Genomic DNA, 115,343 nt, shown 5'->3' with positions numbered 1-115,343 from the left:
CGTACCGAATTTCTGACTTGCCTCCGCAATTAATTCTGGATTTCTTAATGCGCTAGAGTTTAATGAAACTTTATCTGCACCATGTTTTAACAAGATAGAGATATCTTCAACAGAATTGATACCGCCGCCGATGGTTAATGGGATAAACAGTTTTGAAGCAGTCTCTTCGATAATATCTAACATCATTTGATGACCACTTTCAGTACGTGAAATATCTAAGAAAACAAGTTCGTCTGCTAGTTCTTGGTTATAGTACGCTGCCATTTCCACAGGGTCGCCGATATCACGCAATCCTTTAAACTTCACACCTTTGACGACACGACCGTCTTTGACATCAAGACAAGGGATGATACGCTTTTTTATCATTCTAATCCCTCCCAAAAGGCTTCAGTATTCGCAGCTTTGCCGACGATGGCCGCATGTACACCATCCGCTTCTAAACGCTTCAAATCATCAGAACTGCGGATTCCGCCAGATGCGACGACGGGTAGGGCAGTCGCTTGCGCAAGTTGTTTCGTTAATTCGAAGTTCGGTCCTTCTAATTTACCGTCTTTCGAAATATCTGTATAAATCAAGCCGCCAAGCGGTAAGTGTTCAATGGTCTTAACGAATTCAAATAAGTTCAATCCTGTTTCTTCTAACCATCCGTTAACTTTGATTTCGTCAACATAAGCGTCTACAGATAGGTAAATACGATTTGGAAACTGTTCAGCAGCTGTTTTAAGCCATGCGGTATCTTGAATACCTTTCGTTCCGACAATCACATAAGCGACACCTTTATTGAAATAATCTTCAATCGTTTCAGTAGAACGGATACCGCCGCCAACTTCAATCGGCAAATCTGTTAAACCAACAAGTTGTTCAATATAATCCGCTTCAACAGGTTGTTTAGTTTTCGCAGCGATTAAATCGATAACATGGATACGTTTCACACATTTATAACGACTATAGAATTGAACGGCTTCTTCTGCAGTTCTCGCCATCGCTTCTTTCGTTTCATAGTCACCTTCAGTTAAACGCACACTTTGTGAATCGATTAAATCAATTGCTGGCCATACTTCAATCATGAATAAAACCGCCTTTCAATGCTTGGTCTAAAATAGCTAATCCGAAATCACCGCTTTTTTCTGGATGAAATTGGATACCGATTTTATTATCTTTTTGGACAATGGCGGTAATCGGCAGACCATATTCCGCTGTCGCAATAATCGGTGCAGGTGTTTGAACGTAATAAGAGTGAATAAAGTAAACGTCTTTATCTAAAAGAGGGTGTTTACTTTCTAAATTATTCCAACCTAAGTGCGGTACAGGGTATGGTGTATCAATCGACACGACACGACCAGGAATCATACCTAAACCCTCTACATCGCCTTCATCACTGTGTTCAAACATCAGCTGCATACCTAAACAAATGCCGATCATCGGTTTCATGTCTTGAAGCTCAATCAGTAACTTATCTAGGCCGGAAGCTTTGAGTGCTGTCATCGCATCTTTAAAATGACCGACACCTGGTAAGATAATATGCGAGCTTTCTTTAATTGTGTCAAAATCGCTTGTCAGTTGTGCATCGTAGCCTAAGTGATTGACCGCGCGTTCAACATTTTTGATATTTCCGACACCATAGTCTACAATCGCGATCATTCAATCACTCCTTTAGAGGAAGGCACACCTTGTGTATCGCTTTCTGAAAGTGCTATTTTTAAACTGCGCGCAAAGGCTTTAAAAATCGCTTCAATTTCATGATGCGTATTACCGCCGCGGATTAAATCAATGTGTGTTGTCAAACGGGCATTAATCACAAGCGCTCTAAAGAATTCTTCGACAAGTTCTGTATCGAATGTACCGACTTTCTCTTTAGAGAATTCGGCATTAAATGATAAGAAAGGACGTCCACTGATATCTGTAACGACACGTGCTAACGTTTCATCCATTGGAATGTAGAAAGTACCGTATCGTGTAAAAGATGTTTTATCACGAACAGCTTCTAATAATAATTGACCTAACACAATTCCGATATCTTCTGTTGTGTGATGATCATCAACATAGGTATCACCCTCAACTTTTAACTGAAGGGCAATACCGCTATGGAAGCTGAACAAAGTCAACATATGGTCTAAGAAGCCAACCCCTGTTGAAATCGATGTTTCTGATTGATTGGTAAAATCTAGCGTTGCTTCTATAGAGGTCTCTTTAGTTGCGCGTGTTTTATGATAAGTCATTTTGTTCACTCCATTCCTTGATGATTTGTGAGAGTTGATCGAGTTCTTGATCTGTCGCAATAGAATAACGGACAGCTTCATTTAATTCAGGTTCATCATAAATACGTGGTTTAAAACCATGTTCCAACACGTATTCACCTAAACTGCGTGCTTTTGGTCCATATGTGAAGACAAAGTTTGCTTTAGATGGAATCACTTTTAAATCATTGCTGTGATACGGTTTGAAAATATCATTGAGTTTACGACATAAGTAACGTTGTTCTGCGATCAGATTCATAACGCGTTTAGTATCTTTAAATAATGTTTCCGCTAGTGTTAAAGATAAAGTGCTCATCGGATACGGGTGTGCGAAACGATTTAATAATTGAATCGTTTTTGGTGTTGAAATCACGACACCGATACGTAAGCCAGCTAACGCGAAGGCTTTACTTAATGTTTTCATGACGATGATATGATCTTCTAACGCTACTTCAATCGGTTCGCCAAATTCAATATAAGCTTCATCAATGACAAAGTAACCGCCAAGTGCTTTCATTTTGTCGCTGATAGCTTTCAAGAAATTGAAAGGATATTGTTCGCCTGTTGGGTTATGTGGCACGCTCATGATAAAGAACGCAGGTTGAACGTCATCAATACGGTTTAAAATCGTTTCGAGTGAGAAGCGGAAATCTTGGTCGCATGAGACATATTCAATGTCACGCTCAGTTTGGCGCGCAAATTCGGTATACATAACAAAATCTGGGCTTAACGTAAGTACTGGGCCTTCTGGCAGAGCTAACATACATTTTTGAATCCATTCATCAGATCCGTTCGCAGCTAAAACTTGATTGGTATTTAAATTATAAAAATCCGCGTATGCTTTAAGAAAATCATTATATTGTGTTTCTGGGTAGACGCGAAAATCTGTATGATTAATGACTTCTGCAATTTCTGATTTAGAAAGTGCAGGAATCGGGCTTTCGTTTTTATCAATATAAATCAATTATGATTCCTCCTGTTCTACTCTGACTTTAACTGAGGCTTCATGTTGGTATAAGCCTTCTTCATGGGCGATTGTCATAGCGCCTTCTGCAAGGTTGTTGAAGGCATGTTGGTCGTAACGGATTACAGAGTGACTTGTGAGGAAGTCATTGACTGTTAAACCGTTTGTGAAGCGGGATGTTTGGTTAGTAGGCAAGACGTGGCTTGGACCTGCATTATAATCGCCTAAAGCTTCAGGTGCATAAGAACCTAAGAACATTGCGCCAGCATATTTGATTTTGTTGATGTAATAGTCAGGTTCTTTTGTTTGAATTGATAAATGTTCAGGTGCGACATAGTTTGCGATTTCTATATTATCTTCGATACTTTCAGTCAAAATAGGGTAGTGGAAGTCTCGTACACTTGGTTCGATAATCGCTTTTCTTGGGGCATTGTTGATAGCCTTTGGTAATAACGCTTCTACTTCTTCTAATAAAGATTGACTTGTAGATAATAAGAAAGTACGTGCACGCTCATCGTGTTCAGCTTGTGCTAAGATATCTTGAACAATAAATTCAGGACGAGATGTTTCATCTGCGATAATCATAATCTCACTTGGTCCAGCGATTTGATCAATACCGACATAGCCATAAAGTAATTGTTTCGCTAACGCAACAAACTGATTACCTGGTCCGACGATCTTATCAACTTTAGGTACAGTTTCCGTACCAAAGGCTAACGCCGCAATACTTTGTGCACCGCCGACTTGGAAAATACGATCGACACCCGCAATTTTACAAGCTGCTAGAATACTTGGTTTAATGCCTTCAGCTTGTGGAGGTGTCACTGCGATAATTTCTTTGACCCCTGCAACTTTAGCAAGTGTCGCAGTCATTAAAACAGTCGAAGGATAAGCGGCTTTACCGCCTGGAACATAAATACCGACACTTTCAAGCGGGTTATAAATTTCGCTTGTGTATTCACCGATGACATCTTCATGTTTGATACGTTCTTGGAATGCTTTGATATTTTCAAAGCTTTGTGTCAAAGCTTCACGTAATTCTGGTGAGATTTGAGTCAAGCTGGCTTCAATATCCGCTTGCGGTACTTCTAATTGTGAAAGTTCGACACCGTCAAATTGTTTATTATAGTCAAATAAGGCTTTGTCTTGATTCTTTTTGACGTTTTGAATGATTGTGTTGACTTGGTCGATTAATGATTGTTCGATATCTGAAACGTTTTGGAAACGCGCATAAAATTCAGTTTTATTAAGCATGTATAGAAACCCCCAGTTGTGTAATGAATTGATTAATAGCGTCTGATTTACTGAAGAAAGCATGTTTATTGGTAATTAATTTCGCATTTACATTACCAATTTGTTCACGTTCTTCTAATCCGTTAGATTTAAGTGTTGTCCCTGTTTGGACGATATCCACGATAGCATCAACCATATTGACGACAGCTGCGAGTTCCACTGATCCAGATAAAGGAATGATGCTGACATCTTGACCGAGTTGGTTGAAATATTGGCGTGTAGTATTAACGTAAGTCGTCGCAACACGATTGATATCTGTCACACCAGGTTTGGCTGCTACAGAAAAGTGGCATTGACCGAATGGTAAATCGATATAGTTATTCACATTATGATTTGGCTTTTCACTTAAGATATCACTGCCGGTAATGCCTAAATCTGCGATACCTTCTTCAACATAAGTAGGGACATCTGTTCCTTTAACTAAAATGAATTTAATATCTTTTACGGTAATCTGCAGCTTACGTTCACGTTGATGTAAAGCTTCTGCCCATATAGGATTGTTGTTGCGTTCTAAAAATGCGATGAAGTCTTTGAGTAATCTCCCTTTGCTGAGGGCAATCGTTAACATAATTTGTTCCTCCTAATCTAATTGAATCCCAAAACCGAAACCATCGATTGTTCCACTGTAATGACCGCCTGACATTATCGGTTCAGACTGGCTATTTTCAAACAGCTGCATAAAGCTGCCGATATAGTAAGTTTTCGGTGGCATTGTTGTTACATCTAAGTGAATCGTTTGGATGCCTGCACGTTTTAATTCTTCTGACCATCGTAATAAAGATAAGTATGTCGGATGATCATTAGGGATAATATTTCGAATATAATCCAGTTGCAAATGAGTCGGTTGTTTCAATAAACCTAAAAGTTTATGACCTTTAGGCAACTGCTGATTAAGTTCAGAAAGGTTACGTTCATTAATCAATTGTAAGATTTTTGGTGTGCGTTCTTCTTCACTAAGCAACAACGATAACAGTTGATAATGACCAATCACCGCAAAATCTACCTCGCGTTTCATTTCCTTTTGAACAAATCCCAACATTAACTGAAAGCTCGTCAACATTTCTTGGTAAGTCGGATGAAATACTTCAATACCTAAGTTTGTGCTGATATGTTCATTGTTTGCGATAGGGCCTGCATATACGGCTTGTTTTAAATTTAAAGCATACGTTCTGACATAATGTTGAAGTTGATCTGTCCAGTCATTACGAAGCGCAAAGAAATTTTGACCATTTTTCCAAATACTGCGCGTTCCCATACTTTCTAAATCATCTTGCGTCAACTGTTGCCAATTCAAACGTTCAATAAAATGCAAATCTATCACTTCATACTGATGAGATTGGAAATATTTTAAAAAGCGGAGTTCCAAATCTTTTCGTTTAAGCACTTTATCTTGGTATTCGATGTATTCCATTTATAGTTCCTCACTTCCATCAACGCTTTCACTCTCTACCGAACTAAAGCGTATTGATTTAATGACGTAATCATAGCACGAAATCACAGTTAAATCAATAGAATATTCAGAATATGATAATTATTACGAAAAGACTCATTAATATAAGAATATTCAGAAAATTTATTGACGCTAGCGGTTTTTATTGTATATTATTTTTAATAGATAGAGAACACTTTAAAAAAGCGGTGTTTTCATGAAAAAGTATGTTGCTAGAACAATAATTATTGCCACTTTATTACTAGGAATGGGAACAACTACAATTGCAAATGCTTACGAATGGGCAGAAGGTGGAAAATGGAGTCATGGAATAGGATCAACATATGTTTGGTCATATTACACACATAATAGTTATGGTCATGATTCTACAGCAATCGGCAAATATCGTTCAGATAGTGGCTATACCACTGCTGGAAAACAAGCACGTGCATCTGCGAAAAAAGCTTGGTGGGGTAACCAAGCATATTATAGAGTATATTAGAATATCATTTAAAAAGAGTGGGGCTGGGACATAAATCCAGCCCCTTTTATATTTTAGATGTGAATCTAATTTTGCAAAGCAAAAAAGTTAAAATATATAAATTAGCTAGTATACTAGGCTATGTGTACGAGGATAAATTTAAATCTAAACATAGTTTATATAGAGAGATTTTAATTGTAGTAGAAAATGAATAGTCTGATTGATAGGATAGAAAGTGTTGGTTTGATGTGGGTTTCTAAATGGATTTGAATAATTTAAAGCTCAGATAAGCAGTTATTTCTATTTTATTGTTTTATATACCTTTTACTAAATGAAAGTAATTTTTGATTGAAATACGTAATTGAGAATCATTATCAATGGTGGTAAACTATGATTAAGTTATATTCACACGATAAATTTAACGACAGATTTTTAAGGAGGAGATACATGCATGCAACGTGAGAAATTAGAAGTTAAAGATTTAATTAACATCGGGCTCTTTACCGCAATATTCTTTGTGTTAATTACACCTGTAGGTATTGCTGGGATTGTGCCAGTGATTATGTTTTTCTTACCTGCATTATTTGCGGTTATTGGCAGTGTACCTATTATGTTGTTGGTAGCTAAAACACAAAAGTTTGGTGCTTTAAGTATCAGTGGTATTGTAGTGAGCTTAGTATTGTTTATTATGGGTCACCCAGGGCTCGCATTAATTACTGGTATTCCATTACCGATTCTAGCTGATTTAATTATGAAGATCGGCAACTATCGTCATTGGATTACATTAAGTATCGGTTATATTGTCTTTTCATTTTGGTCACTCGGCAGTTTGCTTCCATTTTACTTCGCAAGACAATCCTTTTTCGATTATCTAGAACAAAAAAGAGGACACGAATATACAGCATTACTAGATAAACTATTCACGCTACAAACATTACCAATCATTATAGTGACTTGTATGGTCGGTGCGGTTATCGGAATTGTCATCGCAAGAATTCTATTTAAAAAACATTTTGTACGTGCAGGTATGGTCTCATGATCAAAATGCAAATTGATCCAAGAATAAAATTGTTAAGTATGGTATTGATATCCTTTATCGCTTTAACAGGAACTACTACGGGTCATGCGGTTTATCCACGACTTGTAATTATTCTGATACCTACATTTTGTCTGCTTTATCTACATTATTATAAAGCTGGCTTATTATGCTTTTTTATTCTTTTTACTGGATGGTATATCGAAACATTCCAATTGAGAGATTACCATGCGGTTGTGTATAGTTTGATTTTTATAATAGCCAATTTGCTTACACGTTTTTTACCTGCTGCTTTAATGGGATTTGTCTTATTTAAAACAACGTCAGTTGAAATGTTCATTCGTGCATTAGAGAAAATGAAGTTTCCAAATGTGTTGACGATTCCTTTAGCGGTCATGTTTCGTTTTCTTCCTGTGGTCTATCAAGAATCGCAAAACATTAAACATGCGATGCGTATGCGGGGTATGACGACACTTCAAGCGTTTCTACATCCGATACGTTATACCGAAATGCGTATTGTACCGTTAATTAATCGAGTGGTCAAAATTTCAAATGAGTTGACAGCCGCTTCTTTAACAAGAGGACTTTCTGTAGACGCTGCACGTACGTCACTCATTGTATTTAAAATGACCGCAACCGACAAAACTATCGCAGGATTCTTAATTTTACTTGTTTTATTTTATTACGTTATATAAGAGGGAGGCTCAAATGATTCAATTTAACAATGTAACTTTCAGCTACAGTGCTTCAGATAAAAATGCATTAGAAGGTTTTAATTTAACTATTCGTCCTGGCGAAGTGGTCTGTTTAACCGGATTATCAGGATGCGGAAAATCAACAGTACTAAGATTAATCAACGGGCTAATTCCTCAGTTTTTCTCAGGTGAAATCACAGGAGATATTGTCATCGCAGGACAAAACATGAAGGACTATGCTTTCAAAGATTTAAGTCGCCAAATCGGCAGTATCTTTCAAAATCCTAGATCACAATTCTTCTGTACACATGTATTAAATGAACTTGCCTTTGAATTAGAAAATTACTATACAGACCCAGAAGAAATTCAATCACGAATTATTAGAGCAGTAGATCAATATCAAATTAATGATTTACTAGAAAGTAATGTCTTTGAATTGTCGGGTGGTCAACAACAAATGATTGCCTGTATCAGTATTGAAATCGCAGGACAAGCGCTTATTGTCATGGATGAACCTTCTTCAAATTTAGATTTCAAAGCCGTTCAAAAATTAGCACGTATGATTCAATCTTGGAAGCAACAAGGGAAGACGATTGTTATTGCGGAACATCGTCTGCATTATTTATTAGATTTGGCAGATCGTTTTATCTTAATTGAATCAGGTCAGATTACTAAAGCGTGGAATCAAGATGATTTTCGTCAATTAGAACTAAAACAATTAAAAGCACATGGTTTACGAGCGACAGATTTAACACGACTACGACCAAAACGATCAGAACCTTCATCACACGATGTGATACCTATACAAAACTGGCAATATCGCTATCAGAAAAAAGAAACATTAGATTTAAATATTGAGCGATTTGATTTACATAAAGGTGCGATAACAGCGATAGTCGGCCACAATGGGGCAGGGAAATCTACATTCGCGAAAGCATTAATGGGTGCAGTTAAGTTAAATAAAGACGCGGTCATTATGAACGGTACACATAAAATACGTCAAAAACAGTGGAAGCACGATGTATATCAAGTCTTTCAAAATGTAGAGTCTCAACTTTTCGGTGAAACTGTAGAAGAAGAAATCAGATTCAGTCATCGTAATATGTCAGATACTGATTTACTACATGTGTTAGATACAATTGATTTAAAACAACATCGTGATAAACACCCCTTATCACTTTCAAACGGAGAAATGCAGCGACTGGCGATTGCGAGTGCTAAAGAAAGCGGTAGACCTATTTTAGTATTTGATGAACCAACCAGTGGTTTAGATGGCAAACGTATGTCTGAATTTGCGACAGAATTACGACAATTAAAAGGCCAAGGGTATACAATTCTGGTCATTACACATGACTATGAATTGATTATAAACAGCGCAGATTATGTTGCGGAATTTCATGAAGGGGAGGTCAAACACCACTATCCGCTTGATATGCGTAATGTCAAAGCGCTTCAAAACTTCTTTGGATTATAAATATTTAATAGTAACACAAATATAACAGTGTCAGTTTAATTACTTTAAAAAATATAAATAATAGTAATGACATTGATTTAAGGGTGTGCTATACTCCCTTTATACATTGTTAATGAGAATGATTATCATTATTGGTGTAAAAATTAATGATTAGGAGCGTTATCAACGTGAGAAACAACAAAGAGAGAACAGTTATGAACCATGCCAACCAGAAAGCGTACCAATATTCAATTCGTAAATTTACTGTCGGAGCAGCTTCGATAGCTGTAGGTGCAGTGATCTTCTTAGGAGGAGGACAAGCACAAGCAGCTGAACAAGAAGCGCCCATATCAAACGCAGCAGCACCGACTACTGTAACGGATAGCGGCACTTCGACGACACCAAACGCGACACCTGTTTCAGCGCCAAAAACAGTTGAGTCAAAAGAGAAAGAAGCAAATAAACCACAAGCAGCATCTACAGCACAATCTCAAACAGACTCAAAACCGACAATCGAGAAAGTTGAAACAACACCAGCACCAAAACAAGAAGCACCACAAACAGAAAAAGCAACAGCAGCACCAACAAATCAAGTCTCAGTACAAGCAGCAATTAAACAACCATCTTTACAAGATCCTCACGCAAACGAAGAGCGTTACCCAGTAGAGTTTAAAGTCGTTAAACCCAATACTGACGAAGAAGAGTTCTTCCATGCATCGAATATTAAGCAACCTGCTTATTTCATGAAAGGTGATAAAGCATCAACTGTTGAATTAACATTGGACATTCCAACGATTTGGGATAGATTTGATGTTTATCAAGAGAACCATAAATTAAATACACAAGTCACTGCCTACGATGAAAAGGCAGGAACAGCAAAATTACAATTCGCCGTTCCAAACAATACACAAAGTGTCATCGTGAAATCATCAACTAAATCAAGATTACTTGGTGATAAAACTTATGATGATGTTGAACTTAAATTTAACGAGCCTATTAACGCAAGCGGTTCAAAACCATTGACACAAGATGAGTATAAGAAAAAGAAAGAAACAGAAGCATTTGACAATGCGATTACGCTAGAAGATAAAATTTATCAACTTAAAAAATTGATGGCGAAAGATAAAGTGCCTTCAGAAAATGATAAAGAAATGCTTGCTGACTATGAAGAACAATTACAAGAACAGTTAGCAGCTGCGAAAAAAGAATTTAAAAATGCGCCAATGTCAGAATTCAAAATTACAAATCCAGAAAATCATAATTTTAAAGTTCTGCACAGCAAGAAAAATGAACCTTCACACATGGACTTTGAAGTAGTCAAACCGATGCAAGTGTTCCAACAAAATGGTAAACATTATGTGGCGATGACAATTAAGTCAGACAGTATGTGGGATGACTTTATGGTGGATACTAAAGAAGGTTACGAGCGTGTGAAAACGATCGCACGTGATACGAAGAAGAATGAAAGAACAGTCGTCTTCCCATATCAAGTTGGTATTGATCACTATGATGCGATTGTGAAGGTTAGCTTACCTAAAATCAACTACGAAGGTGCTTACCATGTAAGAATTAAAGACCTTGACCAAAATAAACCGCCGACTGCACAATCAAACCAACAACAATCAGATGCAGCAGCACCGAAAGTGACGCCTAAGCCACAAGTAGAAAAGCCAGCTCCAAAACCACAAGTTGAACAACAATCTGACCACACTACACCTAAAGTAGAAACTCTAAGTGCTGTGCCTGTTACAAAAGAAATCGGCTTTATGGTTAAAAAAGACGGTGAAGATCAAAAATCAGTCATGGATGATTATATGGACCACCCAGCAAAAGCGGTTAAGGAAAATGGTAAAACATTTGTACAGTTTACAATTAAAAATCCAGATTGGTGGCAATCATTTGAACTCTTTGATGGTGCACAACAGCTCAAACAACATGAGGTTTCAAAATCAGCTGATCAAAAAGTTATTAACTTTGAAGTGAAACCAGGTACAAAGATGTTAACAAGTAAGGTGCATATTGTAGTCCCAGGCATCAATTACAACAATAAATATACGACACAAATTGTATTTGAAGAAGCGGTTGCTGATTTAAAAGCACCTGAGTCAAAACCACAAATTAAACCTATGCCTAAACCACAAGAAAAAGCTGAAGATCAAGCAACTGATAAAGTTGTAGATAAAACAGCTGAAAAAGAAAAAGTACAACCAAAAGTTATCACACCTGAAAAAGATACTAAGCAAGTCGATGAATCGACTGAAAAAGCATCGGATGAGTCTAATGTAAAACCAGAAATAAAAGTAGAACCGATGTCAGTTCAAAAAACAGAACCAAAAGTATCTGAAGTTGTGACAGAAGTACAAGATGCGGCAGCAACTCAACCATCTATGAAAGCTATAGCATCTAAATCTGTAAAATCGCTTGGTTCAGTTAAAGCTAAAGCAATGAAGTCTGAAACTGTAAAATCAGTTAAAGGAAACAAATCAACACCTGATAAGGCAAAAGCATTGCCGAAAACTGGTACAGAAGAATCAGCGACAACGTTTGGTATTTTATCTGTATTTTTAGGTGGTATCGCACTGTTTTGGAATAGACACGTGAAATCAAAGAAAAATAGTCTGTAATGTATTCCTGAGAATCAAGAAAATGAGGTTGTGGGTCTCTCACAACCTCTCATCATATAGAAAGAAGGATGATTCATATGACAACAACAATCAAGAAAGTTATCGCAATGAGTGCGGTATTAATTGTGTTAACTTGGGCCATTTTTTCCATTGTAGCTTCAGCTGCTGAAAAAGATCTGAATTACGATATTTTAAAACATAAAACACAAGACGTATCCATGGCAAATGATTATTTCAATAAACCCGCTAAGTTAATTGATAAAAACGGTAAACAATATGTACAATTCACAGTCAACCACAGCCATTGGATTGTTAACTTTACATTTAACGGTCAAAAAGAAAATATTGTGCATGAAGATAAAGCAAAAGATGAACGTACTTCAGAATTTTTAATCGATAAAACATCAGGCGAAATTCCAGGCACAATTAAAGTGTATATCGATGAAGAAGTAAACGGTAAACCTTTTAAATATGACCATAACTACAACATCACATATTTATTAAAAGGTGATAAGCAAGGTGACAGTGCCGCAGCTGCATCCCATGCGGATGATTCAAAAGGTGACACTTCAAAAGGAGAAAATGCCGAAGCAACAGGAAAAGCAACATCATCAGATGCGACACCGACAAATCCACAAACAGCTGCCGGTGAATCTAAATGGCTTTATATCACTTTAATGGGTGCTTCAGCTGTATTACTTCTATCTTTTGTCGTCTATAAACGTAAAAAAGGACAACATTAAAATGAATGTACCTCACAAATGTTTAGTTGCTGCACTATGTGGCAGCTTACTTTGTTCATTTACCGTTGATAACTCAAAAGCTGAAGTCAATCATCAAACATTATCACAACAAACAATTAAAGAGATACCTTTTAAAGTCTATAAAGAAAACAGTCAGGATGTGTCAGTTATGAATGATTATATGGCACATCCAGCAACTGTCAAAACTAAAAACAACAAAGTTTATTTACAGTTTAAATTGCTGCATCCAGAGTGGTGGAAAGCTTTTGAATTATATGAAGGTGATAAACAATGTGATGTACGTACAGTCAGTGAAACAAAAGAAGCACGTATTGTAGAAGTTGAAGTCACATCAGAGACGCAAACATTTACTTCAAAAGTACATATTATCGTCCCTGATATTCATTACGATCATCACTATACAACCAAAATTAATTTAGAAGCACAATTGCCAAAAGATGTGACACCTAAAGTACAACCGACACCAAAGCCAAGTCCTGAATCGAAGCCAAAAACTGACGTTCAACCAAAACCAGATACACAACCAACAGAAAAACACACACCCAAAAAAGTATTTCCTAAGAAATCCAATACCCACGTATCAGAAATACAGAATTTGAATTTCAAAGTATTAAAACATCAAACAAATGAACGATCAGTGATGGATCAATATATGGTACATCCAGCTAAAGTGACCTATCACAATCAGCAAGCTACTGTTCAAATGACATTAAAAAATGCTGCGTGGTGGAAGTCTTTCGAAATCTTTAATGGTGAAACGCGTATTCCAGTAAAAGTGGTAAGTGAAGATTCACAACAAGATCAACGTGTCATTGAATTTAACATGCCAAAAGATCAGAAAATATTGACCTCAAAAGTACATATTATTGTTCCGCATTTAAATTATGATCATCACTATACAACTGAAATGGTGTTTAATGAAACAGCTCAAGAGACAGACACACCAAGCCAACAAGAAGAAAAAGGTGGCACATCTATCAAACAAGATGAGGGCACAGAAGTATCAACAAATGAAGCGGCAGAAACGGTTGAAACTAAAGAAAATACTATAGTAGAAACTCCGTCAGAACATGCATCTGAGACACGCAATCATAAACAAATACCAACCAATCCAGCATTTTATCAGGAACAATCGGTGAATGACACACCATTTATTACGTCATCAAGACCTTCACAACCAAGTGCTGTTAAAACAACACAAACTGCAAAAACAATGGAAGAACCGCCATTGCCTGAAATATTTCCTAAATTCAATCGGCATGCGGATGATGGTGAACCTATTAAATTTACAAAGACACATTCAGATGTTGGAAAGTATTTAAAGAGAATGAATCAAATTTATTTAGGTGCGGTGATTATTTTGGCGAGTGCTTTGTTAGTAGTCTCTACACTTTACGTTAGAAAGGGTGAAGGTAAAGGTCATGAGAAAAAACATTAAACGATGGTGTGTGGTACTTTTAGGTTTAATTGTTCTACTGACTGGTTGCCAAGCACAAGAAGATAAAAATAACCAAACATCTTCTGAAAAATACCGCATTGTACCGACAACAGTAGCTTTGACACAAACGTTAGATGCTTTGAATTTAGACATTGCAGGTAAACCCGACTCATATAAAACACTGCCTAAAAGATATGACAATGTACCGAAAGTCGGACAACCGATGACACCAGATATGGAGAAGGTACAAGCTGTTTACCCGACACATATTTTAGGCGTTTCTACTATTGAAGATGAGACAAAACCTAAGTTCAAAATGATTAAAGCTAAAGCTATCTTTTATGACTATGACAGTCTAAAAGGCATGAAAACTTCTATTTCACAGATGGGTAAAGAATTTAATCGTGAAACAGAAGCATCAAAGCTAAATCAAAAATTGACACATGCAGAAGAACAAGTCAGACAAAAAGCAGCACAACAAAAGCACCCTAAAGTACTCATTTTAATGGGCGTGCCAGGCAGTTATTTAGTTGCTACGAATCGCTCTTATATCGGCAATTTAGTTGAAATTGCGGGCGGTGAAAATGTGATTAAAGAAGATTCGAAACAATATCTAGCTTCTAATACAGAGTATCTGTATGACGTTGATCCAGATATTATTCTGCGTCTGCCACATGGAATGCCTGAAGAAGTTAAAAAGATGTTTGATAAAGAATTCAAAGAAAATGATATTTGGAAACATTTTAAAGCAGTCAAGACAGGTCGTGTCTATGATTTAGAAGAACAACCTTTCGGCATTACAGCTAATATCGATGCAGACCAAGCCATGCAAGATTTATATGATATCTTCTACAACAAGAAATGAGGTGCAATATGAAATATAAATTCAGTGTCGTCTTTATGTGTACCTTATTTCTCTTTGTTGTAGTGGTCTTGTTTGCGTTGCTTAACGGTAAATTAGGCATAAGTTCAGCTCAGCTTTGGAATAAAATCGCAACAGGTCATGATAATCAAATCGATGCGATTATAGATTTACGTTTACCACGTATCATTGTCGCGATTTGTGCAGGTGCTGCGTTATCCGTAGCAGGTGCTTATTTACAAGCAGTGCTGAAAAACCCGCTTGCTGATGCCAGTATTATCGGTGTCAGTTCAGGTGCCTTGGTGGCTAAAGCACTTGTGATGACTTTGATGCCGACTTTATTCTTTTATATGCCAATTATCAGCTTTATAGGCGGATTATTGCCATTTACTTTATTGTTTTATTTACAACATCGTTATCAGCTGAATCCGATGCGCATGCTGCTTGTCGGTGTGTCGATGTATGCGATGTTGAATGGTATGTTGGAATATTTAACCGCTAACCCAGCTGTGAGATTATCTGCTGGTTTATCTTTAAAAGTATGGAAAGACGTAGCACAAATTTCAGTGACTACATGCATAGGACTTATCTTAGCTATAACTGTTATCTTTCAAGCGAATATGTTGGGATTTGATGATCGACAAGCACACAACTTAGTCTTTCCTATACAACGTTATCGTATGTGGATAGGGTTGATTGCGGTCTTTTTAGCGAGCAGTGCAGTAGCTGTAGCGGGTGCTATGGCCTTTGTCGGTTTGATTGTACCGCATATTGCACGTCGTTTAGTCGGCAGTGATTATAAGAAAGTTGTGATTTGTTGTGTATTATTCGGTGCGATAGGCGTACTATTAGCGGATACACTTGGCAGGTTGATGTCCCGTCAATTTGAAGTGCCAGCGCATATTATTACGGTCATTATCGGCGGACCTTATCTTATCTATTTAATTTGTAAAGGAGCGTACCGAAATGAATATCAACAACGTTGAGTTTAAATATGGTCAAAAACAACTCTTTAATGACTTGAATCTGACAATTAAACGTCATGCGGTAACTTCTATTATCGGACCGAATGGATCAGGTAAGAGTACCTTACTTCAAATGCTTGCAGGTTATCTTCAACCTCAGGCTGGTTGTGTGTACATAGAAGGCAATGATTTGAATACATTAGGTAAGAAACAACTTGCGCAAATGTTATCAGCAGTCCATCAAAACAATACAGCACCTGAAGATTTCACCGTTAAAACATTACTGCGCTATGGACGATATAGTCATCATCGTTGGTTGAAGAAGGATGTAAGAGGAGAAGCGGTCATTGAACGTGTACTTGAACAATTCAATTTAACTAAGTATGCAGATCGTCCGATTGGCGCTTTGTCCGGTGGCGAAAAACAACGTGTTTTTATCGCAATGGCCTTAGTCCAAGAACCACAATATTTATTATTAGATGAACCTACCACATTTTTAGATTTACATTATCAATATCAAGTCCTTGAGATGATTCGACAGTTAAACGACATGCATCGTTTAACTATCATCATGGTGCTTCATGACATAAATCAGGCTTTAACTTATAGTGATGAACTGATTTGTGTCGCAAATGGTGAAATTGCAGCACAAGGCAAGCCGCAAGCTATCGTGACACCAGAATTATTAAAAACAATTTACCAAATCGACGCAAAGATTATTCATGATAAAGATTGCGGCATATTAATTGGTAAATGTCACGGCGGGTGTTAATGATGAATAAACTAATACGTGTCATTCAATTTGGATTAGTGCTGGTTATTATTGCGGCTATCTATCTTATCTTCCAACATCGTTTAGATAATGAAGCGGAAGAAAAACAATACGAAGTTTTACAAACGGACTATAAAAAGAAAGGGATCCGCCCACAATTTGAAGCATTAGCAGAGGTCAATTCTGACATTCATGGGTGGATTCGTTTAGAAGGTACGAGTTTGAATTATCCCGTTTTACAATCCCGAGATAATGAAGATTACTTAGAACATAACTTTAAGAAACAAAAAACGAAAAAGGGCAGTATCTTTGTAGATTATCGTAATAACTTACAAGATTTATCTCAAAATACAGTGCTTTATGGTCATAGTGTTGGCGATAAAACTATGTTTGATGATTTACATCAATATTTGAATCAAACATTTTATGATGCACATCAAACGATAGAGTTTGATACAAAGTATCATCAGTATGCGTTAAAAGTATTCAGCGCATATTCGACGGATGCCCATGATAACTATATTCGAACAAGTTTCAACAATGTACATGAATACGAACAGTTTTTAAAAGAAACGAAAAATAAATCGAAAATCAAAACAGATATTTCAGTTCATCCACAAGACAAGATAATGACGTTATCTACGTGTGAAGATGCTTTTTCGCGTTCTGATAAACGTGTTGTTGTGGTTGGAAAATTAATTGAAAACAGATAAAGGAGTGTATGCGCTATGTTTATGGCAGAAAACAAATTGAAATTAGATAAAGGTTCAGCAGAAGGAATTGTAGAACGTTTTTACAAACGACAAGGTATTGAAACAATTGAAGGTTTTAAAGAAATGTTTGTCACAACGACAAATAATTTAAAAGAATATGATGAAGTGAAAATTTTAACAATTTGGGATGCAGAAGCATGTTTCAAAAATTGGTTGAGCTCAGATGTCTTCAAAGATGCCCATAAAAATGTACGTCATCAATCTCAAGATCAAGCGAGTCCAATCCAAGATAATGAAGTACTGACTTATACAATTGGCTATTACTATTTAAATGATCAAGAGGGGAAATAGAACGAAGTTTATTTCTCATTATGCTTAAAAATAAGCAAACAAAAAAAGGTCTATTCATTCGGTATTTGAAATGAATAGACCTTTTAGTATGAACAGGAACAGGAATCCCACGACGAGTTAGCCAATTAAAACATCCTCCAATTGATTGTATTCTTCAATGTAACGATTGAATGCTGCTTCATCTTTTTCGATTAAAGCTTGGTCAATCAGTTCTGTAAGTTTTTCTTTACGTACATTGCGTAGAGCTTGATCAATTACGAGTTCTACCCCCAGGTCGTTTACATTCGCTACGAACGCCTTCAGTGTTCCATTTTTTACATTGATATTGTGATTCATTTTAATCACTGCCTTTCTTTTTTTTAAGTTATTTACGAGTATACATTGCATTTAATCTAAAAACAATGAATATTCTGACTTTTTAAAAATTAAAAGTGTAATATTAACTCAAAAGTTTCTATTGACTTTTCTAGGTGCTAGTATACAATAATTACATGATTAGATGTCTAACGAATTCTAATCGTAATTAATTAAATAGGAGGACGTGCTTATGGACGAACATAGCATCTTCAAAAGCGATGATATGGCCATTATACCAGTCATTGCTCAAGAGTATGGAGCACTCCATACAAAATTGCTTACCTACAATAAAGATCCGAGGATTGTAGAAAGCTCCCCGCAAAAAACTTTAGACAACTCTTGTCGCTTTTATGGTTCAACCTTTCAATCACTTCGAACTGATACCGCTCGGATTACCAACATCAACAGTAAACCACCCATTTTACTTTCACCAGTTATTTCAATCTTTCTATTCTCTACCCATTCTGAACGCTCTGAAGACAATATTTGGATTAATATTGAATTTGTACAAGATATCAAAGCGTTGAAGAACAATACCACTAAAATCACTTTTTCTGACGGACAATCTTTAATCACAACCGCAACAGTCCGTACTATCTGGCATCAATATAAAAATGCAGCTTATTATGAACACATCATTAGAAAGCGTGTTAAGAAAATTAAATGGAATACAGAGCGTCCTATTGACTACTCTAAACCTGCTTTAGACGTGTATGAAACACTTTGTACTTATTTAGTGATTAATAACACACCACGCAGCTAGCGTAATTTTAAACATTTTATGATATTATCTCAAACTGCGGGATGTTTATAGGGAATGAGTGTAAATGTTCCGCAACTTTTTCGTTATTTTCTCTTGAATTATTTTAAGGGATTGTTATAATAGTATTTGTGCTTGAAGAAATTACATTATTCCACAGTAGCTCAGTGGTAGAGCTATCGGCTGTTAACCGATCGGTCGTAGGTTCGAGTCCTACCTGTGGAGCCATATGGAAACGTACTCAAGTTGGCCGAAGAGGCGCCCCTGCTAAGGGTGTAGGTCGCGAGAGCGGCGCGAGGGTTCGAATCCCTCCGTTTCCGTTACTGTAAGAATCCCATTAAATCAATGTCTAAGACGTTGACTTAATGGGATTTTTCTTTTTGTCAAAGTTGAATGAGAAAAGGTGAGAAACTGAGTTCTCACCTTAATCATGTAAAGCTTATTTAATTATGACATTAATCGAATTAATTCTTCTCTTGGAATATCTCCGAAATAATGATACGTATCGAATTCAGATAAAGCCGCTTCAATACTCTCGAAATTATGCAAGCTGCCGACTAATGCATGTTCTAAATCTGACACATCGCCGACACCGAAGAAGTCACCGAAAATTTTCGCATGTTCAATACGTCCGCGTTTAACATCCAATTTAATTTGAACGAAACCTTTTTCGAATTTCTCTTCACGTTCAAAGTTATATTTAGGGTTTTTACCATAGTTCCAATTCCATGAACGATATTTTTCATTACTTAATGCTTCAATGTTCTTCCAATCATCTTCAGTTAACACGTATTCTTCAACTTCATGTTCACCAAAGATATGTTTTAGGATAATTTCTTTGAAAGTTTCAATGTCAATCGGCTCTTCTAAGAATTCAGAGATGTTTGCGACACGTTTACGTACTGATTTAATACCTTTAGATTGAATCTTCGCAGGGTTCACACGTAAAGCATTCGCAACTTCGTTTAAGTCGCTATCTAACATTAAAGTACCATGGCTGAACATACGCTCTTTCACTTTAACCATCGCATTTCCTGAAATTTTAGCTGCACCGATTTGGATATCGTTACGTCCAGTCATTTCAGCATCTACGCCCATTGCTTGTAAAGCTTGAACAATCGGTTCTGTGAACTTTTTAAAGTTATGGAAACTGTTGCCGTCGTCATCAGTGATAAAGCTGAAGTTTAAGTTTCCGAAATCATGATAAACGGCACCGCCGCCTGAAATTCGACGCACAACATCGATATTGTGTTCATCTACATAGTGTTGATCAACTTCTTCAATCGTATTTTGGTTTTTACCAATAATGATAGAAGGGCGGTTAATATAGAATAAAAAGTAATCGCTATCGTTAGGAAGGTGTTTTAACACATACTCTTCCATTGCTAAATTTAATGTGGGGTCTGTAATACCTTTGTTACTAACAAACTTCATACATTCTCTCTCCTTCTGTACTTACTTTGCTTGATACTTTATTTATGCCCTAATTTAGGATAAAATGCCAACTATACACTTTGCCAGAAAAAAGGCACCAGTCGGACTTCAATTACAATTATAACGTGTTTACAGGATATTTGTTTATTTGAAGAGAGAATTTTAGTACAATATAGAATAGTATAATTCAAGGAGGATCTGTAATGACTATTGCAGAAGTAGGAGATATTGTAGAATTTTATGACGGTTTAAGAGGCCGTGTCGAAAAAATTAATGATAACTCTGTTATTGTTGACTTAACTATTATGAAAAATTTTGAATCATTAGATTTACCTGAAAAAACGGTAATTAATCATAAACGCTATAAGATAGTTGATCAAGAAGGTTAAAATATAATGAAAACTAATACAAAAGCATTACTATGGTTTGTGATAAGCTTTGTAGTGTTCCACATCATCTTATTTATCATGTGGGGAGAACGACAAGAATATTGGTATCTGTATACAGGCATTATGTTGTTTGCGGGTATCAGTTATGTCTTTTATCAACGTGATTTAGAATCTAAACGATTGTTGACGTCTATCGGTATCGGTATTTTAACCGCAATCGCATTAATCATTGTACAGTTGATTATGTCTTTAATGTCACAAGATTTAACGTATACATCATTGATTAAAGATTTATCACGTTCTGGCGTTTACTTTAAATGGCAGATTTTAGTGACATTACTCTTTGTGATTCCTTGTCATGAACTTTATATGCGTACGGTACTGCAAAAACAATTGTTGAATCTTAAGTTACCGGCTTGGGCAGCGATTGTGATTACTGCACTCGCATCAAGTTCACTCTTTTTCTACTTCGATCAAATCTGGTTATGCATTTTTATTTTCATCGTACAAGCTATTCTATCAATCAGCTATTATTATACGCGTCGAATTATTACAACTTCTGTTGCACAAATTGTGGCAGTGGTGTTATTACTGATTTTTCATCCTTAATTCAAAAGGACAAAAAAGAACCTGTCAGCTTATCTAAAGCTTGGACAGGTTCTTTTTGCTATATCTTAATTAATACGTTGAACGCTCTAAAAGTTCGAAATAAGAAATCTTGGAAATATCTACTACATATTCTGATGGTTCTGTAACGTGTAATGCGCCTGCATTTGAATTCTCTTCAACGGCTTCTACTGAAATTTCATTGCCGTTGTCCATATAAAGGACAAGATATTTAGCAGGATTTTCATTTAAATACGTTAGAATCGTTGCTTTATTCATATAGTTTCAACTCCATTTAACTAAAATGTGATATTACCATGTTTGTCTGCTGGTCTGAATAGCATTGTATTGATTGCGCTGATAATCGCGATCACATGTGGAATGCCTGTCCAGAAGAACGCTAAATGTAAAAGGCCTGAGCCGTTTTTACCTGCGTAGAATCTGTGCACTCCGAAGTTGCCGAGGAACAGTGCAAGTACAATATAAACAATTTTATTTACTTTCATGCTGATTGCTCCTTTCTCCATTTAAGTGATACCTTTATTATGAATGATGAAATACAAACTTTCCAATAATACAAATGTTAAAATAATAAGTGAACAAACAATATAAATGATTGTTAAACTATATAGTGAATGATAATAACTAAACACATAAAGGAGAAAACAATGATTAGACCTGCTAAACCAACTGATAAACGTGCTATTGCAGAATTAACATATATTATCTGGCAAGATATGGAGTTGCCGATTGTAAAACGATTTGATAAATCTCATGTCATTCAATGGCTGGAACAAAGTATTACAGAAATACCTTATCGTTGTTATTACGACAATGTACAAGTTTACGATGTTGAAGGGGAAGTCGCTGGCGTTATTATTACGTATCTTGGTAAAGATGAAATGGATTTAGAAGAAAATTGGTTGAAGTTAGATTTACCAAAAGAAGCGAAAGCAATAGGAACACCTTTACCTTTAAGAGAAGCAAAATCAGATGAGCTATATATCGAAACTGTGGCTGTTTTCCCCAAATATAGAGGAAGAGGAATTGCGACACAGTTAATGGAATCTGTCATCCATCACTCTAAAACATATAAGCTGAGCTTGAGCTGTGATTTAGTAAACACAGGTGCGTTCAGACTTTACGAACGTTTAGGGTTTCATAGTGAAGGTGTGATTGATTTATATGGCCATGATTATTATCACATGGTCATTGAACCTCAAGAAGGATAAAAAAAGAGACTGGAACTAAAAGTTCCAATCTCTTTATCATCATCAAATACCGCCTAATAACGCACTGATATAAATCCCTAATGCATACAGTAAACCAAATACTGTGTTTGTTTTACCTGTTGCTGCCATAGCTGGCATCATTTCAGCAGGTGTATCGTTCTTTTTGAAACGACGAATGGCTTTGATAGGGAACGGGAATGATAACAGTACGAGTAAGTAAAAGATTGAACCGCCAGGTACAAAGAAAACAGTATAAATGACCCATGCATAAGCGATGATGTACATGAGGGCCATGAAGCGGATAGAATTGGCTTTACCTAATAAAATCGGTAATGTTTTGCGTCCGCTTGCTTTGTCTTTGACACGGTCTCGGATGTTATTGGCCATATTAATTAAGCCAATTGTGATAATAATCGGTACACTGATCCATACAGCATAACCTTGTAAGTTATCTGTTTGAATAAAGAACGCGATTAAAATAATAATCAGTCCCATAAAGACGCCGGAGAACAACTCTCCAAAAGGTGTCCAAGAAATTGGGAAGGGACCGCCTGTATACAGATAACCGACTGCCATACACAAGATTCCGATTGGGATTAACCAATAAGAAGATTGTGAAGCGATAAATAAACCGATTAGCGCAGCAATCACATAAAAGGCGATGGCTAAGTTCATCACGAGTTTCGGGCTCATGCCGTTACGTACAATCGCACCGCCGATGCCCACTGATGTATGATCATCAAGACCTTTCTTGAAATCATAATACTCGTTGAACATATTTGTGGCTGCTTGAATTAAAAGACAAGCAAGTAACATCGCTAAAAACAAACTGAACTTAAGATGGTCTTCACTACCTAATAAGAATAACTTTGCTGTCGCTGTACCGACTAATACAGGTACAACAGCTGCAGTCAAAGTGTGAGGACGCATCAACAGCCAATATTTTCGAACAGTTGAAAATTCCTGATATTGTTTTGACATGGTTTCTCCTTCTTAACACTTAAAAATACCAAATTTCAGATTGCGGATTTTAAGACACAAAGATTCTATTATAAATTATCTGCATTCTGATTAATAAATTTATTTTAAGCAATAGAAAGAGAAAGGTCAAATCATGTAAAAATAGTAAATAATAAATGTGCAAATCAAAGTACAGATAAAGATAAAAAATGATACAATGAGATAATGTGATTAAGTAGAATGATGAAAGAAGTGAGATAGATGACTGTAAGTGTCAAGGATGATCAAATTCTCGACGCAATATATGAAAGCCGTGAAAAATGGGTTTCAGTGGAGGTTAAAATCGACCAGCCGACGAACCCAATCATGCTTTTCCAAATGACAGAAGATAAAGCAGATGACCGCTTCTACTTCAGGGAGAATACAGGAGAAACGGCCTTTTTCGGATATAACGCGCTTTTAAAATTTAAAAATGACTATGAAAATAAACAAACCATTTTCCGTGAATGGGAAAATTATAAAAATGATATCGCACTTATCCATCCAGATTCAAATAAACATCACTTAAAAGTGTGTGGAGGTTTCCAATTTTCAAGTCATAAATCAGATGACGAGTGGCGTCAATTCGGCTTGAACCATTTCGTGTTGCCGAAAGTATTAATTACGATGACAGCTTCAGAAACATTCGTCACTTATACAGTATTAAGAGAAGAGTTTAATATAGAAGACCTACATGAACTTGTACAACAAGTTGCAGAAACGAAAGTAGAACCGACACAACCTATTGGGGATGTAGTTCGCAGTGAAGATATCTATAAAGAAGAATGGTTAGAACTTGTACAAGAAGCCATAGATTCTATGAATGATGAAGAAAAAATCGTTTTAGCACGCAGACGTATGATTCGCTTTGATCGACCAATTGATATCGCATATGTGTTAGAAAATGCGATGCACAACGAATCCAACAGCTATATATTCGTAATGCAATCGGAAGGGTCTGTGTTCTTTTCACAAACGCCAGAACAGCTGATGGAAGTCGAAAACCAAGTGTTATCGACGAAAGCAGTTGCAGGGACAATTAAACGTACATCTGATGAAACTGAAGATCAAAAACACGTAGATGCTTTCTTGAAAGATGAGAAAAACTTGCAAGAGCATCATTTTGTGGTGCAAAGTATTCTAGATGATATTGAGCCGTACGTTACAGATGTAGAATATAATAAGCATCCTAAAATCCTAAAAAATGATCATTTGTATCATTTATACACAGAGATTTCAGGGGCGTTAGAAAATAATACCTATATTGGCTTACTAGACCGTCTGCATCCAACACCTGCGTTAGGCGGTTATCCTAAAGAAAAAGCCATGGACTTTATCGAACAAAAAGAGTTCGGAACAAGAGGTCTGTATGGTGCGCCAGTAGGGTATATTGATATGGAAGATAATTGTGAATTTATCGTCGCAATCCGTTCTATGCTGATTAAAAAGAAACAAGCAACTTTATTTGCAGGTTGCGGTATTATTAAGCAGTCTGATCCACAGAGTGAATTAGAAGAAACTACACTTAAATTTACTCCGATGATGAATGCTTTAGGAGTCGAAAATCATGGATAATCATCAAACTTTATTAACCAAACAAGTGTTTACGTTAGCTTCAGAAATCTATGCATACGGCATCAGAGAAGTTGTCATTAGTCCAGGGTCTCGTTCAACACCGCTTGCTTTAGCGTTTGAAGCACACCCAGGTATTAAGACATGGATTCACCCAGATGAGCGCAGTGCTTCATTCTTTGCGCTCGGATTGATTAAGGGCAGCAATCGACCTGTTGCTATTTTATGTACGTCAGGAACAGCAGCAACCAACTATACGTCAGCAGTGGCTGAAAGTGATATCAGCAACTTGCCGTTAGTAGTATTAACAAGCGATCGCCCACACGAATTACGTGGCATTGGTGCGCCGCAAACGTTGAACCAGGTCAACATGTTCCAAAACTTTGTACGTCATCAGTTTGATATGCCATTAGCTGATGACACTACAGGTTCAACTGAAGATGTTATTCGTTTCCAAATGCAGATTGCAAGTCAATATTTTGAAGGCCCCAAACGTGGACCTGTACATTTTAACTTGCCGTTTAGAGAACCGTTGACACCAGATTTCGAGATGACAGAATGGTTAACAACTAACGAAAAAGTCATACCTAAATATCAAAAGACAGCTACGGTTGAAGCTATTAAGCCAATCTTGAAGAAAAAACGTGGTTTCGTCATTGTCGGCGATATGCAGCATCAAGATGTGAGAGAGTTGTTACCATTTGCGACGGTCCATGACTTGCCTATTTTAGCAGGTCCGCTTTCAGGTCTGCGTCAATCAGGTCACCCGAATATTATCTCAACGTATGACTTACTATTTCGTGCAGGCTTAGATCCGAAAGATATTGATTTTGTGATTCGTGTCGGCAAACCAGTATTATCTAAGAAATTAAATCAATGGTTGAAAGCTACAGATGCTTATCAAATTGCGGTACAAAACAGTGCGCAGCCAGATGCTTTCCCAACACCGGCAGATATTACATTTGAAATGACACCAAACGACTTCTTCCGTGCACTTGGCGATATTCCGACAGCTTATCGTAAACGTTGGTTATCCCAATGGCAAGATATGGATAGTCGTGCAAAAATCGAAGTAAAAAATTATATCGATCATGCGACAGACGAAGCGGCGAATGTCGGTATCTTATTAGATAAACTTACTAAAGAAGATGCTTTATTTGTCAGCAATTCTATGCCAATTAGAGATGTGGATAATCTATTTGTAAATAGTGAAGCGGAAATCTATGCCAACCGCGGTGCTAATGGTATCGATGGTGTCGTTTCTACTGCAATCGGTATGGCAGTGCATAAGAAAGTGACATTGTTAATCGGTGATTTAGCTTTCTATCATGACATGAACGGTTTGTTGATGGCTAAATTGAATGATATTCATTTAAATATTGTGTTGTTGAATAATGATGGCGGCGGTATATTCTCTTATCTGCCGCAAAAAGAATCAGCAGCGAAATACTTTGAACGTTTATTCGGTACACCGACGCATCTTGAGTTCAAACATGCGGCCATGTTGTATGATTTCAACTATGCCTTAATGGATTCTGTCGAAGATTTTAAATTCACGCCATTATCACAATTAGAATCATACATTTATGAAATTCGTACAGACCGTGAAGACAATCGTCAACAACACCAAATCCTATATCAGAAATTGAGTGATATTGCGAATGTTGAATTATAATTTTTATGACAGTCAAACAACAGAAAATCATAACTTGCTTGTTTTGTTGCATGGATTTATCAGTGATGCGACATCATTTAGTTCACACATTGACAAACTGACTGAAGCAGCAGCTGTCGTAACGATAGAACTGCCTGGACATGGTCAAGATAACAGCGACAGAACTAAGCAATGGGATTTCGATTTTATTTGCGATGCGTTAGATAATGTACTCGTACAATTTAAAGCTTATGATATCTATTTACATGGCTACTCTATGGGTGGCCGTGCAGCATTGTATTATGCCTTACATGGTCAATTAGACCTAGCAGGTTTGGTTTTAGAAAGTGCTTCACCAGGCATTGCAGATGAAACAGCGCAAAAAGAACGTCAGCAAGTTGATGAAGCAAGAGCTAAAGTATTAGAAATTGCGGGCATTGAAGTGTTTGTGAATGATTGGGAGAAATTACCATTGTTTGCGAGCCAAGCAGAGATGATGACAAAAGAACAACGCCAGAAACATCGTGCAATGCGCTTAGCACAAGATCCAAAAGGTTTGGCGAAAGCACTGCGTGACTATGGCACAGGTCATATGCCGAATTTATGGCCAGAACTTGCGCAACTTCAGCTGCCGGTCTCTCTGATTGTCGGCGAGTATGACGAAAAGTTTGTGGAACTTGCGCATAAGATGCATCAGCAACTTCCAAACAGTGAAGTTCATGTTGTGGAAGGTGCTGGCCATACGGTTCACGTGGAAGAACCAACACAATTTGATATACTAATATTAGGTTTTTTAAATAAGGAGGAGCAAAATGACTAGACAATGGGAAACAATTAAAGAATATGAAGAGATAAAATATGAGTTTTTCGATGGTATTGCTAAAATTACAATCAACCGTCCAGAAGTGCGTAATGCATTCACACCAAAAACGGTTCAAGAGATGATTGACGCATTCTCACGTGCACGCGATGATCAACGTATTTCTGTAATCATCTTAACAGGTGAAGGCGACATGGCATTCTGTTCAGGTGGCGACCAAAAAGTTCGCGGTCACGGCGGATATGTTGGCGACGACCAAATTCCTCGTTTAAACGTATTAGATTTACAACGTTTAATCCGTGTTATTCCTAAACCAGTCATCGCAATGGTTCGTGGATATGCAATCGGCGGCGGCAACGTATTACAAGTCGTATGTGACTTAACAATCGCTGCAGACAATGCAAGATTCGGTCAAACTGGACCTAAAGTCGGTTCATTCGACGCAGGTTACGGTTCAGGTTATTTAGCTCGTATCGTAGGTCACAAGAAAGCGCGTGAAATCTGGTACTTATGCCGTCAATACGACGCACAACAAGCTTTAGATATGGGCTTAGTCAACACAGTTGTACCATTAGACCAAATTGAAGATGAAACAGTACAATGGTGTCAAGAAATCATGCAACATTCACCAACTGCTTTACGTTTCTTAAAAGCAGCAATGAATGCTGATACTGACGGTTTAGCAGGTCTTCAACAAATGGCTGGGGATGCAACTTTACTTTATTACACAACTGATGAAGCGAAAGAAGGTCGTGACGCATTTAAAGAAAAACGTCAACCTGACTTTGATCAATTCCCTAAATTCCCATAATAGATTAATCATTTAGATGAGGTTCTTATTAAGTCTCTCGTGTTCATACCTTTGGGTGTGAAGCGGGAGGCTTTTTATGTCGTTTTTTTACTTATTAGGTAAATAAAAAATGCACGTCCAGCGATTAAAATTATAAAGTGCACGTTAGGATTAATATATTTTTAAAGTCGGCATAACTCTTTATTTTATGTGTATTATTGTGTGTTTTATTTTGCGGAGTGAGTTAAACAAATTATATAAAGCAAGTACAAATTTACTTAATAAATAAAACTATTTCATTGACATTCATTATGATGTTGAATATATTTTAAGGTAGAGGTGAAATTATATGAGTAATAGCACAAAGAAGAATTTAGATCACGACTTATGTTTTCTTTTTTATATCACAACAAAAGAAGTGATCAACCGTTTTAACAAGTTTCTGAAACAATACAATATCAGCTTCCCAAATTATATGGTCTTATCTTATATTGAAGATGATGAAGAAGTGTTTGTGAAAACACTTTGCAATAAATTGTTTTTAGATTCAGGGACAATCAGTCCAATTGTAAAGCGCTTAGAAAAGAAGAACTTGGTCATTAGAAAAAGGCTACCTGAAGATGAACGAAAAGTGATGTTAAGTTTAACTGAAGAGGGAAAAGAATTAAAAGCACAATTCAAAAACATTTCAACACAAGTAATTAATCAATTGAATTTAGATTCTGATGAAAAAGAAGATTACTATAACATGATGCGTGGTTTCGCACAAAAGAATCTAAGTCAACCAGAAGTATAGTCAAGTCAACAAGAAATACTGAGAATAAAGAGGGAATGTTATGCTCATAAGAGAGGATAATTTTTTTAGGGATAATATTAAGATAACTCGCACATTAAAAAGAATAAAAAAGAAAGTGGGGTAGAACTAGCGAACTAGTCTATCTCACTTTCTTAATGATGATTTATTTTACATACTGATTTAAATAATTTTCAAGACGATCCATACCTTCTTTGATGGTATCTAAGTCATAAGCATATGAAATACGAATATGACCTTTACCTGCATCTGTAAAAGCAGAACCAGGTACCATCGCAATATGATCTTTTTCTAAAGCATCGACACAGAAATTAAAGTCATCTTCAATACCGAATGGCGCAAGGCTCGGGAAAATATAAAATGCACCTTCAGGTTCAGCATCGATTTTAAAGCCCATATCAAGTAAACGTTGTTTTAAATAAGCCAAACGTTCTTTGTATGCTTTATTCATCGCTTTTGGCGCATCGATGCCATCTGTTAACGCAGCGATACAAGCGATTTGAGCGGGTACATTGGCACAAATCGTATTATAGGCATGCATGAATGTCAATTTCTTTATTAAGTACTCAGGGCCTAGTAAAAAGCCAATACGGATACCTGTAGCTGAATGAGATTTACTTAAACCGCTGATTAATAATAATTGATCACGTAAACCTTCAAATTCCGCAAGGGATGTGTGTTTACCTTTAAAGGTATTTTCAGCATAAATTTCGTCACTTAACACAAAAATTTCGTGTTGTTGTAGCTCTTCAGCAATCGCTTCAGCTTCTGTTCTATTTAAAATAACTCCTGTTGGATTGGTAGGGTAGTTTAAAAGAATCGCTTTTGTTTTATCGTTTACATGTGAACGAATTGCTTCAGGCGTAATTTTAAAGTCTGTTTGTGTAGTATCTACATAAACAGGATGACCGCCTAATGTTTCAATCAATGGAATATAGCCTGCATAAATAGGACCAGGAATAATGATTTCATCTCCAGGTTCTAAGATGCTGCGTAAAGCTGTATCAATAGCTTCACTTGCACCATTCGTCACAATAATTTCTTCTTCTGTGTAATCCACATTATAACGAAGGTTGAAGTATTGACGGATGGCACTTCTTGTTTCCATTAAGCCTTTATTATGAGAATAACTCGTTTCATCATTTTCAATCGCTTTAATATACGCGTCTTTAACCACATCAGGCATAGGGAAGTCAGGTTGACCGATTGTTAAGTTGATACAATCCGGTATATTTTTAATTCGGCTTGAAAATTGTCTGATGCTTGGCGCACGTAAAAATTTAGAATTTGTATTTAAAGATAATTTCACTCTGTTAACACCTCAATTGATTACTGCATTATGTAAGTAAATGCTATCTTATCATATTGTAACACTGAAAACCGTCAAAAAGTCTGAATTGCTTTAATTTTAAGTCGATAATTGTCAAAAGAAAAGTGAGGCAAAGTTGATTTGCCTCACAATGCTTTATAATTTAGATTTAAATTTTGATGGTGACTTGAGGTTGATGACTGGATTGGTCCATTTTGCTACAAAGTTTGTGGATAACAGGTAGACAATGAGTGCTGTTAAACCAATCAAGTATAGGTAAGTCCACAACGTAACTGGGTCTTGGAAAGGATAAAGTTTAAAGCCTCGAATCAATCCAATCGCAATACCGTGTAACAGATAAATGTACATAGTACGTTGGCCAATATACGTAAACCAATGTAATCCTGAAGGGATTAGGTTCAAGAATGAGAACATCGTGGCACAAATAATGATATAGAGCAATAGACGTTTCAATGGACTATAGACGTCAGGACCATCCAAAGAACTATATGGTGAGCTGCCGAGCAACCAATCAGAATTAATCGGATGAATCATATATACGATATAGAATCCAACTAAAATCAATAATGAAATTGGAATTAACTTCTTATTTCTCAGTAACATCGCTTGATGTTTATTCATTAAAAACCCTAGATAGAAAATAGGGAAGAACACAATCGTTCTTGAATAACTCATATAGCCGTCGATATCAGAAGAGAATCCTGCCAATAAAGACACTATTACAGCGATCGGTAATACGTAATAAGCTTTATAGTTCTTTACAATCACTAAGACAACATGAAAGATAAAGAGTGTAATTAAGAACCATAACGCAAAGACAGGATCAAATGGATCCAACTGCAAGTGACTGCTTTTACCTGTCAGATAATAATAGATTGAGAAGAAACTAAAGAACACAAAATAAGGTACTAATAGTTTTTTCGCAACTTTTTCTAAATGATCCGGCTTACCGATATTTTTCGCAAAGTAACCACTTATAAATAGGAAAGAGGGCATATGGAAACTGTATATTAATAAATACAGTGCACCCATGTGCTTATGTCCTTCTACATAAGGGTTTAATAAATGTCCGAATACCACTAAATAAATTAAAAAGGCACGGGCATTATCAAAATAATAATCTCTATGGGATAGTGATTTATGCATATGTAAACTCCTTTTGAGATTTTAGATAATCTTAACGTATTATACATACCAACTTAAATGCAAGATAAACAACTTTTGCAAGTTAATGTTGTGTATTTTCCGCAAAAAACTTATAATATGTATATTAAAACTAGCGGGGTATAACATCTATGTTTAAACAACTTGAACAACAAATAACACTGACACACAATGATTTGATTATCGTAAATAAACGTTTTGGGCAACGCGCTAATTTAACAACTGAACAAATTGAACTTTTACGAATTTTGAATGAGCATCATAGTTTATCACAATATGATTTAACAATGAAAATCGGAAAGGAACAATCTATTGTTTCAAGATGGATTAAAAAACTCGTCAATTTAGGTTATGTGATCAGTATTCAATCGAACCATGATTTACGTTGTAAAGTATTAAGTGTCACGCCGAAATCCGAAGAATTAATCAATCAAATTAATGACGCTCGCCGAGAATGGTTACAAAAACACTGTGAAGAGTTATCCGCTGAAGATGTGGAAACATTATATAACTTACTAGCAAAATTAAATAAAAAAACCTTTTACATTTAAAAAGAATGCGGTATACAGAACTTGTATACCGTATTTTAATGAATAAGGACCTGCAGCATTTTATTATTACGCTGCAGGTCCTTTTCAAATATCAAAATGATAATTTGGATTAAACGCGATAAATATCTGTATCGAAGTATTTACCAGTTTCACCGATTTTATCATACATTTGTTTCATTCTTGTCGCATTGTGGCTTGCCCAGTTGATGTCAGTCGCATATTGATGCGTAGCTGGTTCGCTTGGATTCCAACGCATGCGGTAAAGTGTGTTTTGACCTCTATCTAAGTAGTCGCTTGTGATGAACTTAGCTCCGCCCATAATCGCTTTTTCTACAGTATCCCAACCGTAGTGTGCTGCTGTTTTGAAGCCGCCACGTACTGCATCTGTGTCAATCGCACCGATACCGAACATATTGTAGTATTTTTTAGGTTCGTTTGTCACAACTTTGTTGGCGTTGTTGACATAACCGCCATTAGCTAAAGCAGATGTACCGTTACCAGTTTCAAGTAAGGCATGTGAGATTAAATAGATTTCATTAATGTCATATGTTTTAGCTGCTTGTGTGAAAGCTGCACCTTGGCCTTCTAAAATCCCTTTACCTTCAAGTAATTTATTTACACTGCTTGCTGAAAGGGCTTGTGCTTTGTCTAAACGTAAGAATTGATATTTTTGTGTCGCATCTTCTGTGATAGTTCTAGGGTCCATCGCAGTTCTTACTTCATCTTCTGATGCATCATCCCATTGACCAGGCACGTGTTGAACTTTAGGTGACCAAGGTAAGTTCATTTGTTTTGCGACTGCTTGATCAAATGAGTAGTCAGAAACATTTGTACGTGTCAATGTATTGCGAACATCTGCAGCTTTAACCCAAGCTGTTTGTCCGTTAGCTAAGACACCATGATACCAAGTCACACCATTAACTACTTGTCTTTCGAAAACTGTAATGATGTTACCGAATTGGTCTTTTAATGAACCTAATACTTGGCCATTCGGTGTTTTGTAGTAATAACCTTTATTGCTTGTCACGATATAGTCGTGGTTGTATTTCACAGCTGGTTGTTGTTTTTGTGCTGAAGTTGTCGCAGCTTTAGCTGTTGTTTTAGGTGTTAATGTTTTTTCAGCGACCCAACCAGTTTTACCATTTACAGTACCGTATACATAAGGTGTTTTGTTGACTAAAGTACGTTTAATTGCTTTGAATGTACCATTTTGTTTTGTTAATGGATCAATTAATTGTTTTGCTGTACCCCAAGGTGTTGTGTACAGACCATTTGATTTTGTATTAACGCTGTATTGTTGAGATGTAGGTGTTACAAGACCTTTATCCGCAACTCTTACATCTTTTGCGTTAACCCAACCAAGTGGCGTAGTTAAACCGATATTTTGTAATAAGTAGTATAATGTACCGTCTTGGTTACGTTCTCTAGTGATGTTGTATGTGTAATCTAAGAATTTCGCAGCTTTCGCACCTTTTTTATCATAAACACTTGCACGTAAACCGTAGTTATCAGATACATATTGACCTAATTTGTTTACTGTAATTGTTTTGTTTAATGGTGCTTTAGTTGTTTGTGTTGCAGCTTTTGTTGTTGCTGGTTTTGAAACTGCTTTAGTTGTTGTAGCTGCTTTTGCAGTAGGTTGAACTTTTTGAGCAGTTGTTTTCGCTACAGATTTTACTGTATTAACAACTTTCTTCGCTGCAGGTTTAACCGCTGTTTTAGTAGTTTTAACTGCAGTAGTTGGTTTAGTTGCTGGTTTAACAACTTTTTTAGTTGTTGTAGCTGCAGGTTTAACTACTGTTTTAGTCGTTGTTTTTGCAACAGGTTTAGCAGTAGGTTTAACCGCAGTTTTAGTTGTAGTTTTTGCGGCAGGTTTTGTCGCTGGTTTCACAGCTTTTTTAGTCGTTGTTGTTTTAGAAGGTGTTGTAGTACTTACACCTTTTACTTGTGTTGTTGGTTTGTTGACTGTTGTTTTAGGTGCAGTGTAGTTAGATAATTTAGCGATATCTACCCAACCAGATTTACCGTTTACAGTACCGTATACAAATTGAGTAGGGCTGACTTCTGTTTGTTTAGAAGCTTTAAATGCTTGTGCACCTGTACCTGAAACAGTTGCGACAGCTTGTTTATCAGTACCCCAAGGTGTGCTGTATAATTTAGTGCCTGATTGAACACCATAAGTTTTAGTATTAGTTGTAACAGGATGGCCGACTTTGTATGTGATGTCGCCAGTTTGTACCCAACCATAATTTGTACCTTTATTATAATCACTGATTAAGTAGAATGATTTGTCACCTAATAACGCTTTTTTAGTTAAGCGGTATGTTTGGTTATTTAAGTTTGAGTTTTGAACACCAGCTTTATCATAAACTGTTTTATATAAACCGTTGTTAGTGTTGTTGAGACGACCTAGTGAATCTACTGGAATTAATTTTAATTGAGATGTATTTGTGCTAGGTTTTGTTGTCGGTTTTGTTGTCGGTTTAGTTGTTGGTTGAGTCGGTTGTGTTGTTGTATTTGATGCAGTACCCCAAGGTGCGACAACGCCTTCTTTGATTAAATATTTTTCATTGATTAAATCATATAACGCATCATAGTTATAGCCGCGTGATTGTAAGTAACCATGTGGATCGACATGGTCTGTACCACCTAAGAAGTTTGAAACTGCGCGGTGAGTCCATACTGTACCACGACCATCATATTCAGCACTATCTGGTTTTAAACCATAATATTGTAAGTTTGTTGCTGCATAGTCAGCGATATTGTTCATTTGACGCGCAAATGAATCTTTATCATGTGTATGCACAAGTTCCATGTGAATGTAACGTTCGTTGGCTACTGGACCAGCACCCCATGCAAGGTAGTCTGTGTTCGCTGTTTCAACAATACGATTACCATCTACGAAACCATGAACAAAGGCATTTTGCCAGTTGTTTTTCATATAAGCAACTTCGTTATTCAATGTTGAATTTTCATTCGCTGTATCATGGATTACGATACCTTCAGGTTTACCATAACGATAATTATATTTAGGAATGTATGAAGAATAATCTTGCTCATACGTTGGTACTTTGTAATTTTGTTGACGAATGTAATCATTGATTGATGATTTCACTGTTGGTTTATATTTTGGTAGTGATGGTTTAGGTGCACTATAAGTTGTTTGTGCAGGTTGCGCAGAACGTGTTGCAGTTTGTGTAGTTTGTGCTGAACGCGTTGCTGTTTGCGTAGGTTGTTGTACTGAACGTGCTGCAGTTTGTGTTGGTTGTTGTACTGAACGGAAAGTCGTTACAGGTTCAGTTGAACGTGCTGCATATGTTGTTGCTTTAGGTTGTTCAACTTTTTGAGGTGTTGTTTGATTTACTGATGTTTGTGCTTCAGGTTGAGAAGCTTTGTTTTGTTCAGATACAACTTGTTTTTGAACAGCTTGTTGTGCTTCTTGAGTTTGTTGTTTATTTGCTTGTTCTTGTTGTTGAGCAGCTTGAGCTTGTTGTTCAGCTAATTTTTGTTGTTCTGTTACCTGCGCATTTTGAGCCTGTGCATTTGTTTGTTCTGTATCTTGTTGTGTAACATTAGCAGGTTGATCAGTTGTATTGTTTTGAGCATCTGCAGTTGGTTGTGCATTTGCTTCATTACTTGGTTCTGCTTGATTATTTAATTGATCAAGTTTAGAATCGTAACTCAAATTTTCATCATTTTCTTTTGGCTGTACTTGTGTAGGGTCTTTGTATTGTTGTGTACCAGCAATAGTTTTAGCTGTATCCTGAGTTGCTTGTTGATTTTGAGCCGTTTGATTACCTGTCGGCTGTTGATTCTGGTTTACATTGCTTGTAGTATTTGTAGGTTCTGAAGTTTCTGAATTACTTTGCGCATATGCTTGGTGCGTTGTAATAGCAGATCCTGCGATTGTTAATGCAATGATTGCTGGGGTTTTGTAATGAAACTTTTTAGACATAAAATGATACTCCTTTTAACAATATATTATTTTGAATATATTACAGTCTGTAGATAAACGTCTGGATTGGTAATTCTGAATTTCCTAGATGTTTGATTCTTAACGTCAGTGAAGTTCAAATCTGTGGGTGACGTTAGAAAATAGATGACTTGATGATGTTATTAACACATTGGTAGTTGTTGAAACGCATTATTAACATTTATCCAGGTCATATCATTTCTACACACAAAGCTACTAGCAGACTGAATGAATATGACACTATGTCAAAACTATGTAATATATCATTTTCATATATTATAATACGACTAAAGTAGGATAGAGAGGTTTTTAATCGATTTGTAATCAAACCTTAATGTGAGTACTCAATTGTTTATAAAGTAAATAGTTACTAAAGGTTACATTAATATGGCTTTTAATCTATAAAAATTGTAAATTTCATAGAAATTATAACGCTTTCGACATTGTTATATGTTCAATATTTTCCTCTAGAAATACGTCGCCCTCGGCTTTATAACCCAGTGATTCATAAAAAGCTTGTGCTTGAATTTGACCATTTAAAACTGCTTTTGAAAATCCATCGTCTTTCGCAATTGTTTCAATATATTTCATTAAATCGCGACCAATCCCTTGTTTTCTGTAATCTTTCAAAACTGCAACACGTTCCATTTTTGCAACACCATTGTAATCTCTGTAACGTGCAGTCGCAATAGGGCGTTGGTTATCATCATATCCGATAATATGTTTAGAGACATCTTCGAATTCATCCAATTCATTTTCTAAAGGTACATTTTGTTCATGCACAAAGACTTCGATTCTTACATCAAACACATCTTGCATTTCCTTTTTGCTTTTTGCGATTTTAAACATATTCATCATCCTCATATTTATTTTTTAGATACGATATAAGCGTACAAAAAAATCGTTACAGATGCATGCATTCATGCGCTGTAACGATTAATTAATTATTGGGCATATTTACGCACAATGGCTGTATATTGCCAGAATATACGCATTTGCGCAATATTCCAGTTATTCATACCCATTGTGAAACCTGATGGTTTAAAGATATTAACGTCAGTCACTTCAAGAGCTGCCGCAATTAAATATTGAATTGGAACACTGATGCTTTTCATGGTTTCAGTAATTCCATTTTGATCATAAACCCAAGAGAAGGGTAGTTCAGATTCGAATACGTCTACACGATCAAAGATTTCAGGTAGGGCAACGATATAACAAGCACCATCAATAAATGGATTTTCAACACTATCTTTATAGTAAAGCAGTAACGCTTCATAATTCTCTCTATGCGCATGGTTCACATAGAAGAATTCATTTCTGAAATGTGCCATATCTTTACTGTGGATGATTTGTTGCTCTAAAATACCGAACATTCCATTGATATTATTTAATTTCTCATAGGTTTTACGTGGCATACGTTATCGCTCCTCTTTCTAATAAAAGTCTTGACCAGAAGGCGCTTGTTGCTGCGCTGGGTTATTATTCATATTCGGATTTTGTTGATTACCTGGGTTCTGATTTTGATTAAAGCCGTTATTTGGATTTTGTTGGTTATTCCACTGTTCATTACCCGAATTATCATATTGTTGATTATTATTTGATTGTTCATCTTGAGATTGGTCATCAGATTCTTCATCTTCAGTCGTATCTTTTTGATTGTCTCTTAGTAAACTGTCATCAATTGGTGTTAATGGTATTAACTCACCATATTGTTTGATAACGCGTTCGTTTAAGAATTCATCTTTATCTTTGATTTTAGATAGACCTAAATCCGAACGTAGTAAGTTCGCATATTTCTTGATGCTTTTGATATCTGGATTGTAATAATAGATACCATTAAGTAATTCGTTATCTCCTTCGATTTGGGCTGTTTTAATATCTAAATCAGCTGGAAGGTAAGTCGTAAGTAATTTTTGGATATCTTTGTTTGAAAGGTTATGTTTTGAGTTTTTACCTACAATTTTAATTAAGTTATCAAGTTTGTTTACTTTATCTAATTTTTGCGCTTTTGTTGCGAGGATTTTAATTAAATCCATTTGACGTTGTCCTCGTTTTAAATCGGAATCATGATATCTTGTTCTAGCTACAGCTAATGCTTGATCGCCATTTAATTTATGATAGCCTTTTTTGACTTTAATACGACCATCATCGCCTGTATTCGGCTCATTTAAATTGTATGGCACATCATAATAAATACCGCCAAGTTCATCAACAGCTTGTACGAAAGCGTCCATATCAATACGTACATAGTAATCGACTGGTACATTTAATGTAGCTTCTACTGCATCCATTGAAGCATTCGGTCCACCAAATGCATGCGCATGTGTGATTTTATCAAAGTAACCGACTTTAGGAATATAACTGATAGTGTCTCGTGGAATACTTAACATTCTGACCTGTTTCTTATCAGGATTGAATGTTGAAAGAATCATTGCGTCTGTGCGTGACTTCTCAGTGGCTTGACCGCCTTCTCGTCTGCCTTTGTTATCATCTATTCCTAAAAAAAGTATAGAAATCGGCTCCTTTGCAGGATTGACTTTACCATCACGTAAATTCGATACTCTATTGGAATTATCGCTGAACGATGAATCGATTGCGCTTCTAGAAGTTTTATATAACATCACTGCGAAAATAATAGGAATAATGACCAGGACGAGTGAAAGAAGTATTAAAAAATACTTGAAAATTTTATTCATTAGTCTTGCTCCCGGTTTCAATTTTAAGATGTAGCAATCCTATAAATAGGCAGCTAATGCACCGCTCATGGATTGCCGATAATTTTGCTCATTATAACCATATATTTTAATACTAATATGGCTAAATTACAAACTTTGTATCCCACTTATTATTTCACAAAACAGCAGATTACTAAAGATAAATCAGAAAAACTTCTAATAAATTACATCACTCGTTTGACTGTGCTGAATGATGATTAACGATTATTAAAGCAATCACTACAAATAAACCGCCGATTACTAAGCTGAAAGTAAATTTCTCATGCAACCAAATAATAGAGAAAATTGTTGAAGAAACTGGGACTAAAAATAAGAAGCTGCTTGCGACTGTAGCTCCACCGATACGAAGACTTAAAAACCACAAGCCGAACGATCCGATAGATGCTGGGATAATAAGCCATATTAAATTAAACCAGCCAAAAAAGCTTAAGTCTAAAATATGGTAATGTTCACTGGAAACAACAGAAATAATTAACATGATAAACCCGCCGATAAATAGTTGCCAACCTGTGAGGACCCATGGCCCTTTATCGAAAGAAACCATTTTAGTGACTACTGTATTGACAGCCCAACATAAAGATCCTAAGAGTGCATAAAATGCACCGATACCTAAAGTTGATTTATCTAACCCTAAACAGATTACTACACCTGTAATACCTAGAAATAACGCTAATACTTTTAATTTTGTCAATTTATCATTTAATAGAAAATGGGCTAAAAATGCTAACCATAAAGGGTTTGTAAATAAAATGATAGATGACATTGAAGATGACAATCCTTTAGCCATTGATAAATTTAAAAAGCCCATTGTACCAGCTGTTTGCAGTAAGCCAATAACAATGACAAGGATTGTTCCTTTAGTAATGTTTTGATTTGAAGCGGGCACGAGTGGACGCCAATCACGTAAAGCAAGGGTGATTAATAACATAAGTAGACCTGCAATTAAAAAACGCCATCCGCCAATATAAAATGGAGGTGTACCATCAACGGATATTAAATATTTTCCTGTAGGAAACGAAGAACCCATAAAAATTGTTGTGAAAATTATACTGAAAAGAAACGTATGTTTAGTACTTAGCTTTTCCCTGGTATATTCCCTCACTTTCATTTAAAAAAATCAGAAAAAATTATACAATAATTGTAAGTATAAATCTCTATTAGGGATATTGTTTATCTCTAATGTATAAATTAAAACTTTAAGGATGGTGTGTCAATATGAAATTATCATCAGGATGGGAACAATCTATCTATGTTTTACTTATATTAAATGAATTACCTGACGGAAAAAGTATCAATTCACTTGCTTTAAGCGAACGATTAAATACTTCACATTCATATTTAAAGAAAATTATTAAGTTACTCGTAAATGAAGGGCTGATTATTTCAACGCCAGGTAAAAATGGTGGATTTTCATTAGAAAAACCTCTAGAAGAAATTACATTTTATGATGTGTTCATGGCAGTAGAAGGCAGAGGGAAAATATTCGCGAGCCAACACTTGTTACGTAATTTTTTAGGTGAAAATGAAGGTGAAAAAGCACAAAAATGTGCGGTAACTGAATCATTAACAATTATTGAGGAAACTTTAATAAATACTTTAACTAGTATTACACTTGAAAATGTATCAAAAGATATAAAAAACCATTATGATTTAACAGAACTTCAGTCTTGGGTCAGTGAGAATATTTAGTCCAGAGATGTATGTCAATCTGAAAAACATAAGTTATAATAAAACTATTGAAGTGAAGTAATATTATCTATTATTGAGGACTATTGACTTATAGTAGATTTAAATCATAGAGAGGAGCATAAGTAAGTATGAAATTGAATTGGGAAAACAAGATAGATGAAAGTTTAGTTTCAGTGTTTTATAAAGATCAAACTGAAAATATTAAAAATGAAGGATTTGAAGATACACTCGCTTTTGGTACAGCAGGTATCAGAGGGTTAATCGGTTTAGGACCTGGCCGTTTAAATGCCTTTACAGTGCGTAAAGTTGCGGTAGGTTTAGCTAAATATTTAAGCGAACATAAACCTGAATCATTAGTCGTGATTCATTTTGATACACGTTTCTTATCAGAAGAATTCGCACATGAAATCGCAGCAGTACTAGCACAATATGAAGTGAAAGCTGTAGTAGGCAAACGTTATAATTCTACACCTGAATTATCATTTGCGGTACGTTATTTAGAAGCAGACGCTGGTGTTATGATTACAGCTAGTCATAATCCTAAAGAATATAATGGAATTAAAATTTATGGTGCAGACGGCGGTCAATTATTGCCTCAACCTTCTGAGATGTTAAGTAGTTATATTAATCAAATTGAAGATCCATTAGACATTGAAGGCGGAAATTTTGAAGAAGGACTAAACAATGGCTTCATTACATACTTATCAGAGGATGTTACAGAAGCTTATAAAGCAGAAGTAATTAAATTAGTTGATTCAATTCCAACGCAAACTGAAAAAATTGCGTTAACAAGTTTACATGGTACAAGTTTACCGATTCTATCCGAAATCTTTGAAAAATTAAATTACAGCAATTATGTCATCGAAAAAGAACAGTCACAACCTGACGGCAGCTTCCCGACAGTTGCTTATGCGAACCCAGAAGAAGAACAAGCCTTTACGTATAGTTTACGTTTAGCGGATCAAGAAGATGCCCAATTGATTTTAGCAACGGATCCTGATGCTGACCGCTTCGGCATGATCGAACGCTACAAAGATGGTACACACCGTTACTTCAACGGTAATGAAATCGGCTTAATCTTATTAAAATTACGTTATGACCAATTAAAAGCAGAAGGTACAAACCAACCGTTATACATGGTGAAATCCATCGTCAGCAGTGCAGCCAGTGATCGCTTAGCACAAGCATTAGATTTAGAAAGTAATACAGTTTTAACAGGATTCAAATTTATTTCTGAAATTCTTCAAAACAAACAAGATACTGATGAACAATTGGTATTAGGTTATGAAGAAAGCCATGGTTATCTAGCAGCACCATTCTCAAGAGACAAAGATGCGATTCAAATGATTCCATTAGTGGTTAAATACAAAAATGAATTAGCCCAACAAGGTAAAACGTTTAAAGGTGTCTTAGATGAAGTTTATGCTTTGACAGGTATCTTCAAAGACAAAACGATTTCACCTAAATTTGAAGGTGCTTCAGGCAGACAAAAAATAAATGATTTACTTGAAAGTTTCAGAAAAGAACAACCAGATACATTACTTGGGTTAAAAGTGAAACAAATTGAAGATTATCAAACGAAGACCATTACAGACTTAGTCAATCATCAAACAGTGGAAACAACATTACCACAAAGCAACTTAATCCGCTTCATTTTAGATGAAGGCTTTATCGCGTTAAGACCTTCAGGTACAGAACCTAAAATCAAAGTGTACTTCTCATTAAATGTTGAAGATTTAGAAGCTGTTGTTACACAATTTGAACAAACGTATTTGGATTAATAAAAATGAATTAAACAAACAAGAAAGACATATCGATAAAAGAGGAAATGAATGAATAGAAGAATAAAGAACGGCATTATCTTTGTCGTTGTAGTTACGTTGTTAGTCGGTGTATTTTCGGTTTATTTAAATTGGAAACATCATCAAAGCTATAGTCAGCATCAACTGCCGAAAATAAGTGAAAACGCACAGTCAAAAGAAAAAGCAAATTACTATACTGTAATGAAAGATAATGCAGTAGACCCTAAAATTGATGCATATTTAAAAGGAAAAGGTTTTAACGGTACAATTACGATTTTTCATAAGGGTCAGTTAATTATGGACAAAGCGTATGGCTATCAAAATTTTGAAGAGAATAAGAAAAATACACCGAACTCTATGTATTTGATCGGTTCTTCTCAAAAGTTCACAACAGGCTTATTATTGAAACAATTAGAAAGTGAAGGCAAAATAAATATTAATGACCGATTGGATAAATATTTGCCGTGGTTTAAAACAGAGCAACCCCTTTATTTGAAGGATTTAATGCTGCATCGAAGCGGTTTAAAGAAATTTACAGGCAGCAATACAGCACACAGTAATGAAGATGTTGCGAGAGAGTTACAACGTGCAGGCATTCAACCGGGTAAATATCATAAACATCAATATAATGATGGGAACTACATTATATTGTCTGATGTTATTCAAAAAGTGACACACAAATCATTTGATCAATACTTTGATGAAAAATTAAAAAATCCGAACCAATTATATAGAACAGCTTTCTATAATGAAACACAATATCAACCGTTTATGGCACAAGGTTACAATGCTGAAAAACAACCGATGACTTTAAAATTTATGGACCATTACTACGGTGCAGGTAATTTGTTTATGTCAACGAGAGATATGGCAAAGCTGATCGCAAACTTGCAAGAAAATAAAATCTTATCTCCAAAAGATACGGAAGGGTTGTTATACGAATTACACACACCAACCTATAATGAACCTTATCGTTACGGCTTTTATAGTTATGATAATGGTAGTCGTGTCAACGGTATGTTTTTCGGTCATCAAATGACCAGCTATTTTAACAAAGATTATATCGTGGTAATGGGAACGAACTATCAATATCCGAAATACGTTAATGAACACTATATGAAAGATATTTTTGTGAAACAATTACATCAGCCAGATCCAACTAAAAAAAGCAGAGTCATTTGATTTAAACCGTTTTTTAATATCAAAACAAAAACGATATCAAATCAACTAACGTATCATTTCAAGACGTGACATCAAGTGAAGAGGACAACAATGAAGAGAAAACTAATAAAGATAATGATATTTATACTAATGGTCGCACTTATAGCCGGTGTGATAACCTATTATTTAAATTGGAAACATTTTCAACAATACGGACATCATCATAACCTTTTGAAAACTAAAGATAATCATCCATCAGTTCAAGTTGGAAGTTATAAAACTGTAATGAATGAAAAGAATGTGCGCTATACAGCCATTGATGAATATTTGAAAAAACAAAAGTTCAATGGTGATATTGCGATATATTACCAAGGTAAACTCGTGATGGATAAAGGATATGGTTATCAAGACTTTATCAATCGTAAAAAGACGAATCCTAATTCAATGTATTTGATTGGGTCAGCGCAAAAGTTTATGACAGGTATGATGCTTAAAAAGTTAGAAACAGAAGGTAAACTCAACATCAACGATGAAGTGACAAAATATCTACCTTGGTTTCAAACCAATGAACCTTTGATTCTGCGTGATTTTATGCTGCATCAAAGCGGTATACAAATGTTTCGCCCGAAAACGAATATCCATAGTATAGATGGAGCAGTTCATATGTTGCAGGAACAAGGGTTGCAGCCGGATATGTTTAGAAAGCATCAATATAATGATGCGAATTATATTGTGTTAGCGCGGGTGATTGAAGCGGTCACTAAGATGTCATATGCAGATTATTTCAATCAAAACTTTGTGCAACCATATGAATTGAACCAAACAGCCTTTTACAATAACACTGCTTATAAACCTTATATGGCTAAAGGCTATAATGAATTAAAAATACCAGAGTTTCCTGCATACATGGATCAATATTATGGGGCAGGTAATTTGTATATGGCACCTAGAGACATGGGGAAATTTGTCTTAGCATTACAAAATCAGAAGATGTTTAATGCACATACTACAAATCAACTCTTACATGAAGTGAACACCAAAGAGTTTCCACATGCATATCGTTATGGCTTTTACAGTTTTGGTCAGAGTGCGCGCGCGAATGGTATCTTTTATGGGCAACAATTTACTTGCTACTTCAATAAGGATTATATATTAGTGATGGGCACTAACTATCAAAAACCAGTTGGTAAGAATGAAACATTAATGAAAAAGATTTTTATGGATTATCTGAAACAACCAGATCCTACTAAAAAAGCAAAACAGTAGAATAAAAAAGTGAAGTAATAGACTGTTTCATCTACAGTGATATGTAGAGCGAGACAGTCTATTTTGTTTGGAAACAATTTCTCAAATAAAGAGAAAACAATATATTTAAATGTATAATAACACAAAATATTGGGAATAATTTAAATAATTCATGGCGTAACGGGTATATAAATACAAGGAGGAATCGATATGCAGAAAAAAATGCTTTCTTTATTAGTCGCTTCCGGTTTAGTACTTGCTGCATGTGGACAAGGCGGATCAAGCGATGAAAACAAAAATGATTCAGAACAAAAAGCCAATACAGAACAAAAACAAAAAGGTGATACTTCTGGTACAAGCGAGACTGGTAAAAACAGTAACGTTATTAAACTAGGAGATATTAAAACTCAACCTGAAGATGCAGTAAAAACTGCTAAGAAAGAATATGATGGTGAATTAAAAGAAATCTCATTTGAAAAAGAACAAGGCAAATGGGCATATAAAATCGATTTACAAAAACAAGGTGAAGAAGGAGAAGTTATCATCAACAGTAAAGATGGCAAAGTCATGAATAAATCAACTGAAAAAGAAGATGATTATGACAAAGCAAAATCATTCAAATATGAAGACTTCAAACCTTATGATGAAATCATCAAAAAAGCGAAAGACAACTTCAATGGTGATATCCATGAATGGTCATTATCAAGAGATAGTGACGAAGGTAAATTCGTTTACGATGTAGACTTACAAAAAGGCAACTCTAAACAAGAGTTCAGCTTGGATGCGAAAACAGCTAAAATTTTAAAAAATGAAAAAGATGACTAATCTTTAAATACGAAATGGACTACTTAGGTTAATGCCTAGGTAGTCTTTTTTTACGTCAAAATGAAAGGGAATTCATTCAAATCTTTAAAGCGCTGTCAATTTTATGTAGATTATGTAACTTATTTGTCATAAATCGCTTGAAACAACTATAATTTTTAAAATTTGAATTGACTAGTACGAGTTAAAAAGTTACATTATTATTGTGAACAAAAACGAACAAAAACGAACAATAACGAACATAAAAAGCTGCGATAATTTTTTATATGTTCATGTTGTATCGTTGGCGTTGATAATTGTAAATTACACATTTTAATTCAACCTAAGGGGGAAACACCATGAGCAACAAAGAAGAAAACATGATGATTGGTTTCACAATCGTTGCGATTGCAGGTGATGCACGTCGAGAAGTAATGGCAGCTTTAGCCGCTGCTAAAGAAAACGATTTTGAACAAGCACGTCAACACATTGTTGAAGCCAACAACTTTATCACAGAAGCACATAAGGAACAAACACAAATGTTAGCGAAAGAAGCAGCAGGAGAAGCATCTGATATTAGTTTTATCATGGTTCACGGTCAAGACCATTTGATGACTACAATGGCTTTGAGAGACGCAGCAAACTACATGATTGACTTATATGAACAACTCCGTGATTTAAAACACTAATAAGCAGGTGACAGCATGAATAAAATTATTAAAATGATTGAAAAAATGAAACCTTTCTTTGAAAAGATTGCATCTAACCCGTATTTAACTGCAATCCGTGATGGTTTCGTAGCTTTAATGCCAGTCGTTTTATTCTCATCTTTATTTATCTTGGTAGCTTATGTACCAAACGTATGGGGATTCCACTGGCCTAAAAATATTGAAGACATCATCATGAAAGTTTATAACTTCACGATGGGTATGTTAGCCGTCTTCATGGCAGGTACTGTAACTAAATCACTTACCGACAACAGAAACTTGAAATTACCTAAAACGAACCAAATCAACGTAATTTCAACTTTCGTAGCTGCTGAAGCTTCGTTATTAATCTTAGCAGTTAAACCAATCAAAGATGGTATCAGCATTGAATTATTAGGTACTAAAGGATTAATCGCAGCATTCTTAGTCGCATTCATCGTGCCGAACATCTATAAATTCTGTATTGGTAGAAACATCACAATCAAAATGCCTCCGCAAGTTCCAGGTAACATCGCGCAAGCATTTAAAGACATGATCCCATTCGCACTTTCAGTAACATTCTTCTGGATCGTTGATATTGTCGTTCGTGCATTATCACACGGTAACACAGCAGAATTGGTAACTACATTGTTATCTCCATTATTCAGAGCAGCAAACGGTTACTTAGGATTCGCGATTATCTTTGGTTTCATGGCATTCTTCTGGTTTATCGGGGTTCACGGTCCTTCAGTAGTTGGTCCGGCAGTAATCGCGATTATGTACAACAACCAAGTAGAAAACTTACGTTTATTCAGAGCGGGTGAACATGCGCATTACGCATTAACTCAATCAACACAAGACTTCGTAGCATTAATTGGTGGTACAGGTGCAACTTTATTAGTACCTTATATCTTCATTTTCCTATGTAAGTCCCCTGAATTAAAAGCGGTGGGTAAAGCTTCGGTTATCCCGACTACATTCGCCGTTAACGAACCATTATTATTTGGTGCACCGATCATCTTGAACCCAGTGTTCATGGTTCCATTCATTATCACACCAATTTTAAACTCTTGGATTTTAAAATTCTTCGTAGATAATCTTGGAATGAACGGATTTATGCACTTCTTACCATGGCCAACACCAGGTCCAATCGGTATCTATATGGCGTCTAACTTCTCAGTATTATCATTATTATTAATCGCCATTATCTTAGTATTAGACTTTACAATTTGGTTCCCGTTCATCAAAGCTTATGACAAATTAAAACTTGATGAAGAACATGAAATTGAATTACAAAAAGCTGCAGCTGCTACAGCTGGCGGCGGAACTGCTGCACCAATTGAAGTTGAAGAAAACACTCCAGACTTCAATTCTCGTGAACATACAAACGTATTAGTTGTATGTGCCGGCGGTGGTACAAGCGGTATCTTAGCAAACAGCTTAAACAAATATGCGAAAGAAAATGACATTCCGTTAGAAGCAACAGCGCGTGCTTACGGTCAAGATATGGACTTAATCAAAGATATGGACATCGTAATCTTAGCACCACAAATGGATGCGATGAAAGATGAAATGAGAAAATATACTGATCAATATGGTGCTGTATTAGTACCAACAACTGGTAAACAATACATTGGCTTAACTCGTGATGGAGAAGGCGCAATGAAATTGATTTTCGAAAAAATCAACGAAAAATAAGCAATAATTTAATGTAAGACACACACTTAGCCCCTTGTCGCATTTACACACGACATCTTAAGTATCTACACAAGCGGCAAGGGGCTCCATTTGTGTGTGATGTAACTAGTAATATTGAAGATATTAATTAACTAAAAAGGAGACAATTTAATGAGTAAATTACCTAAAGACTTTGTATTAGGTGCTGCAACTGCTGCATATCAAGTTGAAGGTTCAAGTACTGTAGATGGTAAAGGTCGTGTATTATGGGATGGTTTCTTAGAAAAACAAGGACGTTTTTCTCCAGACCCAGCAAGTGACTTTTACAATCGTTATGAAGAAGATATCAAATTAGCTTCAGAATATGGTATCAAAGCAATCCGTATTTCAATTGCTTGGTCACGTATTATTCCTGATGGTACAGGTGAAGTAAACGAAAAAGGTTTGACATATTATCGCAAAGTATTCGAAACTTGCCATAAATATGGAATCGAACCTTTTGTTACACTTCACCACTTTGATACTCCAGAAACTTTATTTGAAAAAGGTGACTGGTTAAACAAAGATCAAATCGATGCATTCGAACGTTATGCTGAACTTGTATTTGACGAATATCATGATGTTGTTAAATACTGGATCACAATCAACGAACCAATCGCGTATGTTCAAGGACAATATATTACAGGTGCTTTCCCTCCTGGTGAACAGTACAACACTTTAAAATGTTTACAAGCACAACATAACCAAATCGCTGCACATAGCCGCATTGTAAACTTATTTAAATCAAAAGGTTATGAAGGTGAAATTGGTTTAGTTCACGCATTAACACAATTCTACAGCATCGATGATCAACCATTAAACCAAATCGCTGCTTACAAACATGATATCTTTATGAATGGTTTCATGTTAGACGGAACATTCCTAGGTTACTATACTCCAGCTAAATTAACTGTAGTAAGAGAAATCTTAGGTGAAGAATTCGAACAATTAGATATTCGCGAAGAAGAACTAGAAGAAATACGTAAAGCTGCACCACAACTTGACTTCTTAGGTATTAACTATTACCAAAGTAACTGGATCAAATACCATAATGAAGAAAGCTATATTCACCATAATGGTACAGGCGATAAAGGAACTTCTGTCTTCCGTGTTAAAGGTATCGGAGAAGTTGTTAAAAATGAAGCAATCCCTACAAATGACTGGGATTGGTACATTTATCCAGAAGGTCTATATGACATGATGGAACGTATTAAAAACGACTATCCTAACTACAAAAAAATCTATGTTACTGAAAACGGCCTAGGCTACAAAGATGTACTTGAAGATAACGGTGAAGTACATGATGACGAACGTATTGACTATGTAAGACAACATATTGAAGCAATCGAACGTGCATACGCAGACGGTATCAACGTTAAAGGTTACTTCATCTGGTCACTACAAGATATGTTCAGCTGGTCAAACGGCTACAATAAACGTTATGGTTTATTCTATATCGATTTCGAAACTCAAAAACGTTATGTTAAAGACAGTGCGAAATGGTATAAACAATTATCAGACGACATTTATGGAAAGTAAATAAGTAAGGCAAAACCCCTCAGAATTTTCTGAGGGGTTTTGTTATATAAGTTGGTATAGAATATATGTTTGAAAGTTATTGCTTCGTATCTTTAAACTGCAGAATACGTTGACCAATTTGGTCTCTGACCTTTTGGAAAACAGACCAATCTTTGCCGGCAGGATCTTCAAAGCCCCAATGTACTTTTTTAACATGATTAGGGACGACAGGGCAATGTGCCTCCGCATGATCGCATAACGTCACAACGAGTTTGGCTTTGTTTAATAAATCAATATCGATTTTATCAGAGGTTTGATCGCTGATATCAATGTTAACTTCTTGCATCGCTTTAACCGCATGAGGGTTCACACCATGTGCTTCAATCCCTCCAGACATAACAGTCCAGTTGTCTCCAAGTATCACTTTTCCGAAACCTTCTGCCATTTGGCTGCGACATGCATTGCCTGTACAAATAAAGTAAATAATAGGTTTATCCATATGTGTTCCTCTTTTCTAATTAAGTAGTAGTGAGAGATATAGACCGATAAGTGTGATGAATAGGACAGGTAATGTCACAATCACACCTGTTTTAAAGTAAACACCCCATGAGATTTTGACGCCTTTTTGGGCTAGAACATGTAACCAAAGTAATGTTGCGAGCGAACCGATAGGGGTCATTTTCGGCCCTAAATCAGAACCGATCACATTCGCATAAATTAAACCTTCTTTGATGATACCTGAGGCATGTGCTTGATTAATCGCAATCGCATCAATCATGACAGTTGGCATATTGTTCATAATTGCGGATAAGACAGCTGATAAGAAGCCCATGCCCATAATACCGCTCAATAAACCATGTTGTGAGAAGTTGTCTATGATGTTTCCTAACAACGCAGTAATGCCTACATTTTTAAGTCCGAAGACAACTAAATACATACCAAGTGAAAATAAGACAATGTTCCAAGGTGCGCCTTTAATAACTTGTTTTGTGTGTACAGCTTTAGAGCCTTTTGCGAGTACTAAGAAAGCTAACGCAACTACGCCTGCGATGAATGATACAGGAATATTTAATGACTCGCTGATGACATAACCTATGAGTAATACTGAAAGCACAATCCAAGCTATTTTAAATAACTTATCATCTTTAATCGCACTACGGGGTGACTTGAATGTTGTATCATCGAAATGTGTTGGGATTGCTTTCTTAAAATATAGATAAAGCACGATAATACTGGCTACAAGCGCAAAAAGGTTAGGGAGCATCATATGTTTCATATACTCAACAAAACCAATATTAAAGTAGTCAGCAGAGACAATATTGACTAGGTTGCTAACGACCAAGGGTAGGGAAGTCGCATCCGCAATAAAACCACTTGCGATAATGAATGGAAAAATTACACGTTGATTAAAGTTCAAATGTCGCACCATCGCAAGAACGATAGGCGTTAATATTAATGCTGCACCATCATTGGCAAAAAGTGCCGCAACCACAGCACCTAATAACATGATATAAACAAACATCTTAATCCCGTTACCTTGTGATGCTTTTACCATGTGTAAAGCTGCCCATTCAAAGAAACCAATCTCATCTAAGATTAAAGAAATAATGATTAATGCGATGAATGTGAGTGTCGCATTCCATACAATCTGTGTCACTATACCGACATCGCTTAATGTGACAACACCAGTGATCAAGGCAAGCACAGCACCTACAAGCGCTGTAATGCCAATATCCAGCCCTTTAGGCTGCCATATCACAAAAATTAAGGTAAGTATAAAAATCGTAATGGCTAGAAAAGTCAAAGTCGTTCTACTCCTTTATGAATGTTGTGACATGCACAACTAGGTTGAGATGTACCTATATCATGGAGTTGATCTAAGAGAGAAGTATAGGTTTCTGTATTCAAATGATAGTAATGTTTATTACCATCTTGGCGTTTATTAACTAAATGATTGTCCATTAAAGCTTTCATATGATGACTTAGGGTAGGTTGTGTTACTTGAAAGTAGGTCAATAAATCATTAGCACATAATTCACCACAAGACAGTAAATTGAGTATTTCTAAGCGAATAGGGCTCGATATCGCTTTTAAGTATGTAGATAATGTTTGATAGTCCATTAAATCATCCTTTCTTTAATAGAGTACCAACTATATAGATAACTATCTATATAGAAAACATAAAAAAACCTAGCAACTTTTGGTTGCTAGGCAAGATAGTGATTCGATTTATTATTTAACTGGGTTAGCAGTTTCATCTAATACTTTGTTTAAGCTTTCGATGTTAGCTTTACCTTCAGTACGGAACCATTCTACAACAGCGTCTTCGCCTTCTGAGAAGTGGTCAGTAGCACCTCTCCAAGTAGCACGGCCACATAACACACCATTGAATGTAGAACCAGATTCTTTAGCGAAGTATAAAGTTTTTTGGAATAAGTCTGCAGATACACCTGCGCTTAAGTAGATGTAAGGTAAGTTAGTTGAAGCAGCTTGTTCTTTGAATGCTTGAGCAGCTTCTTCTTTAGTGAATAATGCTTTTTCACCGAAACCTTCAACATAGTTCATGTTTACTGGAACTTCTACTTTTAATACGTCTACGTTAAAACGAGGTTCAGAGTATTTTTTCATTGCTTCGTTTACTTTGTGTGCTTTTACTTTCGCATATTCTTCAGAACCGCTGTCTGCGTTGTTAGCGTCATAAGAAACGATTTCTAAGAATAATGGTAAACCTTCAGCTACACATTCAGCACCAACACGTTCAACGAAAGCTTCTTTTTGATCGTTGATTGCTTTGTCTTCGTCGATGTCAACATAAACTAATAATTTAACAGCATCTGCGCCAGCTTCTTTTAAACGTTTAACAGACCATACATTTAATAAGTCAGGTAAACGTCCTGGTTCTGAAGCATCGTAACCAGTTTTTTCATAAGCTAATAATAAACCAGTATTTTTAGCACGAACTTTAGTTGCTGGAAGACCATATTCAGGGTCTAATAAGATACTTGAAGCGTATGGTGTTAACTCTTCAGATACATGTACTTTGAATTGTTCTAAATCTTCTGTTTTAGCATCTTCACCTAATAAGCGTTTTAAAGCGCCACGTTGGTCGATTGCTAATGCAGCGATGTAGTTTTTGTCGTTTAATAAAGGTTTAATTGATTTTGTCATGATGAATGCTCCACCTTTTCAATAGTTATTTGATTACTGAATTTCTCAAAGTTATTTAAGTCAATGTGGCCAGTTCGTGCTTCTAATGCATTGGAAATACCAGCAGCCATAGCGTATGTTGCTGATTCTTGGATAGAAGCGTCTTTAGAGATGCCATAGCTGAAACCAGCTAAACTGCTATCTCCAGAACCTACTGGGTTAATCGCAACGACTTTAGGAATATCAACGTTATAGACTTGTGCTTCATGACGTAGTAATGCACCATTTTTACCTAAAGATAATAAGATATATGGAATATGCGCTAAGCTTTCGTCTAATAATTGATTGGCTAAGTCGATGTTGTCTGAATTAGTAATTGCTTTGATCTCTTCATCATTTGGTTTGATTAAGAGAGGAGGGCAATGTTTTGAATGATTAACAGTATAGTTTAATACTTGTCCTGAAGTATCTAAACAAACTGGTACATTCTGTTCATTTGCGACTTCTAACAATTTGACGTAATAGTCTTCAGGGAAGCCTTTAGGTAAGCTGCCTGAAATCGTAATTAAGTCAAAGTTAGAGATAATCGAATTGAAGTGTTCTAAGAAGCGGATTTGAATTTCTTCTGGTTGCAATGCACCGCTTTCTAGAATTTCAGTTTGACTATTTTCGCTTGTAACGGCGATACATAAACGAGTTGAAGCTGGAGAAACAGTGAAATCATGTTGGATTTTTGTTTCATCTAAGTTGTTTGTTAACCACTCGCCGAATTTACCGCCGATAATTCCTGTACATGTAACATCAATTCCTAGTTCACTCGCAACACGTGCTACGTTGATGCCTTTACCGCCAGCTGATTTGTAATCTTCGGTTGCACGTTGAACTGAATTGATTTCGAAGTGTTCTAATGGGTAATTGATATCAATTGCAGGATTTAATGTAACGGTTAATAGTTTGAATGTCATTAGTCGTGATATTCTCCGTTATTCCATTTAGTTAAGAAATCATCGAACATATCTGGAGTGTAATGAACATCTTCAGGTTTTAAAGTTTCATCCATTGCTTTGATGATCGCTTCTTTTTCTGGAGTTGGTTCATATTCTGTTTCTGCAAATGTATCAACGATGTTTTTGATTAAGTCAACACCTGTAACCATACCGCCAGCTGCGATGACATTACAGTTGTATTCGCTTCTTGCTAAACGTGCACTTGTTGCATCACGAACTAATGCAACACGAGTTCCAGGTACTTTAGTTGCACTTGCACTGATACCTACACCAGTACCACATAATGCAACACCAAAGTCTACTTCACCTGTAGCAACTAAATGACCGATACGTGTACCGTAGATAGGGTAGTGTGTACGTACATAGTCATAAGTACCGACATCAATAACTTCATGTCCGTTATTTTTTAAATAAGTAGCAACTTCTGCTTTAATATTTGTAACAATATGGTCACAACCAATAGCAATTTTCATAATTTAATATCCTCCTATTAACATAAAGAATTCAACATATCTACTCTGATTTGGTGTCGTCCAGCGTCGTAGCCTGCTTTTAAGAATGCTTTTACGCAGTTTAATGCGTTTAATTTACCTACAACTTCGCTACCTAATACGATAACGTTTGTATTATTGTGTCTATGAGTCATTTTTGCTGATTGCTCATCTGAAACCGTTGCTGCAATAATATTTTTTTGTTTGTTCGCAAAGTTGAAAGGTGCAATACCGTATTTGTCGATGACAATGGCTTTAGTACCTTCGTGTTCTTGGACATATTTAGTAACCTCAAGTGTAATTTCAGCAATGTTAGTTGCTTTACTGTTTACTGATAAGTCCTCGATTTCGTACTCAGCATCTGCTAAAGATTCTAAAATGAAATCTTTTAATTCTTTTGACTGTGAATCACTATGAATAACAATAGACATAATAAATCCTCCTGTTCGAAAATGTTTGATTTTGTTCTTATCTAGAATATACACTTCAAGGGGTAATTTGTCAATTTGATAGATTGTAAAAAATAAGTAAATCTATTGATAAAAGGGAATTTATAAGAAGATAAGAGGGGATATTTCAATAATTAGACAAAAAGAAAACGCACACGTTTCGTGTGCGTTAATGTTCGTATTAAATTATAAGATATCAGTATAGTTTTGATAATTCTCTCTGATTGTTTGCGAAATATCGTTATCAGTAATAATCGCATCTAAATGATCGATTTGATAGAAAACTGAAAAAGCACGTGTATTGAATTTTGAACTGTCCGAAACAAGATATTTCTTCGAAGATTGGTTCAAAATAATTTCATTGGCTTTTCCTTCTTCTTCATTCGCAGTTGTCGCATCATTATCGCTGATACCATTGACGCCAATAAATGCTTTATCAATATGTAATGACTCCAGCATTGTATTTGCGAGACGTCCGATAAATGAACCTGTTTTCTTTCGATAACGACCACCGATTAAAACAATATCCATATGTTCTAAGCCTTCATATTGTTCAAAAATATACAGTGAATTGGTAATGATATGTAAACGCATATCTTTTATGAAAGGGAAGATGGCTTCATTTGTTGTACCTGAGCCAATAAATACCGTATCTTCATTTTGAATCAGTCGGCTGGCTTTTTCAGCAATCATACGTTTTTTATCACTATTCAGCTGTTGTTTTTCTTCATTTGCAAGCTCGTTATAAAAGGTATGAGGTAAGACAGCTCCGCCGTGAACACGTACAAGCAAGGCTTTATGTTCAAGCTCTTTTAAATCACGTCGGATAGTCATTGCAGCCACGTCCATATCATTAGATAAATAACTGACGCTGACGCTTCCGTTTTCTTTTAAGATGGATAGTATTTTTTGATGTCGCGCTTCTTTTAAATTCATTATATTTCACAACCTGTATATTTTTTCGATTTCGTCATTATTATAGCATAATAATTTATTGGGAATGTACCATATTTGGTTTTATTTTGCATATGAGAGTGCCTCAAAGAACAGCTGTTTAAAGCGAGTTTTGTCTACTGCTAAAACAACGTTTACTGACTTTTCTTGAGCATTGTAATTCACAACAGTAGCACCGCGTGTGTAAGTGCCGTTTAATTCAATCGCAACTGCTGCATCTGCAGTTTTAAAGTGTTCTGGATGCAATAGGTAAAGCATGGTATAAGCATCATATACAGCAATGCCTGTATCGAATTCATCGCCGTGGTAATGATTAAACATATGATACAACATATGGGTAGTTTGATTAATAGATTTCAACTCGTTGATTGCAGTACTTGATAAACTAGCACCTCTTGCTACATCAAGTCCAACCATTGTGATAGGGAGACCTGCTTTAAAGACAATATCTGCAGCTTCAGGATCACAGTAGATATTAAATTCAGCAGCAGGTGTAACATTGCCGCGTCCAGCACTGCCACCCATTAAAACAATCGCTTTGATATTAGATTTAACTTCTGGATACGTTTTAAAAAGCAAAGCGATATTTGTTAGAGGACCAATTGGCACAAGTGTAATGGGCTCATCAGATTCTAGAATAGTTTCTCGCATAGCTTCTATAGCTCGATTAGAGGCAAGTAATTCTGGTGAGGGTTCTGGAAGTTCATAACCACCCATACCTGTTTCACCATGTACGTGAGAAGCATCAATCGGTGCATTGATTAAAGGTGCAGCTGCACCACGATGTACTGGAACATCGCTTTCAAAGAATGCTTTGAGTTGTAGGGCGTTTCGTGTAGTTTTATCTATATTGACATTACCATGTACGGTAGTAATCATCTTCACATCAATCTCAGGATGATTCAGCGCAATACTAATAGCTGCTGCGTCATCAATACCTGGATCAGTATCTATGATAATAGGGGTTGTCATATCTCTTTCTTCCTCCTTTTAAAAATAAAATAAGCTACTTATATATTTTATAATCCTTCTGCAAAATAGTCTAAAATTATGTATAAAAAAACTGGCAGGGGAGAAACCCCAGCCAGTTTTTTGTGCATCATATAAATACTGATATTACATATGAGCACTGTGTCCGCCGACCATAACCCAATAAGAACCGATAATAGTAATTAGGGTAATGATAATGGCGAAGATAACTTTGAATAATTGTGTGCGTCCATCTTTACCTTCAGTTAAATGCATGAACATTAATAATTGAAGGGCAGCTTGGATGAAAGCAAATCCAAAGATAATTGTAATCTTAGCGTTAAGTGCTAAAGATGTGTAAATCGTCACGTATACTGCTAATAGTGTCAAGACAATTGAGGCAATAAAGCCAACTGTATGTTTTGCTATTGTATTCATCCGCTATACACCATCCCTATCAAGTATACTGCAGTAAAGATGAAGACCCAAACAACATCTAAGAAGTGCCAGTATAAACTTACGATAAATAATTTTGGCGCATTGTCTTTATTAAGTCCACGCATTGCTACTTGGATTAATAGACAAATCACCCAACCGATACCCAACGAAACGTGGACACCGTGTGTTCCTAACAAGATGAAGAAACTTGACCAGTAAGAACCGATTTGTGGTGTTACACCTTGGTGTGCATAGTGTGCGAACTCGTAAATTTCTAAACCTACGAATAAGATACCAAGCAATAATGTGATAATCATCCAGATCATCATTAGTTTTTGCTTTTCTTTTCTCATGTAATAAATTGAAATACCACATGTATATGAACTGATTAATAACGCAAATGTCATTAATAATACTAAAGGCATTTCGAATAAATCAGTTGTTAACTTACCAGCGTAATCACCGCCGTGTTGCATGATAAGCAACGTCGCAAATAGTGTACCGAATAAAGAGAATTCAGCTGTTAGGAAGATCCAGAAGCCAAACTTGTTCAAATTACCTTCATGCGATTGCGCATCAATTGTTTTTGTATCATGCATGACTTTCAGCCTCCCGTTCTTTTTCACGAGCTTCACGAAGTTTTGCTTCAGTAGCAGCTACTTCAGAAGCTGGGATATAGTAACCATGGTCGACTTGGAAACTTCTGTAAATCATTGTACCTAATGTACCGATTAAGCAGATAATCGCTGGTACGATAGTTTCGAATGTTAAGAAGAAGCAACCAACAGTTAAGAAGATAGCCATGAAGAAACCAACTGGTGTGTTGTTCGGCATGTGGATATCTTTATAATTATGGTTGTCTAAGTAATGACGACCTTGTTTTTTCATATCTACAAATGTGTCTAAATCATCCCAGTCTGGAGTGATTGCGAAGTTGTACACTGGTGGAATTGATGAAGCTGTACTCCACTCAAGTGAACGTCCGATACCCCATGAGTCGCCTGAAGCGATACGTGGTGATTTAAGGTGACTGTAAACAATGTTAGCTACTAAGAATAAGAAGCCGATTGACATTAATAGTGCACCGATTGTAGAAATTACGTTTAACATGAACCAACCATCTGATGGCATGTAAGTGTATAAACGACGTGGCATACCGTCTAAACCAAGAATGAATTGTGGCATGAAACATACGTTGAATCCGATTACGAATAACCAGAAGAACGGAATGTTCAAGCGTTCATTCAATTTGTAACCCATCATCTTAGGATACCAGAAGATAAGTGCTGCTAAACAAGCGAACACAACACCACAAACTAATGTGTAGTGGAAGTGGGCTACTAAGAAGTACGTATTATGGTACTGATAGTCTGTTGAAGCCATTGCTAACATTACCCCTGTTACCCCACCGATTGTGAACGTTGGGATGAACGCTAATGAGAATAGCATTGGCGATTCGAAAGAAATTCGACCTTGGTATAGCGTAGCTAACCAGTTGAATATTTTAACACCGGTAGGCACAGCGATTAACATTGTTGAGATTGAGAAGAATGAGTTGATTAAAGGACCATTACCCATAGTGAAGAAATGGTGAACCCATACTAAGAAACTCAAGAATGCGATTGCTGATGTTGCCCAGATCATACTCTTATGACCGAATAAGTGTTTACGTGCGAACGTTGAAATAACGTCTGAGAAAATACCGAATGCTGGAAGGACAACGATGTAAACCTCAGGGTGCCCCCAAACCCAGAAGAAGTTAGCCCAAAGCATTGGCATACCACCATTAGCAACTGTGAAGAATTGAGTACCGAAGATACGGTCAATTGTCATCAATGCTAATGTAACTGTGAATACAGGGAATACTAGGATAATGATCAATGCTGTAACGAAAGTTGTTACTGTGAACATTGGCATTTCCATAAATTTCATAGTTGGTGTTTTCATTCGTAAAATTGTTACGAAGAAGTTAATACCTGTCATTAATGTACCGATACCTGAAAGCTGAATAGCTAATAGGTAGTAGTTAACACCAGGACCTGGACTGAACTCACCAGCAAGTGGTGCATAGTTTGTCCAACCTGCAGCAGGTGAACCACCAATGATGAATGACATGTTGAATAGTAACATTGCTCCGAAGAATAACCAGAAGCTAATGTTGTTCATTACAGGGAATGCAACGTCGCGTGCACCAATTTGTAAAGGTACAACTACGTTCCATAAACCGAAAATGAATGGCATTGCCATGAAGATGATCATGATAACACCGTGTGTTGTAAAGATTTCGTTATAGTGGTTTGATTCCAAGAACGGGTTGTTCGGAATTGTTAATTGCGTACGAATTAAAATTGCATCAATACCACCACGGACGAACATTAATACAGCACAAATCAGATACATTAATCCGATTTTCTTGTGGTCAATTGTTGTAAACCACTCTCTGTAAAGATATTTCCATAACTTAAAGTACGTGATTACTGCGATTACCCCGATAACTAGGAATGGCGCACCAATTTGTGCCATTGTGATCATCCAGTTACCTTGAACGAGTAATTCATGCCATGGGAAATTCATTAATGTTCACCTCCATGATTTTTCTTGTTAAGCTCTTCAGCTTTTTCATCTTTAGCGCCTTTTTGAGCTTTTTCCATTTCGTCCATATTATGAGATTCTTCTTTCTTGAATTCATTATTATATGGTTTGTCGTTAGGTAAGATCATAGCATCCATACCGTGTCTCTTATACATAGCGTTTGTAATTTGAGATTTACGAGCAGGATATTTTGAATCTGGTTTGCTTAATACGCCTTCAGTTACATCATAGAAGTTTGGATCTTTTGGAGTGTAATGGAAACGTTTATAAGCGTAGAAGATGTATTCAGGGTCAGCAGCTGGATCTACGAAGTCCATGTGAGTACCACTGAATGTCAACTCTTCATTCTTAGTTGTAGGTAGTAATTGTTTATCGAAAGTATCTTGAGAAAGTTTAGGTTCTTTCTTAGCTTTTTCTACCCATTTGTTGAATTCTGAGTTGCTTACTGCATGTACTGGGAATGTTTGACGAGCGAAACCTTCACCATTGAAGTTTGAGTTACGTCCACGGAACGTACCTTCTTGGTCAGCTTCTAATGTCCATTCCATTGTCATTGCAGTCATTGCATATTTTTGACCGCCAAGTTGTGGAATCCAGAAACTTGTCATTGTATCCATAGATTGCAACTTGAATACAATCGGACGATCTTTTGGAATCGTAATGTGATTCACTGTTTCAATTTTTTGCTCTGGATAAGCAAAGAACCATTTGAAACCTGCGCTTGTTGCATAAACGACGACAGGGTCTTTGTCTTTTGCAGGCGGTGCATCGTACTCATAAAGTGTTTTGACTGTTGGAATAGCCAAAGCAAGTAAGATGATAAATGGTACGGTGAACCAAATAGTTTCTAATAAAGCACTGTGATGTACTTTACCTGATTGTGTTGTATTTGTGTATCGGTATTTGTAAGCAAATACAGCGAATAGAATAAATACAACCGCAACAATAACAAGCATAAAGATGATTGAATAAATGATCAGCCATTTTAAACTGCTTGCCATTGGCCCTTTTGGGTTAAGTACTTCCATATGTTCACAACCACTGAGTAAAATTAGTGAGCCGAACAATAGAAGCAAAGACTTAATTTTTGACACTTTATTGACCTCCTAATACTACAATTGTAGGGCTTAACAATAATTTTAGTTTATTATGCAATATTTACAAGTGGGTATCCGCAACTTTTTTACATAAAAATAAAGAAAGCCTTACAGACACTAGGCCTGACGGGCTTTCACAGATTTGTTAAATTTATGTGTCCATTTTGTGAATACTGACAAAAATGACAGAAAGCACAAAAAAGGGCGCTGTAGTTGAGAATGCTTATCAATTAAGGGGTTGGAAGCGCTAGCGCCAAAAAACAAAATAATTATTTTTAAATAGATTTTATCGACAAGTTACTTGACTTCTATGTAGCGTTCAGAAATATCTTTCGCTCCATCTGAATCAATGACTTGATATTCGACTTTGTATTTACCAATTTTATTTGTATCGACATGACCATTGACGATAATCTGATCAGTCAAATCTCCGTCTTCTTTATCATAAGCGCTGATTCCATTCAGTAAGTTGTAATTTTCGCCTTTTTGAATAATCTCATCTTCAACACCTTTAAGCTTTGGTACAGAGTTATCTGTAGCTTCAGCGTTTAAATTGGGTGTTACTAATGTAGCAGACACACCAAGTGCTGAAAGTGACTGTAATAGTTTGTTCATTGTTTAGACCTCCGTATTCAATGGCTAATCATTAAAGCGTCATATTAATCAGTTCAATCACGAATATTTGCGATTGAACTTTGTATTAGGTTCAATATACCGTGTTTATTTCTTTATTACATCCTACTACGGACCTAATCTTTATCACAAGACTAATTTTACAGAATAATTATGAAAATCAGATTAAAATAACGTTAAGTTTTCTCAGTTGTCAAATATTTACTGAGAAAAAAGCGGAAATATTTAGAAACATTATATAGGAAAGAAGTTAAAGGGGGATTTATGCTAAATAATAATGGGGGTCATACTTTATTTCATTACTAACATGGGATTTTGAGTCCCGCACATGTAAGAAGAATGCTTTAAATAAAAATCATTATAATACGTTTTAAGTTTGTCATATTGTTTATACTTAATTGTGAAAAGAATATGAAGAAATATGAAATAAAATTGTCTATTATGTGAACTAGGTTCTTAATTGTTTTAATTTCGTCATATTCGTATTATGATGAAATTGAGTCGAAGAGGGAGTGAAGTTAAATGTTATCTGAAAAAGATATGGATATTATTAAACAAACAGTACCAGTTCTTCAAGAAAAAGGTGTGGAAATTACGTCATTCTTCTACAATAGAATGTTCAATGAACACCCAGAGTTACGCAACATGTTCAACCAAACTAACCAGAAAAAAGGTTTGCAATCCACAGCCTTAGCTCAAACAGTCTTAGCTGCAGCAGCAAACATTGAACAGTTAGGTGCAATTATGCCTGTAGTTAAAGAGATTGCTTACAAACACGTTGCATTACAAGTACCTGAATCAGGTTACAAAATTGTTGGTGAAAATTTAATCGCAGCAATTATGCACGTTTTAGATTTAAAAGAAGAAGATCCAGTGATTCAAGCTTGGATTAACGCATACTGGGAAATTGCAGATGTATTCATTCAAGTAGAGAAAGACATGTATGCTGAAATGTTATGGGATGGTTTCCAACCATTCACAGTTACAAACATTGAAAATGTCGCTTCAGATATTAAAGCATTTACAGTTTCATCAGATAAATATGATTTACGCAACTTTGAAGCAGGTCAATATATTACAGTTGATGTTTCAAGTGATAAATTACCATACAGAGCAAAACGTCACTATTCAATCGTTGGCGGAGACGAAGATACGTTAACATTCGCAGTTAAACGTGATGTTTCTGAAGACAGTGAAGGTGAAGTTTCAACTATCTTGCATGACGAAGTGAAAGTTGGAGATGATATCAACTTAACTGCGCCAGTAGGTGCATTCAGATTGCATAACACTGACAAAAACCAGTTATTCTTAGCATCAGGTATTGGTGTAACACCATTAGTGTCAATGTATGAAAAAGCAATTGAAGTCGGTGTACCGAACATTCAATTCATTCACAATACAACTGATATTAATGATGTACCATTCTCACAACGTTTATCTAACGATGCAGCAGAAAATGATAATGTGACTTATGAAATCCATGATCGCAAATCAAATGGCTACATCACTCAAGAAGATTTAAAACAATATGTTACAGAAGATACAGAAGTTTATGTATGTGGCGGTATTTCATTCTTGAAATCAATCGTCAATGAATTATATGAATTAGGTTTAGACAAATCACAAATTCATTTCGAAACATTCATTCCACGTTTAAGCGTAGACGTTTAATTTTTACTGAAATAATAATCTGAATGATAGAGAAGGAGCTGTTCATTCCGAATTTTCGGAAGGGACAGCTCCTTTTTGTTTGGTTCATGAATCGAGCATAAAAAGTGTTCACACGTCTTGAATATTGATATGATGATAAGAAAAGAAGGGGGACATATTCATGGATAAAACAGTTAAATTATTAAAGGACTTAACAGACGTGAACGGAATTGCCGGTCACGAATACAAAGTAAAACAACTGATGAAAGATTATTTGAAACCTGTTTCAGATGAACTGGTTGAAGATAATTTAGGTGGCATCTTCGGAAAGAAAAAAGCAGAGAAAGGTTCAAAAACTTTAATGCTTGCCGGTCATTTAGATGAAGTTGGATTTATGGTGACTAAAATCGACGACAAAGGTTATTTGAAATTCACACCTGTCGGTGGTTGGTGGAACCAAGTAATGTTATCTCAAAAAGTAACTGTAACAACAGATGATGACAAAGAGATCAGAGGGATCATCGGTTCTAAACCTCCACATGTCTTAACGCCTGAACAACGTAAAACACCAATTGATATCAAGGATATGTTTATTGATGTAGGTGTAGCTTCAAAAGAAGAAGCTGAAAAACTTGGTATTGATATCGGTGACATGGTAACACCATACTCTGAGTTCGAAGTATTAGGTGATGAGAACTACTTAACAGCAAAAGCGTTTGATAATCGCTTCGGCTGTGCACTTGCTGTAGATACTTTAAACAATCTAAAAGACGACGCAATCAATGTTAACTTAGTATCAGGTGCAACTGTTCAAGAAGAAGTTGGTTTACGTGGTGCGAAAGTTGCGGCGAATAAAATCAAACCAGATTTAGCTATTGCGGTGGATGTCGGCATTGCTTATGATACACCAGGAATGGGCGGCGGTGATCATGAAGCTGAACTTGGCAAAGGACCATTAGTCGTACTTATGGACGCGACAGCAATCGGTCATTCTGGATTTAGAAAGCACGTGAAAAAAGTAGCACAAGACAAAGGTATTGAAATCCAATGGGATACAACGCCAGGCGGCGGCACAGATGCAGGCAGTATCCATTTAGCACATGAAGGTATTCCTTCAATCGTTGTGGGTGTTCCGCTTCGTTACATGCATTCAAATGTTTCTGTTATGCATAAACAAGACTACTTGAACGCTGTACAATTAGTGACAGAAATCGCTAAATCACTAGACGACGAAACAATCGAACAAATTATTTGGTAAACCATTTTTCAATCGTCTATTTCACGTAAATGATTATAAATAAAAAAGAGCGGTCGGTACTTGCTTCAACATGAAAGCAAGCCGACCGCTCTTTTCTTTAGGTACCCCTCAATGTACCTTTACTGAAAAGTTAAGATTTTATTTATCTAAACCTCTACGCATTTTTTCAGCTAATAACGTATTGTTTAACACCATTGTAATTGTCATTGGGCCAACGCCGCCTGGAACTGGTGTGATTGCGCCAGCAATTTCTTTTACTTCATCATATTCAACGTCACCTTTTAGTTTGCCATTTTCATCTGGTGTGTTACCCACATCAATGACAACTGCGCCTTCTTTAACGTCGTCTTTTGTGACTAAACCTGGACGACCTACAGCGCTGACAATAACGTCTGCACTTTTAAGATGTTTGCTCATGTCTTTTGAACGAGAGTGTAAGATAGTCACTGTCGCATTTTGTTGTAATAATAGTTTTGAAACAGGTTGTCCAACGATATGAGAACGTCCAATAACAACTGCTTCTTTACCTTCTAAATCAATATCCGCATTTTTCAATAATTCCATAATACCTAGTGGTGTACAAGGTACGAATGTTTGTTCATCAATATACAATTTACCGATGTTTGCTGGGTTGAAACCGTCAACGTCTTTTGCTGGGTTGATAGTTTCTAGAACTTTTTGTTCGCTGACTTGTTTTGGAAGAGGTACTTGAACCAAGATACCGCTGACAGAGTCATCGTTGTTTAAACGTTCTAATTCATTTAATACTTCTTCTTCTGAAGCTGTTTCTTCTAAATGAACAATTTCAGAAATCATGCCGATTTTTTCAGCAGCTTTCTTTTTTGATCTTACATAGCTCATGCTTGCGCCATCGTTACCTACAAGAATAACTGATAGTTTCGGCGTATAGCCCTCTTTTTTCAACGCTTCAACTTGATCTTGCAATCCTTGACGATAATCTTTAGCAATTTGTTTGCCATCTAAAATTTTTGCAACCATGTGTAAATTCCTCCTAATAATTTTTCGAACTTTCATTAGTGTTTTGAAGTGTAATACAACTATTTTACATGAAAATCCGGAATTTTAATTGAATTTTCATGAGAAAGTTCGATTTTTGATTGAAAAAGCATGACTTGATTTGTTATGCTATATCTGTAATATACAACTTACTAGATTAAAATTTCAAATAATTGAAAGGGTGTTCAATTTGAAAGTGGCAGTTATTATGGGCAGCTCATCTGACTGGGATATGATGTCAGAAAGTTGTCAGATGTTAGATCAATTTGGAATCCCGTACGATAAGAAAGTCGTTTCAGCACATCGTACACCAAAACTGATGTTTGATTTTGCGACAGAAGCAAGATTGAACGGTTATGACGTTATTATTGCAGGGGCAGGCGGTGCAGCACACTTGCCTGGTATGGTTGCTTCAATGACGACATTACCAGTTATCGGCGTTCCGATTGAATCTAAGAGTTTGAAAGGTTTAGATTCATTACTTTCAATCGTCCAAATGCCTGGCGGAATTCCAGTTGCAACTACTGCAATTGGTAAAGCAGGTGCGAAAAATGCTGGAATCCTTGCAGCGAGAATCTTAAGTATTCAAAGCGATGAAGTGAAAGAGAAATTAGAAGCTTATCAGCAATCACTAGTAGATAAAGTAGGAGAGATGCAAAGTGAACTTCAGTAAATTAAAGTTTGGATCAACTGTCGGTATTATTGGCGGCGGACAACTTGGCAAAATGATGGCACAATCTGCTCAAAAAATGGGCTTTAGAGTCATCGTCTTAGATCCAGACAAAGAAGCACCGTGTCAATATGTAGCACATGAATTTATTAATGCAGCTTATGATGACCTAGATGCATTAAGACAACTTGGTGAAGCTTCTGATGTTGTAACATATGAATTTGAAAACATTGCTGCAGATCAATTAGAAACACTCACAAAAGAATTTAATGTTCCTCAAGGCTATCAAGCCATCCATTTATTACAAGACCGTTTAACTGAAAAACAAACATTAGAATCAGCAGGTACGAAAATCGTTCCGTATGCACAAATCACAAATGCTGAAGATTTAGAGCATGCTGTTGAAAAATTAGGTTATCCATTTATGGTGAAAACACGTTTCGGCGGTTATGACGGTAAAGGTCAAGTGCTAGTACGTTCAGAAGAAGATTTAGCAGAGGCTGAATCATTAATCAAAGTACAAGAATGTGTAGCAGAAAAATTCTTAGACCTTTATAAAGAAGTGTCATTAACTGTGACAATTGGAAATGGCGGCCAAATCGTTTATTTCCCATTACAAGAAAACGAACATCGTCACCAAATTTTATTTAAAACAATCGTACCCGCACGTTCTGATAAAGAAGCAGAAGCACGTGCAGAAGTAGATAAAATTAAAGAAAAAGTGCATTTTGTGGGTACATTTACAGTAGAATTCTTTATTGATAAAGATAACAACTTATATGTAAACGAAATTGCACCAAGACCTCACAATTCTGGTCATTATTCTATTGAAGCTTGTGACTTCTCACAATTTGATACACACATCTTAGCGGTTACGGGTCAAAAATTACCAGAACGCATTGAAATTTTAAAACCAGCTGTCATGATGAATTTGCTTGGTAAGGATTTAGATTTACTTGAAGATGAATTCGGCGATCATCCTGAATGGCATGTTCATATTTATGGCAAAGCATCTAGAAAACCAGCACGAAAAATGGGTCACATGACAGTTTTAACTGATGACATTGATAAAACTGAACAAGACATGTTGGCAACCTTTAGAGGAGGAGCAAAATAATGTCATTATTATACGAAGGTAAAGCAAAACGAATTTTCTCAACAGATGAAGACGGCGTATTACGCGTGGAATACAAAGATGAAGTGACTGCCGGCAATGGTGCGAAAAAAGACCATATTGACGGTAAAGGCCGCTTAAATAATAAAATCACTTCAATCTTGTTTGAACACCTTAAAGAAAAAGGCATCAAAAGCCACTTTATCAAACAAACGTCTGAGACTGAACAACTTGTTCAATCTGTAGAAATCATTCCGTTAGAAGTGGTCGTACGTAATATTGCGGCAGGTTCTATCACAAGACGCTTAGGTTTTGAAAAAGGACAAAAATTTGAAACACCACTTGTAGAATTCTTCTATAAAAATGATGCTTTAAATGACCCTTTAGTGACAGATGACCATGTAAGATTATTAAACATCGCAACAACTGAAGAAATTGCACAATTGAAAGAAATGGTATTAGGCGTTAATAAAGCGTTAGTTGAATTGCTTGATAGTATCAACCTACGTTTGATTGACTTCAAAGTAGAATTCGGCCGTACAAAAGATGGTCAAATTCTTTTAGCAGATGAAATTTCACCAGATACTTGCCGTATTTGGGAAAAAGACAGTGACACTAATTTTGACAAAGACGTATACCGTGAAGACCGCGGTTCAATTATCGAGACTTATCAAACTTTCTTAAATAAACTGGAGGATCTTAAATAATGAAAACTATCGAATTGCACATCACATTACAACCACAGGTATTAGATACACAAGGACAAGCACTTAACCGTGCCGTACATGACTTAGGCTATAACCAAGTGAATGATATCCGTGTAGGTAAATTACTTTACATGACAGTGGACGAAGCAACAGATGAAGCGGTTCATAATATCGTTACAACTTTAAGTGAAAAATTATTTGCGAACACAGTCATTGAAGAGTACAGCTATAAAGTAGTTGACGAAAAGGAGAATGCATAATGAAATTCGCAGTACTTGTATTCCCTGGATCAAACTGTGACAGAGATATGTTGAACGCAGCTTTGAAAACAGGCGTAGACGCAGAGTATGTTGATTATCGTGAGACATCATTAGAAGGATTTGATGGGGTGTTAATCCCTGGCGGTTTCTCATTTGGTGACTACTTACGTTCAGGTGCGATGGCGAGTGTTGCACCAGTTATCAAAGAAGTGAAACGTTTTGCAGATGAAGGCAAACCAGTATTAGGTGTATGTAATGGATTTCAAATCTTAACAGAAATCGGTTTATTACCAGGTGCGTTATTACACAACAGTTCACATTTATTTGTGAGCCGTAACGAATCATTAGAAGTTGTAAATAACAACACACCATTCACAAAAGCATATGCTGAAGGTGAAACAGTAGTATACCCAGTAGCTCATGGTGAAGGCAGCTACTACTGTACAAAAGATATGTACAAAGAATTAGAAGATAATAATCAAATTATCTTGAAATATAAAGATAATCCAAATGGTTCTTACCACGATATTGCTGGTATTGTTAACGAAAAAGGTAATGTGTGCGGCATGATGCCTCACCCAGAACGTGCATTAGAATCAATTTTAGGAACAGACGATGGCGTGAAATTATTTGAGTCAATGGTAAATAGTTGGAGGGAACAAAATGCCTAAGTTTATTGAACCAAGTATCGAAGAAATTAAATCAGAACATTTATACCGTGATATGGGATTAACAGACGCTGAATATGATAAAGTTGTCGAAATTTTAGGTCGTCAACCAAACTTTACTGAAATTGGTATTTTCTCTGTAATGTGGAGTGAACACTGCTCATACAAACACTCAAAACCATTCTTGAAACAATTCCCTACAACAGGCGAACATGTCTTAATGGGACCTGGTGAAGGTGCTGGTGTTGTAGATATCGGTGATAACCAAGCGGTTGTATTCAAAGTTGAATCACATAACCACCCATCTGCGATTGAACCTTACCAAGGTGCAGCAACAGGTGTCGGCGGTATTATTCGTGACATCGTATCAATCGGTGCACGTCCAATCAACTTATTAAACAGCTTACGTTTCGGTGAATTAGATGAAATCCAAAACCGTACATTATTACGTGGTGTTGTAGCAGGTATCGGCGGATACGGTAACTGTATCGGTATCCCAACTACAGCAGGTGAAATCGAATTCGATGAACGCTATGATGGTAACCCATTAGTTAACGCAATGTGCGTAGGTATCATTGATCACGATAAAATCCAAAAAGGTACAGCTAAAGGTGTCGGCAACTCAGTTATCTACGTTGGTTTAAAAACAGGCCGTGACGGTATCCATGGTGCAACTTTCGCATCTGAAGAATTAAGTGAAGAAAGTGAAAGCAAACGTCCATCAGTACAAATCGGTGACCCATTTGTAGGTAAAAAATTGATGGAAGCAACACTTGAAGCAATCACTTACCCAGAATTAGTCGGTATCCAAGATATGGGTGCAGCTGGTTTAACATCATCTTCTTCAGAAATGGCAGCTAAAGGCGGCAGTGGTTTACACATGCAATTAGAAAAAGTACCTGTACGTGAAGAAGGAATCTCTCCATACGAAATGATGCTTTCTGAAACACAAGAACGTATGTTGCTTGTTGTTGAAAAAGGTACGGAACAAAAATTCTTAGACTTATTTGACAGACGTGAATTAGATAGTGCTGTTATCGGTGAAGTTACGGATACAGATCGTTTCGTATTAACTTATGATGATGAAGTTTATGCAGACATCCCAGTACAACCATTAGCAGATGAATCACCTGTATATATTTTAGAAGGTGAAGCAAAAGAATATAACACATCTAAAAACGACTACAGCAATGTAGATGTTAAAGATGTATTCCATAAATTATTAGCACATCCGACAATTGCGTCAAAACGTTATTTATACGAACAATATGACCAACAAGTTGGTGCAAACACAGTTGTTAAATCTGGTTTACAAGCATCTGTAGTACGTGTTGAAGGTACAAACAAAGCAATCGCTTCTACAATCGATGGCGAAGCACGTTATGTATTCAACCAACCATACGAAGGCGGTAAAATGGTCGTTGCTGAAGCATACCGCAACTTAATTGCTGTAGGTGCAACACCATTAGCAATGACAGACTGCTTAAACTACGGTTCACCAGAGAAAAAAGAAATCTATCAACAATTAACTGATTCTACAAAAGGTATGGCAGAAGCATGTGAAGTTCTGAAAACACCAGTTGTTTCAGGTAACGTTTCACTTTATAACGAAACAAAAGGTACTTCTATCTTCCCAACACCTGTAGTAGGTATGGTCGGCTTAATTGAAGACATCGATTACTTAAATGATTTCCACCCACATGCAGGCGATAAATTGTATGTTGTTGGTGAAACACGCGATGACTTCGGCGGCAGCCAAATCGAAAAATTATTATACGGTAAAGTCAACCATGAATCAGAAGCACTTGACTTATCAAATGAAGTTGAAAAAGGCGAACAAATCAAAGAAGCAATCAGAAGCGGCAAAGCGTCTCATGTACAAACTGTCGGTAAAGGCGGCTTATTGATTTCGTTAGCTCGAATCAGTGCACACTACGGTTTAGGTGTAGATGCAACATTAGACGTGACTGATGCACAATTATTCAGTGAATCACAAGGTCGTTACATTGTTGCAGTTAAAGCAGGACAATCATTAGATATTCCTAATGCACAAGAAATCGGAACTATCACTGAGGATGACAAGTTCAAAGTTACAAACGGTCAAACAACTGTAGAAGAAAACGTGTCGACGTTAAACGAAATTTGGGAAGGAGCAATTCCTCAATGTATGACATCCGCGGATTAAACGAAGAATGTGGAGTCTTTGGAATTTGGAATCACCCCCATGCAGCAACTTTAACTTACATGGCGTTGCATAGTCTGCAACACCGTGGTCAAGAAGGTGCTGGGATCGTGTGCTCAAACGGCGAATCGCTGTTTGGGGCACGCGGCATGGGTTTATTAACTGAAGCTATTTCAGACGCGCAATTAGAATCTTTACAAGGATTCCAACATGCGATTGGACATGTACGCTATGCGACAACAGGTGCCAGTGAAATCGCCAATGTTCAACCTTTCTTGTTCAAGCATTCAAAAGGTGATTTAGGACTTGCGCATAATGGTAACTTAACGAATGCTGTTCAAATTCGTAAGGCTTTAGAATCTGAAGGCAGCGTCTTCCAAACAACAAGTGATTCAGAAGTATTAGCGCATTTATTAATCAGAGGCAAATCTCCAAGCATTAAATCAAACCAAAAAGCAGCATTGAATCAAGTTAAAGGTGCATTCAGCTGTGTCATGCTGAATACTAATCAACTTGCTGCGGTTAGAGATAACAATGGTGTACGTCCACTCATGTTAGGTGAAGTAGATGGTGCGTATTGTGTCGCAAGTGAAACATGTGCGTTCCAAGCAATCGGTGCAACATATATTCGTGACATCGAACCGGGTGAATTAATTACATTCAGCGGTGACCATGACATAGATTATGATACGTACACGAACCAAATTCACCATAATATGTGTTCAATGGAATATGTATACTTTGCACGTCCAGATTCAGAGTTCCATAAACACTCTATCTATAATGTGCGTAAAGCTTTAGGTAAGAAGTTAGCAAGTGAGATGGGTATTGACGCTGATATTGTTATCGGTGTACCAGATTCATCTTTACAAGCAGCAAAAGGCTTCTCTGAATACTCAGGTATTCCAAACGAACAAGGTTTATTGAAAAACCGTTATATCGGCCGTACGTTTATCACACCAGACCAAAGCGTTCGTGAAAAACAAGTACGTATGAAACATGCGCCGATCAGAGACGTCATTGAAGGCAAACGTGTCGTTGTCATTGATGACTCTATTGTGCGTGGTACGACAAGTAAATACATTGTGAAAGCATTAAAATCTGCTGGTGCGAAAGAAGTGCATATGGGTATTTCATCACCACCATTAGTCGATCCATGTTATTACGGTATCGATGTGTCTACACATGCAGAATTAATGGCAGCACAACATAGTGTCGATGAAATCAAAGACATGATTGGTGCAGACTCACTTACGTATTTATCTGTAGAAGGCATGCATGAAGTGTTTAAAGAATTTGACTCAAAAGGCGAGTGTGACGCTTGTTTTACAGGCAATTATCCAATTGAAATTGTAGATCATCAATTACCAGAAGTTAAAGAACTGAAAAGAAGAGGAGTGTAAAGCTGTGGCAGCAGATTCTTATAAAAATGCCGGTGTGGATATTCATGCTGGATATGAAGCAGTTGAGCGAATGAAGAGCCATGTGCAACGTACAATGCGTAAAGAAGTACTAGGTGGACTAGGAGGATTCGGTGCAGCGTTTGATTTATCACAATTAAACATGCAAAAACCTGTCTTAGTTTCTGGTACAGACGGTGTAGGTACTAAGTTGAAACTTGCGATTGATCACAACAAACATGACACAATCGGTATCGATGCAGTGGCTATGTGTGTCAACGATATTTTAACAACAGGTGCAGAGCCGCTTTATTTCCTTGACTATATCGCAACAAACAAAGTTGTACCTGAAGTCATCGAACAAATTGTTAAAGGTGTCAGCGATGGTTGTGAAGAAACAAATACAGCTTTAATCGGCGGTGAAACTGCTGAAATGGGCGAAATGTACCACGAAGGTGAATACGATTTAGCTGGTTTCGCAGTGGGTGCAGTTGAAAAAGATGAATACATCGATGGTTCAACAGTTAAACCAGGACAAGTAATTATCGGTTTAGCTTCAAGCGGTATCCACTCTAACGGTTATAGCTTAGTACGTCATTTAATTAAAGAATCAGGCGTTGATTTAAATGCTGAATTCGATAATGGTCGTACGTATTTAGACACTTTCTTAGAACCGACTCGTTTATATGTTAAACCTGTATTAGCTGTGAAAGAACAAGTGAAATTGCATGCGATGACACATATCACAGGCGGCGGTTTCTATGAGAATATTCCACGTGCTTTACCTGAAGGTGTCACTGCTGAAATTGACGTTCAATCATTCAATACACCTAAAGTATTCGATTGGTTACAAGAAGCAGGCAAAATCGCAACTGAAGAAATGTACAATATCTTCAACATGGGTATTGGTTTCACATTAGTTGTAGATGAAGCGGACGCAGATAAAACATTAGATATCTTAAAAGATCAAAATGTTGAAGCGTTCAAAATCGGTAAAATCGTTGAAGGTAAAGAAGAACCTATCGAGTTAACGGGGGTTAAAGCGTGACTAAAGTAGCCATCTTTGCGTCAGGTTCTGGCAGCAACTTTGAAAATATTGCACAACGAGTTCAAGACGGCAGATTAGATAATATTGAAATCACAGCGCTTTATGTTGATCACGACGATGCATTCGCGATTGAACGTGCAGAGAAATTAAACATTCCTGTCCATGTGACACTTCCTAAAACTTTTGATTCTAAAAGTGATTATGAACAACGTTTATTAGAATTGTTAAAAGAAGAAGAAGTGGAATGGATTATACTTGCAGGCTATATGCGTTTAATCGGTCCAGATTTATTGAATGCGTATGAAGGCCGTATTTTAAACATTCATCCGGCTTTATTACCGAAATACAAAGGCATTGACGCAATTGGTCAAGCTTTTGAAAGTGGAGATAAAGTGACAGGTTCTACTGTTCATTATGTAGACAGTGGCATGGACACAGGTGAAATCATTGAACAAAGTCAATGCGACATCTATCCAGATGATACAAAAGCACAACTAGAAGAACGTATTAAAAATTTAGAATATGAACTTTATCCTAGAGTCATCGCAAAAATTATTCGATAAGAGGGGCAATTTCTAACATGAAAAAAGTAATTTTAAGTGTATCAGACAAAACTGGCATTGTAGACTTCGCGAAGTCATTAGTTGAATTAGACTATGAGTTGTATTCTACAGGCGGCACAAAGCGTGCATTAGATGAAGCGGGTGTTCCTGTAAAATCAGTTTCTGATTTAACGAAATTTGATGAAATCATGGATGGCCGTGTAAAAACATTACACCCAGCAGTACATGGCGGTATTTTAGCTGATCGCGATAAACCTGAACATTTACAACAATTAAAAGAAAAAGGCATCGATCTTATCGACATGGTTGTCGTGAACCTTTATCCATTTAAAGAAACTGTCGCAAACCCTGACGTAACTGAAATGGATGCGATTGAAAACATTGATATCGGTGGTCCGACAATGTTACGTGCAGCTGCGAAAAACTTCAAGCATGTGACAACTGTGGTAGATCCTGCTGACTATGACGCAGTCATTGAACACCTTAAAAATAACACATTAGACGAAGCGTTCCGTAAATCATTAATGATTAAAGTATTTGAACATACAAATGATTACGATAATGCGATTGTGAATTTCTTCAAAGAAAATAAAGAACAATTACGTTATGGTGAAAACCCTCAACAAACTGCTTACTTTGTACGTACATCAGATGCGAACAATACGATTGCAGGCGCTAAACAATTACACGGGAAACAATTAAGCTTTAACAACATTAAAGATGCTGATGCGACATTAGCATTAGTTAAAAAATTCGAAGAACCAGCTGCAGTAGCGGTTAAACATATGAACCCATGTGGTGTTGGTGTTGGCGAATCAATTGAAGAAGCATATCAAAATGCGTATGAAGCAGATAGCCAATCTATCTTCGGCGGTATTGTTGCGGTTAACCGTCCAGTTTCAAAAGAACTTGCTGAAAAATTACATTCAATCTTCTTAGAAGTTGTCATTGCGCCTTCATTTACAGATGAAGCGCTTGAAGTCTTAACTCAAAAGAAAAACATTCGCTTATTAGAAGTAGATATGGCAGTGGATCACGATGAACAAGAATTTGTATCTGTATCAGGTGGCTATTTAGTTCAAGATAAAGATACAAAAACAATTTCACGTGATGACATGAAAGTTGTGACTAAAGTTGAACCGACAGAAGAACAATGGCAAGCAATGGAATTAGGTTGGAAAGTTGTAGCAGCTGTTAAAAGTAACGCTGTCATCTTAAGTAATGACCATCAAACTGTAGGTATCGGTGCAGGTCAAATGAACCGTGTCGGTTCTGCAGAAATTGCGATTGAACGTGCAATTGAAATTAATGACAATGTAGCATTAGTTTCAGATGGTTTCTTCCCAATGGATGACACAGTAGAATTAGCAGCAAAAGCAGGTATCAAAGCGATCATCCAACCAGGTGGTTCTATTAAAGACCAAGATTCTATTGATATGGCAGACAAACACGGCATTGCGATGGTAATGACTGGCGTACGTCACTTCAAACATTAATCATTCAGGAGGAAAATGCTAAAGATGAAAGTATTAGTAATCGGAGGCGGAGGACGTGAACATGTCCTTGCGCACAAATTAAATCAATCTGAACTTGTTGACCAAGTGTATGCAATTCCTGGAAATGCAGCAATGGAAACTGTCGCTGAAGTGCACAGTGAAATTGCTGAAACTGCACATGATGACATTGTAAAATTTGCGGTAGATCATGAAGTTGAATGGGCAGTCATCGGTCCAGAACAACCTTTAACTGAAGGGTTAGGCGACAAATTACGTGACGCGGGTGTGAAAGTCTTCGGTCCTGGTGCGAAAGCAGCACAAATTGAAGGTTCAAAATCATTTGCGAAACGTATTATGGAAAAATATGACATCCCAACTGCAGAATATGTAGAAGTGGATTCTAAATCTGATGCATTAAAATATGTAGAAGATTGCAAGATTCCTGTTGTCTTGAAAAAAGACGGTCTTGCCGCAGGTAAAGGTGTTATTATCGCGATGACACGTGATGAAGCGAAAGAAGCAGTCGAAACACTGTATCCTGAAGCACAAGGCAAAATTGTATTCGAAGAATTCTTAGAAGGCGAAGAATACTCTGTCATGACCTTTGTGAATGGCGATTATGCTGTACCTTTCGATACGATTGCACAAGACCATAAACGTGCGTATGATGACGATAAAGGACCAAATACAGGCGGTATGGGTGCGTATTGCCCAGTGCCTCATATTTCAGAAGATGTACTAAAACGTACAAATGATGAAATTGCGCAACCGGTTGCGAAAGCAATGCAAGAAGAAGGCTATCCATTCTTTGGCGTGCTTTATATTGGCGCAATCTTAACTGAAGAAGGTCCGAAAGTTATCGAGTTTAATGCACGTTTCGGAGATCCTGAAGCACAAGTATTATTAACACGTATGGAAAGCGACTTAATGCAGCACATTTTAGACCTAGAAGCACGTAAACCGATTGAATACAAATGGAAAGACGAAGCTGTTGTAGGCGTGATGTTAGCGTCTAAAGGCTATCCTGGCTCATATGAAAAAGGTGTGAAAGTCAGCGGCTTTGATTTAGATGGGCTTACATTTGTCAGCGGTCTGAAAAAAGAAGGCGACGATTACGTTACTTCTGGCGGCCGTGTTATCTTAGTGATCGGTGAAGGCAAAACAGTTAAAGAAGCCAAAGCAAATGCTTATAAAAAAGCAGATGCCATTGATAGTGAAGGTTTATTCTATCGTCGTGACATCAGTGATAAAGCAATTAAACACGAAGCATAATTTAAAAGAATAGATTTATACTAAAAACAGCCGTACATTGTGTATCGGCTGTTTTTTGGTATGCAGAAAAATTATTGTTAAGCCGTGTATCTTCTAATTATGAAATTGTAGGGACAAAATAAAAAAGCAAGGAAGCAGAACTTCCTTACTCTTCAGGCAATGATTTCGCCATATCAATATAAGCTTGTTTATATCCAGAAACGTAGCGAGAGTTGCGTCTCTTGAATAATTGATGGAAACGCCAAGAACGTTTACGGCTCTTAATGTAACGTTTTAAACGGCGCTTTTTATTTTTGAGTTTTGACATGGTTTCAATTTCTTTGACGGCTTGTTGATAGCCTTTTTCGTATGCATCATTACGTTTTTTCATGAAATTTTGCCCCCAATCTTTCTGTGTGAATCTGATTATTTCAATTATAACATGTATATGACTTTTGACTTAATTAAACGATAATATTTGTTAAATAAAAAATAAGCAGTAAACGGTTGAATCGGTGACCGTTCACTGCTGGGAAAAATATGGATGAATGAAAATGTAAATATTGGTTGGGCTGCAGCTCGACAACCACAGCCCGATAAAAATTTTAAGAACTATAAATGCTTGTGTCAACCACGTACGTCAGTAATTCCTGTAATTGGTAAATAATGAGCTAACATTACAGAAATAATTAATATCGCCGCGAATAATAAGATAAATAAGATGTCGCGATAACTAAATGGTGCGTAGTAATAATACGTTCTTTTACCATCTTTAAATCCTTTTTTCTCCATAGCAACCGAAAGTTGATGTGCTTTTCGTATGTTTTGACTTAACAACGGAATAATTAAATGTTTCACACGCTTGAAACCGCGATAATTTGATTTATCTACCATACGATAACGCATCTTCAATGATTTACGTAGTTGAATGAATGAACTGATAATCAACGGTACCATACGGATGGCAGCCATAAACGCGTAGGCTACTTTTGGTTTTACACGCAAATGCTGCATCAGGCTGTAGAAGATCATCACAATTTGAGACGTAAAGGCCATCACAATACCGAAGAATGTGACGGTATCCGTACGCATAGATAAATGCAGTCCTCTCACTAAACTTTCAGTTGTGATATGAATAAAGCCTAATTTAAATAGGGTATGTGTACCATCTCCGTAGAAAATCATAAAGAGTGCTGAGATGATACTGAATATCACAGTGTAAAGTACGAATAGGGCAGTGACCTTCAATTTCATACCGCCGAAAATCAGTAAGAATAAAAACATCAAAGTGGTTAGGTAAATCATCACATCAAAGTTGTGAATGAAAATCACAAAGAAGAATAAGAAAATACCTAAACCAAGCTTGGTGATAATATTAACTTCATCTACGAAGGTGAAATACTTTTTCCATGCTTCATACATTTGTTTCACCTTCCATTTCAAATAGAACATCTTCACATAACATGTGGTCACGTAATTCGATACGTCTTGTCGGATAACGTTCAATGATATGTGGGTCATGCGTAACCATAATAATCGTTTGACCTTGTGCAACACGTTGTTGGAAAAGATTTAATAAATTAAACGTGTTGTGACTGTCTAAACCAAATGTTGGTTCATCAAGTAAAATAATATCAGCACGTGAACTTAAAGCAGTCGCAACACTTAAACGTCGTTTTTGACCCATTGATAATTCGAAGGGATGTTGATCACGAACTGCTTCTAAATTCAATAATTCAATCAGTTTTTCAGTTTCAGCTTTTGCGCTTTCGCCGCTGAAGTTGATAAAGATTTCTTCATAAACAGAATTCGTAATGAACTGCAGTTCTGGGTTTTGATAAACCAGATACATATGCTTTGCTGCTTCTTTAATTTTATGAAGCGGTTGCCCATCATAAGACATCTCTCCGCGATATTTAATCAATTGCATCATAGACTCAAGTAAAGTGGTTTTACCTGCACCATTTTTACCTGTGATGGTAATCCACTCACCATCGCCGATTGTGAGTTCAGGTACTTGAATGAGTGTTTTCTTACCACGTATGACTTCGCCATTTTCATATTTGAAGCGTGATGTTATGTCTTTATTCGGTAATAATTCAGCTTTAGGTGCATGGTCCCAAGCCTTTGGATGCCATACTCCATATTCAGTCAGCAAATCTTCGTGTTGATGTAAAATCACTTGAGGCGTATCATCTGCGATGATTTCCCCATGATGATTCATTAAAATAACACGATCCACATGTTCCCAAATGTGTTCCACTTTATGTTCTACAATCAAGACAGTTTGTTCTTGCCACATGTCTTTAATTTGATTCCATAAATCTTCTGTCGCATCCACATCTAACATGGCAGTCGGTTCATCCAAGAATAATGTATCTGCTTCTTGAAGCACCGTTTCAGCAATTGCTAATTTTTGTTTCATACCGCCGCTTAATTGTTGAACCGTTTGTTTAGGACCAACGTCTAAGTCGACTGATGCTAATGCTTGTTGAATTAAAGCGTCCATCTCTTTTCTCGGCACTTGTTTATTTTCTAACACAAATGCGAGTTCTTCATAAACCTTTGGCATACAAAATTGTGTGTCTGGGTCTTGGAAGATGACGCCGCTATTTAAATCGACTTCCAATGCGTCATATTTCATTGGAAGCTCGATTAGGTTCGGCACAATGCCGCTTAATACATTGAGTAAGGTACTTTTACCGCAGCCTGAAGGGCCGAGTAATAAGACCTTTTGTTTATCAGGTATTTCTATATCTAAACCATCAAATATTTTATCTGGTGCATTTGGATATTTAAGTCGTAAATTTTGAGCAAGTAACACGTTTATGTCTCCTTACAAATTGTCATAATCCTTTTTGGAAGCAGGACGGAATAATTTTGTAACCCCAGTCTGATCCAGAGCTTTGACAAGATAATATGGGAAAATCCCAGCAAGTACAATCCCGCTGATACAACGGAAGAATACATATAAGAATAAGTTCCATCCAGCAACTTCACCTAAATAACCATAGTAGAAGTCGATAGGGAAAGTAACTAATGCGGCTGCTAAACCAGCGAGCACTGCTACCATTAATTTGCGTGATTTATAACGGAAAATCGCAAAAATAATTTCACACGCTAAACCTTGTAGTAAGCCGTAAACAATTGTCGCAATATCAAAGCGTCCCATAACAATTGTTTCCCCAGCACCAGCAGCGAATTCAGCTAACAGTGCAATACCGGCTTTCGGAATGATTAAGTAAGCAACAACAGCAGCTGCAAACCACATACCGTAAGATAATTCTTCTAAGTGTAAGCCAGTCACTTGCATGGCTTTATACACTAAGTTCCAAATGTTGTAAATGATAGCAAAGATAACTGCGATTAACACAGTAACTAAGATATCTGAAAGCTTAAGTCCTTTAGACATAATGTCAATTCCTCCTATATAAACAAAAAAACACGCAAACTTGTCTAGCAAGCAGCGTGAAAATAAGCATCAGAATACCCTGGTTCTACCCTGAAATCCTAAACCAGTTCATTCTTTACACTTTCCTACGCTAGTCTCAGCTAGATCAGGTTCGAAGGGTTTGAAGCTTTGTGCTTCATCTCAGTTCGAAACACCCCTAGTGTATTTCTTTATTAGATTTATACTAAATGTATGCTTTTTCATAGGTTCTGTCAAGGTGATTTTAGATTTAAGCCAGAGAGAACGGGTATGAAAAAGGCAAGTTCACATTAAGATTACGTTAAATTGTGTATTTAGGATTGAGCATAGCGTCTGAGTCTAATATACTACCATAGAATGATTTACTTTAATTTTTAAAGACACAATGGAATTGTTCATATATAATAACTATGAGGTGAAAAACATGTCGTATATAAAGAAGCACGCTGAAATCATTTATAGTTTGATTATTGGCATTGTTTCACTTTTCATTGGAATCATTGTATTACTCAATCTATCATTTATCCATAAACTTGCGAAGGGGAGCAAGGTTGACATACATATTAATAATGTGTGGGATTTCATCAATGCTTTCTTTGTTGAAATAATACGGATTATGAGTCAATTTATTGGTCATTTCCCAGTGGTCAGCGCCATCTTGATTATCTTGTTCGGTGTTGCATTGCTATGGATTGGCTATTTATTATTTATGACTACAAAATATGATTATGATATCTCAATTTTCTTCCTTATAATAGGAATCTTTTTCTTCCTCATCACAATCGTCTTTATGACACAAGTTTACGGCTTCTTTGCGATTGTATTCGTGGTTCCGTTTATTGTGCATATCGGATACATTGTGTACAAGGATGAGTTGAACAGTGCGCACCAAAAAGAGCACTATCTATGGATTATCTGTACGTACGGAATCAGTTATTTAATTTCTCAAATTTCGTTATATGGCAGAATCGAAAGTCATGAAATTGCGTTAATTGATATTTTAAGTGTCAACGCATTCTTCGTTGTCATGTGGTGTTTAGGTCAAATGTCTATTTGGAATTTCTTATTCCTTAGAAGATCATTGCCGCTAACTAAAGCAGAATTAGGTGAAGAAATGTTGTATTCACGTACAGATAAGAACGGCACAATCAGCCAAACGAAAGAACAGCTGCGTGAAATTCAAGAACGTACACAAGAATTGACATACAGAACACGCAGAAGTATTGATTTAGAGAAAATCAGAAGAAAACGAGATAGCTTCAAAAAAGCAGTTAAAGATAAAGTCAATCTGCAAGAAGACGATTTTCCAACTTGGATGCGTCGTCCAAAATGGATTAAACCGGGTATCGTTGAATTGATTTGCGGTGCGATCTTATTCCTATTTACCTTACTAGAATTAAACAACCGTAATGGCTTGTTTATGTCAGGTGATTGGGAATTATCACAAACATCATATGTAATCGAGTGGATCACACTCTTCTTATTGTTGCTTGTGATTATCGCTTATATCATTACAACATTGACGCATTTCTTACGCGGTAAATTGTATTATGCGCAGTTGTTTATGGTGAGTATTTTATTCTTTAAATTGTTGACAGAATTTGTCAATATTATGATTCATGGATTATTATTATCCATTTTTATTACACCGATTTTATTTATTATGCTTGTGGCGATTACGATTGCGTTTATTATCCAATTACGTACGCCAGCTAAAGCAGAATCACACAAAAGCTGAGGAACTTAAGTTTCCTCGGCTTTTTTAATGGATTTGAGACGTTCTTTTTAGAAAGGAAGCGTCTGATACGTTAAGATAAAAGTAACTACACATAGAAGGCGGAATAATAATATGAAGACAGCAGTATTAAATAAAGGTAAAGAACAAAAGTATTTAAATCAGTATCCATTAGTGGATGAAGAAGATATTTATGAACATAGTCATTTAGAAGATGGTGATATTTTTCATATTGTGACTGATGATGGTCGATACATTGCGACAGCATACGTTGGGCGCCAACATAAAGGATTAGGTTGGGTCTTAAGCTATGATGCTGAAGAAGAAATTAATCAAGAATTTTTTGAAGCGCTATTTGAAGAAGCTTTAGATTATCGACAATACTACTTTGATATCGATGGTACAAATGCATTCAGATTGTTTAATGCAGAAGGAGACGGTGTCGGCGGTTTAACAATTGATTACTACGATCGTCATTTATTAATCCAATGGTATTCAAAAGGGATTTATACATTCAGAACTGATATTTTAGAAGCTGTTCAAGCTGTCTTTCCTTATACTTCAATTTTTGAGAAGACACGTTTTAAAGACAGTGAAGTATCTAGTGGTTTCGTAACAGGGGAAGCACCGGAATTCCCAATTGTTATTGAAGAAAACTTTACGTTCTATAATATTGATTTAGATGACGGACCGATGACAGGAATTTTCTTAGACCAAAAAGAAGTGCGTAAAAAATTACGTGATGTTTATGCGCCTGACCGCAGTGTTTTGAATTTATTTAGTTATACAGGGGCATTCTCTGTCATTGCAGCACAAACAGCAGCAGAAACAACTAGTGTCGACCTTGCAAATCGTTCTAGAGGTTTGACAGAGGAGAATTTTGGGGTAAATGGTATTGACCCGAAAACACAATATATTTATGTCATGGATACTTTTGACTTCTATCATTATGCGGCAAGACACAATAAGGCTTATGACACGATTGTTATTGATCCGCCAAGTTTTGCGCGTAATAAAAAGAAAGTCTTTACGGTTCAAAAAGACTATCATAAGTTGATTGAAGAAGCTTTACCTGTTTTAAATGATGGAGGTACTTTAATTTTAAGTACAAACTCAAGTGCGTTAACTTCAAAAGCGTTTAAAAACATGATTAAGAGAACGCTTGATGCACAAGATGTAGATTTTGAAATTTTAGAAGCAATGGGACTTCCGAAAGATTTTAAAACACATCCGCACTATAAACCATCAAAATATTTAAAAGTAGTCTTTGTTCGGGTATCAGAAAAAGTGGAAGAAGTAATAATCGAGGAGGACTATTATGGGGATTAAAGATAAATTCATTAAAAAATCTACAGACAAAATTGGAAATAAAATGTTGAAAATTGATCCGGTCGTAGGTAAAGGACGTTTACCGAAGAATAAAAAGGATTTAGCAAAAAGACGTGAACGCGCTGAAGAATTAGTAAGAAAGAAAGCATTATTGTCATCTTCAGCAAGTGTCATTCCGATTCCAGGATTAGATTTTGGGGTCGATTTAAAGCTGATGAAAGATATTATAGAAGATATTAATAAAATTTACGGTTTAGATCATAAAGAAGTGAACCGTATGAGTGATGATTTAAAAGAACGTGTATTAGTCGCAGCATCAATCCAAGGCAGTCAGTTCATCGGACGTACGGTTTCAAAAGGTATTTTGAAAATGGTCGTTAAAGATGTTGCTAAACGTACAGCTGCGAAACAAACAAGATGGTTCCCGGTTGTCGGTCAAGCAATCGCAGCATCAATCAGTTATTATTTCATGAAAAAATTAGGTGACGAGCACATCGATAAATGTGAAAACGTTGCCAAAAAATTAATTTAAAACCGAGTTGTCAATTAAATTGTGCATATTTTCACAAAAACGCTAAATTCATTGCCCTGTATGGATTAAACAAATTGAATTTAGCGTCATATTTTGGTAATGTTAAGGTGTAATAATGTTCAGGTGAGTCACTCACCAATTAATGGATGCGAAGGAGAAAGATTATTATGGAACAACAATCATACACTATCATCGACGAAACAGGTATTCATGCTCGTCCAGCTACAATGCTTGTACAAACAGCTTCAAAATTTGATTCAGATATTCAACTTGAATATAACGGTAAAAAAGTCAACTTAAAATCAATTATGGGTGTTATGAGCTTAGGCGTAGGTAAAGATGCTGACATTACTATCTATGCTGACGGAAGCGACGAAGCTGATGCAATTCAAGCTATCACTGACGTTTTATCTAAAGAAGGTTTAACTAACTAATATGACTAAAAATATTAGAGGGATTGCGGCATCTGATGGTGTCGCAATCGCAAAAGCCTATCTATTAGTAGAACCTGACCTATCGTTTGATAACGGAACAGTGACTGATACAGAGGCTGAAGTTGCTAAATTTAACGGCGCACTTAACACATCAAAAGTTGAATTGACTAAAATCAGAAACAATGCCGAACAACAATTAGGCGCAGATAAAGCGGCTATCTTCGATGCACATTTATTAGTGCTTGAAGATCCAGAACTTATCCAACCTATTGAAGAAAAAATTAAAAATGAAAACGTTAATGCTGCTCAAGCGTTAACAGATGTTTCAAATCAATTTATCACAATATTTGAATCAATGGACAACGAATACATGGCAGAACGTGCAGCGGATATTCGCGACGTTTCTAAACGTGTATTAGCACACATCTTAGGTGTGGATTTACCAAACCCAAGTATCATTGATGAAAGTGTCGTTATTATCGGGAATGACTTGACACCTTCAGATACTGCACAGTTGAACAAACAATATGTGCAAGGATTTGTGACAAACATTGGAGGCAGAACATCTCACTCTGCAATTATGAGCCGTTCTTTAGAAATCCCAGCAGTCGTTGGTACTAAAACGATTACTGAGGAAGTTGAAGCAGGCGACATCATTATTGTTGATGGTATGACAGGTGATGTTATTGTTAACCCAAGTGACGAAGTTGTAGCACAATATCAAGAAAAACGTGATAACTTCTTCAAAGATAAACAAGAATTACAAAAATTACGTGATGCTGAATCTGTAACAGAAGATGGTCATCATGTAGAATTAGCTGCAAACATCGGTACACCAAACGATTTACCTGGTGTAGTTGAAAATGGTGCAGAAGGTATCGGATTATACCGTACTGAGTTCCTATATATGGGTAGAGATCAAATGCCGACTGAAGACGAACAATTTGAGGCATACAAAGCAGTTCTTGAAGCAATGAAAGGCAAACGTGTGGTTGTTCGTACATTAGATATCGGTGGAGACAAAGAATTACCTTATTTAGACTTACCTGAAGAAATGAACCCATTCTTAGGTTATCGTGCAATCCGCTTGTGCTTAGCACAACCAGAAATTTTCCGTCCGCAATTACGCGCGTTATTACGTGCTTCAGTATACGGAAAATTAAACATTATGTTCCCAATGGTTGCGACAATTCAAGAATTCCGTGATGCGAAAGCATTATTAGAAGAAGAACGTCAAAACCTTAAAAATGAAGGTGTTGAAGTTTCAGATGATATCGAAGTCGGTATCATGGTTGAAATTCCATCGACAGCAGCACTTGCTGATGTCTTTGCGAAAGAAGTAGACTTCTTCAGTATCGGAACAAATGACTTAATCCAATATACAATGGCAGCTGACCGTATGTCAGAACGTGTGTCTTATTTATACCAACCATATAACCCAGCTATTTTACGATTGGTACAACGTGTTATCGAAGCGTCTCATGCTGAAGGTAAATGGACAGGTATGTGCGGCGAAATGGCCGGAGACCAAACTGCAATTCCATTATTGTTAGGTCTTGGATTAGATGAGTTCTCTATGAGTGCAACTTCAATCCTTAAAGCACGTCGTTTAATCAGAAACTTAAGCGAAGCGCAAATGAAAGACTTAGCAGCGAAAGCAGTGAACTGTGCAACATCAGAAGAAGTTGTTGCTTTAGTAGAAGACTATACGAAACATGCATAATCATTGATAAAATATTAATAAAAACCGTGATGAAATGAATGTCCAATTCATTTTCATCGCGGTTTTATTAGTGTACAAACATTTACTTATTATTTGAGTAATGTAATCAACATACAAAGAATTTAATTACGTGGTATATACTGTGTGTTTTACAAATTTGTGACAAAGATTTAAATTCTGTATAAATATAATGAAAATCTTGATTAGAATAATTGTAAACTAGCATATGAGAGCGTAACATATAAGGTACTGTGTCTATGAACGCAGATTACAGCATAATTGTTTGAATCATTTACCTTAAAGGTAATTTAAAATAGAGTGCATTCATTTTTAAGTCAGTCTTTATCGATATCGAGTAATGTGTTGATTTTATCTATGTCCACTTGATACATAGGTGTGTCACCGATTAAGATAAATGGCGTTGAAAATGCATCGAAATTTATCATTTCATTGCGGTATTGTGAGTTTGAAATATTTTTCTCAGTGTATGCAACGTGATGATGATCGAGATAATTTTTCACAAACTGACAAGGTGGACAGTCGTTTTGTGTATAAATGACTACGTTCGGCATGTTTTATCTTCCTTTACATTTTATTGATGTGTTTACTGTATTAAAGGGACGATTAAAAATCAAGCTAACCGCCTATATTTGAATGTTTCAAGTTTTTTTGGATTTTGTGTAAACAATTTCCTCCACATTTCATCTGAGACGTTGCGGGCATTAGACAGTAACAAAAATATAGAGAAAAACAGGGTGATATTATGGAAGCAGTAGAACTGAGCAGATTTTTAACTGCCATGACCTTAGCTGTGCATATTATCTTCGCGACTATCGGTGTGGGGATGCCGCTTATGTTCGCAATTGCTGAATTTCTTGGTGTTAAAAGAAATGACGCAAAATATATTACATTAGCTAAGAGATGGGCCAAAGGTTATGCGGTAACTGTTGCGGTAGGGGTTGTAACAGGTACGATTATCGAGTTGCAGCTGTCATTGCTTTGGCCACAATTTATGAAGATTGCAGGACACGTGATTGCCTTGCCATTATTCATGGAAGTCTTCGCATTCTTCTTTGAAGCAATTTTCCTTAGTATTTATTTCTACACTTGGGAACGATTCAAAAACAAATGGACACATTTGATTATGAGTATTCCAGTGGTATTAGGCGGTACATTATCTGCCTTCTTCATCACATCAGTGAACTCATTTATGAATACGCCTGAAGGTTTCCAATTGAAAAACGGCAAAATGATTCATGTTGATCCAGTAGCAGCAATGTTCAACTCATCATTTGGTGTCAGAGCCTTCCACGTAATTACTACAGCAATTATGACAATGGCCTTTATTTTAGCGGCGATTGCAGCATTTAAATTATTGAAAAATAAATTTGAAAAAGACAGAGAATATCATAAGAAAGCATTGAAACTGACTATGATTGTCGGTTTAGTCTTTACACTAGGTTCTATGCTTGCTGGAGACTTATCAGCGAAGTTCTTACACAATGAACAACCTGAAAAATTAGCAGCATATGAATGGCATTATGATACTGAAAAACGTGCAGACTTAGTTCTGTTTGGTGTACTAGATGAGAAAAATCAAGAAGTGCATGGTGCAATTAAAATCCCAGCATTACTCAGCTTCTTATCTGATAACAATATCAATACAGAAGTAGAAGGCTTGAATGAATTCCCTAAAAATGAACAGCCGCCGTTAATTGTCCATTACTTCTTTGACTTAATGGTGACAAGCGGTATCTTCTGTTTCGTTGTTTCAGGTATTTATGTCTTAACACGACTAGTTAAGAAATGGCGTAAGTTCTCAACACACAAAATATTGCTGTATGGCATATTATTAACAGGTCCTGCAGCTATGCTTGCGATTGAGTTCGGCTGGTTCCTAACAGAAATGGGCCGTCAACCTTGGATTTTAAGAGGTTACATGAGAGTGTCTGAAGCAGCTACACATGCAGGCGGTTTACCAGGTGTTACCATCGCATTTGGTGTCGTATACTTCATCATCTTATTCACTGCAGCATATGTATTAATCCGTATGTTCAAGAATAACCCGCCATATAAAGATGTGGAAAAATTAGAAGAGAGCCGAGGTGAAGCATCATGAGTATTACAGCATTTGGAATGATCGTTTTGTATCTGTTCTTATTCTTGTATATCGTTATTGCTTCAATTGACTTTGGTGCAGGTATCTTCATTTTACAATCGAAATTAAGAGGTACTGAAAGCACATTAGTACCGATTATCGGTCGTTATCTGAACCCGATTTGGGAAGTCACAAACGTATTCTTAGTATTCTTTACCGTAGGAATTGTCGGTTTCTTCCCAGATTTCGCGTACTATTATGGTTCGGTTCTGTTAGTGCCAGGATCTATCGCTTTAATCTTACTTACGATTCGCGGTAGTTTCTATGCATTCCAAAACTATGGACCAGATTCGAAATTCTCTTGGCTCGTCTTGCATAGTGTATCTGGATTATTCATCCCGGCTGCATTAAGTATGGGACTTGTTATCTCAGAAGGCGGCTATATTCATAAAACAAGCTCAGGTACAGGTGTCGATTTAAATTGGTTAGATTTATTCTTTAGTCCATTTGCGTGGGCAGTTGTATTCTTAGCTTTAGTTTCAGTAATGTATATTTCATCAGGATTCCTTGCGTATTATGCGCGTAAAGCAGAAAACATGAAAGCCTATAATATTATTCGTATGTGGTTTGTTTTCTGGGGTCCTCCGATGGCTTTAGTATCATTATTTACTTTCATCACATTACGCAGTCAAAACAAGCAACACTTTGATGTTGCGGTTAACCAATATTGGTGGTTATTCTTAATCAGTATATTATGCTTGTTAGCAGCTTGGATTTTATCTATAATGAAAAAATCACCGGGAACAGCATTTATGTTAGTTGTGATTCAAATGGCTACAGCCGTGACAGGTTATGGTTTAAGTAAATGGCCATACATCTTGTATCCATATATCAATGGAGACATTCACAAAACAGATGACCCGATGGCATGGGCCTTAACCATTGCGGCAGTCGTTGGATTATTGATGCTTGTTCCATCACTGATTTTCTTAATGAGATTATTCATCTTCAATAAAGATTATGTTGAAGGTAAGAATGATGAAGGTTATTATTAATATTAAGTCTAAGGTGAGGCGAGGCACAATCATAGGTTGTCTATGATTGAACAGAGCCTTGTCTCATCTTTATTTTTGCGGAGGTTGTAAGAGAAATGGAAAAAGAATTCGTTGTGATAGGGTTAGGTCGTTTCGGCGGCAGTATAGTCCGAGAATTAAATGCGTTAGGCATGGACGTGATGGCTATCGACTTAAGCGAAGCCCGCGTAAATGAATATAGTGAGATCGCGACACATGCGGTAGTCGCAGATACAACAGATGAAGCGGTAATGAAAAGTTTAGGGATTCGTAACTTTGATCAAGTCATTGTGGCGATTGGTGAAAATATTCAAACGAGTACTTTGACAACTCTGATACTTAAGGAATTAGGGGTTAAGAAGGTTATTGCGAAAGCCCAAAATGATTACCATGCGAAGATTTTAAATAAAATCGGTGCTGACTTAGTTGTCCATCCTGAACGAGATATGGGACGTCGAATTGCGCATAATATTGCGAGTGCCAGTGTCTTGGATTACTTGGAACTTGCGGATGAATATTCAATTGTTGAAGCCAAAGCGAATGAACGTATTGCGGGTCAAACGATTGTAGATTTAGATATCCGTGCAAACTTCGGTATCAATATTATCGCGATTAAACGTGATAAAGATGTTATTATTTCTCCAGATCCGAATATGAATATTGAACTTGGCGATATCTTAATTATGATTGGACACGACAACGACTTAAATCGCTTCGAGAAAAAACTTGTCCACTAACACAACCTTATACAAACAAAAAGCACATTCCGCGTGGAATGTGCTTTTCCTATATTTATCTTTAATTTATAGAAGCTTAGTCTTGTTTAGACTTTTCTTCGTGTTGTTTTGGTTTAGCGTTGCCTTCTTTTTTATGGTGCGGTTTATGATTTCTTGGTTTACGGTTTTTCTGACCATTATTTGAAGGACGTTTGTTTGTCGCATGCTTATGATTTTCTTTACTATTGTGTTATTTTTGTTCTTGATTTTGTTTTGGGTTTTGTTTTTTATTTGTGCGTTTAGGTCTAGATGATTTTGGTTTTTTCGTCGGTGTGATTTGTTCACCGTTCTCATTGACCTTCATAATTACTGGTAAAATCATTGGTTTACGAGCTGTTTTTTCAAACAAGTAAGGTTGTAATGTCTCAATGATTGATGATTTGATTTGATGCCACTGAATGTCTTTGTTTTGGTTCAACTTAGATATGACTTCAGTTTTGATCTTACGTTGTGCATCGTAAATCAAGTGACCAGATTCGCGCATATAAACGAAACCACGTGAGATGATATCTGGACCTGAAAGTAATGTGTTTGTGTTGAAGTCGATACTTACAACGACAATTACTAAACCTTCTTCAGATAGTAATTTACGGTCACGGATGACTACATTACCGATATCACCGATACCGCTTCCATCTACCAATACATCGCCAGAAGGTATACGTCCAGCTTTACGTGCTGAATCTCTTGTTAGGGCTAAGACATCACCATTATCGAAAATAAAGATGTTGTCTTCATCTACACCGCACTCAACGCCAGTTTGCGCATGTGCTTTCAACATACGGTATTCACCATGGATCGGCATGAAATACTTCGGACGGATTAAGCGTAACATTAATTGTTGATCGCCTTGAGAACCGTGACCTGAAGTATGGATGTTTGAAATCTTGCTGTGAATAACATCAGCGCCTGCACGATATAAAGCATTAATTGTGCGGTTGATACTTTTCGTATTACCTGGGATAGGTGATGAACTGAAGACAACTGTATCTTCAGGAATAATTTTAATTTGTTTGTGTGTACCGTTTGCGATACGTGATAACGCAGCCATCGGTTCACCTTGAGAACCTGTACATAAAATCAAGAGTTCGTGTTTAGGAACAGAGTTGATTTTGCTTGGTTCGATAAATGTTTCAGGTGGCGCTTTGATATAACCGAGCTCCATACCAATTTTAATGTTGTTTTCCATTGAACGGCCGAATACTAAAATTTTACGGTTATATTTAATCGCAGCTTCTACAGCTTGTTGCACACGGTAAATATTAGATGCGAATGTCGCAAAGATAATTCTTCCTGTACATTTACGGAAAATTTTATCGACGTTTTGGCCGACTTCACGTTCACTTAAAGTAAAGTTTGGAACGAGTGAGTTCGTTGAATCAGATAAAAGGGCTAAAACGCCTTCTTCACCGAGTTTCGCCATTTTCGCAATATTAGCTGGTGTACCGACAGGTGTGAAATCAAATTTGAAGTCACCCGTGTGTACAATATTACCTTCAGGTGTTCCAACGATAACACCGTATGCTTCTGGAATACTGTGTGTTGTTAAATAGAATGAAACATTGAAGTGTTTTGACTTGATGACGCTGTCTTCTGTAATTTCATTCAATTCAGCTGTTCTTAATAAATGATGTTCTTCTAATTTGTTTCTGATTAACCCAAGTGCTAAAGGACCGCCATAAATCGGTACGTTAAGTTCTTTTAATAAGAAGGGCACACCGCCGATATGGTCTTCGTGTCCGTGGGTAATAAATAGGCCGATAATTTTATCTTTGTTTTGAACAAGATATGAGTAATCCGGGATGACATAATCGATACCTAATAGATTGTCGTCTGGGAATTTGATACCCGCATCGATTAGGACGATTTCATCCTTATACTCCACTGCATACGTATTCTTACCGATCTCGCCGAGACCGCCGATTGCGTATACACCGACCTCATTATTTTTGAGTTGTTTCATTATTGGATATGCTCCACTTGATAGTCTGGAGATTTTTGTTCATATTCTAAATGTGCGCCCTCTAATTTAGTAATGAACTCGATATTGTAATTACGGTCTTTCAGATATTTTCTTACTTCTTCTTCTGAATTTCCTTCTACGTAAATCGTTTGTGTGTTCTCACGCACGATTACTTCTGCTCTGTCGTCTTGATAAAATACTTTGTAAATTGCCATAATATATTGTTTCCTCCTAAAAATATGTTCAGTTGTTTTAATTTATTGTTCATACAAGCCTAGTTTATTCTTTATGGTTTGTTTCATCATTGTGTTCTTTCTTAAAATAAATACAACATACCAGCTTAACTGCCCAGTATGTTTGCTAGGTTTGTTATAAATGACGTTCTAGTTAGTCATGCATGAAGATTTCTCCATACATATACAGTTATTATTTATTTTACATGATGTAATTCAATAAATAAAGCGGTTTTACTTAGCGACAAGGAAAGCTAGGGGAATGTTTATCAAAAAGAGAAAGTCAAAATAAGTGTGGTAAAATATATAAAAGAGAAAACGAAGCGGGTCCAATGATTTAGAGACTAAAAGCAGGTGAGGAAAATGAGTAAGGCTAAAAGAATTATTGAAGATGTAAAAAGAGAAAAGGAAAGACGAGATAAATTGTTTCAAGGTATTTTGTTTGAAAAGCGTGGGAAAGAAATCGTGATGTTCTTTGAATACGAAGAAGTTGTAGATAATGTCTCAGATAATCATCATTTTATACGACATAACCATGATCCAGAGTGGGTGGATAAAAGTATGCTGCCTGAACTTAAAGAAGGTTTAGAACGTTTAAATGTTACGTATCATTGTCGTAAAGATATCTTCATATAATAAGGAAATAGCAGTGTATATAAAAAAGAGGCCGCTTTATGCGACCTCTCAATTTATGTTTATTCATCAAACAGACGGATAGCATCTTCGTGAGGTTGAAGTGGATTTTCTTTATCAATGTGGTCATAGAACATAATACCGTCTAAATGATCGATTTCATGTTGTACAACAATAGCAATATAGCCTTTAAGTCGTAAGTTGATATCATTGCCATCAATATCTTTAGCTTTAACTGTAATACGATGATGGCGATGCACAAGTCCTGGAATATCTTCATCTACACTTAAGCAGCCTTCACCTGTAGGCAAGTATGCTTCTTGTACACTGTAGCTGACGATTTTCGGATTGATTAACATTAGCTCGTATGATTTGCCGTTACCATCATCTGGCAAGTGCACAGCAAGCATACGTTTTGAAATGTTAAGTTGTGGTGCAGCAATACCTACACCTGAACGTAAATTGTATTTACGTGCAATTTCATCATCTTGACTATTGACTAAGAATTCATGCATTTCTTTGATTTTGTTACGATCTTCATCTGATAAAGGAAATTTAACTTCTTCAGCTTTTTCACGAAGTGTCGGATGTCCGTCTCTGATTATATCTTTCATAGTAATCATGTCATACACCGTCCTTATTATAAAATATAACAAAAAACTTCCGGATAGAACAGAAAAGTATTTGCGAAATCGCTTAAAATTAATTAACATCATTATTGAAATCCCCAAGGAGGTAATTTGAAGCATGAAAATTAAAAGCACATTTGGTTTAGTGATTGCATCCTCTCTATTATTAGGTGCTTGTTCAACAGACAGCCATCAGATTAAAGAGTACAACAAGACACTGAAAGAAGCCGTACAAAAAGAAGACGAAGCCGTAAAAGTCGGTGAAAAACTAAATAAACTTACAAACGAGAAAAATGATTTAGCTAAGAAAATCAACGGTAAAGATACACAGAAGGTTGTAAAAACTTCTAAAGATATTGTAAGTAATGTAAATGAACGTAAAGATGAATTTAAAAAAGAAGAAAAAGCTTTTGATGCATCTGAGAAAAAGTTTGAAGAGGCTAAAAAGCGGACAAAGGATATTAGAAACGATAAAAGAAGATCCGGCATAGAAAAAACAAACAAAGCATTTGAGAAAAACTATAAAGCGCATGATGAATATGCGAAAGCTTACAACAATAGTTTAGACAAAGAAAAAGATTTATTTGAATACATTGTAAAAACTAACGGTCAAGCAGAACAATCACAGATTGATGAAAAAACAAAAGCAATTGACGACTCTTATAAAGAGGTAAATGACAAAATTAAAAAATATAGCAAAACTCGTGACGAGCGCGGAAAACAAATGGAAGCGGCTCAACAAATCAAATAAACAACACTGATACAGTTTTAGTATAATGACTGGTACAGGTCTTATAACTGTACTTAACACAAGTGATACAGAAGTTTTACAATTCATTTAACAGTTATACAAAACTATGCTATACTAATTTATGGATGAAATGAATTTTCTATTATACGGGAAAGGTATGGTGAATTGAATGGCTCCGAAGTTACAAGCCCAATTCGACGCTGAGCAAGTATTGAAAGATACTGAAGCACAATTTAAGATGGTCCAAGTATTGGACGAAAATGGTAAAGTAGTGAATGAAGACTTAGTACCTGATTTAACTGATGAGCAATTAGTTGAATTAATGGAAAGAATGGTATGGACTCGTGTCCTAGACCAACGTTCTGTTTCTTTAAACAGACAAGGACGTTTAGGCTTCTACGCACCAACAGCTGGTCAAGAAGCTTCACAACTAGCTTCACAATATGCATTAGAGAAAGAAGACTGGATTCTTCCAGGTTACCGTGATGTTCCACAAATCATTTGGCACGGTTTACCACTTACAGAAGCATTCTTATTCTCAAGAGGACACTTTAAAGGAAACCAATTCCCTGAAGGTGTAAACGCATTCAGTCCTCAAATCATCATCGGTGCACAATATATTCAAACTGCCGGTGTTGCATTAGGTCTTAAAAAACGCGGTAAAAAAGCAGTAGCTATCACTTATACAGGTGACGGTGGTTCATCACAAGGTGACTTCTACGAAGGTATCAACTTTGCTTCGGCTTATAAAGTGCCGGCAATCTTTGTAATTCAAAACAACAACTACGCGATTTCGACACCAAGAAGCAAGCAAACAGCTGCAATCACATTAGCTCAAAAAGCAATCGCAGTAGGTATCCCTGGTATTCAAGTTGACGGTATGGACCCATTAGCTGTATATCAAGCAACTAAAGAAGCACGTGATCGTGCAGTTAACGGTGAAGGCCCAACATTAATTGAAACTATGACTTACCGTTATGGTCCACATACAATGGCTGGGGATGACCCAACACGTTACAGAACTTCAGATGAAGATTCTGATTGGGAGAAAAAAGACCCATTAGTTCGTTTCAGAGCATTCTTAGAAGCTAAAGGCTTATGGAATGAAGAAAAAGAAAACGAAGTAATCGAACGTGCAAAAGACGAAATCAAAACTGCAATTAAAGCAGCTGATAAAGTTGAAAAACAAACTGTTACTAACTTGATGGAAATCATGTACGAAGATATGCCTCAAAACTTAAAAGAACAGTATGAAATTTACAAAGAGAAGGAGTCGAAGTAAGCCATGGCACAAATGACAATGGTACAAGCGATTAACAACGCACTTAAAACTGAACTTCAAAACGATGAAAATGTTTTGCTTTTTGGTGAAGACGTTGGTGTTAATGGTGGCGTATTCCGTGTAACGGAAGGTCTGCAAAAAGAATTCGGTGAAGATCGTGTATTCGATACTCCGCTTGCTGAATCAGGTATCGGCGGTTTAGCACTTGGATTAACGGTAGAAGGTTACCGTCCAGTAATGGAAATCCAATTCTTAGGTTTCGTATTCGAAGTATTTGACTCTGTTGCAGGTCAAATTGCACGTACAAGATTCCGTTCAGGTAACACAAAAACTGCACCTGTTACAATCCGTGCGCCATTCGGTGGTGGTGTACACACACCAGAATTACACGCAGATAACTTAGAAGGTATCTTGGCACAATCACCAGGATTAACAGTAGTTATCCCATCTAACCCATATGATGCAAAAGGTTTATTGATTTCTGCAATCAGAAGCAATGACCCAGTTGTATATTTAGAACACATGAAATTATACCGTTCATTCCGTGAAGAAGTTCCTGAAGAGGAATACACAATTGAACTTGGTAAAGCGAACGTTAAAAAAGAAGGCGATGACATCACAATTATCGCTTACGGTGCAATGGTTCAAGAATCATTAAAAGCAGCGGAAGAACTTGAAAAAGATGGTGTATCAGCGGAAGTTATCGACTTACGTACAGTACAACCAATCGATTTCGATACATTAGTAGCTTCAGTTGAAAAAACTGGCCGTGCAGTAGTAGTTCAAGAAGCACAACGTCAAGCTGGCGTAGGTGCACAAGTAGCAGCTGAACTATCTGAGCGCACAATCCTTTCATTAGAAGCTCCGATTGCACGTGTTGCAGCAGCAGATACTGTTTATCCGTTTACTGAAGCGGAAAATGTTTGGTTACCAAACAAAAACGATATCGTCGAATCTGCAAAAGCTACTTTAAACTTCTAATTGTTTAATAGAGCGTGAGTCGGCATATTTAAATGAACTTATGGGTATAGTTGAAGCAACACTTCAGCTTTCCATAAGTCAGACAACCAAATTTGCTCTTGCGATCTCATGTACTTTGCAAGGGCAAATGGTTTGTTATGAAGTAGTAAAAATAAATTGAAGATAGATTTCATTGAAACGAAATCAAGTTTTATGTCAAACTATAAACTAGAACATCAAATTGATTATATTATCAGTAGTTTAATCAAGGCTTATGTACAGACTTGAAGACACTTTTGTTTTAATCAATTGTTTTGTGCTGGTTTATGTGACTTAAATTGACTTTTAGGAGGACAAGAACGTGGCATTTGAATTTAAATTACCCGATATTGGTGAAGGTATCCACGAAGGTGAAATTGTTAAGTGGTTTGTAAAAGCTGGAGACGAAATCCAAGAAGACGATATTCTATGTGAAGTACAAAACGACAAATCTGTTGTAGAAATCCCTTCTCCAGTGAATGGTAAAATCGAAGAAGTTGTTGTAGAAGAAGGAACTGTAGCAGTCGTTGGCGACACAATTATCAAAATTGATTCTCCAGACGCTGAAGAAATGTCATTCAAAGGCGGACACAGTAACGATTCTGCTCAAGAAGAAGATGCAGGCCAAGAAGAAACTAAAGATCAAGCACAATCAGTTTCAGAACAAGATACTTCAAACGTAGCACCAGCTGCTGACGAAGAAGTAGATGAAAACAGAAGAGTTAAAGCAATGCCTTCTGTACGTAAATTTGCACGTGAAAACAATGTAAATATCAAAGCAGTTCAAGGTTCTGGTAAAAACGGCCGTATCACTAAAGCTGACGTTGAAGCTTACTTAAGCGGAGATGCACCAAGTGCAGAAACTAGCGAAGCTCCAGCAACTGAAGCAGCATCACAAGAAACAGCTGCAGCACCAGTATCAGCTGAAGGCGAATACCCAGAAACTCGTGAAAAAATCCCTGCAATGCGTAAAGCGATTGCGAAAGCAATGGTTAACTCTAAACACACTGCGCCTCACGTAACATTAATGGACGAAGTGGAAGTTCAAGCATTATGGGATCACCGTAAGAAATTCAAAGAAATTGCTGCGGAACAAGGTACTAAATTAACATTCTTACCATATGTTGTTAAAGCATTAGTATCAGCACTTAAGAAATACCCAGCATTAAATACTGAATTTGATGATGCAAACGGTGAAGTAGTACACAAACACTACTGGAACATCGGTATCGCTGCAGATACAGACCGCGGTTTATTAGTACCGGTTGTTAAACACGCTGATCGTAAATCAATGTTCGAAATCTCAGATGAAATTAACGAACTTGCTGTTAAAGCACGTGACGGTAAATTGACTTCTGACGAAATGAAAGGTGCATCATGCACAATCAGTAACATCGGTTCAGCAGGCGGCCAATGGTTCACACCAGTAATCAACCACCCAGAAGTTGCTATCTTGGGTATTGGTCGTATTGCACAAAAACCTATTGTTAAGGATGGGGAAATTGTTGCAGCACCTGTATTAGCATTATCATTAAGCTTTGACCACAGACAAATTGACGGAGCTACTGGTCAAAACGCAATGAACCACATCAAACGTTTATTAAATAATCCAGAATTATTATTAATGGAGGGGTAAAACATGGTAGTTGGTGATTTTCCAATTGAAACAGATACTATTGTAATCGGAGCAGGTCCTGGCGGTTATGTTGCCGCAATCCGCGCAGCACAATTAGGTCAAAAAGTGACAATCGTTGAGAAAGGCGAATTAGGCGGTGTATGTCTTAACGTAGGATGTATCCCATCTAAAGCGTTATTACACGTATCACACGTATTCCAAGAGTCTAAAAACTCTGAAGATCTAGGTATCATCGCTAAAGACGTTGAACTTAAATTCGAAAAAGTTCAAGAGTTCAAAAAGTCTGTAGTTAACAAATTAACAGGCGGCGTTGAAGGTCTATTAAAAGGAAACAAAATTGAAATTGTCAAAGGTGAAGCTTACTTCCACGACAAAAACAGCTTACGTGTAATGGACGAAAAAAGCGCTCAAACTTACAACTTCAAACATGCGATTATCGCAACAGGTTCTAGACCGATTGAAATTCCTAATTTCAAATTCGGCGAACGCGTAATCGATTCAACTGGTGCGTTAAACTTACAAGAAGCACCTAAGAAATTAGTTGTTGTAGGTGGCGGTTACATCGGTTCTGAATTAGGTACAGCATTTGCGAACTTCGGTACAGAAGTTACTATCTTAGAAGGCGCTAAAGATATCTTAGGCGGTTTCGAAAAACAATTAACACAACCTGTTAAGAAAAAAATGAAAGAAAAAGGTATGGAAATTGTTACTGAAGCAATGGCTAAATCTGCTGAAGAAACAGAAAACGGCGTTAAAGTAACTTACGAAGCTAAAGGCGAAGAAAAAACAATCGACGCTGATTACGTATTAGTTACAGTAGGTCGTCGTCCAAACACTGATGAAATGGGTCTTGAAGAATTAGGTCTTAAATTCGCAGACCGCGGTTTATTAGAAGTTGACGAACAAAGCCGTACTTCACTTGATAACATCTATGCTATCGGTGATATCGTTCCTGGTTTACCACTTGCTCATAAAGCAAGCTATGAAGGTAAAGTAGCAGCTGAAGCAATCTCTGGTGAAAAATCAGCAGTAGATTACATCGGTATGCCTGCAGTATGCTTCACTGAACCAGAAATCGCAACAGTAGGTCTTTCTGAAGCGCAAGCGAAAGAAGAAGGTTTAGAATATAAAGCTTCTAAATTCCCTTACGCAGCAAACGGCCGTGCGTTATCATTAAACGATACTACTGGTTTCGTTAAATTGATCACACTTAAAGAAGATGACACATTAGTAGGTGCACAAATTGTTGGTGCAGGTGCTTCTGACATCATCTCTGAATTAGGTCTAGCAATTGAAGCTGGTATGAATGCTGAAGATATCGCATTAACAGTACATGCTCACCCAACATTAGGTGAAATGAGCATGGAAGCAGCTGAAAAAGCACTTGGATTACCAATCCACACTATGTAATAACACCCAACATTAGAATAAGCATATAAACTGAAACCGTCGGGCTTTTAAGCTCGGCGGTTTTTTTATCATACATGTTATAATATGGCTGAAATCAAATAGATAGGAGGAATATATATATGGAATATCAATATCCTATTGATGTCGATTGGTCTCAAGAAGAAATGATAGATGTGATTCATTTCTTTAATCGTGTTGAAGATTATTATGAACGTCAAGTCGACAGAGATGACTTTATGAACGCTTATCGTAACTTTAAAAAAGTCGTTCCAGGTAAAGCAGATGAGAAGAATATCTTAGATGATTTTGAAAAAGGCAGCGGCTATAATAGCTATCGTGCGATCAAACGTATCAAAAATGAAACTGAAACTAAAAAATTTAGTGCAAATGATTAAAATTATATTGTAAATCAGGTGCAGTTCTGTTATTTTTAGTAAGCGTTAAACTTAAAGTTTACTAATACTAAACAGAACTGTGCTTTTTTTATGTCATTTTTTAAGCAAGAGAGTGAGGTCATTCATGAATATTGGATTGAAATTACGTAATTTACGTAAAATCAAACAGCTGACACAAGAAGAATTAGCAGAGCGGACAGATTTATCTAAAGGCTATATTTCACAAATAGAAAGCGGACAATCCTCACCAAGTATGGAAACCTTTCTACAATTATTAGAAGTGCTCGGAACATCACCAGAGACTTTTTTTAAAGAAAAAGAAGCTGAGAAGGTGTTGTATCCAAAGGATGAACAAACAGTCTATGACGAATATGATGAAGGTTATATTTTAACGTGGCCGATTGCCCGTTCGAATGAATTTGAAATGGAACCGTTATTTATTCAATTACATCCGCATACTGCATATAAAAATTTTAAACCTTCTGATTCAGATACATTCATATATTGTTTAGAAGGAGAACTGACTTTAACACTTGGAGAACATGTCTATCATGCCAAAGCAGGAGATGCGCTTTATTTTAAAGCACATGATAAACATCAGTTGTCTAATCAAACTGATACAGAAACGAAAGCCATGATGGTGGTTACTGCATCGTACTTATAGGAGGAAAGAACATATGTCGCTATTATCGTTATTAGGAGTGAGTAAACAATACGATGGCAAAACCATCTTAGACGATATCTCTATTGATTTCGAAGAAGGAAAATTTTATACCTTACTAGGTCCTTCGGGATGTGGTAAAACAACCATTTTAAAAATTATTGCAGGTTTTGAACAAGCAGATTCAGGAGACGTATTATACGGAAACCGTAATATCAATGGAATTCCAGCTAATAAACGTCAAGTAAACACAGTCTTTCAAGATTATGCGTTATTCCCACATTTAAATGTGTATGAAAACATTGCTTTTGGTTTGAAATTGAAGAAACTATCAAACAAAGCGATTAAAGCGAAAGTGGCTGAAGCGTTGAAGCTCGTAAAATTAGAAGGTTATGAGCAACGTACGATTGATGAAATGAGTGGTGGACAAAAACAACGTGTGGCGATTGCGCGTGCCATTGTGAATGAACCTAAGATTTTATTGTTAGATGAATCACTATCTGCCCTAGATTTAAAGTTGCGCACAGAAATGCAGTATGAATTACGTGCACTTCAAAAACGTTTAGGCATCACATTTATCTTTGTCACACATGATCAAGAAGAAGCACTAGCCTTAAGTGATTATATTGCGGTTATCAAAGCAGGTAAAATCCAACAATTTGATACACCGATTAATATTTATGATGAACCGGTCAATCGCTTTGTGGCTGACTTTATCGGTGAATCTAATATTATCGAAGGTACGATGGTGCGAGATCGTTTAGTAAATATTTATGATAAAGAAATTGAATGTGTGGATATGGGAATCCCTGAAGGGACTAAAATCGAAGTAGTCATTCGTCCTGAAGATATTTTAATTACAAATCAAACTCAAGGTTTATTTAAAGCAGTTGTGAAGTCTACCTTGTTTAGAGGTGTGCATTATGAAGTCACATGTCAGGACCAAGAAGGTTATGAATGGATGATTCAAACGACAAAGAAAGCGAAGGTTGGAGATACAGTCGGTTTGTATTTTGAACCAGATGCGATTCATATCATGGTGCCAGGTGAAACAGAAGCGGAATTTGATAAACGTATTGAAAGTTATGAGGACTAAACGATGACAAAATTAAATAAATACTTAATGGTTCCTTATATGATTTGGATGGTAGGTTTTATTATCATTCCAGTAATTTTATTAGTATATTTCTCATTTTTAGATAATCAAGGCCATTTCAGTTTGACGAACTATCAACAGATTTTAAGTATGCGTTATGTCAAAATGATGGGGATTTCTATTCTATATGCGGCCATCATTACGCTCGTCACATTGATTATCAGTTATCCAGCAGCCTATTTTATTCGTCAATCTGTACATCAAAACATGTGGATTTTAATATTAATTATTCCGACGTGGATTAATTTACTTCTCAAGACGTATGCATTTATCGGAATTTTGAGTCATGATGGTATTATCAATCAAATATTAAATGTGATGCATCTTCCTCATATGGAACTATTATTTACTGCGTCTGCGTTTATTATCGTTGCGAGTTATATTTATATCCCATTTATGATTTTACCGATTTTCAATAGCATGAAGACGATTCCTGAGAATTTAATTCAAGCGTCTACAGACCTCGGTGCCAATCGTTGGACGACGTTTTTAAAAGTCATTTTACCTTTGACGAAAGAAGGCGTACTCTCTGGAATTCAAGTCACGTTTATTCCAGCTTTGTCACTGTTCATGATTACGCGTTTAATCGCGGGTAACAAAGTGATTAATATCGGGACATCTATTGAAGAACAATTCTTAGTGATTCAAAACTACGGCATGGGTTCAACCATTGCGATTGTTTTAATCTTATTTATGGCGTTCGTGTTAGTCATCACGAAATCAGGCAACGAAGGAGGACGCAGATCATGACATGGTATGGCAAAGTCTATCTTTGGTTATTAGTCATCGGCTTATATGTACCGATTATCTTCTTAATGGTATATTCCTTTAATTCAGGCGGCAATATGATTCATTTTGAAGGCTTCACGTTAGAACATTATCAAAGTTTATTTCAAGATGATCGTTTAATGGCTATCTTATTCAATACGATTGCGGTGGCATTATTAGCTGCAGCCGTGTCTACTGTAATTGGTACGTTTGGTGCTATTGCGCTGTATCATTTACGTCAGAAACGTTTGAAATTGACATTTATGACGTTAAATAATGTGTTATTGGTCTCTTCTGATGTAGTAATAGGAGCGTCATTCTTAATTATGTTTACTGCTATCGGTCATTTTACAGGAATGGGGCTCGGTTTTTGGACGGTATTAATTTCGCATATTGCGTTTTGTATTCCGATTGTAGTCATTATTGTGTTGCCGCAACTTTATGATATGAATCAAAATATGTTTGTGGCTGCGAGAGATTTAGGCGCAACAGAATGGCAGATTTTAAATCGTGTCATGATTCCGAATTTGATGCCTGCGATTATGGCTGGTTTCTTTATGGCGTTGACATACTCATTAGACGACTTTACTGTCAGCTTCTTTGTGACAGGTAATGGTTTTAGTGTGTTATCAGTAGAAATTTATGCGATGGCACGTAAAGGTATCAGTATGGAAATCAATGCGATTTCAACGTTAATCTTTGGCGTTATCATCATTGGTATTATCGGATACTATATGATTCAGCGTTATACAAAACGCCGCTTGTCCTTGAAACGAGGTGTACTGCGATGAAGCGATTTTTACAATTGATTATCGGTGCACTGGTGATAGGAGTTATTTGTTTAGGGATCAGTAAATGGTATGGCAGTGAAGCACATCAAGCATCAGGCAAGAAACTTTATGTGTATAACTGGGGAGAATATATCGACCCAGAGTTAATCGATAAGTTTGAGAAAGAAACTGGCATTCAAGTGATTTATGAAACGTTTGATTCTAACGAAGCGATGGAAGCAAAAATTCGTAATGGTGGTACGCATTATGATGTCGCATTTCCAAGTGAATATACGGTTCAAAAGATGAAAAAGGATGATTTATTAGTTCCTCTAGATCATAGTAAGCTGCCAAACATGAAATATTTAGATAAAAATTACATGAATATGGATTATGATAAACATAATCGTTATTCTATACCTTACTTCTTCGGTACAGTGGGTATACTTTATAATAAAGACGCCTATCCACATGATGATTTTTCAAGTTGGAGAAGTTTATATAATCCGAAGTTTAAAAATGATATCATATTAGTGGATGGTGCGAGGGAAGTGATGGGCTTAAGTTTGAATAAACTTGGCTACAGCTTAAATGAAACGAATCCGAAACGTTTAGATGAAGCGGAAGCGGATTTAGCGCATTTAGCCCCTCAAGTCAAAGGGATTGTCGGTGATGAAGTAACGATGATGTTAGAACAACACGAAGCGAATATTGCAGTCGTATGGAGCGGCACTGCAGCACCGATTGTACAAGAGAATCCTGAATTTGACTATGTCGTCCCAAAAGAAGGCTCTAACTTGTGGTTCGATACGATGGTAATCCCAAAAACAGCACAAAACCAAGCAGGTGCGTATCAGTTTATTAATTTCTTGTTAGACCCAAAAAACAGTAAGCAAAATACTGAATGGGTCGGTTATGCGACGCCGAATGAAGCGGCTAAAAAGCGTTTACCGAAAGAAATTAAAAATGATCAAAGGTTTTATCCTTCAAAAGAAACACAAAGTAGGCTTGAAGTCTATAAAGATTTGGGTAAAGATATTTTAAATGATTATAATGAGCATTTTTTGAATTTCAAAATGTCATTACAATAATATTTTGATTAGTAAGTAGAGTAGGGAGTGTTAATGATGTCTGAAGAACCACAATATACACAAATAAAACGTCCAGTCAGCAGAGTGGCAGAAAAAGTCTTAGGTTGGCTGAACTGGATTGGATTATTGTTATTAACAGTAATTACTATGTTTATTGCGCTTGTGTCATTCAGCAACAATACATCAATTCAAAATCTTGAACAGTCAATCAACAATAATGATTTAGCACAACAAGTGCTCGCAAATAACAGTTTAAATACAACACAATTTGTGATTTGGCTTCAAAACGGTATTTGGGCAGTCATTGTTTATTTAATTGTCTGTTTATTAATTTCATTCTTAGCACTCATTTCTATGAATATCCGAGTGTTATCTGGAATTCTCTTCTTAGTTGCATCTATCATTACATTGCCTTTAGTGTTACTACTCGCAACAATCGTCATACCAGTACTATTCTTCATTGTCGCAATTATGATGTTTGCGCGTAAAGATAGAATAGAAACTGTACCACGTTATGGCGGTGGTTATGTACCATATGAGGGCGGTTATGATGATTATGATAGATATGACCGTGAACCTGTAAGACGTCCACATGGCTATCCAGAAGACGAGAGAACACCACGTTATGAACCTTCTTATGAAAAACGTGATGAGTATGATGACGAAGAAGATGATGTGAAACCATATGTACCGAAAAAAGACAGAGTACAAGAGACACATCAAACAGAAGATACAGAAGAACCTGTACAGTCTGAAAAACCAATCACAAGACGTGAAGATGAAAGTGAACCTGAATTCTTATCACGTCAGGCGAAATATAAACAAAAATCAGAAGAAGAAGTCAGAGAACAACAAGAACAAGATGCATATGAGCGTGAACAAGCGCGTATGCAAGAACCTTCTGATGAGCCTGAAGAAGTAAAATATCGTGATGTTGAACCACGTAAAGGTGAAACGGCTGAAGAGAAAGCAGCACGTAAACGTGAGAAAAAAGAAAGAAAACGTCGTGCGAAAGAAGCACGTAAAAATCGTCCGAGTGCTGTGAATCAACGACGCATGAACTTTGAAGAGCGTCGTTCATTCAACCAAGGTAAATCACCGACAACGCAAGAAACAAAAGAAGATGACATACAGTCAACTGAAGATACACAAGCGCAAGATTCAGATAAAAAATCATAATTTTGATAAACCGAAAGCAATGATTATCGTTGCTTTCGGTTTTTATCTTGGTAAAAAAACCAAAAAATTTTCTATTGCATAGTTGAAATAAATGAAATTTAAATTGATTTATGCATAAATTGAGTGCTTTAAGGGTAGTTACGTTTATAAGACCCGTTAAGCGGCCTTAAAAAAGCGGATGAAGTCAGCGAAGAATATAATGCGACGCTTCAATTTCGCTTAATCAGGAGGGTATTACAATGAATAGAAAAGTAGAAAGAATCATTGGATGGATCGGTGTAGGTCTGACAGTACTCTACATGTTGCTGTTCTTAATCGGTACATTCATGAAGGATGGCATGTTGGCTGACATTCTGTTAAAACAAGGGGATTCCAGTATGTCACCTGAATTCTTGCATCAAACAATGGTCTTCACAACGATTGGTTTGATTGTTGTCGCAATTATCGCAGCAGTGGGTCTTATATTAAGTAAGAAAAACCGCATTGTTGCAGGTATTATCTTAATTGTCGCGGCACTAGTTGGTTTATACTTCTCAAACTTTATCGCATCTATTTTATTCTTTATTGTAGCGATTATGTTGTTTGTTAGAAGAAGCCAAGCTAAACGTGAAGCCAACAAAGAGTACGACAGAAATCATGGCTATTTCGAAGACATTACACGTGATAATGAAAACACAAACAATCATGAAAAAATCAAACCTGAAGGCAAACAGGTAAGAGACAAAGCAGAACATGACAAATTTGATTCAGAAGCTAATCACGAAGCACATTATGAAGAAAATGCGAATGAAAGTGAATTGGCTAAACAACGTAGAAGAGACGATCATGAACGTCCACGCAGACATGATTTAGACGATTTCAAATAATAAAATTAAAAAGCAGCTGCAATCCGTAAAGGGGAAACTTACTGGATTGCAGCTGCTTTATTTTTATTGTATAGCTTTTGTTTACAGTTCTTGGAATGTTTGGATGATTAAATGGATGTTTAATCCGCTTAGGATAACAATTAATGACCATGAAATTATGTTAATCCATAATTTGTTTTTAAATCTTCCCATCAAGTCTTTGTTGTTTGTCGCAAGTTGAAGCGGAATTAAAGTAAATGGCAAAGCAATACTTAAGAATACTTGTGAAAAGACTAAGAGTTGTTCCATCATACTTTCATTACCATGGAAGATAATTAAACAAATGATAACTGGAATAATTGCGATAGAACGTGTGATTAATCGTGTTACCCAGTTTGGTAATTTTAAGTTGATGAAACCTTCCATAACGATTTGACCGGCTAGGGTACCTGTAATCGTTGAGTTTTGACCTGACGCAAGTAAAGCGACTGCGAATAAAGTACTCATTAAACCGCCAAGAGATGCGCCAAGCAACGGTTGTTGTTCTAAGGCTTGATATAAGTCATAGAAACCGCCAAGATTATCTGCATTGCCTGTACCGAAGAATAAACCAGCACCTAGAACAAGTAATAAACAGTTAATCACAAATGCGATAGTCAATTGAATGTTTGAATCAATTGTCGCATATTTAATGGCTTGTGCTTTAGAAGCTTCATCTTTACGATTATATGTTCTTGATTGGACGATAGATGAGTGTAAATAAAGATTATGCGGCATAATCGTTGCACCAACAATACCTAAGGCAATATATAAGGCACCTTGTTGTGTAACGATATGACTGCTAGGTATAAAACCATTTAATACACTGACAACGTCAGGTGAAGCAATATAAACTTCAAAGATGAAGATTGCGAGTACAGTAAAGATTAACGTACCGACGATGGCTTCAATTTTTCTGAAACCGAATTTCATAATAAATAATAAGATAAAGACATCAAGTACTGTGATGATCGCACCGACAAGCAATGGAATTCCGAATAATAGATCAAGCGCAATGGCACTGCCGATAACTTCTGCGATATCTGTCGCAATAATTGCGAGTTCAGCTATGATCCAGAATATAAATGCTAAAGGTTTATTTAAAAAACGTTTTGTGACTTGTGCTAAGTCATGGCCTGATGCGATACCGAGTCTGACTGTCATACTTTGAAGCAACATGGCAGACAAACTTGAAATTAATATTACAAAAAGCAGAATATAACCGTATTTGGCTCCGCCTTGCATGGAGGTAATCCAGTTACCAGGATCCATATAACCTACTGCAACCAGTAAGCCCGGTCCTAAGAATGAAAGGAATTTCTGCTTGATACTGCTGTTTGAATTGAAACTGACAGTATTGTTGATTTCGTCTAAGCTGTCGTTATTATAATTGACCTGTCTTTTAGTCAAGAAGGTCACCCCCACTTCTCTATGTTCTAACAATGGTTTAATAATAAAGTAAAAATAAAATTAGGTCAACCTAATAAAACTGTTTTTTACGTTTAAAATTGTAAGCAACGAGATGTAGGTGAAAAAGAAAAGCTGATTTAAACAAAGTATTATAAGGCAAACTTTGTCTAAATCAGCACGATAATTTTGAATGAATAGTTAAATGCTCGGTATTATGCTATTATGGATAAAACTTTAACAGTTGCTCAAACGTATCTTCTAAATAATCGAGGAATGCTTGATCTGACTTTAACTCAGGTGCATCAGGTGAGAGTGTACGTGCAACAAAGAATTCGCCTTTTTTAAGCTGTTTTGCACGTGACAATGCTTGTTCTAAGTCTTCAGTCGATAGGTCTTGGATCAATGGTTTATCCATTTTGACATGATCTACACAAATACGGTAGTCTGCAGGCAAGTTTTCAATATCTTTGAAGTGATTTTCAAAGACCTCAATGTAATGCGTTTTATTTTTAGCTTCATGCATAACGCCGAACATGACAAAGACTTGTGATTCGTATAAACCGATTTGGAAATGCGGCAGCATTTTATAACCGCGTTTATTCGTAGAGAAAGCGACCCAAGTATCTTTCGGCGGATTTACTGTACGACGTGCATGTTTTGCGATATGCATAAAGAATTCATCTGCTGTATGGGTAGATAAGAAGTCAGCGAAGTGTTCACCCAACTGATGTAGTTTTGGTCTGATGTGTTGTTCGATTTCAGCCATACGTGCTTCTAATCCAGGCACTTCAAAGACTTTAAAGTCTTTAGAAGAAAAAGTATAGTTAGACATGACAAAGCCTCCTGTTGTTATGATTGAAAACATTGTAGCATAATTTTGGCTTGATTTAGAGTAAATGAAATTCTGAAATGATTTAGTTATAATATGATAGAAGGGGTGTTCGTAAATGGCAGTATATGATTTTGCAAAAGGACTTGTAATTGAAGCGGGTAATAATATCCGTAAAATGATGCAGCAAGATATCAATATTGAAACAAAATCCAATCCAAATGATTTGGTGACAAATGTTGATAAAGCAACGGAAGATTTTATTTACAATAACATTATGGAGAATTATCCAGACCACCAATTTATTGGTGAAGAAGGACATGGCAGACCGATGTCTGAAGTTGAACAAAAAGGTATTGTCTGGGTTATAGATCCGATTGACGGCACATTGAACTTTGTGCATCAAAAAGAAAGTTTTGCGATTTCTATCGGTATTTATAATGATGGAGAGCCTTATGCAGGATTTGTTTATGATGTCATGAATGATTTGCTCTATCATGCAAAAGCAGGAGAGGGTGCGTTTGTAAACGAACATCCAATGAAGCCGCTTGAGAATTCGGATTTAAATAAAAGTTTGATTGGAATTAATCCAAATTGGTTAACAAAGCCGGTGATTGGTGTTATATTCAGAAAGGTAGTAGATGAAGCGAGAAGTTGTCGCGCTTATGGTTCTGCAGCCTTAGAAATGATTCATGTTGCGCAAGGAAAATTAGGTGCATATTTAACACCGAGATTACAACCTTGGGATTATGCCGGTGCTTTAATTATTTTAAATGAAGTAGGCGGTAAAGGTACGGATTTATTAGGTAATCCACTTTCACTAAATCAGCCGCACTCTGTATTGGTCGGCAATCAATCCATACATGAGGAAATTTTAACGAAACACATGTTGCCGGAAAAAGAAACTTTTGAGACATTACACAAAAGATATCGATAAAAAATAAAAGGTCGGGACCATCGAAGCTTTTTAAACAAGCAATTGTTCAAAAAGCATCTAGGTACCCAACCTTTTTCTTTTGACTGAAATATATGTGTATTCTTTCTCCTGCAGGGTACTGCAAGGAGTGGAACCCTTTATGTTAAAAATTCATGTAATGATTGGTCAGAACCAATCGTTTTCGCGATATTTTTTCTTAGTTGTAAAGCCGGCACCGAAAATTGCAATTAGGATAATGGCTGTAATCGCCATAAACCAATAATTTTGAGCACCTAAGCTAAAACTGAACAGTACTAAGAAAATGACTGCAAGAACAGAATAAAGCCAAAATATAGCTTTTGATTTTTTTTTCTGCATTCAAACCCCACCTTATTATTCTTTGCTCAATAATATGATATAATAAAAAAGTTGCAAATTGAAGTGGGAATTTACTCAAGAAAGGAAATTTAGTATGACAAATTTAAGAGAAGACGTACGTAACATTGCTATTATTGCTCACGTTGACCATGGTAAAACAACATTAGTTGACGAATTATTAAAACAATCTGGTATTTTCCGTGAGAATGAGCATGTTGATGAACGTGCAATGGATTCTAATGATATTGAAAGAGAACGTGGTATTACAATCTTAGCGAAAAATACTGCAGTTAATTATAAAGGCACTAGAATTAATATTTTAGACACACCAGGTCACGCTGACTTCGGCGGTGAAGTGGAACGTATCATGAAAATGGTAGACGGTGTTGTATTAGTTGTTGATGCCTACGAAGGTACAATGCCTCAAACACGTTTCGTGTTGAAAAAAGCGTTAGAACAAAATTTAAAACCTGTAGTGGTTGTAAATAAAATCGATAAACCTGCAGCACGCCCAGAAGCGGTTGTAGATGAAGTCTTAGACTTATTTATCGAATTAGATGCAAATGATGACCAATTAGAATTCCCAGTTGTATATGCATCAGCTGTAAACGGTACAGCAAGCTTAGAACCAGATAAACAAGATGAAAACATGCAATCATTGTATGAAACAATCTTAGACTATGTACCAGCACCAGTAGATAACCGCGATGAACCTTTACAATTCCAAATCGCGTTACTTGATTACAACGACTATGTAGGTCGTATCGGTATTGGTCGTGTATTCCGCGGTACAATCAAAGTCGGAGATCAAGTTTCATTATTAAAATTAGACGGCAGTGTTAAAAACTTCCGTGTCAGCAAATTATTCGGTTTCTTCGGTTTAAAACGTGAAGAAATTGAAGAAGCACATGCTGGGGATTTAATTGCGGTTTCAGGTATGGAAGATATCAACGTAGGTGAAACAGTAACACCACATGACCATCAAGAAGCATTACCTGTTTTACGTATTGATGAACCAACACTTGAAATGACTTTCCGTGTAAATAACTCACCATTCGCAGGGCGTGAAGGTACGTATGTGACTGCACGTCAAATTCAAGACCGTTTAGATCAACAACTTGAAACAGATGTATCATTAAAAGTAACACCAACTGACCAACCAGATGCTTGGGTTATCGCAGGTCGTGGTGAATTACACTTATCTATCTTAATTGAAAATATGCGTCGTGAAGGTTTTGAATTACAAGTATCTAAACCACAAGTAATCCTTAAAGAAATCGATGGCGTTTTATGTGAACCATTTGAACGCGTACAATGTGAAGTACCTCAAGAAAATGCAGGTTCAGTTATCGAGTCACTTGGACAACGTAAAGGTGAAATGTTAGACATGGTGACTACAGATAATGGTTTAACACGTTTAGTATTCATGGTGCCTGCACGTGGTATGATCGGTTACACAACTGAGTTCATGTCAATGACAAGTGGTTATGGTATCATCAACCACACATTCGAAGAATTCCGTCCACGTATTAAAGGTCGTATCGGCGGACGTCGTAATGGTGTATTAGTTTCTATGGACCAAGGTAAAGCAAGCCAATATGCAATTATTGGTTTAGAAGACCGTGGTACTAACTTCATGGAACCAGGTACTGAAGTATACGAAGGTATGATTGTTGGTGAAAATAACCGAGATAATGACTTAACAGTAAATATCACTAAAACTAAAAACCAAACCAACGTACGTTCAGCTACGAAAGACCAAACCGAAACAATGAAACGTCCACGTATCTTAACACTTGAAGAAGCGTTAGAATTTATCGATGACGATGAATTGTTAGAGGTAACACCTGAAAGTATCCGTATGAGAAAGAAAATTTTAAATAAATCTCAACGTGAAAAAGAAGCAAAACGTATTAAACAATTAATGGCTGAAGACGAGTAATCGTTACAGTTTTAAGATAATGAAGAAGTCTGAATCATAAAGATTCGGGCTTCTTTTTTTATATTTAGGAAGAAAAAAAGACCATGAATCAATCGTCATGGTCTTCTGTTAATATATTGAATTTTTCTTGTGCTTTATAAAAGTTATTACGTTGTTTAGGAACATCTAAACGACTTCTGCAATCTTCGCACATAAATGTGCGCATAGGATGATTGCGCAGCTGTTTGGCTTCCAATGTATTTTCATCCATGAGTACTTCTGTATCACAGATGATACACTGTACTTTTATCAAATTATACCACCTCGATATACGTCACATGTTTGAATTCATGTGAATACCCTTCTTCAGGTATGTACACGAAGCTGTCTACACCGTTGTCATCATATAAACGTTTCCCTTTATCTGCGAATTTAAAGAACAGGTAAGGTAATAAGCTTAACGGTACTTCGATTGAATCTTCATCGTTAGATAGACGAATTGCTGTGGCATCGTCATTTGGTTCAGCATTCTTGAAGAAAGGTGTCATGTTAATCACAAATGTGTCCTCAATCATGGCACGCTTTTTATACTTAATTTCAGAATTCAGGGTTGGAGGATTCGTTTGTCCTTCCAAAATTGCGCGATTCCATTCACGGTTATTTTGGAATTCGACAGGTTTTGTTCCTTCAAAGACGCCTGCTTCTAAATCTTCGATTTTTACTTTACGATCGTCAAAAATCCAAGTTGTACTGTCTAAAGTAATTGGAAATTTAACTTTACCCTTAATTTGTATCATGTTATGCGCTCCCCTTTATAATATCTGAGTCTATGATAACATAGAATAGAGTTACTGATTCGAAATTTACTTGCAATTTAGTTTTGAGTAGGCTAAAATTTTTAATATGACAAACAAATGATAGGGGGAGTATGTCATGACGAAATCGAACACAATCAATAACGCGGCATATGACCAATTAAATAAAGATGCAGATCGCATTCTGCAATTAATTAAAGTACAAATGGACAATTTAACATTGCCGCAATGTCCTTTGTATGAAGAAGTTTTAGATACACAAATGTTTGGCTTACAAAAAGAAGTAGACTTTGCAGCAAACTTAGGCTTGATTGATATCGAACAAGGTAAAGAAATCATGTTGCGTCTTGAAAAAGAATTGTCTAAACTTCATGAAGCATTCACAAACGTTTAATTTCACAGCATCAGATTAAACCGCACAAAGTGGCTGCAGTTCTGTCAGAAGTTGATAGAATGTACAGTCACTTTTTTTATTTCTTTTCAGCATACAGAAATGCTTGCAACACGACTTAAAAATGTGGTTTTATAAAGATATCGTCAAAGTGAAAACAGAATTAAGACATTAAAGTCTTATACAAACTCTAAATATATTTGAAAACACTTCAAATATGAGAATTGGATGATTTTTAAATGAATAACATAAAATCTTTCTTTCGGTATGTCGGAAAGTATGCAAAATATATCGATTATCCGTTAGTGATTACATATATAATGCTGTGTTTGATTGGGTTGATTATGGTTTACAGTGCCAGTATGGTTCCTGCTACTAAAGGGACGTTAACAGGGGGTACACCTGTGTCTGGTACGTATTTTTATACAAGACAGTTAATGTACGTTGTGATGAGTTTTATTATTGTATTTTTTATGGCGTTCTTCATGAACGTTAAATTTTTACAGCAAACACGTGTGCAACAAATTATGATGGCAGGTATTTTCCTTTTGCTATTCTTTACGTTATTAATCGGTAAAAATATCAATGGTTCTAAAAGTTGGATTAACTTAGGGTTTATGAACTTACAAGCTTCAGAGTTGTTGAAAATCGCCATTATACTTTATCTGCCATTCATGATTAATAAAAAGCGTGAGCGCGTACTTGCGAATCCGAAATTAATACTGAATCCGTTATTATTTATCATTGTGTGTATTATCATGGTGCTATTCCAACGTGATGTTGGGCAAACGATGCTGATTATCATTATTTTTATGTCCATTATGCTTTATGCAGGTATTTGGATTAAACCGCTATTAAAATGGGGCGGTATCATATTGGTAGGTGGCAGTATTGCATTAGTACTATTCGCCATTGCAGGTTGGTTACCTGCATACTTAGTTGCCCGTTTTAGAATTATGACAGATCCATTCCATTTTGAATCTGGTACAGGTTACCATATTTCAAACTCCTTAATGGCGATTGGGAATGGGGGATTATTCGGTAAAGGTATCGGCAACAGTGTGTTAAAACTTGGCTATCTGCCAGAACCGCATACAGACTTTATTTTTGCGGTCATATGTGAAGAACTAGGTTTAATCGGAGGCCTATTTGTGATTGGATTATTGTTCTTTATTGTCTATAGAGCTTTCCAGTTAGCTTCTGAAACAAGTTCTTATTTCTATAAACTCGTTTGTGTTGGTATCGCAAGTTATATCGGCAGTCAAACTTTCGTTAACTTAGGTGGTATTTCAGCGTTAATTCCATTAACAGGGGTACCGTTACCATTTATTAGTTTCGGTGGTTCCTCTATGATTAGTTTAAGTATCGCCTTAGGTTTATTATTAATTACTGCGAAACAAATCAAGATGGATAAACAAAAAGCAAAACAAAAACATATTGATATTCCAAGAAGATATTAAATGACAAGACTGAGCGTAAGCACGTTCAGTCTTTTTTTATGTCGATTGAAAGATTTTTAAAAAGACAAACGTTTTTTATTGACGAGTAAGAAATGTTAAGAATAATGGTTAAGCTAAAATGATTGCTTTCAGAAATAAGTATAAATAAAGTTTATGATGTGTTATAAGAAAATATGATATAATACGGATATGCTTCTATATGTCTTATCTATACTAGCACTGTCTAACATGCTTTGGTGGCGTGTTTATAAGCTGCTGAAACAGTATAGTTTGGCTTGAAGTTTACATATCAGAACAGATACATCTACTAACATTAATGTTCGTGTTTTGGTATACTATTATCTACAACAAAGGTTTAGAAAATTCTAATAATTGATTTTTTGGGGGTTGATCACTTGAAGAAGATTAATAAGTTAATGGTAGCAAACCGCGGTGAAATCGCAATTCGTATTTTCCGTGCAGCCACTGAATTAGACATTACAACAGTCGCAATTTATTCAAATGAAGACAAAGGTTCGTTACATAGAAACAAAGCTGATGAATCTTATTTAGTCGGAGAGGATTTAGGTCCTGCTGACAGTTATTTAAATATTGAACGTATTATTGAAGTTGCGAAGAATGCGAATGTTGATGCGATTCATCCAGGTTACGGATTCTTAAGTGAAAATGAAACCTTCGCAAAACGCTGTGAAGAAGAAGGTATTATCTTTATCGGCC

At 36.4% G+C, this 115,343-nt stretch carries 118 protein-coding genes, 2 tRNA genes and 1 riboswitch (2 of these 121 running past the window's edge); of the genes, 72 read left to right on the top strand and 48 right to left on the bottom strand.

Annotated elements, in window-relative coordinates; translation table 11 throughout:
• The 8 genes in view from hisF to KRR19_RS01385 are tightly spaced (at most 12 nt apart) and all read right to left on the bottom strand, a layout consistent with a single transcriptional unit that may run on beyond the window.
• On the bottom strand, nucleotides 1–366 hold the 5' end (the start) of the coding sequence (gene hisF, locus KRR19_RS01420; protein WP_002480424.1) for an imidazole glycerol phosphate synthase subunit HisF. 399 nt of this gene lie to the left of the window's left edge; 366 of the gene's 765 nt are visible here — the first part of the coding sequence; it begins with the start codon at nucleotides 364–366; its stop codon lies off the left edge, out of view.
• A complete protein-coding gene (gene hisA / locus KRR19_RS01415) occupies nucleotides 363–1,067 on the bottom strand; it encodes a 1-(5-phosphoribosyl)-5-((5-phosphoribosylamino)methylideneamino)imidazole-4-carboxamide isomerase (protein ID WP_002480425.1) in 705 nt (234 codons plus the stop codon). Before hisA ends, hisF begins: the two co-directional genes overlap by 4 nt.
• Nucleotides 1,060–1,641 (bottom strand): imidazole glycerol phosphate synthase subunit HisH, encoded by a 582-nt coding sequence (gene hisH / locus KRR19_RS01410; RefSeq protein WP_156667003.1) that lies wholly within the window; start codon nucleotides 1,639–1,641, stop codon nucleotides 1,060–1,062. Before hisH ends, hisA begins: the two co-directional genes overlap by 8 nt.
• Nucleotides 1,638–2,219 (bottom strand): imidazoleglycerol-phosphate dehydratase HisB, encoded by a 582-nt coding sequence (gene hisB / locus KRR19_RS01405; RefSeq protein ID WP_023015826.1) that lies wholly within the window; start codon nucleotides 2,217–2,219, stop codon nucleotides 1,638–1,640. The genes hisH and hisB overlap by 4 nt, the downstream gene beginning before the upstream one ends.
• Nucleotides 2,206–3,201: a pyridoxal phosphate-dependent aminotransferase gene (locus KRR19_RS01400; protein ID WP_105978562.1), complete on the bottom strand. Its 996-nt coding sequence runs from the start codon at nucleotides 3,199–3,201 to the stop codon at nucleotides 2,206–2,208. The genes hisB and KRR19_RS01400 overlap by 14 nt, the downstream gene beginning before the upstream one ends.
• Nucleotides 3,202–4,455 (bottom strand): histidinol dehydrogenase, encoded by a 1,254-nt coding sequence (hisD, locus tag KRR19_RS01395; RefSeq protein WP_057510967.1) that lies wholly within the window; start codon nucleotides 4,453–4,455, stop codon nucleotides 3,202–3,204.
• Nucleotides 4,448–5,062, bottom strand: coding sequence for an ATP phosphoribosyltransferase (hisG, locus tag KRR19_RS01390; protein ID WP_002480430.1), 615 nt, complete (start codon nucleotides 5,060–5,062; stop codon nucleotides 4,448–4,450). Before hisG ends, hisD begins: the two co-directional genes overlap by 8 nt.
• 12 nt (nucleotides 5,063–5,074) lie before the next feature.
• The gene (locus KRR19_RS01385; protein ID WP_057510966.1) at nucleotides 5,075–5,905 is read right to left on the bottom strand and encodes an ATP phosphoribosyltransferase regulatory subunit; all 831 of its coding nucleotides are present in this window, start codon (nucleotides 5,903–5,905) and stop codon (nucleotides 5,075–5,077) included.
• A gap of 235 nt (nucleotides 5,906–6,140) precedes the next feature.
• Between KRR19_RS01385 and KRR19_RS01380 the strand changes: the two genes are divergently transcribed.
• The 12 genes from KRR19_RS01380 to KRR19_RS01325 all read left to right on the top strand — a co-directional run bounded on the left by KRR19_RS01380 (nucleotide 6,141) and on the right by KRR19_RS01325 (nucleotide 18,077).
• Nucleotides 6,141–6,425 carry a lactococcin 972 family bacteriocin gene (locus KRR19_RS01380; RefSeq protein WP_023015830.1) on the top strand — a complete coding sequence of 95 codons (285 nt, stop codon included), beginning with the start codon at nucleotides 6,141–6,143 and terminating at the stop codon, nucleotides 6,423–6,425.
• 430 nt (nucleotides 6,426–6,855) lie between these two features.
• On the top strand, nucleotides 6,856–7,443 hold the full coding sequence (locus tag KRR19_RS01375; RefSeq protein ID WP_105966972.1) for an MptD family putative ECF transporter S component: 588 nt from the start codon (nucleotides 6,856–6,858) through the stop codon (nucleotides 7,441–7,443).
• Nucleotides 7,440–8,135, top strand: a complete 696-nt coding sequence (locus KRR19_RS01370) for an energy-coupling factor transporter transmembrane component T (protein ID WP_119564047.1) — start codon at nucleotides 7,440–7,442, stop codon at nucleotides 8,133–8,135. Before KRR19_RS01375 ends, KRR19_RS01370 begins: the two co-directional genes overlap by 4 nt.
• Nucleotides 8,136–8,148: 13 nt before the next feature.
• Nucleotides 8,149–9,609, top strand: coding sequence for an ABC transporter ATP-binding protein (locus KRR19_RS01365; RefSeq protein ID WP_216733403.1), 1,461 nt, complete (start codon nucleotides 8,149–8,151; stop codon nucleotides 9,607–9,609).
• A gap of 167 nt (nucleotides 9,610–9,776) precedes the next feature.
• Nucleotides 9,777–12,212, top strand: a complete 2,436-nt coding sequence (locus KRR19_RS01360; RefSeq protein WP_207021082.1) for an NEAT domain-containing protein — start codon at nucleotides 9,777–9,779, stop codon at nucleotides 12,210–12,212.
• Between the two features lie 77 nt (nucleotides 12,213–12,289).
• A complete protein-coding gene (isdC, locus tag KRR19_RS01355) occupies nucleotides 12,290–12,955 on the top strand; it encodes a heme uptake protein IsdC (protein ID WP_002480439.1) in 666 nt (221 codons plus the stop codon).
• Nucleotide 12,956: 1 nt separating this feature from the next.
• Nucleotides 12,957–14,414 carry an NEAT domain-containing protein gene (locus KRR19_RS01350; protein WP_156667006.1) on the top strand — a complete coding sequence of 486 codons (1,458 nt, stop codon included), beginning with the start codon at nucleotides 12,957–12,959 and terminating at the stop codon, nucleotides 14,412–14,414.
• Nucleotides 14,398–15,279, top strand: a complete 882-nt coding sequence (gene isdE / locus KRR19_RS01345; protein WP_156667007.1) for a heme ABC transporter substrate-binding protein IsdE — start codon at nucleotides 14,398–14,400, stop codon at nucleotides 15,277–15,279. Before KRR19_RS01350 ends, isdE begins: the two co-directional genes overlap by 17 nt.
• Nucleotides 15,280–15,287: 8 nt before the next feature.
• Nucleotides 15,288–16,262, top strand: a complete 975-nt coding sequence (locus KRR19_RS01340) for a FecCD family ABC transporter permease (protein ID WP_216733402.1) — start codon at nucleotides 15,288–15,290, stop codon at nucleotides 16,260–16,262.
• On the top strand, nucleotides 16,243–17,013 hold the full coding sequence (locus KRR19_RS01335) for an ABC transporter ATP-binding protein (RefSeq protein WP_156667009.1): 771 nt from the start codon (nucleotides 16,243–16,245) through the stop codon (nucleotides 17,011–17,013). The genes KRR19_RS01340 and KRR19_RS01335 overlap by 20 nt, the downstream gene beginning before the upstream one ends.
• A 2-nt stretch (nucleotides 17,014–17,015) precedes the next feature.
• Complete coding sequence (srtB, locus tag KRR19_RS01330) at nucleotides 17,016–17,726, top strand: class B sortase (RefSeq protein WP_241963972.1); 711 nt, start codon at nucleotides 17,016–17,018, stop codon at nucleotides 17,724–17,726.
• Between the two features lie 15 nt (nucleotides 17,727–17,741).
• Nucleotides 17,742–18,077 carry an antibiotic biosynthesis monooxygenase gene (locus KRR19_RS01325; protein WP_002480445.1) on the top strand — a complete coding sequence of 112 codons (336 nt, stop codon included), beginning with the start codon at nucleotides 17,742–17,744 and terminating at the stop codon, nucleotides 18,075–18,077.
• A gap of 117 nt (nucleotides 18,078–18,194) precedes the next feature.
• On the opposite strand, the gene KRR19_RS01320 is transcribed toward KRR19_RS01325, so the two are convergent.
• Nucleotides 18,195–18,413, bottom strand: a complete 219-nt coding sequence (locus tag KRR19_RS01320; RefSeq protein WP_002480446.1) for an IDEAL domain-containing protein — start codon at nucleotides 18,411–18,413, stop codon at nucleotides 18,195–18,197.
• A gap of 211 nt (nucleotides 18,414–18,624) precedes the next feature.
• Here KRR19_RS01320 and KRR19_RS01315 point away from each other — a divergent pair, with 211 nt between their 5' ends.
• The 3 genes from KRR19_RS01315 (at nucleotide 18,625) to KRR19_RS01305 (ending at nucleotide 19,514) form a co-directional block, all read left to right on the top strand.
• Nucleotides 18,625–19,197, top strand: coding sequence for a competence protein ComK (locus KRR19_RS01315; protein WP_002480447.1), 573 nt, complete (start codon nucleotides 18,625–18,627; stop codon nucleotides 19,195–19,197).
• A 150-nt stretch (nucleotides 19,198–19,347) separates the two neighbouring features.
• Nucleotides 19,348–19,422, top strand: a tRNA-Asn gene (locus KRR19_RS01310).
• A 3-nt stretch (nucleotides 19,423–19,425) separates the two neighbouring features.
• Nucleotides 19,426–19,514 (top strand) — tRNA-Ser (locus KRR19_RS01305).
• Between the two features lie 127 nt (nucleotides 19,515–19,641).
• On the opposite strand, the gene lplA is transcribed toward KRR19_RS01305, so the two are convergent.
• Nucleotides 19,642–20,628: a lipoate--protein ligase gene (lplA, locus tag KRR19_RS01300; RefSeq protein ID WP_002480448.1), complete on the bottom strand. Its 987-nt coding sequence runs from the start codon at nucleotides 20,626–20,628 to the stop codon at nucleotides 19,642–19,644.
• A gap of 203 nt (nucleotides 20,629–20,831) precedes the next feature.
• Here lplA and KRR19_RS01295 point away from each other — a divergent pair, with 203 nt between their 5' ends.
• Both KRR19_RS01295 and KRR19_RS01290 read left to right on the top strand, forming a co-directional pair.
• Entirely contained in the window at nucleotides 20,832–21,017 is a 186-nt protein-coding gene (locus tag KRR19_RS01295) for a YkvS family protein (protein ID WP_002480449.1), read from the top strand.
• Nucleotides 21,018–21,023: 6 nt separating this feature from the next.
• Nucleotides 21,024–21,626 (top strand): CPBP family glutamic-type intramembrane protease, encoded by a 603-nt coding sequence (locus KRR19_RS01290; RefSeq protein ID WP_002480450.1) that lies wholly within the window; start codon nucleotides 21,024–21,026, stop codon nucleotides 21,624–21,626.
• A gap of 69 nt (nucleotides 21,627–21,695) precedes the next feature.
• Here KRR19_RS01290 and KRR19_RS01285 read toward each other — a convergent pair whose 3' ends face one another.
• Nucleotides 21,696–21,902, bottom strand: coding sequence for a hypothetical protein (locus KRR19_RS01285; RefSeq protein ID WP_002480451.1), 207 nt, complete (start codon nucleotides 21,900–21,902; stop codon nucleotides 21,696–21,698).
• Between the two features lie 20 nt (nucleotides 21,903–21,922).
• Nucleotides 21,923–22,129 carry a TM2 domain-containing protein gene (locus tag KRR19_RS01280; protein WP_002480452.1) on the bottom strand — a complete coding sequence of 69 codons (207 nt, stop codon included), beginning with the start codon at nucleotides 22,127–22,129 and terminating at the stop codon, nucleotides 21,923–21,925.
• Nucleotides 22,130–22,291: 162 nt separating this feature from the next.
• On the opposite strand from KRR19_RS01280, the gene KRR19_RS01275 reads away from it, so the two are divergent.
• Complete coding sequence (locus tag KRR19_RS01275; RefSeq protein ID WP_060803875.1) at nucleotides 22,292–22,855, top strand: GNAT family N-acetyltransferase; 564 nt, start codon at nucleotides 22,292–22,294, stop codon at nucleotides 22,853–22,855.
• A 42-nt stretch (nucleotides 22,856–22,897) separates the two neighbouring features.
• Here the strand turns inward: KRR19_RS01275 and KRR19_RS01270 are convergent, their stop codons facing one another.
• On the bottom strand, nucleotides 22,898–23,836 hold the full coding sequence (locus tag KRR19_RS01270; protein ID WP_002480454.1) for a 1,4-dihydroxy-2-naphthoate polyprenyltransferase: 939 nt from the start codon (nucleotides 23,834–23,836) through the stop codon (nucleotides 22,898–22,900).
• Nucleotides 23,837–24,076: 240 nt separating this feature from the next.
• Between KRR19_RS01270 and KRR19_RS01265 the strand changes: the two genes are divergently transcribed.
• The 5 genes from KRR19_RS01265 to KRR19_RS01245 all read left to right on the top strand — a co-directional run bounded on the left by KRR19_RS01265 (nucleotide 24,077) and on the right by KRR19_RS01245 (nucleotide 29,486).
• Nucleotides 24,077–25,429, top strand: a complete 1,353-nt coding sequence (locus KRR19_RS01265) for an isochorismate synthase (protein WP_105978574.1) — start codon at nucleotides 24,077–24,079, stop codon at nucleotides 25,427–25,429.
• The gene (menD, locus tag KRR19_RS01260; protein ID WP_060803877.1) at nucleotides 25,422–27,101 is read left to right on the top strand and encodes a 2-succinyl-5-enolpyruvyl-6-hydroxy-3-cyclohexene-1-carboxylic-acid synthase; all 1,680 of its coding nucleotides are present in this window, start codon (nucleotides 25,422–25,424) and stop codon (nucleotides 27,099–27,101) included. Before KRR19_RS01265 ends, menD begins: the two co-directional genes overlap by 8 nt.
• Nucleotides 27,088–27,900, top strand: coding sequence for a 2-succinyl-6-hydroxy-2,4-cyclohexadiene-1-carboxylate synthase (menH, locus tag KRR19_RS01255; RefSeq protein ID WP_057510951.1), 813 nt, complete (start codon nucleotides 27,088–27,090; stop codon nucleotides 27,898–27,900). The genes menD and menH overlap by 14 nt, the downstream gene beginning before the upstream one ends.
• A complete protein-coding gene (gene menB / locus KRR19_RS01250) occupies nucleotides 27,893–28,711 on the top strand; it encodes a 1,4-dihydroxy-2-naphthoyl-CoA synthase (RefSeq protein WP_002480458.1) in 819 nt (272 codons plus the stop codon). The genes menH and menB overlap by 8 nt, the downstream gene beginning before the upstream one ends.
• A 328-nt stretch (nucleotides 28,712–29,039) precedes the next feature.
• Nucleotides 29,040–29,486, top strand: a complete 447-nt coding sequence (locus tag KRR19_RS01245) for a MarR family winged helix-turn-helix transcriptional regulator (protein ID WP_002480459.1) — start codon at nucleotides 29,040–29,042, stop codon at nucleotides 29,484–29,486.
• Between the two features lie 163 nt (nucleotides 29,487–29,649).
• Here the strand turns inward: KRR19_RS01245 and KRR19_RS01240 are convergent, their stop codons facing one another.
• Nucleotides 29,650–30,813, bottom strand: a complete 1,164-nt coding sequence (locus tag KRR19_RS01240) for an aminotransferase class I/II-fold pyridoxal phosphate-dependent enzyme (protein WP_216733401.1) — start codon at nucleotides 30,811–30,813, stop codon at nucleotides 29,650–29,652.
• A gap of 156 nt (nucleotides 30,814–30,969) precedes the next feature.
• Nucleotides 30,970–31,980: an acyltransferase family protein gene (locus KRR19_RS01235; protein WP_002480461.1), complete on the bottom strand. Its 1,011-nt coding sequence runs from the start codon at nucleotides 31,978–31,980 to the stop codon at nucleotides 30,970–30,972.
• A gap of 149 nt (nucleotides 31,981–32,129) precedes the next feature.
• On the opposite strand from KRR19_RS01235, the gene KRR19_RS01230 reads away from it, so the two are divergent.
• On the top strand, nucleotides 32,130–32,549 hold the full coding sequence (locus KRR19_RS01230) for a MarR family transcriptional regulator (RefSeq protein WP_002480462.1): 420 nt from the start codon (nucleotides 32,130–32,132) through the stop codon (nucleotides 32,547–32,549).
• A 109-nt stretch (nucleotides 32,550–32,658) separates the two neighbouring features.
• Here the strand turns inward: KRR19_RS01230 and KRR19_RS01225 are convergent, their stop codons facing one another.
• The 5 genes from KRR19_RS01225 to KRR19_RS01205 form a co-directional block, all read right to left on the bottom strand.
• On the bottom strand, nucleotides 32,659–36,504 hold the full coding sequence (locus KRR19_RS01225) for a glucosaminidase domain-containing protein (protein WP_216733400.1): 3,846 nt from the start codon (nucleotides 36,502–36,504) through the stop codon (nucleotides 32,659–32,661).
• A gap of 444 nt (nucleotides 36,505–36,948) precedes the next feature.
• The gene (locus tag KRR19_RS01220; protein ID WP_105966768.1) at nucleotides 36,949–37,371 is read right to left on the bottom strand and encodes a GNAT family N-acetyltransferase; all 423 of its coding nucleotides are present in this window, start codon (nucleotides 37,369–37,371) and stop codon (nucleotides 36,949–36,951) included.
• 95 nt (nucleotides 37,372–37,466) lie between these two features.
• Nucleotides 37,467–37,937 carry a DUF2538 family protein gene (locus KRR19_RS01215; RefSeq protein ID WP_002480465.1) on the bottom strand — a complete coding sequence of 157 codons (471 nt, stop codon included), beginning with the start codon at nucleotides 37,935–37,937 and terminating at the stop codon, nucleotides 37,467–37,469.
• Nucleotides 37,938–37,955: 18 nt separating this feature from the next.
• On the bottom strand, nucleotides 37,956–39,218 hold the full coding sequence (locus KRR19_RS01210; protein ID WP_216733399.1) for an LCP family protein: 1,263 nt from the start codon (nucleotides 39,216–39,218) through the stop codon (nucleotides 37,956–37,958).
• Between the two features lie 208 nt (nucleotides 39,219–39,426).
• Complete coding sequence (locus KRR19_RS01205; protein ID WP_156667013.1) at nucleotides 39,427–40,365, bottom strand: DMT family transporter; 939 nt, start codon at nucleotides 40,363–40,365, stop codon at nucleotides 39,427–39,429.
• A gap of 107 nt (nucleotides 40,366–40,472) precedes the next feature.
• Here KRR19_RS01205 and KRR19_RS01200 point away from each other — a divergent pair, with 107 nt between their 5' ends.
• The 8 genes from KRR19_RS01200 to lacG all read left to right on the top strand — a co-directional run bounded on the left by KRR19_RS01200 (nucleotide 40,473) and on the right by lacG (nucleotide 49,896).
• Nucleotides 40,473–40,946, top strand: a complete 474-nt coding sequence (locus KRR19_RS01200) for an RrF2 family transcriptional regulator (RefSeq protein WP_057510946.1) — start codon at nucleotides 40,473–40,475, stop codon at nucleotides 40,944–40,946.
• A gap of 128 nt (nucleotides 40,947–41,074) precedes the next feature.
• Nucleotides 41,075–42,727 carry a phospho-sugar mutase gene (locus KRR19_RS01195; RefSeq protein WP_156667014.1) on the top strand — a complete coding sequence of 551 codons (1,653 nt, stop codon included), beginning with the start codon at nucleotides 41,075–41,077 and terminating at the stop codon, nucleotides 42,725–42,727.
• 51 nt (nucleotides 42,728–42,778) lie between these two features.
• Nucleotides 42,779–43,930: a serine hydrolase domain-containing protein gene (locus tag KRR19_RS01190; RefSeq protein ID WP_156667015.1), complete on the top strand. Its 1,152-nt coding sequence runs from the start codon at nucleotides 42,779–42,781 to the stop codon at nucleotides 43,928–43,930.
• A gap of 210 nt (nucleotides 43,931–44,140) precedes the next feature.
• Entirely contained in the window at nucleotides 44,141–45,175 is a 1,035-nt protein-coding gene (locus KRR19_RS01185) for a serine hydrolase domain-containing protein (protein WP_234016161.1), read from the top strand.
• A gap of 189 nt (nucleotides 45,176–45,364) precedes the next feature.
• On the top strand, nucleotides 45,365–45,979 hold the full coding sequence (locus KRR19_RS01180) for a PepSY domain-containing protein (RefSeq protein WP_057510943.1): 615 nt from the start codon (nucleotides 45,365–45,367) through the stop codon (nucleotides 45,977–45,979).
• Between the two features lie 335 nt (nucleotides 45,980–46,314).
• Nucleotides 46,315–46,644 (top strand): PTS lactose/cellobiose transporter subunit IIA, encoded by a 330-nt coding sequence (locus tag KRR19_RS01175; RefSeq protein WP_002480473.1) that lies wholly within the window; start codon nucleotides 46,315–46,317, stop codon nucleotides 46,642–46,644.
• 15 nt (nucleotides 46,645–46,659) lie between these two features.
• Nucleotides 46,660–48,339 carry a PTS lactose transporter subunit IIBC gene (locus KRR19_RS01170; RefSeq protein ID WP_002480474.1) on the top strand — a complete coding sequence of 560 codons (1,680 nt, stop codon included), beginning with the start codon at nucleotides 46,660–46,662 and terminating at the stop codon, nucleotides 48,337–48,339.
• Nucleotides 48,340–48,489: 150 nt separating this feature from the next.
• Nucleotides 48,490–49,896, top strand: a complete 1,407-nt coding sequence (lacG, locus tag KRR19_RS01165) for a 6-phospho-beta-galactosidase (protein ID WP_002480475.1) — start codon at nucleotides 48,490–48,492, stop codon at nucleotides 49,894–49,896.
• A 76-nt stretch (nucleotides 49,897–49,972) separates the two neighbouring features.
• Here the strand turns inward: lacG and arsC are convergent, their stop codons facing one another.
• From arsC to KRR19_RS01095, 14 genes are all read right to left on the bottom strand, one after another.
• Nucleotides 49,973–50,374: an arsenate reductase (thioredoxin) gene (gene arsC / locus KRR19_RS01160; RefSeq protein WP_156666481.1), complete on the bottom strand. Its 402-nt coding sequence runs from the start codon at nucleotides 50,372–50,374 to the stop codon at nucleotides 49,973–49,975.
• Nucleotides 50,375–50,389: 15 nt separating this feature from the next.
• Nucleotides 50,390–51,679, bottom strand: a complete 1,290-nt coding sequence (gene arsB / locus KRR19_RS01155; protein ID WP_156666480.1) for an arsenite efflux transporter membrane subunit ArsB — start codon at nucleotides 51,677–51,679, stop codon at nucleotides 50,390–50,392.
• Nucleotides 51,676–51,996: an ArsR/SmtB family transcription factor gene (locus KRR19_RS01150; RefSeq protein ID WP_002480478.1), complete on the bottom strand. Its 321-nt coding sequence runs from the start codon at nucleotides 51,994–51,996 to the stop codon at nucleotides 51,676–51,678. The genes arsB and KRR19_RS01150 overlap by 4 nt, the downstream gene beginning before the upstream one ends.
• Before the next feature lie 111 nt (nucleotides 51,997–52,107).
• Entirely contained in the window at nucleotides 52,108–53,043 is a 936-nt protein-coding gene (lacD, locus tag KRR19_RS01145; RefSeq protein WP_156666478.1) for a tagatose-bisphosphate aldolase, read from the bottom strand.
• Nucleotides 53,040–53,987, bottom strand: a complete 948-nt coding sequence (locus tag KRR19_RS01140) for a 1-phosphofructokinase family hexose kinase (protein ID WP_002480480.1) — start codon at nucleotides 53,985–53,987, stop codon at nucleotides 53,040–53,042. Before KRR19_RS01140 ends, lacD begins: the two co-directional genes overlap by 4 nt.
• Nucleotides 53,987–54,502 (bottom strand): galactose-6-phosphate isomerase subunit LacB, encoded by a 516-nt coding sequence (gene lacB, locus KRR19_RS01135; protein ID WP_002480481.1) that lies wholly within the window; start codon nucleotides 54,500–54,502, stop codon nucleotides 53,987–53,989. The genes KRR19_RS01140 and lacB overlap by 1 nt, the downstream gene beginning before the upstream one ends.
• Nucleotides 54,503–54,519: 17 nt before the next feature.
• Nucleotides 54,520–54,951 carry an RpiB/LacA/LacB family sugar-phosphate isomerase gene (locus tag KRR19_RS01130; RefSeq protein WP_002480482.1) on the bottom strand — a complete coding sequence of 144 codons (432 nt, stop codon included), beginning with the start codon at nucleotides 54,949–54,951 and terminating at the stop codon, nucleotides 54,520–54,522.
• Nucleotides 54,952–55,155: 204 nt separating this feature from the next.
• Complete coding sequence (locus KRR19_RS01125) at nucleotides 55,156–55,905, bottom strand: DeoR/GlpR family DNA-binding transcription regulator (RefSeq protein ID WP_002480483.1); 750 nt, start codon at nucleotides 55,903–55,905, stop codon at nucleotides 55,156–55,158.
• 81 nt (nucleotides 55,906–55,986) lie between these two features.
• The gene (rihC, locus tag KRR19_RS01120) at nucleotides 55,987–56,895 is read right to left on the bottom strand and encodes a ribonucleoside hydrolase RihC (RefSeq protein ID WP_105978317.1); all 909 of its coding nucleotides are present in this window, start codon (nucleotides 56,893–56,895) and stop codon (nucleotides 55,987–55,989) included.
• A 144-nt stretch (nucleotides 56,896–57,039) separates the two neighbouring features.
• Complete coding sequence (gene qoxD / locus KRR19_RS01115; protein ID WP_002480486.1) at nucleotides 57,040–57,330, bottom strand: cytochrome aa3 quinol oxidase subunit IV; 291 nt, start codon at nucleotides 57,328–57,330, stop codon at nucleotides 57,040–57,042.
• Entirely contained in the window at nucleotides 57,327–57,929 is a 603-nt protein-coding gene (gene qoxC, locus KRR19_RS01110; RefSeq protein WP_002480487.1) for a cytochrome aa3 quinol oxidase subunit III, read from the bottom strand. Before qoxC ends, qoxD begins: the two co-directional genes overlap by 4 nt.
• On the bottom strand, nucleotides 57,922–59,904 hold the full coding sequence (gene qoxB, locus KRR19_RS01105; RefSeq protein WP_002480488.1) for a cytochrome aa3 quinol oxidase subunit I: 1,983 nt from the start codon (nucleotides 59,902–59,904) through the stop codon (nucleotides 57,922–57,924). The genes qoxC and qoxB overlap by 8 nt, the downstream gene beginning before the upstream one ends.
• On the bottom strand, nucleotides 59,904–61,016 hold the full coding sequence (qoxA, locus tag KRR19_RS01100; protein WP_002480489.1) for a cytochrome aa3 quinol oxidase subunit II: 1,113 nt from the start codon (nucleotides 61,014–61,016) through the stop codon (nucleotides 59,904–59,906). The genes qoxB and qoxA overlap by 1 nt, the downstream gene beginning before the upstream one ends.
• 300 nt (nucleotides 61,017–61,316) lie before the next feature.
• Nucleotides 61,317–61,634 (bottom strand): DUF5011 domain-containing protein, encoded by a 318-nt coding sequence (locus tag KRR19_RS01095; protein WP_156666476.1) that lies wholly within the window; start codon nucleotides 61,632–61,634, stop codon nucleotides 61,317–61,319.
• 540 nt (nucleotides 61,635–62,174) lie between these two features.
• On the opposite strand from KRR19_RS01095, the gene KRR19_RS01090 reads away from it, so the two are divergent.
• The gene (locus KRR19_RS01090; protein ID WP_156666475.1) at nucleotides 62,175–63,323 is read left to right on the top strand and encodes a globin domain-containing protein; all 1,149 of its coding nucleotides are present in this window, start codon (nucleotides 62,175–62,177) and stop codon (nucleotides 63,321–63,323) included.
• A gap of 160 nt (nucleotides 63,324–63,483) precedes the next feature.
• Nucleotides 63,484–64,560 (top strand): M42 family metallopeptidase, encoded by a 1,077-nt coding sequence (locus KRR19_RS01085; RefSeq protein WP_060803894.1) that lies wholly within the window; start codon nucleotides 63,484–63,486, stop codon nucleotides 64,558–64,560.
• Between the two features lie 138 nt (nucleotides 64,561–64,698).
• On the opposite strand, the gene folD is transcribed toward KRR19_RS01085, so the two are convergent.
• On the bottom strand, nucleotides 64,699–65,559 hold the full coding sequence (gene folD / locus KRR19_RS01080) for a bifunctional methylenetetrahydrofolate dehydrogenase/methenyltetrahydrofolate cyclohydrolase FolD (RefSeq protein ID WP_070626694.1): 861 nt from the start codon (nucleotides 65,557–65,559) through the stop codon (nucleotides 64,699–64,701).
• A gap of 208 nt (nucleotides 65,560–65,767) precedes the next feature.
• Here folD and purE point away from each other — a divergent pair, with 208 nt between their 5' ends.
• Genes purE through purD form a run of 11 tightly spaced genes read left to right on the top strand, consistent with a single transcriptional unit; the run spans nucleotide 65,768 to nucleotide 76,957 of the window.
• A complete protein-coding gene (purE, locus tag KRR19_RS01075) occupies nucleotides 65,768–66,250 on the top strand; it encodes a 5-(carboxyamino)imidazole ribonucleotide mutase (RefSeq protein ID WP_002480494.1) in 483 nt (160 codons plus the stop codon).
• Nucleotides 66,237–67,364 (top strand): 5-(carboxyamino)imidazole ribonucleotide synthase, encoded by a 1,128-nt coding sequence (purK, locus tag KRR19_RS01070; protein ID WP_002480495.1) that lies wholly within the window; start codon nucleotides 66,237–66,239, stop codon nucleotides 67,362–67,364. The genes purE and purK overlap by 14 nt, the downstream gene beginning before the upstream one ends.
• Nucleotides 67,364–68,068, top strand: coding sequence for a phosphoribosylaminoimidazolesuccinocarboxamide synthase (purC, locus tag KRR19_RS01065; protein ID WP_002480496.1), 705 nt, complete (start codon nucleotides 67,364–67,366; stop codon nucleotides 68,066–68,068). Before purK ends, purC begins: the two co-directional genes overlap by 1 nt.
• Nucleotides 68,068–68,328, top strand: a complete 261-nt coding sequence (gene purS, locus KRR19_RS01060) for a phosphoribosylformylglycinamidine synthase subunit PurS (RefSeq protein WP_002480497.1) — start codon at nucleotides 68,068–68,070, stop codon at nucleotides 68,326–68,328. Before purC ends, purS begins: the two co-directional genes overlap by 1 nt.
• A complete protein-coding gene (gene purQ, locus KRR19_RS01055; RefSeq protein WP_070626693.1) occupies nucleotides 68,328–68,999 on the top strand; it encodes a phosphoribosylformylglycinamidine synthase subunit PurQ in 672 nt (223 codons plus the stop codon). Before purS ends, purQ begins: the two co-directional genes overlap by 1 nt.
• On the top strand, nucleotides 68,992–71,181 hold the full coding sequence (gene purL / locus KRR19_RS01050) for a phosphoribosylformylglycinamidine synthase subunit PurL (protein WP_002480499.1): 2,190 nt from the start codon (nucleotides 68,992–68,994) through the stop codon (nucleotides 71,179–71,181). Before purQ ends, purL begins: the two co-directional genes overlap by 8 nt.
• The gene (gene purF, locus KRR19_RS01045) at nucleotides 71,160–72,581 is read left to right on the top strand and encodes an amidophosphoribosyltransferase (RefSeq protein WP_002480500.1); all 1,422 of its coding nucleotides are present in this window, start codon (nucleotides 71,160–71,162) and stop codon (nucleotides 72,579–72,581) included. Before purL ends, purF begins: the two co-directional genes overlap by 22 nt.
• Before the next feature lie 4 nt (nucleotides 72,582–72,585).
• Nucleotides 72,586–73,626, top strand: a complete 1,041-nt coding sequence (gene purM / locus KRR19_RS01040) for a phosphoribosylformylglycinamidine cyclo-ligase (RefSeq protein WP_156666472.1) — start codon at nucleotides 72,586–72,588, stop codon at nucleotides 73,624–73,626.
• Complete coding sequence (gene purN / locus KRR19_RS01035; RefSeq protein ID WP_023015953.1) at nucleotides 73,623–74,189, top strand: phosphoribosylglycinamide formyltransferase; 567 nt, start codon at nucleotides 73,623–73,625, stop codon at nucleotides 74,187–74,189. Before purM ends, purN begins: the two co-directional genes overlap by 4 nt.
• Before the next feature lie 17 nt (nucleotides 74,190–74,206).
• Nucleotides 74,207–75,685, top strand: coding sequence for a bifunctional phosphoribosylaminoimidazolecarboxamide formyltransferase/IMP cyclohydrolase (gene purH / locus KRR19_RS01030; RefSeq protein ID WP_002480503.1), 1,479 nt, complete (start codon nucleotides 74,207–74,209; stop codon nucleotides 75,683–75,685).
• A 24-nt stretch (nucleotides 75,686–75,709) separates the two neighbouring features.
• Entirely contained in the window at nucleotides 75,710–76,957 is a 1,248-nt protein-coding gene (gene purD, locus KRR19_RS01025; RefSeq protein ID WP_156666470.1) for a phosphoribosylamine--glycine ligase, read from the top strand.
• Nucleotides 76,958–77,102: 145 nt separating this feature from the next.
• Here the strand turns inward: purD and KRR19_RS01020 are convergent, their stop codons facing one another.
• The 4 genes from KRR19_RS01020 to KRR19_RS01005 form a co-directional block, all read right to left on the bottom strand.
• Nucleotides 77,103–77,327 (bottom strand): hypothetical protein, encoded by a 225-nt coding sequence (locus KRR19_RS01020; protein ID WP_216733398.1) that lies wholly within the window; start codon nucleotides 77,325–77,327, stop codon nucleotides 77,103–77,105.
• Nucleotides 77,328–77,563: 236 nt separating this feature from the next.
• Nucleotides 77,564–78,358: an energy-coupling factor transporter transmembrane component T family protein gene (locus KRR19_RS01015; protein ID WP_023015950.1), complete on the bottom strand. Its 795-nt coding sequence runs from the start codon at nucleotides 78,356–78,358 to the stop codon at nucleotides 77,564–77,566.
• Nucleotides 78,351–79,760 carry an ABC transporter ATP-binding protein gene (locus KRR19_RS01010; protein ID WP_023015949.1) on the bottom strand — a complete coding sequence of 470 codons (1,410 nt, stop codon included), beginning with the start codon at nucleotides 79,758–79,760 and terminating at the stop codon, nucleotides 78,351–78,353. The genes KRR19_RS01015 and KRR19_RS01010 overlap by 8 nt, the downstream gene beginning before the upstream one ends.
• A 12-nt stretch (nucleotides 79,761–79,772) precedes the next feature.
• The gene (locus KRR19_RS01005) at nucleotides 79,773–80,348 is read right to left on the bottom strand and encodes an ECF transporter S component (protein WP_002480508.1); all 576 of its coding nucleotides are present in this window, start codon (nucleotides 80,346–80,348) and stop codon (nucleotides 79,773–79,775) included.
• 105 nt (nucleotides 80,349–80,453) lie between these two features.
• Nucleotides 80,454–80,556, bottom strand: a riboswitch (TPP riboswitch).
• Between the two features lie 234 nt (nucleotides 80,557–80,790).
• On the opposite strand from KRR19_RS01005, the gene auxA reads away from it, so the two are divergent.
• The 5 genes from auxA to ptsP all read left to right on the top strand — a co-directional run bounded on the left by auxA (nucleotide 80,791) and on the right by ptsP (nucleotide 86,119).
• Nucleotides 80,791–82,104, top strand: coding sequence for a lipoteichoic acid stability factor AuxA (gene auxA / locus KRR19_RS01000; protein WP_023015947.1), 1,314 nt, complete (start codon nucleotides 80,791–80,793; stop codon nucleotides 82,102–82,104).
• A 111-nt stretch (nucleotides 82,105–82,215) separates the two neighbouring features.
• Nucleotides 82,216–83,430 carry a class I SAM-dependent rRNA methyltransferase gene (locus tag KRR19_RS00995; RefSeq protein ID WP_156666467.1) on the top strand — a complete coding sequence of 405 codons (1,215 nt, stop codon included), beginning with the start codon at nucleotides 82,216–82,218 and terminating at the stop codon, nucleotides 83,428–83,430.
• A complete protein-coding gene (locus tag KRR19_RS00990; RefSeq protein WP_002480511.1) occupies nucleotides 83,420–83,962 on the top strand; it encodes a hypothetical protein in 543 nt (180 codons plus the stop codon). The genes KRR19_RS00995 and KRR19_RS00990 overlap by 11 nt, the downstream gene beginning before the upstream one ends.
• 167 nt (nucleotides 83,963–84,129) lie before the next feature.
• Entirely contained in the window at nucleotides 84,130–84,396 is a 267-nt protein-coding gene (locus KRR19_RS00985; protein WP_002480512.1) for a phosphocarrier protein HPr, read from the top strand.
• Nucleotide 84,397: 1 nt separating this feature from the next.
• Nucleotides 84,398–86,119 (top strand): phosphoenolpyruvate--protein phosphotransferase, encoded by a 1,722-nt coding sequence (ptsP, locus tag KRR19_RS00980; RefSeq protein WP_023015945.1) that lies wholly within the window; start codon nucleotides 84,398–84,400, stop codon nucleotides 86,117–86,119.
• Between the two features lie 335 nt (nucleotides 86,120–86,454).
• On the opposite strand, the gene KRR19_RS00975 is transcribed toward ptsP, so the two are convergent.
• A complete protein-coding gene (locus KRR19_RS00975; RefSeq protein WP_156666466.1) occupies nucleotides 86,455–86,691 on the bottom strand; it encodes a glutaredoxin family protein in 237 nt (78 codons plus the stop codon).
• Between the two features lie 191 nt (nucleotides 86,692–86,882).
• On the opposite strand from KRR19_RS00975, the gene KRR19_RS00970 reads away from it, so the two are divergent.
• From KRR19_RS00970 to KRR19_RS00960, 3 genes are all read left to right on the top strand, one after another.
• Nucleotides 86,883–88,238 carry a cytochrome ubiquinol oxidase subunit I gene (locus KRR19_RS00970; protein ID WP_002480515.1) on the top strand — a complete coding sequence of 452 codons (1,356 nt, stop codon included), beginning with the start codon at nucleotides 86,883–86,885 and terminating at the stop codon, nucleotides 88,236–88,238.
• A complete protein-coding gene (locus KRR19_RS00965; RefSeq protein WP_002480516.1) occupies nucleotides 88,235–89,272 on the top strand; it encodes a cytochrome d ubiquinol oxidase subunit II in 1,038 nt (345 codons plus the stop codon). The genes KRR19_RS00970 and KRR19_RS00965 overlap by 4 nt, the downstream gene beginning before the upstream one ends.
• A 95-nt stretch (nucleotides 89,273–89,367) precedes the next feature.
• Entirely contained in the window at nucleotides 89,368–90,027 is a 660-nt protein-coding gene (locus KRR19_RS00960) for a potassium channel family protein (protein WP_002480517.1), read from the top strand.
• A gap of 229 nt (nucleotides 90,028–90,256) precedes the next feature.
• Here KRR19_RS00960 and rnjA read toward each other — a convergent pair whose 3' ends face one another.
• Nucleotides 90,257–92,029, bottom strand: a complete 1,773-nt coding sequence (gene rnjA / locus KRR19_RS00955) for a ribonuclease J1 (RefSeq protein WP_253901101.1) — start codon at nucleotides 92,027–92,029, stop codon at nucleotides 90,257–90,259.
• Nucleotides 92,029–92,244 (bottom strand): DNA-dependent RNA polymerase subunit epsilon, encoded by a 216-nt coding sequence (locus tag KRR19_RS00950; protein ID WP_002480519.1) that lies wholly within the window; start codon nucleotides 92,242–92,244, stop codon nucleotides 92,029–92,031. Before KRR19_RS00950 ends, rnjA begins: the two co-directional genes overlap by 1 nt.
• A gap of 381 nt (nucleotides 92,245–92,625) precedes the next feature.
• On the opposite strand from KRR19_RS00950, the gene KRR19_RS00945 reads away from it, so the two are divergent.
• Nucleotides 92,626–92,898: a hypothetical protein gene (locus KRR19_RS00945; RefSeq protein WP_002480520.1), complete on the top strand. Its 273-nt coding sequence runs from the start codon at nucleotides 92,626–92,628 to the stop codon at nucleotides 92,896–92,898.
• Between the two features lie 59 nt (nucleotides 92,899–92,957).
• Here KRR19_RS00945 and def read toward each other — a convergent pair whose 3' ends face one another.
• Nucleotides 92,958–93,518: a peptide deformylase gene (gene def / locus KRR19_RS00940; RefSeq protein WP_002480521.1), complete on the bottom strand. Its 561-nt coding sequence runs from the start codon at nucleotides 93,516–93,518 to the stop codon at nucleotides 92,958–92,960.
• 124 nt (nucleotides 93,519–93,642) lie between these two features.
• Between def and KRR19_RS00935 the strand changes: the two genes are divergently transcribed.
• From KRR19_RS00935 to KRR19_RS00875, 13 genes are all read left to right on the top strand, one after another.
• A complete protein-coding gene (locus KRR19_RS00935; protein WP_002480522.1) occupies nucleotides 93,643–94,275 on the top strand; it encodes a YkyA family protein in 633 nt (210 codons plus the stop codon).
• 169 nt (nucleotides 94,276–94,444) lie between these two features.
• The gene (gene pdhA, locus KRR19_RS00930; protein ID WP_156666880.1) at nucleotides 94,445–95,557 is read left to right on the top strand and encodes a pyruvate dehydrogenase (acetyl-transferring) E1 component subunit alpha; all 1,113 of its coding nucleotides are present in this window, start codon (nucleotides 94,445–94,447) and stop codon (nucleotides 95,555–95,557) included.
• A gap of 3 nt (nucleotides 95,558–95,560) precedes the next feature.
• On the top strand, nucleotides 95,561–96,538 hold the full coding sequence (locus KRR19_RS00925) for an alpha-ketoacid dehydrogenase subunit beta (protein ID WP_002480524.1): 978 nt from the start codon (nucleotides 95,561–95,563) through the stop codon (nucleotides 96,536–96,538).
• A gap of 340 nt (nucleotides 96,539–96,878) precedes the next feature.
• The gene (locus KRR19_RS00920; protein WP_216733397.1) at nucleotides 96,879–98,192 is read left to right on the top strand and encodes a dihydrolipoamide acetyltransferase family protein; all 1,314 of its coding nucleotides are present in this window, start codon (nucleotides 96,879–96,881) and stop codon (nucleotides 98,190–98,192) included.
• A gap of 3 nt (nucleotides 98,193–98,195) precedes the next feature.
• The gene (gene lpdA / locus KRR19_RS00915) at nucleotides 98,196–99,602 is read left to right on the top strand and encodes a dihydrolipoyl dehydrogenase (RefSeq protein ID WP_002480526.1); all 1,407 of its coding nucleotides are present in this window, start codon (nucleotides 98,196–98,198) and stop codon (nucleotides 99,600–99,602) included.
• A gap of 119 nt (nucleotides 99,603–99,721) precedes the next feature.
• Nucleotides 99,722–99,997: a UPF0223 family protein gene (locus tag KRR19_RS00910; RefSeq protein WP_002480527.1), complete on the top strand. Its 276-nt coding sequence runs from the start codon at nucleotides 99,722–99,724 to the stop codon at nucleotides 99,995–99,997.
• Nucleotides 99,998–100,121: 124 nt separating this feature from the next.
• A complete protein-coding gene (locus KRR19_RS00905; RefSeq protein WP_002480528.1) occupies nucleotides 100,122–100,661 on the top strand; it encodes a helix-turn-helix domain-containing protein in 540 nt (179 codons plus the stop codon).
• 13 nt (nucleotides 100,662–100,674) lie between these two features.
• On the top strand, nucleotides 100,675–101,754 hold the full coding sequence (locus tag KRR19_RS00900; protein ID WP_070863794.1) for an ABC transporter ATP-binding protein: 1,080 nt from the start codon (nucleotides 100,675–100,677) through the stop codon (nucleotides 101,752–101,754).
• Nucleotides 101,755–101,757: 3 nt separating this feature from the next.
• Entirely contained in the window at nucleotides 101,758–102,564 is an 807-nt protein-coding gene (locus tag KRR19_RS00895; protein WP_002480530.1) for an ABC transporter permease, read from the top strand.
• Nucleotides 102,561–103,373 (top strand): ABC transporter permease, encoded by an 813-nt coding sequence (locus KRR19_RS00890; protein ID WP_002480531.1) that lies wholly within the window; start codon nucleotides 102,561–102,563, stop codon nucleotides 103,371–103,373. The genes KRR19_RS00895 and KRR19_RS00890 overlap by 4 nt, the downstream gene beginning before the upstream one ends.
• Nucleotides 103,370–104,443, top strand: a complete 1,074-nt coding sequence (locus tag KRR19_RS00885) for an ABC transporter substrate-binding protein (protein WP_060803908.1) — start codon at nucleotides 103,370–103,372, stop codon at nucleotides 104,441–104,443. The genes KRR19_RS00890 and KRR19_RS00885 overlap by 4 nt, the downstream gene beginning before the upstream one ends.
• Before the next feature lie 36 nt (nucleotides 104,444–104,479).
• Nucleotides 104,480–105,622 (top strand): lipoteichoic acid stability factor AuxB, encoded by a 1,143-nt coding sequence (auxB, locus tag KRR19_RS00880; protein WP_156666875.1) that lies wholly within the window; start codon nucleotides 104,480–104,482, stop codon nucleotides 105,620–105,622.
• A 239-nt stretch (nucleotides 105,623–105,861) separates the two neighbouring features.
• Nucleotides 105,862–106,488, top strand: coding sequence for a DUF4064 domain-containing protein (locus KRR19_RS00875; RefSeq protein WP_156666874.1), 627 nt, complete (start codon nucleotides 105,862–105,864; stop codon nucleotides 106,486–106,488).
• Between the two features lie 81 nt (nucleotides 106,489–106,569).
• On the opposite strand, the gene KRR19_RS00870 is transcribed toward KRR19_RS00875, so the two are convergent.
• On the bottom strand, nucleotides 106,570–107,916 hold the full coding sequence (locus KRR19_RS00870) for an Nramp family divalent metal transporter (protein ID WP_002480535.1): 1,347 nt from the start codon (nucleotides 107,914–107,916) through the stop codon (nucleotides 106,570–106,572).
• 220 nt (nucleotides 107,917–108,136) lie between these two features.
• Nucleotides 108,137–108,748 (bottom strand): YktB family protein, encoded by a 612-nt coding sequence (locus KRR19_RS00865; RefSeq protein ID WP_002480536.1) that lies wholly within the window; start codon nucleotides 108,746–108,748, stop codon nucleotides 108,137–108,139.
• A 115-nt stretch (nucleotides 108,749–108,863) separates the two neighbouring features.
• Between KRR19_RS00865 and KRR19_RS00860 the strand changes: the two genes are divergently transcribed.
• Nucleotides 108,864–109,682 carry an inositol monophosphatase family protein gene (locus KRR19_RS00860; RefSeq protein ID WP_216733396.1) on the top strand — a complete coding sequence of 273 codons (819 nt, stop codon included), beginning with the start codon at nucleotides 108,864–108,866 and terminating at the stop codon, nucleotides 109,680–109,682.
• Between the two features lie 165 nt (nucleotides 109,683–109,847).
• Here KRR19_RS00860 and KRR19_RS00855 read toward each other — a convergent pair whose 3' ends face one another.
• A complete protein-coding gene (locus tag KRR19_RS00855) occupies nucleotides 109,848–110,039 on the bottom strand; it encodes a DUF5325 family protein (protein ID WP_002480538.1) in 192 nt (63 codons plus the stop codon).
• 94 nt (nucleotides 110,040–110,133) lie between these two features.
• Between KRR19_RS00855 and typA the strand changes: the two genes are divergently transcribed.
• Entirely contained in the window at nucleotides 110,134–111,981 is a 1,848-nt protein-coding gene (typA, locus tag KRR19_RS00850) for a translational GTPase TypA (RefSeq protein ID WP_023015936.1), read from the top strand.
• 88 nt (nucleotides 111,982–112,069) lie between these two features.
• Here typA and KRR19_RS00845 read toward each other — a convergent pair whose 3' ends face one another.
• Entirely contained in the window at nucleotides 112,070–112,273 is a 204-nt protein-coding gene (locus tag KRR19_RS00845) for a DUF2197 domain-containing protein (protein WP_023015935.1), read from the bottom strand.
• Nucleotide 112,274: 1 nt separating this feature from the next.
• Complete coding sequence (locus tag KRR19_RS00840) at nucleotides 112,275–112,757, bottom strand: hypothetical protein (RefSeq protein WP_002480541.1); 483 nt, start codon at nucleotides 112,755–112,757, stop codon at nucleotides 112,275–112,277.
• Nucleotides 112,758–112,893: 136 nt separating this feature from the next.
• On the opposite strand from KRR19_RS00840, the gene KRR19_RS00835 reads away from it, so the two are divergent.
• The 3 genes from KRR19_RS00835 to KRR19_RS00825 form a co-directional block, all read left to right on the top strand.
• Nucleotides 112,894–113,169, top strand: coding sequence for an Fpa/YlaN family protein (locus KRR19_RS00835; protein ID WP_002480542.1), 276 nt, complete (start codon nucleotides 112,894–112,896; stop codon nucleotides 113,167–113,169).
• Nucleotides 113,170–113,405: 236 nt separating this feature from the next.
• A complete protein-coding gene (ftsW, locus tag KRR19_RS00830; protein ID WP_002480543.1) occupies nucleotides 113,406–114,626 on the top strand; it encodes a cell division peptidoglycan polymerase FtsW in 1,221 nt (406 codons plus the stop codon).
• A 395-nt stretch (nucleotides 114,627–115,021) separates the two neighbouring features.
• Nucleotides 115,022–115,343: the 5' end (the start) of a pyruvate carboxylase gene (locus KRR19_RS00825; RefSeq protein ID WP_216733395.1), read on the top strand. Its footprint extends 3,128 nt past the window's final position; 322 of the gene's 3,450 nt are visible here — the first part of the coding sequence; it begins with the start codon at nucleotides 115,022–115,024; its stop codon lies off the right edge, out of view.

It is taken from the genome of Staphylococcus sp. CWZ226 (assembly GCF_018986355.1).
Classification (GTDB): Bacteria; Bacillota; Bacilli; order Staphylococcales; family Staphylococcaceae; genus Staphylococcus; species Staphylococcus simulans.
The sequence above is the reverse complement of the archived record's forward strand: the minus strand, read 5'-3'. Positions and strand labels throughout refer to the sequence as shown.

Excerpts from the sequence above, each read along its gene's own strand:
- KRR19_RS01280 (WP_002480452.1), bottom strand. The coding sequence starts at position 22,129 with ATGAAAGTAAATAAAATTGTTTATATTGTACTTGCACTGTTCCTCGGC.
- qoxB (WP_002480488.1), bottom strand. The coding sequence starts at position 59,904 with ATGAATTTCCCATGGCATGAATTACTCGTTCAAGGTAACTGGATGATC.
- KRR19_RS01275 (WP_060803875.1), top strand. The coding sequence starts at position 22,292 with ATGATTAGACCTGCTAAACCAACTGATAAACGTGCTATTGCAGAATTA.
- KRR19_RS00925 (WP_002480524.1), top strand. The coding sequence starts at position 95,561 with ATGGCACAAATGACAATGGTACAAGCGATTAACAACGCACTTAAAACT.
- KRR19_RS00900 (WP_070863794.1), top strand. The coding sequence starts at position 100,675 with ATGTCGCTATTATCGTTATTAGGAGTGAGTAAACAATACGATGGCAAA.
- hisA (WP_002480425.1), bottom strand. The coding sequence starts at position 1,067 with ATGATTGAAGTATGGCCAGCAATTGATTTAATCGATTCACAAAGTGTG.
- purL (WP_002480499.1), top strand. The coding sequence starts at position 68,992 with ATGCCTAAGTTTATTGAACCAAGTATCGAAGAAATTAAATCAGAACAT.
- KRR19_RS01220 (WP_105966768.1), bottom strand. The coding sequence starts at position 37,371 with ATGTTTAAAATCGCAAAAAGCAAAAAGGAAATGCAAGATGTGTTTGAT.
- KRR19_RS00990 (WP_002480511.1), top strand. The coding sequence starts at position 83,420 with ATGGGGATTAAAGATAAATTCATTAAAAAATCTACAGACAAAATTGGA.
- arsC (WP_156666481.1), bottom strand. The coding sequence starts at position 50,374 with ATGGATAAACCTATTATTTACTTTATTTGTACAGGCAATGCATGTCGC.
- KRR19_RS00995 (WP_156666467.1), top strand. The coding sequence starts at position 82,216 with ATGAAGACAGCAGTATTAAATAAAGGTAAAGAACAAAAGTATTTAAAT.
- KRR19_RS01190 (WP_156667015.1), top strand. The coding sequence starts at position 42,779 with ATGAATAGAAGAATAAAGAACGGCATTATCTTTGTCGTTGTAGTTACG.
- KRR19_RS00895 (WP_002480530.1), top strand. The coding sequence starts at position 101,758 with ATGACAAAATTAAATAAATACTTAATGGTTCCTTATATGATTTGGATG.
- KRR19_RS01340 (WP_216733402.1), top strand. The coding sequence starts at position 15,288 with ATGAAATATAAATTCAGTGTCGTCTTTATGTGTACCTTATTTCTCTTT.
- KRR19_RS01335 (WP_156667009.1), top strand. The coding sequence starts at position 16,243 with ATGAATATCAACAACGTTGAGTTTAAATATGGTCAAAAACAACTCTTT.
- KRR19_RS01150 (WP_002480478.1), bottom strand. The coding sequence starts at position 51,996 with ATGGACTATCAAACATTATCTACATACTTAAAAGCGATATCGAGCCCT.
- KRR19_RS00975 (WP_156666466.1), bottom strand. The coding sequence starts at position 86,691 with ATGCCGAACGTAGTCATTTATACACAAAACGACTGTCCACCTTGTCAG.
- KRR19_RS00890 (WP_002480531.1), top strand. The coding sequence starts at position 102,561 with ATGACATGGTATGGCAAAGTCTATCTTTGGTTATTAGTCATCGGCTTA.
- KRR19_RS01230 (WP_002480462.1), top strand. The coding sequence starts at position 32,130 with ATGTTTAAACAACTTGAACAACAAATAACACTGACACACAATGATTTG.
- KRR19_RS01125 (WP_002480483.1), bottom strand. The coding sequence starts at position 55,905 with ATGAATTTAAAAGAAGCGCGACATCAAAAAATACTATCCATCTTAAAA.
- purF (WP_002480500.1), top strand. The coding sequence starts at position 71,160 with ATGTATGACATCCGCGGATTAAACGAAGAATGTGGAGTCTTTGGAATT.
- KRR19_RS01200 (WP_057510946.1), top strand. The coding sequence starts at position 40,473 with ATGAAATTATCATCAGGATGGGAACAATCTATCTATGTTTTACTTATA.
- KRR19_RS00840 (WP_002480541.1), bottom strand. The coding sequence starts at position 112,757 with ATGATACAAATTAAGGGTAAAGTTAAATTTCCAATTACTTTAGACAGT.
- KRR19_RS01320 (WP_002480446.1), bottom strand. The coding sequence starts at position 18,413 with ATGAATCACAATATCAATGTAAAAAATGGAACACTGAAGGCGTTCGTA.
- KRR19_RS01285 (WP_002480451.1), bottom strand. The coding sequence starts at position 21,902 with ATGAATAAAGCAACGATTCTAACGTATTTAAATGAAAATCCTGCTAAA.
- KRR19_RS01195 (WP_156667014.1), top strand. The coding sequence starts at position 41,075 with ATGAAATTGAATTGGGAAAACAAGATAGATGAAAGTTTAGTTTCAGTG.
- KRR19_RS00960 (WP_002480517.1), top strand. The coding sequence starts at position 89,368 with ATGGAAAAAGAATTCGTTGTGATAGGGTTAGGTCGTTTCGGCGGCAGT.
- KRR19_RS01015 (WP_023015950.1), bottom strand. The coding sequence starts at position 78,358 with ATGTATGAAGCATGGAAAAAGTATTTCACCTTCGTAGATGAAGTTAAT.
- KRR19_RS00910 (WP_002480527.1), top strand. The coding sequence starts at position 99,722 with ATGGAATATCAATATCCTATTGATGTCGATTGGTCTCAAGAAGAAATG.
- KRR19_RS01005 (WP_002480508.1), bottom strand. The coding sequence starts at position 80,348 with ATGTCTAAAGGACTTAAGCTTTCAGATATCTTAGTTACTGTGTTAATC.
- KRR19_RS00860 (WP_216733396.1), top strand. The coding sequence starts at position 108,864 with ATGGCAGTATATGATTTTGCAAAAGGACTTGTAATTGAAGCGGGTAAT.
- KRR19_RS01245 (WP_002480459.1), top strand. The coding sequence starts at position 29,040 with ATGAGTAATAGCACAAAGAAGAATTTAGATCACGACTTATGTTTTCTT.
- KRR19_RS01170 (WP_002480474.1), top strand. The coding sequence starts at position 46,660 with ATGAATAAAATTATTAAAATGATTGAAAAAATGAAACCTTTCTTTGAA.
- purS (WP_002480497.1), top strand. The coding sequence starts at position 68,068 with ATGAAAACTATCGAATTGCACATCACATTACAACCACAGGTATTAGAT.
- isdC (WP_002480439.1), top strand. The coding sequence starts at position 12,290 with ATGACAACAACAATCAAGAAAGTTATCGCAATGAGTGCGGTATTAATT.
- KRR19_RS01210 (WP_216733399.1), bottom strand. The coding sequence starts at position 39,218 with ATGAATAAAATTTTCAAGTATTTTTTAATACTTCTTTCACTCGTCCTG.
- KRR19_RS01090 (WP_156666475.1), top strand. The coding sequence starts at position 62,175 with ATGTTATCTGAAAAAGATATGGATATTATTAAACAAACAGTACCAGTT.
- KRR19_RS01225 (WP_216733400.1), bottom strand. The coding sequence starts at position 36,504 with ATGTCTAAAAAGTTTCATTACAAAACCCCAGCAATCATTGCATTAACA.
- ptsP (WP_023015945.1), top strand. The coding sequence starts at position 84,398 with ATGACTAAAAATATTAGAGGGATTGCGGCATCTGATGGTGTCGCAATC.
- def (WP_002480521.1), bottom strand. The coding sequence starts at position 93,518 with ATGATTACTATGAAAGATATAATCAGAGACGGACATCCGACACTTCGT.
- purQ (WP_070626693.1), top strand. The coding sequence starts at position 68,328 with ATGAAATTCGCAGTACTTGTATTCCCTGGATCAAACTGTGACAGAGAT.
- KRR19_RS01265 (WP_105978574.1), top strand. The coding sequence starts at position 24,077 with ATGACTGTAAGTGTCAAGGATGATCAAATTCTCGACGCAATATATGAA.
- srtB (WP_241963972.1), top strand. The coding sequence starts at position 17,016 with ATGAATAAACTAATACGTGTCATTCAATTTGGATTAGTGCTGGTTATT.
- qoxC (WP_002480487.1), bottom strand. The coding sequence starts at position 57,929 with ATGCATGATACAAAAACAATTGATGCGCAATCGCATGAAGGTAATTTG.
- KRR19_RS01205 (WP_156667013.1), bottom strand. The coding sequence starts at position 40,365 with ATGAAAGTGAGGGAATATACCAGGGAAAAGCTAAGTACTAAACATACG.
- KRR19_RS01385 (WP_057510966.1), bottom strand. The coding sequence starts at position 5,905 with ATGGAATACATCGAATACCAAGATAAAGTGCTTAAACGAAAAGATTTG.
- auxB (WP_156666875.1), top strand. The coding sequence starts at position 104,480 with ATGTCTGAAGAACCACAATATACACAAATAAAACGTCCAGTCAGCAGA.
- KRR19_RS01350 (WP_156667006.1), top strand. The coding sequence starts at position 12,957 with ATGAATGTACCTCACAAATGTTTAGTTGCTGCACTATGTGGCAGCTTA.
- hisB (WP_023015826.1), bottom strand. The coding sequence starts at position 2,219 with ATGACTTATCATAAAACACGCGCAACTAAAGAGACCTCTATAGAAGCA.
- lacG (WP_002480475.1), top strand. The coding sequence starts at position 48,490 with ATGAGTAAATTACCTAAAGACTTTGTATTAGGTGCTGCAACTGCTGCA.
- KRR19_RS00970 (WP_002480515.1), top strand. The coding sequence starts at position 86,883 with ATGGAAGCAGTAGAACTGAGCAGATTTTTAACTGCCATGACCTTAGCT.
- hisH (WP_156667003.1), bottom strand. The coding sequence starts at position 1,641 with ATGATCGCGATTGTAGACTATGGTGTCGGAAATATCAAAAATGTTGAA.
- menH (WP_057510951.1), top strand. The coding sequence starts at position 27,088 with ATGTTGAATTATAATTTTTATGACAGTCAAACAACAGAAAATCATAAC.
- KRR19_RS00905 (WP_002480528.1), top strand. The coding sequence starts at position 100,122 with ATGAATATTGGATTGAAATTACGTAATTTACGTAAAATCAAACAGCTG.
- KRR19_RS01365 (WP_216733403.1), top strand. The coding sequence starts at position 8,149 with ATGATTCAATTTAACAATGTAACTTTCAGCTACAGTGCTTCAGATAAA.
- purD (WP_156666470.1), top strand. The coding sequence starts at position 75,710 with ATGAAAGTATTAGTAATCGGAGGCGGAGGACGTGAACATGTCCTTGCG.
- KRR19_RS00950 (WP_002480519.1), bottom strand. The coding sequence starts at position 92,244 with ATGGCAATTTACAAAGTATTTTATCAAGACGACAGAGCAGAAGTAATC.
- KRR19_RS01180 (WP_057510943.1), top strand. The coding sequence starts at position 45,365 with ATGCAGAAAAAAATGCTTTCTTTATTAGTCGCTTCCGGTTTAGTACTT.
- KRR19_RS01215 (WP_002480465.1), bottom strand. The coding sequence starts at position 37,937 with ATGCCACGTAAAACCTATGAGAAATTAAATAATATCAATGGAATGTTC.
- KRR19_RS01235 (WP_002480461.1), bottom strand. The coding sequence starts at position 31,980 with ATGCATAAATCACTATCCCATAGAGATTATTATTTTGATAATGCCCGT.
- KRR19_RS01095 (WP_156666476.1), bottom strand. The coding sequence starts at position 61,634 with ATGAACAAACTATTACAGTCACTTTCAGCACTTGGTGTGTCTGCTACA.
- folD (WP_070626694.1), bottom strand. The coding sequence starts at position 65,559 with ATGGTTGCAAAAATTTTAGATGGCAAACAAATTGCTAAAGATTATCGT.
- KRR19_RS01325 (WP_002480445.1), top strand. The coding sequence starts at position 17,742 with ATGTTTATGGCAGAAAACAAATTGAAATTAGATAAAGGTTCAGCAGAA.
- KRR19_RS01085 (WP_060803894.1), top strand. The coding sequence starts at position 63,484 with ATGGATAAAACAGTTAAATTATTAAAGGACTTAACAGACGTGAACGGA.
- rihC (WP_105978317.1), bottom strand. The coding sequence starts at position 56,895 with ATGACAACCCCTATTATCATAGATACTGATCCAGGTATTGATGACGCA.
- purC (WP_002480496.1), top strand. The coding sequence starts at position 67,364 with ATGTCATTATTATACGAAGGTAAAGCAAAACGAATTTTCTCAACAGAT.
- typA (WP_023015936.1), top strand. The coding sequence starts at position 110,134 with ATGACAAATTTAAGAGAAGACGTACGTAACATTGCTATTATTGCTCAC.
- KRR19_RS01140 (WP_002480480.1), bottom strand. The coding sequence starts at position 53,987 with ATGACATTCAAACTATTAACCGTTACATTAAATCCTGCAATTGATATC.
- KRR19_RS01375 (WP_105966972.1), top strand. The coding sequence starts at position 6,856 with ATGCAACGTGAGAAATTAGAAGTTAAAGATTTAATTAACATCGGGCTC.
- KRR19_RS01175 (WP_002480473.1), top strand. The coding sequence starts at position 46,315 with ATGAGCAACAAAGAAGAAAACATGATGATTGGTTTCACAATCGTTGCG.
- lplA (WP_002480448.1), bottom strand. The coding sequence starts at position 20,628 with ATGAAGTTTGTTAGTAACAAAGGTATTACAGACCCCACATTAAATTTA.
- KRR19_RS01295 (WP_002480449.1), top strand. The coding sequence starts at position 20,832 with ATGACTATTGCAGAAGTAGGAGATATTGTAGAATTTTATGACGGTTTA.
- KRR19_RS00885 (WP_060803908.1), top strand. The coding sequence starts at position 103,370 with ATGAAGCGATTTTTACAATTGATTATCGGTGCACTGGTGATAGGAGTT.
- lacD (WP_156666478.1), bottom strand. The coding sequence starts at position 53,043 with ATGACAAAATCAATTAAACCTTTATTAAACGACAAAAACTACATCGCT.
- KRR19_RS01270 (WP_002480454.1), bottom strand. The coding sequence starts at position 23,836 with ATGTCAAAACAATATCAGGAATTTTCAACTGTTCGAAAATATTGGCTG.
- pdhA (WP_156666880.1), top strand. The coding sequence starts at position 94,445 with ATGGCTCCGAAGTTACAAGCCCAATTCGACGCTGAGCAAGTATTGAAA.
- KRR19_RS01020 (WP_216733398.1), bottom strand. The coding sequence starts at position 77,327 with ATGAAAAAACGTAATGATGCATACGAAAAAGGCTATCAACAAGCCGTC.
- KRR19_RS00965 (WP_002480516.1), top strand. The coding sequence starts at position 88,235 with ATGAGTATTACAGCATTTGGAATGATCGTTTTGTATCTGTTCTTATTC.
- menD (WP_060803877.1), top strand. The coding sequence starts at position 25,422 with ATGGATAATCATCAAACTTTATTAACCAAACAAGTGTTTACGTTAGCT.
- KRR19_RS01130 (WP_002480482.1), bottom strand. The coding sequence starts at position 54,951 with ATGTCTATTGTTATTCATAGTGATTCACAGTCAAAAGAATTAAAAGAT.
- ftsW (WP_002480543.1), top strand. The coding sequence starts at position 113,406 with ATGAATAACATAAAATCTTTCTTTCGGTATGTCGGAAAGTATGCAAAA.
- KRR19_RS01315 (WP_002480447.1), top strand. The coding sequence starts at position 18,625 with ATGGACGAACATAGCATCTTCAAAAGCGATGATATGGCCATTATACCA.
- KRR19_RS00945 (WP_002480520.1), top strand. The coding sequence starts at position 92,626 with ATGAGTAAGGCTAAAAGAATTATTGAAGATGTAAAAAGAGAAAAGGAA.
- lpdA (WP_002480526.1), top strand. The coding sequence starts at position 98,196 with ATGGTAGTTGGTGATTTTCCAATTGAAACAGATACTATTGTAATCGGA.
- qoxD (WP_002480486.1), bottom strand. The coding sequence starts at position 57,330 with ATGAATACAATAGCAAAACATACAGTTGGCTTTATTGCCTCAATTGTC.
- KRR19_RS00855 (WP_002480538.1), bottom strand. The coding sequence starts at position 110,039 with ATGCAGAAAAAAAAATCAAAAGCTATATTTTGGCTTTATTCTGTTCTT.
- auxA (WP_023015947.1), top strand. The coding sequence starts at position 80,791 with ATGTCGTATATAAAGAAGCACGCTGAAATCATTTATAGTTTGATTATT.
- purH (WP_002480503.1), top strand. The coding sequence starts at position 74,207 with ATGAAAAAAGTAATTTTAAGTGTATCAGACAAAACTGGCATTGTAGAC.
- lacB (WP_002480481.1), bottom strand. The coding sequence starts at position 54,502 with ATGAAAATTGCTATTGGTTGTGACCATATTGTTACAAATATTAAAGCA.
- menB (WP_002480458.1), top strand. The coding sequence starts at position 27,893 with ATGACTAGACAATGGGAAACAATTAAAGAATATGAAGAGATAAAATAT.
- isdE (WP_156667007.1), top strand. The coding sequence starts at position 14,398 with ATGAGAAAAAACATTAAACGATGGTGTGTGGTACTTTTAGGTTTAATT.
- KRR19_RS00835 (WP_002480542.1), top strand. The coding sequence starts at position 112,894 with ATGACGAAATCGAACACAATCAATAACGCGGCATATGACCAATTAAAT.
- KRR19_RS01370 (WP_119564047.1), top strand. The coding sequence starts at position 7,440 with ATGATCAAAATGCAAATTGATCCAAGAATAAAATTGTTAAGTATGGTA.
- rnjA (WP_253901101.1), bottom strand. The coding sequence starts at position 92,029 with ATGAAACAACTCAAAAATAATGAGGTCGGTGTATACGCAATCGGCGGT.
- KRR19_RS00935 (WP_002480522.1), top strand. The coding sequence starts at position 93,643 with ATGAAAATTAAAAGCACATTTGGTTTAGTGATTGCATCCTCTCTATTA.
- KRR19_RS00865 (WP_002480536.1), bottom strand. The coding sequence starts at position 108,748 with ATGTCTAACTATACTTTTTCTTCTAAAGACTTTAAAGTCTTTGAAGTG.
- hisD (WP_057510967.1), bottom strand. The coding sequence starts at position 4,455 with ATGCTTAATAAAACTGAATTTTATGCGCGTTTCCAAAACGTTTCAGAT.
- KRR19_RS00875 (WP_156666874.1), top strand. The coding sequence starts at position 105,862 with ATGAATAGAAAAGTAGAAAGAATCATTGGATGGATCGGTGTAGGTCTG.
- hisG (WP_002480430.1), bottom strand. The coding sequence starts at position 5,062 with ATGTTAACGATTGCCCTCAGCAAAGGGAGATTACTCAAAGACTTCATC.
- KRR19_RS01290 (WP_002480450.1), top strand. The coding sequence starts at position 21,024 with ATGAAAACTAATACAAAAGCATTACTATGGTTTGTGATAAGCTTTGTA.
- KRR19_RS01380 (WP_023015830.1), top strand. The coding sequence starts at position 6,141 with ATGAAAAAGTATGTTGCTAGAACAATAATTATTGCCACTTTATTACTA.
- KRR19_RS00985 (WP_002480512.1), top strand. The coding sequence starts at position 84,130 with ATGGAACAACAATCATACACTATCATCGACGAAACAGGTATTCATGCT.